98 protein-coding genes are annotated in these 115,343 nt (G+C 64.4%); 62 read left to right on the top strand and 36 right to left on the bottom strand.

From position 1 onward, the window contains the following. The first annotated feature begins 40 nt into the window (after positions 1–40). The 7 genes from FAZ69_RS21710 to FAZ69_RS21680 are packed head-to-tail and all read left to right on the top strand — an operon-like array spanning position 41 to position 7,216. Complete coding sequence (locus FAZ69_RS21710) at positions 41–1,036, top strand: nucleoside-specific channel-forming protein Tsx (protein ID WP_136897156.1); 996 nt, start codon at positions 41–43, stop codon at positions 1,034–1,036. 18 nt (positions 1,037–1,054) lie between these two features. Continuing rightward, positions 1,055–2,116 carry a purine-nucleoside phosphorylase gene (locus FAZ69_RS21705; protein WP_136897155.1) on the top strand — a complete coding sequence of 354 codons (1,062 nt, stop codon included), beginning with the start codon at positions 1,055–1,057 and terminating at the stop codon, positions 2,114–2,116. Between the two features lie 12 nt (positions 2,117–2,128). Beyond that, a complete protein-coding gene (locus tag FAZ69_RS21700) occupies positions 2,129–3,403 on the top strand; it encodes a NupC/NupG family nucleoside CNT transporter (protein WP_136897154.1) in 1,275 nt (424 codons plus the stop codon). Between the two features lie 15 nt (positions 3,404–3,418). After that, on the top strand, positions 3,419–4,201 hold the full coding sequence (gene deoC / locus FAZ69_RS21695) for a deoxyribose-phosphate aldolase (protein WP_136897153.1): 783 nt from the start codon (positions 3,419–3,421) through the stop codon (positions 4,199–4,201). A 17-nt stretch (positions 4,202–4,218) separates the two neighbouring features. Then, a complete protein-coding gene (gene deoA / locus FAZ69_RS21690) occupies positions 4,219–5,538 on the top strand; it encodes a thymidine phosphorylase (RefSeq protein ID WP_136897152.1) in 1,320 nt (439 codons plus the stop codon). 20 nt (positions 5,539–5,558) lie between these two features. Further along, on the top strand, positions 5,559–6,812 hold the full coding sequence (locus FAZ69_RS21685) for a phosphopentomutase (protein ID WP_136897151.1): 1,254 nt from the start codon (positions 5,559–5,561) through the stop codon (positions 6,810–6,812). A 14-nt stretch (positions 6,813–6,826) separates the two neighbouring features. Further along, positions 6,827–7,216, top strand: a complete 390-nt coding sequence (locus FAZ69_RS21680) for a cytidine deaminase (protein WP_136897150.1) — start codon at positions 6,827–6,829, stop codon at positions 7,214–7,216. An 11-nt stretch (positions 7,217–7,227) separates the two neighbouring features. Here the strand turns inward: FAZ69_RS21680 and FAZ69_RS21675 are convergent, their stop codons facing one another. After that, positions 7,228–8,112 (bottom strand): LysR family transcriptional regulator, encoded by an 885-nt coding sequence (locus FAZ69_RS21675; protein WP_136897149.1) that lies wholly within the window; start codon positions 8,110–8,112, stop codon positions 7,228–7,230. A gap of 154 nt (positions 8,113–8,266) precedes the next feature. Here FAZ69_RS21675 and argC point away from each other — a divergent pair, with 154 nt between their 5' ends. Then, on the top strand, positions 8,267–9,271 hold the full coding sequence (gene argC / locus FAZ69_RS21670) for an N-acetyl-gamma-glutamyl-phosphate reductase (protein ID WP_136897148.1): 1,005 nt from the start codon (positions 8,267–8,269) through the stop codon (positions 9,269–9,271). A gap of 74 nt (positions 9,272–9,345) precedes the next feature. On the opposite strand, the gene FAZ69_RS21665 is transcribed toward argC, so the two are convergent. Together FAZ69_RS21665 and FAZ69_RS21660 are read right to left on the bottom strand one after the other, a co-directional pair. Next, on the bottom strand, positions 9,346–10,182 hold the full coding sequence (locus FAZ69_RS21665; RefSeq protein ID WP_136897147.1) for a hypothetical protein: 837 nt from the start codon (positions 10,180–10,182) through the stop codon (positions 9,346–9,348). A gap of 279 nt (positions 10,183–10,461) precedes the next feature. After that, the gene (locus tag FAZ69_RS21660) at positions 10,462–11,100 is read right to left on the bottom strand and encodes a LysE family translocator (RefSeq protein ID WP_136897146.1); all 639 of its coding nucleotides are present in this window, start codon (positions 11,098–11,100) and stop codon (positions 10,462–10,464) included. Positions 11,101–11,282: 182 nt separating this feature from the next. Here FAZ69_RS21660 and FAZ69_RS21655 point away from each other — a divergent pair, with 182 nt between their 5' ends. From FAZ69_RS21655 to FAZ69_RS21635, 5 genes are all read left to right on the top strand, one after another. Further along, on the top strand, positions 11,283–13,493 hold the full coding sequence (locus tag FAZ69_RS21655) for a TonB-dependent siderophore receptor (protein ID WP_240702394.1): 2,211 nt from the start codon (positions 11,283–11,285) through the stop codon (positions 13,491–13,493). A 172-nt stretch (positions 13,494–13,665) separates the two neighbouring features. Next, a complete protein-coding gene (locus tag FAZ69_RS21650; RefSeq protein WP_136897145.1) occupies positions 13,666–14,529 on the top strand; it encodes an ABC transporter substrate-binding protein in 864 nt (287 codons plus the stop codon). Between the two features lie 27 nt (positions 14,530–14,556). Further along, positions 14,557–16,071, top strand: coding sequence for an amino acid ABC transporter permease/ATP-binding protein (locus FAZ69_RS21645; protein WP_136897144.1), 1,515 nt, complete (start codon positions 14,557–14,559; stop codon positions 16,069–16,071). After that, positions 16,068–16,745, top strand: a complete 678-nt coding sequence (locus FAZ69_RS21640) for a GntR family transcriptional regulator (RefSeq protein ID WP_136897143.1) — start codon at positions 16,068–16,070, stop codon at positions 16,743–16,745. Before FAZ69_RS21645 ends, FAZ69_RS21640 begins: the two co-directional genes overlap by 4 nt. Positions 16,746–16,806: 61 nt before the next feature. Then, positions 16,807–17,661, top strand: a complete 855-nt coding sequence (locus FAZ69_RS21635; protein WP_136897142.1) for an urea carboxylase-associated family protein — start codon at positions 16,807–16,809, stop codon at positions 17,659–17,661. A gap of 60 nt (positions 17,662–17,721) precedes the next feature. Here FAZ69_RS21635 and FAZ69_RS21630 read toward each other — a convergent pair whose 3' ends face one another. Genes FAZ69_RS21630 through FAZ69_RS21615 form a run of 4 tightly spaced genes read right to left on the bottom strand, consistent with a single transcriptional unit; the run spans position 17,722 to position 21,215 of the window. Continuing rightward, positions 17,722–19,017 carry an NAD(P)/FAD-dependent oxidoreductase gene (locus tag FAZ69_RS21630; protein ID WP_136897141.1) on the bottom strand — a complete coding sequence of 432 codons (1,296 nt, stop codon included), beginning with the start codon at positions 19,015–19,017 and terminating at the stop codon, positions 17,722–17,724. After that, the gene (locus FAZ69_RS21625) at positions 19,014–19,781 is read right to left on the bottom strand and encodes an amino acid ABC transporter ATP-binding protein (RefSeq protein WP_136897140.1); all 768 of its coding nucleotides are present in this window, start codon (positions 19,779–19,781) and stop codon (positions 19,014–19,016) included. The genes FAZ69_RS21630 and FAZ69_RS21625 overlap by 4 nt, the downstream gene beginning before the upstream one ends. Further along, positions 19,778–20,434: an amino acid ABC transporter permease gene (locus tag FAZ69_RS21620; protein ID WP_136897139.1), complete on the bottom strand. Its 657-nt coding sequence runs from the start codon at positions 20,432–20,434 to the stop codon at positions 19,778–19,780. Before FAZ69_RS21620 ends, FAZ69_RS21625 begins: the two co-directional genes overlap by 4 nt. 4 nt (positions 20,435–20,438) lie before the next feature. Then, a complete protein-coding gene (locus tag FAZ69_RS21615; RefSeq protein WP_136897138.1) occupies positions 20,439–21,215 on the bottom strand; it encodes an ABC transporter substrate-binding protein in 777 nt (258 codons plus the stop codon). Between the two features lie 160 nt (positions 21,216–21,375). Between FAZ69_RS21615 and FAZ69_RS21610 the strand changes: the two genes are divergently transcribed. After that, a complete protein-coding gene (locus FAZ69_RS21610) occupies positions 21,376–22,170 on the top strand; it encodes an IclR family transcriptional regulator (RefSeq protein WP_136897137.1) in 795 nt (264 codons plus the stop codon). Positions 22,171–22,186: 16 nt separating this feature from the next. Here FAZ69_RS21610 and FAZ69_RS21605 read toward each other — a convergent pair whose 3' ends face one another. From FAZ69_RS21605 to FAZ69_RS21595, 3 genes are all read right to left on the bottom strand, one after another. Next, positions 22,187–23,239 carry an NAD(P)-dependent alcohol dehydrogenase gene (locus tag FAZ69_RS21605; RefSeq protein WP_136897136.1) on the bottom strand — a complete coding sequence of 351 codons (1,053 nt, stop codon included), beginning with the start codon at positions 23,237–23,239 and terminating at the stop codon, positions 22,187–22,189. 81 nt (positions 23,240–23,320) lie between these two features. Then, positions 23,321–24,331, bottom strand: coding sequence for an aldo/keto reductase (locus tag FAZ69_RS21600; RefSeq protein WP_136897135.1), 1,011 nt, complete (start codon positions 24,329–24,331; stop codon positions 23,321–23,323). 136 nt (positions 24,332–24,467) lie between these two features. After that, complete coding sequence (locus FAZ69_RS21595) at positions 24,468–25,361, bottom strand: LysR family transcriptional regulator (protein WP_136897134.1); 894 nt, start codon at positions 25,359–25,361, stop codon at positions 24,468–24,470. Between the two features lie 108 nt (positions 25,362–25,469). On the opposite strand from FAZ69_RS21595, the gene FAZ69_RS21590 reads away from it, so the two are divergent. The 5 genes from FAZ69_RS21590 to catC all read left to right on the top strand — a co-directional run bounded on the left by FAZ69_RS21590 (position 25,470) and on the right by catC (position 30,555). Beyond that, positions 25,470–27,098, top strand: a complete 1,629-nt coding sequence (locus FAZ69_RS21590) for an NADP-dependent glyceraldehyde-3-phosphate dehydrogenase (RefSeq protein WP_136897133.1) — start codon at positions 25,470–25,472, stop codon at positions 27,096–27,098. A 75-nt stretch (positions 27,099–27,173) separates the two neighbouring features. Beyond that, on the top strand, positions 27,174–27,785 hold the full coding sequence (locus FAZ69_RS21585) for a hypothetical protein (protein WP_136897132.1): 612 nt from the start codon (positions 27,174–27,176) through the stop codon (positions 27,783–27,785). Between the two features lie 98 nt (positions 27,786–27,883). Further along, positions 27,884–29,044 carry a muconate/chloromuconate family cycloisomerase gene (locus FAZ69_RS21580; RefSeq protein ID WP_136897131.1) on the top strand — a complete coding sequence of 387 codons (1,161 nt, stop codon included), beginning with the start codon at positions 27,884–27,886 and terminating at the stop codon, positions 29,042–29,044. Between the two features lie 66 nt (positions 29,045–29,110). Next, positions 29,111–30,022 carry a catechol 1,2-dioxygenase gene (gene catA / locus FAZ69_RS21575; protein ID WP_136897130.1) on the top strand — a complete coding sequence of 304 codons (912 nt, stop codon included), beginning with the start codon at positions 29,111–29,113 and terminating at the stop codon, positions 30,020–30,022. 242 nt (positions 30,023–30,264) lie between these two features. After that, on the top strand, positions 30,265–30,555 hold the full coding sequence (gene catC / locus FAZ69_RS21570) for a muconolactone Delta-isomerase (RefSeq protein ID WP_136897129.1): 291 nt from the start codon (positions 30,265–30,267) through the stop codon (positions 30,553–30,555). A 2-nt stretch (positions 30,556–30,557) separates the two neighbouring features. On the opposite strand, the gene FAZ69_RS21565 is transcribed toward catC, so the two are convergent. After that, a complete protein-coding gene (locus tag FAZ69_RS21565) occupies positions 30,558–31,493 on the bottom strand; it encodes a LysR family transcriptional regulator (protein WP_136897128.1) in 936 nt (311 codons plus the stop codon). 176 nt (positions 31,494–31,669) lie between these two features. On the opposite strand from FAZ69_RS21565, the gene FAZ69_RS21560 reads away from it, so the two are divergent. From FAZ69_RS21560 to FAZ69_RS21540, 5 genes are all read left to right on the top strand, one after another. Continuing rightward, on the top strand, positions 31,670–32,620 hold the full coding sequence (locus tag FAZ69_RS21560; protein ID WP_136897269.1) for a hydroxymethylglutaryl-CoA lyase: 951 nt from the start codon (positions 31,670–31,672) through the stop codon (positions 32,618–32,620). Positions 32,621–32,628: 8 nt separating this feature from the next. Continuing rightward, a complete protein-coding gene (locus FAZ69_RS21555) occupies positions 32,629–33,780 on the top strand; it encodes a CaiB/BaiF CoA transferase family protein (RefSeq protein ID WP_136897127.1) in 1,152 nt (383 codons plus the stop codon). 52 nt (positions 33,781–33,832) lie between these two features. Next, positions 33,833–35,272: an MFS transporter gene (locus tag FAZ69_RS21550; protein ID WP_136897126.1), complete on the top strand. Its 1,440-nt coding sequence runs from the start codon at positions 33,833–33,835 to the stop codon at positions 35,270–35,272. A gap of 151 nt (positions 35,273–35,423) precedes the next feature. Continuing rightward, positions 35,424–37,346, top strand: coding sequence for an aconitase family protein (locus FAZ69_RS21545; protein ID WP_136897268.1), 1,923 nt, complete (start codon positions 35,424–35,426; stop codon positions 37,344–37,346). After that, positions 37,315–37,791, top strand: a complete 477-nt coding sequence (locus FAZ69_RS21540) for an Lrp/AsnC family transcriptional regulator (RefSeq protein ID WP_206171226.1) — start codon at positions 37,315–37,317, stop codon at positions 37,789–37,791. Before FAZ69_RS21545 ends, FAZ69_RS21540 begins: the two co-directional genes overlap by 32 nt. 93 nt (positions 37,792–37,884) lie before the next feature. On the opposite strand, the gene FAZ69_RS21535 is transcribed toward FAZ69_RS21540, so the two are convergent. Continuing rightward, entirely contained in the window at positions 37,885–38,664 is a 780-nt protein-coding gene (locus FAZ69_RS21535; RefSeq protein ID WP_136897124.1) for an acetoacetate decarboxylase family protein, read from the bottom strand. A 434-nt stretch (positions 38,665–39,098) separates the two neighbouring features. On the opposite strand from FAZ69_RS21535, the gene FAZ69_RS21530 reads away from it, so the two are divergent. Together FAZ69_RS21530 and FAZ69_RS21525 are read left to right on the top strand one after the other, a co-directional pair. Then, a complete protein-coding gene (locus FAZ69_RS21530) occupies positions 39,099–40,130 on the top strand; it encodes a C45 family autoproteolytic acyltransferase/hydrolase (protein WP_136897123.1) in 1,032 nt (343 codons plus the stop codon). Positions 40,131–40,294: 164 nt separating this feature from the next. Beyond that, entirely contained in the window at positions 40,295–41,077 is a 783-nt protein-coding gene (locus FAZ69_RS21525; RefSeq protein ID WP_439654786.1) for a mechanosensitive ion channel family protein, read from the top strand. 469 nt (positions 41,078–41,546) lie between these two features. Here FAZ69_RS21525 and FAZ69_RS21515 read toward each other — a convergent pair whose 3' ends face one another. Continuing rightward, the gene (locus FAZ69_RS21515; protein WP_136897121.1) at positions 41,547–41,834 is read right to left on the bottom strand and encodes a hypothetical protein; all 288 of its coding nucleotides are present in this window, start codon (positions 41,832–41,834) and stop codon (positions 41,547–41,549) included. Between the two features lie 193 nt (positions 41,835–42,027). On the opposite strand from FAZ69_RS21515, the gene FAZ69_RS21510 reads away from it, so the two are divergent. The 3 genes from FAZ69_RS21510 to FAZ69_RS21500 all read left to right on the top strand — a co-directional run bounded on the left by FAZ69_RS21510 (position 42,028) and on the right by FAZ69_RS21500 (position 48,137). Continuing rightward, positions 42,028–43,302 carry a porin gene (locus FAZ69_RS21510; RefSeq protein WP_136897120.1) on the top strand — a complete coding sequence of 425 codons (1,275 nt, stop codon included), beginning with the start codon at positions 42,028–42,030 and terminating at the stop codon, positions 43,300–43,302. A gap of 569 nt (positions 43,303–43,871) precedes the next feature. Continuing rightward, entirely contained in the window at positions 43,872–47,231 is a 3,360-nt protein-coding gene (locus FAZ69_RS21505) for a bifunctional diguanylate cyclase/phosphodiesterase (protein ID WP_240702393.1), read from the top strand. A 12-nt stretch (positions 47,232–47,243) separates the two neighbouring features. After that, positions 47,244–48,137, top strand: coding sequence for a glycine-rich domain-containing protein (locus FAZ69_RS21500; RefSeq protein ID WP_240702392.1), 894 nt, complete (start codon positions 47,244–47,246; stop codon positions 48,135–48,137). 99 nt (positions 48,138–48,236) lie between these two features. Here FAZ69_RS21500 and shiA read toward each other — a convergent pair whose 3' ends face one another. Further along, the gene (gene shiA / locus FAZ69_RS21495) at positions 48,237–49,544 is read right to left on the bottom strand and encodes a shikimate transporter (protein ID WP_136897118.1); all 1,308 of its coding nucleotides are present in this window, start codon (positions 49,542–49,544) and stop codon (positions 48,237–48,239) included. A gap of 277 nt (positions 49,545–49,821) precedes the next feature. Between shiA and FAZ69_RS21490 the strand changes: the two genes are divergently transcribed. The 4 genes from FAZ69_RS21490 to FAZ69_RS21475 all read left to right on the top strand — a co-directional run bounded on the left by FAZ69_RS21490 (position 49,822) and on the right by FAZ69_RS21475 (position 53,482). Continuing rightward, on the top strand, positions 49,822–50,592 hold the full coding sequence (locus FAZ69_RS21490) for an IclR family transcriptional regulator domain-containing protein (RefSeq protein WP_136897117.1): 771 nt from the start codon (positions 49,822–49,824) through the stop codon (positions 50,590–50,592). Between the two features lie 14 nt (positions 50,593–50,606). After that, positions 50,607–51,476, top strand: a complete 870-nt coding sequence (locus tag FAZ69_RS21485) for a class I SAM-dependent methyltransferase (protein WP_136897116.1) — start codon at positions 50,607–50,609, stop codon at positions 51,474–51,476. A gap of 11 nt (positions 51,477–51,487) precedes the next feature. Next, a complete protein-coding gene (locus tag FAZ69_RS21480; protein WP_136897115.1) occupies positions 51,488–52,219 on the top strand; it encodes an SAM hydrolase/SAM-dependent halogenase family protein in 732 nt (243 codons plus the stop codon). Positions 52,220–52,339: 120 nt separating this feature from the next. Further along, positions 52,340–53,482 carry an NYN domain-containing protein gene (locus FAZ69_RS21475; protein ID WP_136897114.1) on the top strand — a complete coding sequence of 381 codons (1,143 nt, stop codon included), beginning with the start codon at positions 52,340–52,342 and terminating at the stop codon, positions 53,480–53,482. 31 nt (positions 53,483–53,513) lie between these two features. Here the strand turns inward: FAZ69_RS21475 and FAZ69_RS21470 are convergent, their stop codons facing one another. From FAZ69_RS21470 to FAZ69_RS34020, 4 genes are all read right to left on the bottom strand, one after another. Then, positions 53,514–58,349, bottom strand: a complete 4,836-nt coding sequence (locus tag FAZ69_RS21470) for an AIDA repeat-containing protein (RefSeq protein ID WP_169708722.1) — start codon at positions 58,347–58,349, stop codon at positions 53,514–53,516. Between the two features lie 100 nt (positions 58,350–58,449). Further along, positions 58,450–59,694, bottom strand: a complete 1,245-nt coding sequence (locus FAZ69_RS21465; RefSeq protein WP_136897112.1) for an autotransporter strand-loop-strand O-heptosyltransferase — start codon at positions 59,692–59,694, stop codon at positions 58,450–58,452. Positions 59,695–59,983: 289 nt separating this feature from the next. Beyond that, on the bottom strand, positions 59,984–60,967 hold the full coding sequence (locus FAZ69_RS21460) for a helix-turn-helix domain-containing protein (protein ID WP_136897267.1): 984 nt from the start codon (positions 60,965–60,967) through the stop codon (positions 59,984–59,986). An 88-nt stretch (positions 60,968–61,055) separates the two neighbouring features. After that, positions 61,056–61,220, bottom strand: coding sequence for a hypothetical protein (locus tag FAZ69_RS34020; protein WP_240702417.1), 165 nt, complete (start codon positions 61,218–61,220; stop codon positions 61,056–61,058). Between FAZ69_RS34020 and FAZ69_RS21455 the strand changes: the two genes are divergently transcribed. Beyond that, positions 61,146–62,339, top strand: coding sequence for a DUF1479 domain-containing protein (locus FAZ69_RS21455; protein ID WP_240702413.1), 1,194 nt, complete (start codon positions 61,146–61,148; stop codon positions 62,337–62,339). The genes FAZ69_RS34020 and FAZ69_RS21455 overlap by 75 nt on opposite strands. A 51-nt stretch (positions 62,340–62,390) precedes the next feature. Here FAZ69_RS21455 and FAZ69_RS21450 read toward each other — a convergent pair whose 3' ends face one another. Together FAZ69_RS21450 and FAZ69_RS21445 are read right to left on the bottom strand one after the other, a co-directional pair. After that, entirely contained in the window at positions 62,391–62,696 is a 306-nt protein-coding gene (locus FAZ69_RS21450) for a panthothenate synthetase (protein WP_136897110.1), read from the bottom strand. A 243-nt stretch (positions 62,697–62,939) separates the two neighbouring features. Then, the gene (locus FAZ69_RS21445) at positions 62,940–63,332 is read right to left on the bottom strand and encodes a helix-turn-helix transcriptional regulator (RefSeq protein WP_136897109.1); all 393 of its coding nucleotides are present in this window, start codon (positions 63,330–63,332) and stop codon (positions 62,940–62,942) included. Positions 63,333–63,485: 153 nt separating this feature from the next. On the opposite strand from FAZ69_RS21445, the gene FAZ69_RS21440 reads away from it, so the two are divergent. After that, entirely contained in the window at positions 63,486–63,884 is a 399-nt protein-coding gene (locus FAZ69_RS21440; protein ID WP_136897108.1) for a VOC family protein, read from the top strand. A 400-nt stretch (positions 63,885–64,284) separates the two neighbouring features. On the opposite strand, the gene FAZ69_RS21435 is transcribed toward FAZ69_RS21440, so the two are convergent. The 8 genes from FAZ69_RS21435 to FAZ69_RS21400 all read right to left on the bottom strand — a co-directional run bounded on the left by FAZ69_RS21435 (position 64,285) and on the right by FAZ69_RS21400 (position 73,845). Beyond that, positions 64,285–64,770, bottom strand: coding sequence for a hypothetical protein (locus FAZ69_RS21435; protein ID WP_136897107.1), 486 nt, complete (start codon positions 64,768–64,770; stop codon positions 64,285–64,287). Positions 64,771–64,910: 140 nt separating this feature from the next. Next, complete coding sequence (locus tag FAZ69_RS21430) at positions 64,911–66,044, bottom strand: GGDEF domain-containing response regulator (RefSeq protein ID WP_136897106.1); 1,134 nt, start codon at positions 66,042–66,044, stop codon at positions 64,911–64,913. 61 nt (positions 66,045–66,105) lie between these two features. After that, positions 66,106–67,107 carry a chemotaxis response regulator protein-glutamate methylesterase gene (locus FAZ69_RS21425; RefSeq protein WP_136897105.1) on the bottom strand — a complete coding sequence of 334 codons (1,002 nt, stop codon included), beginning with the start codon at positions 67,105–67,107 and terminating at the stop codon, positions 66,106–66,108. After that, positions 67,104–69,464, bottom strand: coding sequence for a hybrid sensor histidine kinase/response regulator (locus tag FAZ69_RS21420; protein WP_136897104.1), 2,361 nt, complete (start codon positions 69,462–69,464; stop codon positions 67,104–67,106). The genes FAZ69_RS21425 and FAZ69_RS21420 overlap by 4 nt, the downstream gene beginning before the upstream one ends. 22 nt (positions 69,465–69,486) lie before the next feature. Then, positions 69,487–70,212, bottom strand: a complete 726-nt coding sequence (locus FAZ69_RS21415) for a chemotaxis protein CheW (RefSeq protein WP_136897103.1) — start codon at positions 70,210–70,212, stop codon at positions 69,487–69,489. Then, positions 70,209–71,633: a CheR family methyltransferase gene (locus FAZ69_RS21410; protein WP_136897102.1), complete on the bottom strand. Its 1,425-nt coding sequence runs from the start codon at positions 71,631–71,633 to the stop codon at positions 70,209–70,211. Before FAZ69_RS21410 ends, FAZ69_RS21415 begins: the two co-directional genes overlap by 4 nt. Continuing rightward, a complete protein-coding gene (locus FAZ69_RS21405) occupies positions 71,630–72,139 on the bottom strand; it encodes a chemotaxis protein CheW (RefSeq protein WP_136897101.1) in 510 nt (169 codons plus the stop codon). Before FAZ69_RS21405 ends, FAZ69_RS21410 begins: the two co-directional genes overlap by 4 nt. 29 nt (positions 72,140–72,168) lie before the next feature. Next, positions 72,169–73,845, bottom strand: coding sequence for a methyl-accepting chemotaxis protein (locus tag FAZ69_RS21400; protein ID WP_136897100.1), 1,677 nt, complete (start codon positions 73,843–73,845; stop codon positions 72,169–72,171). A 592-nt stretch (positions 73,846–74,437) separates the two neighbouring features. Here FAZ69_RS21400 and FAZ69_RS21395 point away from each other — a divergent pair. The 10 genes from FAZ69_RS21395 (at position 74,438) to FAZ69_RS21350 (ending at position 84,620) form a co-directional block, all read left to right on the top strand. Beyond that, positions 74,438–75,724 (top strand): SpoIIE family protein phosphatase, encoded by a 1,287-nt coding sequence (locus FAZ69_RS21395; RefSeq protein ID WP_136897099.1) that lies wholly within the window; start codon positions 74,438–74,440, stop codon positions 75,722–75,724. Then, the gene (locus FAZ69_RS21390; RefSeq protein ID WP_240702390.1) at positions 75,721–76,290 is read left to right on the top strand and encodes a SiaB family protein kinase; all 570 of its coding nucleotides are present in this window, start codon (positions 75,721–75,723) and stop codon (positions 76,288–76,290) included. The genes FAZ69_RS21395 and FAZ69_RS21390 overlap by 4 nt, the downstream gene beginning before the upstream one ends. 16 nt (positions 76,291–76,306) lie before the next feature. Then, the gene (locus FAZ69_RS21385) at positions 76,307–76,699 is read left to right on the top strand and encodes a DUF1987 domain-containing protein (RefSeq protein WP_136897098.1); all 393 of its coding nucleotides are present in this window, start codon (positions 76,307–76,309) and stop codon (positions 76,697–76,699) included. A gap of 753 nt (positions 76,700–77,452) precedes the next feature. Further along, a complete protein-coding gene (locus tag FAZ69_RS21380) occupies positions 77,453–78,559 on the top strand; it encodes a YjgN family protein (RefSeq protein ID WP_136897097.1) in 1,107 nt (368 codons plus the stop codon). A 2-nt stretch (positions 78,560–78,561) separates the two neighbouring features. Next, positions 78,562–79,584 (top strand): M48 family metallopeptidase, encoded by a 1,023-nt coding sequence (locus tag FAZ69_RS21375; protein WP_136897096.1) that lies wholly within the window; start codon positions 78,562–78,564, stop codon positions 79,582–79,584. A gap of 61 nt (positions 79,585–79,645) precedes the next feature. Then, a complete protein-coding gene (locus FAZ69_RS21370) occupies positions 79,646–80,206 on the top strand; it encodes a TetR/AcrR family transcriptional regulator (RefSeq protein WP_136897095.1) in 561 nt (186 codons plus the stop codon). 229 nt (positions 80,207–80,435) lie between these two features. Continuing rightward, positions 80,436–80,858, top strand: coding sequence for a rubrerythrin family protein (locus FAZ69_RS21365; protein WP_136897094.1), 423 nt, complete (start codon positions 80,436–80,438; stop codon positions 80,856–80,858). 164 nt (positions 80,859–81,022) lie between these two features. Next, on the top strand, positions 81,023–82,360 hold the full coding sequence (locus FAZ69_RS21360) for a (Fe-S)-binding protein (protein WP_136897093.1): 1,338 nt from the start codon (positions 81,023–81,025) through the stop codon (positions 82,358–82,360). A 26-nt stretch (positions 82,361–82,386) separates the two neighbouring features. After that, on the top strand, positions 82,387–82,968 hold the full coding sequence (locus tag FAZ69_RS21355; RefSeq protein WP_136897092.1) for a DUF3501 family protein: 582 nt from the start codon (positions 82,387–82,389) through the stop codon (positions 82,966–82,968). Positions 82,969–83,540: 572 nt separating this feature from the next. Beyond that, the gene (locus FAZ69_RS21350) at positions 83,541–84,620 is read left to right on the top strand and encodes a DUF6566 family protein (protein ID WP_169708721.1); all 1,080 of its coding nucleotides are present in this window, start codon (positions 83,541–83,543) and stop codon (positions 84,618–84,620) included. A 26-nt stretch (positions 84,621–84,646) separates the two neighbouring features. Here FAZ69_RS21350 and FAZ69_RS21345 read toward each other — a convergent pair whose 3' ends face one another. Both FAZ69_RS21345 and FAZ69_RS33350 read right to left on the bottom strand, forming a co-directional pair. Then, complete coding sequence (locus tag FAZ69_RS21345; RefSeq protein ID WP_136897090.1) at positions 84,647–86,173, bottom strand: mannose-1-phosphate guanylyltransferase/mannose-6-phosphate isomerase; 1,527 nt, start codon at positions 86,171–86,173, stop codon at positions 84,647–84,649. A gap of 192 nt (positions 86,174–86,365) precedes the next feature. Further along, positions 86,366–86,668 carry a hypothetical protein gene (locus FAZ69_RS33350; RefSeq protein ID WP_169708718.1) on the bottom strand — a complete coding sequence of 101 codons (303 nt, stop codon included), beginning with the start codon at positions 86,666–86,668 and terminating at the stop codon, positions 86,366–86,368. Here FAZ69_RS33350 and FAZ69_RS21340 point away from each other — a divergent pair. The 11 genes from FAZ69_RS21340 (at position 86,637) to FAZ69_RS21290 (ending at position 101,988) form a co-directional block, all read left to right on the top strand. Further along, positions 86,637–88,034: an undecaprenyl-phosphate glucose phosphotransferase gene (locus FAZ69_RS21340; RefSeq protein WP_136897089.1), complete on the top strand. Its 1,398-nt coding sequence runs from the start codon at positions 86,637–86,639 to the stop codon at positions 88,032–88,034. The genes FAZ69_RS33350 and FAZ69_RS21340 overlap by 32 nt on opposite strands. A 58-nt stretch (positions 88,035–88,092) precedes the next feature. Continuing rightward, a complete protein-coding gene (locus FAZ69_RS21335) occupies positions 88,093–89,499 on the top strand; it encodes a UDP-glucose dehydrogenase family protein (RefSeq protein WP_136897088.1) in 1,407 nt (468 codons plus the stop codon). A gap of 798 nt (positions 89,500–90,297) precedes the next feature. After that, positions 90,298–90,732 (top strand): low molecular weight protein-tyrosine-phosphatase, encoded by a 435-nt coding sequence (locus FAZ69_RS21330; protein ID WP_136897087.1) that lies wholly within the window; start codon positions 90,298–90,300, stop codon positions 90,730–90,732. Continuing rightward, positions 90,726–91,895, top strand: a complete 1,170-nt coding sequence (locus FAZ69_RS21325; RefSeq protein WP_136897086.1) for a polysaccharide biosynthesis/export family protein — start codon at positions 90,726–90,728, stop codon at positions 91,893–91,895. Before FAZ69_RS21330 ends, FAZ69_RS21325 begins: the two co-directional genes overlap by 7 nt. A gap of 56 nt (positions 91,896–91,951) precedes the next feature. Further along, positions 91,952–94,180: a polysaccharide biosynthesis tyrosine autokinase gene (locus FAZ69_RS21320; RefSeq protein ID WP_439654785.1), complete on the top strand. Its 2,229-nt coding sequence runs from the start codon at positions 91,952–91,954 to the stop codon at positions 94,178–94,180. A gap of 12 nt (positions 94,181–94,192) precedes the next feature. Further along, positions 94,193–95,116, top strand: coding sequence for a glycosyltransferase family 2 protein (locus tag FAZ69_RS21315; protein WP_136897085.1), 924 nt, complete (start codon positions 94,193–94,195; stop codon positions 95,114–95,116). A gap of 99 nt (positions 95,117–95,215) precedes the next feature. Further along, positions 95,216–96,373, top strand: coding sequence for a glycosyltransferase family 4 protein (locus FAZ69_RS21310; protein ID WP_136897084.1), 1,158 nt, complete (start codon positions 95,216–95,218; stop codon positions 96,371–96,373). 9 nt (positions 96,374–96,382) lie between these two features. Beyond that, positions 96,383–97,861 carry a glucose-6-phosphate isomerase gene (locus FAZ69_RS21305; RefSeq protein ID WP_136897083.1) on the top strand — a complete coding sequence of 493 codons (1,479 nt, stop codon included), beginning with the start codon at positions 96,383–96,385 and terminating at the stop codon, positions 97,859–97,861. After that, positions 97,858–99,048 carry a glycosyltransferase family 4 protein gene (locus FAZ69_RS21300; protein ID WP_136897082.1) on the top strand — a complete coding sequence of 397 codons (1,191 nt, stop codon included), beginning with the start codon at positions 97,858–97,860 and terminating at the stop codon, positions 99,046–99,048. The genes FAZ69_RS21305 and FAZ69_RS21300 overlap by 4 nt, the downstream gene beginning before the upstream one ends. 102 nt (positions 99,049–99,150) lie before the next feature. Then, complete coding sequence (locus FAZ69_RS21295) at positions 99,151–100,302, top strand: glycosyltransferase family 4 protein (RefSeq protein WP_136897264.1); 1,152 nt, start codon at positions 99,151–99,153, stop codon at positions 100,300–100,302. Positions 100,303–100,386: 84 nt separating this feature from the next. Beyond that, entirely contained in the window at positions 100,387–101,988 is a 1,602-nt protein-coding gene (locus tag FAZ69_RS21290) for a peptide chain release factor 3 (RefSeq protein ID WP_136897081.1), read from the top strand. A gap of 10 nt (positions 101,989–101,998) precedes the next feature. On the opposite strand, the gene FAZ69_RS21285 is transcribed toward FAZ69_RS21290, so the two are convergent. Continuing rightward, a complete protein-coding gene (locus FAZ69_RS21285) occupies positions 101,999–103,618 on the bottom strand; it encodes a methyl-accepting chemotaxis protein (protein ID WP_169708720.1) in 1,620 nt (539 codons plus the stop codon). Between the two features lie 737 nt (positions 103,619–104,355). Between FAZ69_RS21285 and FAZ69_RS33345 the strand changes: the two genes are divergently transcribed. From FAZ69_RS33345 to cyoD, 5 genes are all read left to right on the top strand, one after another. Next, on the top strand, positions 104,356–104,520 hold the full coding sequence (locus FAZ69_RS33345; RefSeq protein WP_169708719.1) for a hypothetical protein: 165 nt from the start codon (positions 104,356–104,358) through the stop codon (positions 104,518–104,520). A gap of 218 nt (positions 104,521–104,738) precedes the next feature. Then, the gene (gene cyoA, locus FAZ69_RS21280; protein ID WP_136897080.1) at positions 104,739–105,629 is read left to right on the top strand and encodes a ubiquinol oxidase subunit II; all 891 of its coding nucleotides are present in this window, start codon (positions 104,739–104,741) and stop codon (positions 105,627–105,629) included. 4 nt (positions 105,630–105,633) lie between these two features. Next, positions 105,634–107,670, top strand: a complete 2,037-nt coding sequence (gene cyoB / locus FAZ69_RS21275; RefSeq protein ID WP_136897079.1) for a cytochrome o ubiquinol oxidase subunit I — start codon at positions 105,634–105,636, stop codon at positions 107,668–107,670. Then, positions 107,670–108,281, top strand: coding sequence for a cytochrome o ubiquinol oxidase subunit III (gene cyoC / locus FAZ69_RS33600; protein WP_136897078.1), 612 nt, complete (start codon positions 107,670–107,672; stop codon positions 108,279–108,281). Before cyoB ends, cyoC begins: the two co-directional genes overlap by 1 nt. Further along, positions 108,282–108,617, top strand: coding sequence for a cytochrome o ubiquinol oxidase subunit IV (gene cyoD / locus FAZ69_RS33595; protein WP_136897077.1), 336 nt, complete (start codon positions 108,282–108,284; stop codon positions 108,615–108,617). It begins immediately after the preceding gene. An 83-nt stretch (positions 108,618–108,700) separates the two neighbouring features. Here the strand turns inward: cyoD and FAZ69_RS21260 are convergent, their stop codons facing one another. Then, positions 108,701–109,597 (bottom strand): LysR family transcriptional regulator, encoded by an 897-nt coding sequence (locus tag FAZ69_RS21260; protein ID WP_136897076.1) that lies wholly within the window; start codon positions 109,595–109,597, stop codon positions 108,701–108,703. Between the two features lie 267 nt (positions 109,598–109,864). On the opposite strand from FAZ69_RS21260, the gene FAZ69_RS21255 reads away from it, so the two are divergent. Further along, on the top strand, positions 109,865–112,387 hold the full coding sequence (locus FAZ69_RS21255; protein ID WP_136897075.1) for a bifunctional acetate--CoA ligase family protein/GNAT family N-acetyltransferase: 2,523 nt from the start codon (positions 109,865–109,867) through the stop codon (positions 112,385–112,387). Positions 112,388–112,456: 69 nt separating this feature from the next. Here FAZ69_RS21255 and FAZ69_RS21250 read toward each other — a convergent pair whose 3' ends face one another. The 4 genes from FAZ69_RS21250 to FAZ69_RS21240 form a co-directional block, all read right to left on the bottom strand. After that, positions 112,457–113,002 carry a hypothetical protein gene (locus FAZ69_RS21250; protein WP_136897074.1) on the bottom strand — a complete coding sequence of 182 codons (546 nt, stop codon included), beginning with the start codon at positions 113,000–113,002 and terminating at the stop codon, positions 112,457–112,459. A 71-nt stretch (positions 113,003–113,073) separates the two neighbouring features. Further along, positions 113,074–113,217 carry a hypothetical protein gene (locus FAZ69_RS33335; protein ID WP_169708717.1) on the bottom strand — a complete coding sequence of 48 codons (144 nt, stop codon included), beginning with the start codon at positions 113,215–113,217 and terminating at the stop codon, positions 113,074–113,076. Positions 113,218–113,599: 382 nt separating this feature from the next. Continuing rightward, positions 113,600–114,517 carry a hypothetical protein gene (locus tag FAZ69_RS21245; RefSeq protein ID WP_136897073.1) on the bottom strand — a complete coding sequence of 306 codons (918 nt, stop codon included), beginning with the start codon at positions 114,515–114,517 and terminating at the stop codon, positions 113,600–113,602. Beyond that, positions 114,514–115,343, bottom strand: an 830-nt coding sequence (locus tag FAZ69_RS21240; RefSeq protein ID WP_304571730.1) for a glycoside hydrolase family 19 protein, incomplete at its 5' end; no start/stop codon positions are given. The genes FAZ69_RS21245 and FAZ69_RS21240, both read right to left, overlap by 4 nt.

Raw genomic sequence — 115,343 nt, 5'->3', positions numbered from 1 at the left:
GGTCGCTTGCCGTGCAAAACAGAAAGAAAGGATCAGGGCTATGGGTTTGGAAAAGCAACGAAAAGGCAAGTGGACGGGGAATCGGCAGGCCGGGGCAGGCTTCGGTCGTTGGGCGGCGGCACTCGGCGCCGTGTTGGCGGTGTTGACCGGCGTTCAGGCGACGACTTGCGCCTATGCGCAGGAATCGCAAAATCAGCAGGTCGCGGAGAGCGGGGCCGTGATTCCCCCGCCGCAGACGGCGCCCGCGTCGCCGTACATGTCGGACTGGTTCCATCAGAGCCTGGGCCTGATCGGCTCCAAGGACATCCGCTTCGGTCCGTACAAGACCAGCGACATCTACCTCGAATACGAATACTTCGGGCGCAAGGGGCCGTTCGATCTCTACGGCTATGTCGACGTGCCGCGCGTTCTCGGAGAGGGCAGCGCGCACGATACCGGGATCACGAACAGGGGCTCGCCGCTGTTCACCGAACAGGAGCCGCGCGTCTCCATCGACGACCTGGTCGGCCATCATCTCGGCTTCGGCCCGTTCAAGGAATGGTATGCGGCCTTCGACTGGATCTACGACCAGGGGCACAAGACGTCAGACCGGCAGAACACGCTCTACGCCGGCATCGGCACCGACATCGACGTGCATTTGCCGGTGTTCGTGTCGGCGAACCTCTATGTGCGCCGGCAGTGGGAGAACTATGGCGCGGCCAACCAGAACACCTGGGACGGCTACCGCGCGCAGATGAAGTACATCTATCCGATCGGCACGTACTACGGCGGCCATCTGACTTACGTCGGCTTCTTCAACTACGACTTCGGCTCGAAGCTGCAAGAGGAAACCGGCGACAACACGCGCTCCGACAACGCGTTCGTTTCCACCAACGTCCTGGTCTATTCGTTCACGCATTGGCGCTTCTGGGGCGCCGCGCGGTATTTCCACAACGGCGGCCAGTGGAACGGCAGCGACCTGAACTTCGGCGACGGGACGTTCCATAACCATGGGACCGGCTGGGGCTACTACGCCAGCGTCGGCTACCAGTTCTAACCATCAGAGAGACTTCCGATGTCCACGAAATCCATATTGCAATTCGTCTTGCGATGCGGCCTGCTGGCCCTCTTCGCGTGGCGCGCACAGGCTGCCGAAACGCCTGCGCATCCGCCGCATGCCGCGCATCCGCGCGCCGTCAAGGTGCTCGTCATCACGATGTTCGGGCCGGAAGGCAAGGCCTGGCTCGACCACCTCGGGCCGTTGCAGAGCATCAAGGTGCCGGGCCTGTCGCCCGACTATCCAGCGGTCCAATGCACGCGTGACGACGTGTGCGTGCTGACCACCGGCATGGGCCACACGAATGCGGCGGCTTCGGTGTCCGCGCTCGTCTATTCGGGCAAGTTCGATTTGCGCAAGACGTACTTCCTCGTGTCCGGCATCGCCGGCATCGACCCGGCGCAAGGCACGCTGGGCTCGGCCGCGTGGGCGCGCTATCTCGTCGACTTCGGCATCCAGTGGGAGCTCGACGCGCGCGAGATTCCCGCCGGCTGGAAGTCGGGCTATCTCGGCATCAACACGCGCAGCGGCGATCAGAAGCCGCCGCTCGACTACCGCACCGAAGTGTTCCCGCTCAACGAAGCGCTCGTGCAGAAGGCGTACGCGCTGTCGCGCGACGTCAAGCTCACGGATAGTCCGGAGGCCGCCGCCTATCGCGCGAAGTATCCGCAGGCGCCCGCGAACCAGTACCCGACCGTGATCCAGTGCGACACGCTGGCGGGCGACACGTGGTTCTCCGGCACGGCGCTCGGTCAGCGCGCGCGCGACTGGACGCGTCTCCTCACCGACGGCAAGGGCGTCTACTGCACGACGCAGCAGGAAGACAACGCCACCTTCGAAGTGCTCAAGCGCGCCGAGGCGGCCGGGCTCACCGATACGAGCCGTGTCGCGGTATTGCGCTCGGGCTCGGACTTCGATCGTCCGCCGCCCGGCGTGACGGACGTCGACAACCTGCTCGACTACCAGAGCCAGGGCGGGTTCCTGCCCGCGCTCGCGAACCTCTATCTGACGGGCTCGCCGCTCGTGACAGAAATCGTCTCCCACTGGCCGCAGTGGAAGAACGGCGTTCCAGCCCAGTAATGGAGGCACAACATGGACATTCTGCGTAGTCTGTGTGGGATGGGATTGCTGCTGCTGATTGCCTGGCTGCTGTCGAACAACCGTGGCGCGGTGAACCTGCGCACGCTCGGCGGCGCGCTCGTGGTCCAGCTCGCGATCGGCGCCCTCGTGCTGTTCGTGCCGCCCGGCCGCGCGCTGCTCGCGATGGTCGCCAACGGCGTGAACCGCGTGCTCGACATGGGCAATCATGGCGTGTCGTTCATTTTCGGGGGGCTCGTCGGCGACAAGATGTTCGAGGTATTCGGCAACGGCGGCTTCGTGTTCGGCCTGCGCGTGCTGCCGATGATCGTGTTCGTCACCGCGCTGATCGCCGTGCTGTACTACGTGGGCGTGATGAAGTGGATCGTCACCATCGTCGGCATCGGGCTCGAGAAGCTGCTGGGCGTGAGCCGCATCGAAGCCTGCTCGGCGGTGGCGACGATCTTTCTCGGGCAGAGCGAGATGCCGGCGCTCGTGAAGCCGTTCGTCGCGCAGATGACGACGGCGGAGATCTTCGCGGTGATGTCGAGCGGGATGGCGTCGGTCGCGGGCTCCGTGCTCGCGGCCTACGCGGGCCTCGGGGTGCCGATGGAGTATCTGCTGGCCGCGTCGTTCATGGCGGTGCCGGGCGGGCTGCTGTTCGGCAAGCTGCTGTTCCCGACGGTCGAGGCGAGCAACACGGTGGTCGGCAGCTTCGATTTCGACGAGAAGCGCGCCGCCAACGTCATCGAAGCGGCGGCCTCGGGCGCGGCGATCGGCCTGAAGATCGCGATCAACGTCGGCGCGATGCTGATCGCCTTCGTCGGGCTGATCGCGATGCTCAATGCGGCGGTCGGCGGCATCTGCGCGTGGTTCGGCTTCGGGCACGTCTCGCTGCAGACCATGCTCGGCTCGCTGCTCGCGCCGCTTGCGTGGCTCATCGGCGTGCCGTGGCACGACGCTCAGCTCGCCGGCAACTTCATCGGCGAGAAGCTGATTCTCAACGAGTTCGTCGCGTACGGCGATCTCTCGCCGTATCTGAAGCCGGCCCAGCAAGTGGCGGCCGCGGGGCTGCAGGTGCTCGATCCGAAGACGATCGCCATCGTGTCGTTCGCGCTGTGCGGGTTCGCCAACTTCTCGTCGATCGCGATCCTGACGGGCGGCTTCAGCGCGGTGGCGCCCGAGCGCCGCTCCGAGGTGGCGCGGCACGGTTTGCGCGCGTTGGCGGCCAGCACGCTGTCGAACCTCATGAGCGCCGCGATTGCGGGCCTGTTCTTTTCCACGCATTGAAGGTGACGCAGCGCGATGACTTCATCCAGAACCCCTGACGCGGCGGCGCTTGCGAGGCGCGTGCTCCAGTTGATCGATCTCACGTCGCTGAACGACGGCGACGACGAGGCCGCGATCGGCACGCTGGTCGGCTCGGCGAACACGCCGCTCGGCAGGCCGGCGGCGCTGTGCATCTACGCACGGCTCATCGGCGCCGCGCGCGGTGCCCTCGCGGCGCAGGGCTTCTCGCTGCCGATCGCGACCGTCACGAACTTCCCGTCAGGCGCGCCGCTGCCGGATGCGGCGGCACGAGAGACGGCCGAGGCCGTTGCGCTCGGCGCCGACGAGGTGGACGTCGTGCTGCCCTACCGCGCGCTCATCGAGGGCGACGCGCTCATCGCCCGCGAGCTGGTCGCGCAGTGCCGCGCAGCGGCCGGCAGGCGCTGCCTCAAGGTGATCCTCGAAACCGGCGAGCTGCGCGAGACCCATCTGATACGGCAAGCAAGCGAAATCGCGATCGAAGGCGGCGCCGACTTCATCAAGACCTCGACGGGCAAGGTCGCGGTCAACGCCACGCTGGAAGCGGCCGAGGTCATGCTGGACACGATCCGGCAGGCGGGGCGTCCGGTCGGCTTCAAGGCCGCCGGCGGCATTCGCACTGTCGACGATGCGGCGGCCTACCTCGCGCTGGCGCAACGGATCTGCGGCGAGGGCTGGGCCACGCCGGCCACGTTCCGCTTCGGCGCTTCCGGCCTGCTCGGCAATCTGCTGGCGTCAGCCGGGCATGTCGATGGCGATCGGCCATCCCCTTCTTACTGATTACTGAGGACCTCGCCATGCTGCTACCTCAAGAATTCATCCGCAAGAAGCGCGACCGGCAGCCGCTCGCCGCCGACGAGATTGCCGCGTTCATGCGCGGCGTGGCCGACGGCAGCGTCACCGACAGCCAGATATCGGCGTTCGCGATGGCGGTCTACTTCAACGACCTGAGCGTCGCGGAGCGCGTGGCGCTGACTCACGCGCAACGCGACTCGGGACGGGTGCTCGACTGGCGTGCGCTGGATCTCGACGGGCCCGTCATCGACAAGCACTCGACGGGCGGCGTCGGCGACCTGACCTCGCTGCTGCTCGGCCCGATGGTGGCGGCGTGCGGCGGCTATGTGCCGATGATCTCGGGGCGCGGGCTCGGCCATACGGGCGGCACGCTCGACAAGCTGAACGCGATCCCCGGCTACGACACCGCGCCCGACACCGCCCGATTCCAACGCGTGGTGCGCGAGGTGGGCGTCGCGATCATCGGACAGACCGACGAGCTCGCGCCGGCCGACAGGCGCATCTATGCGGTGCGCGACATCACGGCGACGGTCGAGTCGATCGCGATGATCACGGCGTCGATCCTGTCGAAAAAGCTCGCTGCGGGCCTGCAGGGCCTCGTGATGGACGTGAAGACCGGATCGGGGGCGTTCATGCCGACGTTCGAGGCGTCGGCCGAGCTGGCGCAGAGCATCGTCGACGTTGGCAACGGGGCGAGCATGAAGACCGTCGCGCTCATCACCGACATGGATCAGCCGCTTGCGCCGTGTGCGGGCAATGCGCTCGAAATCGCGTGCGCGATCGACTACCTGGCCGGCCGGGCCCGGCCCGCGCGTCTCCATGAAGTGACGATGGCGCTCTCGGCGCAGATGCTGATCGTCGGGGGGCTGAGCCCGGATGAAAGCACGGCGCGCGCGAGCTTGCAGGCGGCGCTCGATTCCGGCGCAGCCGCGCAGTGCTTCGCGAGGATGGTGGCGGCGCTGGGGGGGCCCGCCGATCTGCTCGATGCGCCTGGCCGGCACCTCGCCGAAGCCCCGGTGCGGATCGCCGTGCCGGCGCCCGTATCGGGCACGGTGGAGCGCATCGATTGCCGTGCGCTCGGGATTGCCGTCGTCGGGCTCGGCGGCGGCAGGACACGGCCGCAGGACCCGATCGACTACGCCGTCGGCCTGTCCGATATCGCGCCGCTCGGCCAGCACGTCGAAGCGGGTGAGCCGTTATGCGTCGTTCATGCCCGCAGTGCCGAGGCGGCGGCGCGGGCGGCGGCGGAAGCCGTCGACGCGTACGTGGTCGGGGAGGGCGCCGCCGCGTTGCCGCCAACCCTCCATCGTTTCGTGCAATAAGCCGACAAGGAGTGAACCCCATGCGCGCGGTCGTACTCGTTCTCGATTCGCTCGGCATCGGCGCGACGCCCGATGCCGGCCGCTTCGGCGATGCCGGCGCCAACACGCTCGGCCACATCGCGCGATGCTGCGCGCTAGGTCACTGCGACACCGGCGGCCGCCGCGGACCGTTGCGTCTGCCCGAGCTCGAACGTCTGGGCCTCGGACTCGCGAGCGAGCTCGCTGCGGGCGGGCTGCCGGCGGGCATGTCCGCGGCTGCGCCGCTCATCGGCGCGTTCGGCGCGGCGCGCGAGGTCTCTTCGGGCAAGGACACGCCTTCGGGCCACTGGGAGATGGCCGGCGTGCCGGTGCGGTTCGATTGGGGCTACTTCAGCGACCGCACACAGAGCTTTCCAGCCGAACTGCTCGACACGCTCGTCGAGCGAGGGCGCCTGCCGGGCTATCTCGGCAACTGCCACGCGTCCGGCACGGAGATCATCGCGGCGCTTGGCGAAGAGCACATGAAGAGCGGCAAGCCGATCTTCTATACGTCGGCGGACTCGGTGTTCCAGATCGCGGCTCACGAGCAGGCGTTCGGCCTCGAACGGCTCCATGCGCTGTGCGAAATGGCGCGCGAGGAAGTCGACCGGTACGGCATCTGCCGCGTGATCGCGCGGCCGTTTATCGGCGACGCGCCCGCGAGCTTCGAGCGCACCAGCAACCGGCGCGACTACGCGGTGCCGCCGCCGGCGCCCACGGTGCTCGAGAAGCTGGCGAGCGCAGGCGGCGAGGTGATCGCGATCGGCAAGATCTCCGATATCTATGCGGGCGCGGGCGTGACGCGGAAGATTCTTGCGAGCGGCCTGCGGCCGCTCTGGGACGCCACGCTGGCCGCCACGCGCGATGCGCCCGATTTCGGCATCGTGATGACCAATTTCGTCGACTTCGACCAGAACTACGGCCATCGCCGTAACGTGGCAGGCTATGCGGCGGCGCTGGAGGCCTTCGACGCCTGGCTGCCGGAGATCTACCCGCTGCTGCGCGCGGACGACCTGCTGATCCTGTCGGCCGACCACGGCTGCGATCCGACTTGGCCCGGCTCCGATCACACGCGCGAGCATGTGCCGGTGCTCGTGTACGGCGAGCGCGTCGAGCCGGGCAGCCTGGGCGTGCGGGAGTCGTTTGCGGACATCGGCCAGAGCCTGGCGGCGTGGTTCGGACTGGAGCCGTTTCCCGACGGCACGGCGTTTGTGGGTTCCGGGGCGGCGGCGCGAAGTGCGCGGCCGATTGACTAACGAAGAGGACAGGTATGGACCAAAGCGAATTGATCGGCGAGGCGAGGGCGGCGCGCGAACAGGCGTATGCGCCGTATTCGCGCTTCAAGGTGGGCGCGGCGCTGCTGGCGCGCGACGGAACCGTGTTTCGCGGCTGCAATGTTGAAAACGCGTCCTACGGGCTCTGCAACTGCGCGGAGCGCACGGCGCTGTTCTCGGCGATCGCGGCGGGCTACCGGCCGGGCGATTTCGCCACGCTCGCCGTGATCGGCGATACGCCCGAGCCCATTTCGCCCTGCGGAGCATGCCGGCAGGTGATGAGCGAAATCGGCACCCCGGCGCTCGAGGTCGTGCTTGCCAACCTGCACGGCGCGGTGCAGGTGACGAGCGTGGATGCGTTGCTGCCGGGGGCGTTCCGCTTGTAGACGCAGCGCGTCTATCTCGCCCGCAGATCCCACAGCGCATCGAGCACGTGCTGCGTGGACCGCTCGATGTCCCCCGTCCGATGCGCCACGCCCAGCTCGCGCCACAGCGCCGGCCGCAGCGGACGCATGACGATGCGCGTATCCGGCTCCGGCGTGCTCGCCTCATGCGGCAGTAGCGCCGCGCCATAACCCGCCGCGACGAGACTCTTGATCGCGTCGTTGTAGTTGAGCTCGATGCGCGGCGCCGGATGATGCCCGGCGCTGGCAAACCACTCGTTCGTCAGGCGCGACAGCCGCGTGCTCGCGTCGTTGAGAATCAGCGGCCGCGCGGCGAGCCAAGCCGCCGTGACGCGCGCCGGGCACGGCCAGTCCGCGGGGATGAAGGCCATCACGGGATCGCGCCGCCAAGGCCGGATCACGAGTCCCGCCACCGCCGGCTGAGGCAGTGCGACCAATCCCACGTCGAGTGTTCCTTGCGCGAGCCGGTTCAACGTGTCGTGCGATGTCAGCACGGCAATCTGCACGTCGATGTCGGGATGATGCTGCCGCAAACGCGAGAGAGCTTGCGGCAGCAGATGCGCGATCGCGCCGGTCGACGCCCCCAGCCGCACGCGTCCGGCGAGCCCCTGCACCTGGCGCTCGACATCGTCCAGCGCCGACTCGACATCCGACAGCAGCCGGCGCGCGCGCTCCAGCAGCACCTCGCCGATGGGCGACGGCCGCACGTGTCCGCGCTTGCGCGACAGAAGCGGCGCGCCGATGCGGCTTTCGAGTTCGGCAATGTGCAGGCTGACGGTCGGCGGCGCGAGGTGCAGCGCCTGCGCGGCCTCGGCAAACGAGCCGCGGTCCGCAATGGCGACCAGGGTGCGCAGGCGGTCCAGGCTGATCTCTCGCATCGAGTGGCTCCGATTCCGATTCAGAAAAGCTGAATTTCATGGTCACGAAATTCAACTGTTTCAATTCTATCCGCCGGCGCAAGATACGGCCTCCAATCTCGTTGTCAGATCGCGTCAGCGCAAGCCGCGCTAGCGCTTGCGGAGGATGACCGGCATGAGCACCCCACTTGTTTTCATCGACGGCGACCAGGGCACCACCGGGTTGCAGATCCACGAACGCCTGCGCGGGCGCACCGACCTGCGCCTCGTCACGCTGCCGGCCGCGGAGCGCAAGGACCCGCGGCGGCGCGCCGAAGCGATCAACGATTGCGAGATCGCCATCCTGTGCCTGCCCGATGCAGCCGCGCGCGAGGCGGTCGGCTCGATCGTGAATTCCGGCGTCCGGGTGATCGACGCCAGTTCCGCGCATCGCACGCAGGCGGAGTGGACCTATGGCTTTCCGGAGATGTCGGAGGGGCAGGCGCAGCGGATCGCGAACGCGCAGCGCGTCACGAATCCCGGTTGCTATCCCACGGGGGCGATCGGCTTGCTGCGGCCGCTGTTGCAGGCCGGGTTGCTGCCGCGCGACTACCCCGTGAGCATTCACGCGGTGTCGGGCTACTCGGGGCGCGGGCGTGCCGGTGTGGAGGCGCATGAGGGGACCAACGCCAACGCTTCCCAGGCGATGCCGTTCCAGGTCTACGGCCTCGGGCTCGCGCACAAGCACACGCCGGAAATTCAATTGCACGCCGGGCTCGCGCGGCGTCCGTTGTTCGTGCCCGCGTACGGCGCGTTCCGCCAGGGCATCGTGCTCACCGTGCCGCTGGAGCTGAGGCTGTTGCCGCCGGGAATCGACGGTGCGCGGCTGCATGCGTGTCTTGCGAGTCACTATGCCGATGCGCGTTACGTCCGGGTCACGCCGCTCGCTGAAGCGCAGGCGTTGGCGCATCTCGATCCGCAGGCGTTGAACGGCACCAACGACCTGCAGTTAAGCGTATTCGCCAACGCAGAGCACGGGCAGGTACTGCTGTCCGCGGTGTTCGACAATCTTGGCAAGGGGGCTTCGGGGGCTGCGGTGCAGAACCTGGATCTGATGCTTGCATCCCGTCATGCAAGGGGCGATGGGGTCACGGCGCACAGGCTTTTTGCGCTTGCTCATCAGCTTCAGAGCCGGGATTGAATCGTCATTGACGGTTGAATGCCAGTCGTGTCCAAGTGACCCCCATGCTGCGGTTTGCGGACCGCGTCCTACCCTCAATCCCAGCCGGGATACCCGCCCTGCGCGGGATAGCCGTAGCCATAGCGAACGGTGTACACGCGCCGATAGTGCGGAGCCCAGTAAGCGGGCCGGTAGACCGGATACGCAACCGGACGCGCAATTGTCACCACGGGCTGCATGACGGCTTGAACCGGCGGTTGCGGCACGTATGCGGCCTGCGCGTAAACCGGCACGTATTGAATGGTCTGCTGTGGAGGAGGGGGCGGCGGTGGTTCATACGCCTCTTCCTGGTACGCAGGTTCCTGATACTCCTGCGTGACTTCTGTGTAAGCGGGAGCGGCGGCGTACTGAGGAGCCGGTTGATAGCGCACTGGTTGGGGTGGTGGGGCAGGCGGCGCGTATTGCGGTTGCTGGTACGCCTGCTGATACTGCGGCTCGGCCTGGGGCTGCTGCAGCGGGCGTTGCGCAACCTGCGTTCTTGGCACCGGCTTGACTTGCGCACCTTCGCCGGGCGGTACACCCGCGGGCAGCGGCGGCATCAATTGCGACGAGGCTTGCTGCGGCGCGGCCTGTTGTGACGCAACCTGTTGCGGCGGATGCTTCAACTGGTCGCGCAGCGACGCGTACGTCTCGGCATCTTCCTTCGCGCGGGCGTTGTAGCCGTTGTGATAGGCGTCGCTGAGGTCTTTCATGCGCGCGTGGTTCTCTTCGTCGGCCGTCATGCGCTCTTCGCCTGGATCGAGCGAAGCGTCGGTCACCCCGCCGTTGTCGTAGGCGGCAGACGGACCGTCGGCGCGCGCCGGCGCCGTATGCAGCATGCCGATCGACGAGACAAGCGCTATCGATAGCCCGAGCGCCAATTTCATTCCCATGGTTTCACCTCGCTTCGCTGTGCGACGACGGGAATGGGTGACCGGCGACCGCCGGATGCCGTCCAGGCTGCGCCTCAACCTTCTATTCCGCCGCGTCCCTGCGATATCGGCGATTTTCTTTAGGTCTTGAGGACGAAATGAGCGACTAGGGGAATCTCCCGCGTGCAGCCGAGGCTCGACCGAAGGCGGCTTGATGCAAGGGCTGCATTAAGTGTTTTACACATGGAGAGTCAATGGCATGCGGCATGCGGCATGCCAGACACCGCACGCCATCGCCCATCAAACGCCGCGCTTGAACGCCGTGAAGATCAAGCGCAAGCCGAGCGCGGTGATCGCCCCGGCCGCGACGCGGTCGATCCACGTCTTCGAGTTCAAATAGACCTCACGCGGACGCCGGCTCGAGAAGCACAGGGCGACCACGGTATACCAGCCGGCTTCGATCGTGAACACGGCGGGCGGAAGGATGAAGTAGCACCAGAGCGGCGGGTGTTGCGGCAGCATCGCGGCGAAGATGCTGCCGTAGAAAATCGCCGTCTTCGGGTTGCTCAACTGGGTGCTGAGCCCGATCCAGAACGACTTGCGGGCGTCGCCGCGGCCCGCCGCGCGCTCGCCCGGAAACGCGAGCGGCGCCGATGCCCCGAGCCAGATGCGCGACGCGATATAGATCAGATACGCGCCGCCCGCCACCTTGAGGCCGGCATACAGCCACTCGACCGATTGCAGCAGCGAGTAGAGGCCCACCAGCGCGAGGCTGCTGAAGCAGACCCCGCCGATTCCCATCCCCATTGCCGTGGCGAGCCCATCGCGCCGCGACAGGCCGATGGCGTTCCTCGCCACCATGATGAAGCTCGGTCCTGGGCTCATGGCTCCGACCAGCAAGGTTGCGAGGATGGTTGCGATCGCGGTTGCAGCGTTCATTCGGCGTCTCCAGGCAAACGGCGGAAAGGGGAAATTGAGCTCGCCATTCTGCGCCTGGCGACCATCAGCCTGCCAGCAACACTGCGAGGAGTAAGCATTTGGAAATATCTAGTTGAGAATAATTCTCATTAATCGTATCATCCGGCCCCTCGAAACTTACAATTTCTGAACGGGGGGGGGATATGAAAGGTCGCCGACAGCGCGGCGGACGCCGGCGCATGGCGCGTCTCGCATCGCTGATCCTGTCGCGAGGCTTCTTGCTCGCCGCCGCGAGCAGCGCGTCGGCGCAGGATGCCGCGACGCCGCCGGCCGCCGCCTCGGCAACGGCGGAGGCGGCGGACACGGGCCACACGCTCGCGGAAGTCACCGTGCAGGGGGCGCGGCCGGTGGAGGAAGTCGGCTACCAGCCGCGGCGAGCCTCGGTGGCGACGCGCACCGACACGCCGCTCATCGACGTGCCGCAAGCCGTCAACGTGGTCACCGAGCGATCGATCGAGGACCGAGCCCCCGGCAGCCTCGCCGACGCGCTTGCCGCCGTGCCGGGCGTGCGCATGGGCAACACGCTCGGCGGCACGCAGGACGCCATCGTCAAGCGCGGCTTCGGCGACAACCGCGACAACTCGATCCTGCGCGACGGCATGCAGTCGGTCCAGCCGCGCAATTTCACGCCGACCACGGAGCGCATCGAGGTGCTGAAAGGGCCGGCGTCGATGCTGTACGGCATCCAGGACCCGGGCGGCCTCGTCAACGTGGTGACGAAGAAGCCGCAGCTCGAAGCCGCGCACAGCGTCTCCGGCTTCACGAGCAGCGATGGCGGGGGCGGCGCGCAGGTCGACCTGACCGGCCCCATCGGCGCCTCGGGGCTCGCCTATCGCTTCATCGCCGACCACCAGCGCGTCGACTACTGGCGCAACTTCGGCGAGACGCGCCAGGACGTGATCGCGCCGTCCCTGGCCTGGTACGGCCGCGACACGACGGTGCTCGTCGCCTACGAGCACATGAGCTACTCGGTGCCGTTCGACCGCGGCACGATCATCGATACGCGCACCGGCAACCCGGTCGCGATCCCGTCGGCGGAGCGCCTCGACGAGCCCTACAACGTCTCGACGGGCCGCTCGGACGCCGTCAACCTGCGCATCGACCACAAGCTCGCGCAGGACTGGACCGTGCACTTCGGCTACGGATTCAACCGCGCTTACTACAACGACTGGCAGGCGCGCGTGCTTTCCGCGAACTTCGCGACGGGCGTGCTGACGCGACGCGTGGACTCGACGCGGGACGCCACGCAGACCGTGCACAACCTGACGTTGAACGTCGAAGGCAAGGTGCGGATCGCGGGCTTTGCCAACGACATCCTGGCGGGCGTCGACTACATGCACAACTACCGGCTGCTCGGCGACCTTTATCGGAGCAAGAGCAGCACGGCATTCAATATGTACGCGCCGGTATACGGTCTGCTGCCGCAGACGAGCACGCTGTCGAACGCGGACAGCGACCAGACCGACAAGCTGATCGAGCGCGGCGCCTTCATCCAGGACGCGCTGCATCTCGGCGAGCGCTGGATCGTGCTCGGCGGCCTGCGCTACGAGTCGTTCGACGAGCTCACGGGCAAGGGCCGGCCGTTCGTGGTCGGTTCGCACACGAACGCAGGCAAGGTCGTGCCGCGCGCGGGCCTCGTCTACAAGATCGATCCGAACTGGTCGCTGTACGGCAGCTATAGCGAATCGTTCAGGCCTAACACGTCGATTGCGCAGCCGATCGGCGACCTGCCGCCCGAACAAGCGAAAGCCTGGGAGATCGGCTCGAAATACCAGTCGCGCAGCCTCACCGCGAGCGTCGCGCTCTTCGACATCCACAAGCGCAACATCCAGACGACGGAGACCATCAACGGCGTCAACTTCACGCGCAACGCGGGGCGTGCGTATTCGCGCGGCGTCGAGCTCGAGGCGAACGGGCGGCTGACCGACGCATGGAGCGTGATCGGCAGCTATGCGTACACGGAGGCGCGCTACCAGGACGATCCGAAGATCGCCGGCAACCCGCTGCCGAACGCGCCGAAGCACGAGGCCGCGCTCTATCTGACGCGCGATTTCGGCGTGATCGGCTCGGGGCCGGTGAGCGGGCGGCTGCGGGCCGGCGGGGGCGGCCGCGTGTTCAGCAGCCTCGCGGTCGGCGACGGCACGGGCAAGGTCTATCACCTGCCGTGGGGACGCGTGGCCGACGCGTTCGTCGCCTGGGAGTCGCGCATTTTCGGGCGGATGATCGACTGGCAGCTCAACGTGAACAACCTCTTCAACTCGACCTACTACACGTCGAGCTGTTGCACGGGCCTGCCGTTCGTGACGAGCGGCGCGCCGCGCGAGGTCAGGTTCAGCGGAAAGCTCGAGTTCTGATCGGGCCGCCCGGCGCGGTCGACCGGATTGGGTATACAAAATCCGGTCGACCGCATACCACGTATGCCACGCGCGTTAATTTCCGCTTGACGGGCTTAAATTGTTCAACAATATTGATTGTGTTGTTGAACAATTTTGTCGTTTCCGATCACCCTAACAGCCCGTCACGACCATGCGTTCATCCTCCCTTTTGCACCTTTCGCGCCTTGCGCGCAGCGCCGCCGCGGTTTTCGCCGTCGCTCTTGTCGTCCCTTGCCTGCCCGCCGAGGCCGCCGCGCCGCCGACGATCGCCGCCGGCGCGCTCACGATCGGCTCCGACCTGACCTACCCGCCGTACGCGTTCATGAATGGCGACAAGCCGGCAGGCCTCGACCCCGACTTCATGGCCAAGCTCGCCGCCCATCTGCAGCTCAAGCCCGTATTCGTCGATACGCGCTTCGCCAACCTGATCCTGAGCATCAATTCGAAGCGTATCGACGTGATCGCGTCGGCGCTCTACGTGACGCCCGAGCGCGCGAAGCAGATCGACTTCGTGCCGTACTTCAAGACCGGCGGCTCGTTGATGGCGCTCGCGGGCGGCGCGTTCAAGCCCGCCACGCCCGACGATCTCTGCGGCAAGCGCGTCGGGTCGATCAAGGGCGCGTCCTGGATTCCGAAGCTTGCAGCCGTCAGCAAGGATGTGTGCGCGCCGAAGGGCTTGGCCGCAATCGACGTGCGCGAGTTCGAGACCTCGCCGCAGGCCGCGCAGGCGCTGCTCGCGCACGCGGTGGATGCGCAATTCGAGGATTCCGCCGTCGCCAAGATGACCGTCGACAAGATGAACGGGCGGCTGGCGATCACCTCGGCGACGCAGCTGTTCCCGGTGGTGGTCGGCCTTGGCGTGCCCAAGAGCGATCCGGCGCTGTTCGCCGCGCTCAAAGAGGCGCTCGGCGAGATGCGCCAAAGCGGTGAATACGCGGCGCTGCTCAAGCAGTACAACGTGGCGGAGCCGACGGGCGCGGAAGCCGCGCAGGCGCTCGGCGCGGCCGTGCAATAACGCAGGCCGGCGAAGCAAGGAAGCGCGATGATCTTCGATTGGCACTATGCGTTCTCGCTGCTCGCCGACCGGGCGTTCTGGTCGGCGTCGTGGCTCGTCGTCGAGCTGAGTCTCGCAGCCTGGCTGATCGGCATCGTCGCGGGCTTCCTGCTGGCGCTCGGCAAGCAATCGGCCATCGCGCCGCTGCGTCTTGCCTGCACCGCCTACGTCTGGTTCTTCCGCAGCCTGCCGCTGCTCGTGCTGCTGATCTTCGTGTTCAACCTGCCGCAGGTGGCGCCGGCGGCGAGCGGCGTGCTGTCGAATCCGTTCTTCGCCGGCTTGATCGCGCTTTCGATCAGCGAAGCGGCCTATATCGCCGAGATTCATCGCGGCGGGCTGCTCGCGGTCGCGAAAGGGCAGGTCGAAGCCGGCAAGGCGCTGGGCTTGCGCTATGCGGGCCTGCAGCGGCTGATCGTGATGCCGCAGGCGTTTCGTGTCGCGCTGCCCGCGCTCGTCAACGAGTACGTCACGATCGTCAAGCTGACCTCGCTCGTGTCGGTGATCTCGCTGGCCGAGATCCTGCTCGTCGGCGAACGGTTCTATACGCAGAACTTCAAGGTGCTGGAGACGATGCTGGCCGTCTCCTTCTACTACGTGCTGATCGTCACCGTGTTCGGGCATCTGCTGAAGGCGCTGGAGAAGCGTCTCGACGTGACGCGCCGCAAGCCGGCGGCGCTCGGGACGGAAGCCGTCGAACTCGCCGCCGGCGCGGACGCGCCGCTCGCCGCCTCGAGCCGCAATGGCGTCGCGCTGGAGGCCGCCTGCATCCGCAAGCGCTACGGCGATCACGAAGTGCTCAAGGGGATCGATCTCACGGTGCGCGCGGGCGAAGTGGTCTCGCTGATCGGGCCGTCAGGCTCGGGCAAGACCTCGCTGATCCGCACCTTGAACGGCCTCGAAACGCTCGACGACGGCGAAATCCGCCTGCACGGCGCGCCGTTCCTCTGGGGCGAGCGCGGCGGCCGCAAACGCGTGTCTTCGCGCGATCACATGCGCGGCATCGTCGATATCGGCATGGTGTTCCAGAGCTTCAACCTGTTCGCGCATCGCACCGTGCTCGACAACGTGACCCTCGCGCCGCGCTATCACGGACGCGGCAGTGCGAGCGAGCTGCGCGCGCTCGGCATGCAGCTGCTCGCCAAGGTGGGCCTGGCCGCGCACGCGCACAAGTATCCGCATCAACTCTCGGGCGGGCAGCAGCAGCGCGTCGCGATTGCGCGTGCGCTCGCGATGCGGCCGTCCATCGTTTTGTTCGACGAGCCGACCTCGGCGCTCGACCCCGAGCTTGTCGCCGAAGTCCTCAAGGTCATCGAGCAGCTCGCGAAGGAAGGCATGACGATGGTGATCGTCACGCACGAGATCAAGTTCGCACTGCGGATTTCGGATCGCGTCGTGTTCCTGGAAAGCGGTACGATCGTGTCGGATACGCCACCGGAAAGCCTGGTGGCGCTCGACAAGGATTCCCGTATCTCCCGCTTTCTCAAGGACGTTCACTTCGCATGACGCCAGCCGATTCGACGCCTTCCGTGGCCGACGCCGCGGTCCAATCCGAACTCTCCGTCACTGATCGCATCGTTGCGCAGATCCGGGACGAGATCATCCAGGGCAACCTCGCGCCGGGCACGGCGCTCGTCGAGAACGATCTGACGAATCGCTACGACGTGTCGCGCAACACGTTGCGCGAGGCGCTGCGCCAGCTCTGCCGCGAAGGGCTCGCGGTGCATTACCGGCATCGCGGCGTGGTCGTGCGCACGCTCACGCGCGCCGACGTGCGCGACATCTTTCGCGTGCGGCGCGCGCTCGAGCTGCAGGCGGTGGCACAGCCCGACACGCCCGACGCCAGCGTCCTGCAGGCGATGTTCGAAGCGTGCGAGTCGTCGGAGGCTGCGGTGTTGCGCGAGGACTGGCGCAGTGTCGGCACGCACAGCCTGATCTTTCATCAGCACATCGTCGAGCTGCTGGGCAGCCCGCTCATCGACCAGTTCTTCCGCACGATCCTCGCGCAGCTGCGGCTGATGTTCGCCGTCGCGCCCGACGAGGCGCGCTTCCAGACGCCATGGGTCGAGCGCGACCGGCAGATCCTGGAGCTGCTCGCGGCCGGCGAAAGGAAGCGCGCGACGGCGCGCCTGACCGATTACCTCAAGCGCTCCGAGGATGCGCTGCTCGATTTGCTCTGATTTCTGCAACGTTGCGGTAGGTGTTGCGCGTTGCGCTTTTCCCCCGACAAGGACATCGAACATGCTCAACTATCCTGCCGCCTATCAAGTCACCAAGGGCTCCGCGCTCGACGTGGACCGCGACTTCTACCGCCGCATCGCGTCGCGGCACGAGACGCGCACGCTCGTCGAATCGATCGTCGTGCCGATCCGCTCGGGCCAGGCGTGGACAGTGCCGGCCGGTCACGTGTTCCGGATCGTCACGATCGAAGGTCCCCAGGTCGCCGACCTCAACATGTGGAATCTCCACAATCCGCGCGAGCGCTTCTGGGCGTCGCGCACGCGGCAATTGCAGCAGGCGCACGTGAGCACGTTCGACCGCCTGTGGTCGACGCTGCCGTTCCTGCGCCCGATGGTGACCATCACCGACGATTCCCTCGCCGGCTACGGCATCGACGAGCACGGCGGCCGCGTGCACGACCTGCTCGGCACGCGATGCGATCCGTACGTGAACCGGATGCTGACGGGCGAGGATTTTCATTTCCACTGCCATTCGAACTTGACGCGCGCGATCCTGCCATACGGTCTCACAGAGTTCGACGTGCACGACGTGCTGAACGTCTTCCAGTGCACGGGCCTCAATCAGGACGACCAGTACTTCATGAAGGCTTGCCCGGCGAAGAAGGGCGACTACCTGGAGTTTTTTGCGGAAATCGATTTGCTGTGCGCGCTTTCGACGTGCCCGGGCGGCGACTTGTCGCTGCCGATGTGGGGGCCGGATGCGCGCGATCCGCTCGAAGTGTGCCGGCCGCTCGGCATCGAGGTCTACCGGCTCGCGCCGGAATTGCTCGATGGGTGGAAGTCGCCGGAGGTGGCCGCGTATCGGGGGCTGCACGGGCTGAAGGTCGATGTGCCCGATTGGAAGACGTGCTGCTGAGACCTGCCGGGAAGACGAAAGGTGCGCGCGCAACGATCGGTCGCGCGCTCCTTGCCACCCTCACGAGAGCATATCGAGCAGCCGGTACCACGCGACCCCGGCCCCGATATAGAACCGCTGCAACCCATGCAGCGGAATCGGCCGGATCGGCGTGACGTCAAACGGAAACGGCGTGCCGGCGTCGCCGCACAGGCGCGCGGCGAGATGCTTGCCGAGCGTCGTTGCCATCGCGATCCCCCGGCCGTTGTAGCCGAGTGCGATCGCGAGTCCCGGAGCCGGCTCATGAACGTGCGGCAGGAAATCCGCCGTGATCGCGACGCGCCCCGCCCATCGATATTCGTATTCGACGCCTTTGAGTTGCGGATACATCAACGCGGCGGCGCGCTCCAGATGCGCCCAGTCGCTCGCCGCGCGCGGCTCGCGGAACGGGCCGCGGCCGCCCATGAGCAAGCGGCCTTGCGCATCGCGGCGGAAGTAGAGCAGCAGGCGGCGCGAGTCGGACGCCACTTCGCCGCCGGGCAGGATGCCGTCGCCGATTTCCGGCGCGAGCGGTTTCGTGGCGACGATGAAGCTGTTCGCCGCGATCACCGATTGCCGCAGGCCAGGCCATAGCGAGCCGCTGTAGCCATTGGTTGCGATCACAACCTTCTCGGCGTAGATCGTCGCGCCGCCCGCCGTCGCGATGCGCCACGCGCCCTCGGCGCGCGATAGCGCCGCGACCGGCGTGCCGCCGTGCACGGCGGCGCCGAGGTTTTGCGCCGCGCGCACGAGGCCGCGCACATAGCTGAGCGGCTGGATGCTGCCGGCGCGCGGATCGACCCAGCCGCCCGCATAGCTGCGCGTGCCGAGCCGCTGCGAGACTTGCGCGGCGTCGAGCAATTCCACCGGCACGCCGCGCGCTTCCCACTGACGTGCGCGCTTCGTGACCGCTTCGAGTGTCTTGCCCGACGGCGCCGGCTGTATCCAGCCGCGCTGCCGCGCATCGCAGTCGATCTGGTATCGATCGATCAAATCGAACACGGTATCGGCCGCGCGCCCGATCGTGTCGACGAGCAGGTTGCCCGCCGCCTCACCGTAGCGCGCGACGAGTTCCTCAGGGTCGTATTTGAGGCCGGGGATCACTTGCCCGCCGTTGCGGCCCGATGCGCCCCAGCCCGGCTGCGCCGCATCGAGCACGCAGACGCTCACGCCGCGTTCGGCCAGATGCAAGGCTGTCGAGAGGCCCGTGAAGCCGGCGCCGACGATCGCCACGTCGACGTGTTTCGAATCGCGCAAGGGCGGCGCAGGGGGCGCGGCAGAAGCCGTCGCGGCCCACAGCGAAGCGGGCAGCGCGGCGTCTGCTGTGACTTCGCTCATGTTGGATCAGCGCTTGCGGCGGCAGTATGTGCACCGCCGGAGGTGAGAAGCCGGCGCAGGAACTCCTGCGTGCGCGGATGCTGCGGCTTGCCTAGCACGTCGCGCGCCGCGCCGCTTTCGCAGATCGCGCCGCCGTGCAGGAAAGAGACGCGGTCCGCGACCTCGCGCGCGAAGCCCATCTCGTGCGTGACGACGATCATCGTCATGCCGTCGCGCGCGAGCGCGCGCATCACGTTGAGCACTTCGCCGACGAGCTCGGGATCGAGCGCGGAAGTCGGCTCGTCGAACAGGATCGCCTGCGGCTCCATCGCGAGCGCCCGCGCGATCGCGACGCGCTGCTGCTGGCCGCCGGACAGCTCGGCCGGATACGCGTTCATGCGATGCGAGAGGCCGACCTTGTCGAGCAGCTGCCGCGCCTGCTCGCGCGCTTGCGCCGGCGGAACGCGCTTCACGAACACCGGACCTTCCATCACGTTTTCGAGCGCCGTGCGATGCGGGAACAGGTTGAAGCGCTGAAACACCATGCCGACCCGCATGCGCAGCTCGTGAATGTTCTTCGCGCGCGTGTCGACGCGCATGCCCGCGATCGTGATCGCGCCTCCGTCGTAGGTTTCGAGGCCGTTGATGCAGCGAAGCAGCGTCGATTTGCCCGAGCCCGACGGCCCGATCAGGCACACCACCTCGCCCGCGTTCACCGTGAGGCTCACGCCCTTGAGCACCTCGTGGTCGTGAAAGCGCTTGTGTACCGCGTGGATCTCGATCATCGCGTCTTCCTCACGCCGAACATGCTTTCGAGCCGGTTCACGCCGAACATCAGCGGCAGGCTCAGCACCAGATAGAGCAGGGCGACGAGCGTGAACACCGTCATGTTCTGGAACGTCGACGACGCGATCAGCTGGCCCGCGCGCGTCATCTCGGCCACGGTGATCGTCGAGGCGACCGACGAATCCTTGAGCATCATCACGAGCGTGTTGCCGTACGGCGGCAGCGCGATCCTGAACGCCTGCGGCAGCACCACGCGGCGCATGATGAGCGGGCCTTTCATCCCGATCGATTGCGCCGCCTCGATCTGCCCGTGGTCGATCGCTTCGATGCCCGCGCGGAAGTTCTCGGCCTGATAGGCGGAGTAGGCGATGCCGAGCCCGATCACGCCCGCCTGGAGCGCCGAGAGCTGGATGCCCATGTCGGGCAGCACGAAGTAGATGTAGAAGAGCTGCACGATGATCGGCAGACCGCGGATCAGGTTGACCACCGTGCTGCCCGCAACGGACACCGCGCGATGCTTCGACACCTTCAAGAGCGCGAGAATCAGCCCGAGCACCGAGCTGAGCACGAACGAGCAGATCGTGATCTCGACCGTGACAATGGCGCCCTTCAGCAGCAGCGGCAGAAACTCGATGGCGTTCTGCAGGAACATCGCGTCACTCCATGTGCCATTTCTGCAGGATCGCTTGCAGCGAGCCGTCGGTCTTCATCTTGCGGATCGCGGTGTTGAGCTGGTCGAGCGTGGCGGCGTCGCCCTTGCGCACGACGAAGCAGACCTGGCCCTTGACCGTCGGCTGGTATTCCTTCACGAGGCGCACCTGCGCATTCGCGCCGTGCTCGAGCTGGTACGCGATGATCGGCTGGTCGCCGAAGCCGGCCTTGATCCGGCCGAGCGCGACATCGCGCATGATGTCGGCCACCGAATCGTAAGTGCGCACTTCCTTGAAGATGCCTTTCTTGTTCAGCGCGTCGACGAAGGCGGTGCCTACCTGCGCGCCGACCACCTGGCCCTTGAGGTCGTCCATCGACGCGTAGTGGCCGGTGTCGTCGGCCTTCACCATGAGCCCTTCGCCGTACGAGTAGACGGTGTCGGAGAAATCGACGATCTGCTGGCGCGCGGGCGTCTTGAGCATCGCAGCCGAGATGATGTCGATCTTCTGCGTGGTCAGCGAAGGGATCAGCGCGGAGAACACGCTCTGCTGCACGTCGACCTGGAAGCCCGCTTCCTTGCCCGCCGTCGTGATCGCGTCGACCATCATTCCCTGGATCGCGCCCGACTTCACGTCGAGGAACGTGAACGGCACGCCCGTGGCCGTCGCGCCAACCTTGTAGGTCGGCTCGGCGCCCGCGGCCATCCCTGGCGCGGCGGCGATCAGAAGGCTGGTTGCAAGGCCGGCGGCGAGGCCGGCGACGCGCTTGACGAACGGAACCATACGAATCTCCACAGTGAGGGACAGGGGCACAGGGCTAGCCGCCAGCTGGCCAATTTCGACCGTGATTCGATGGTATACGAGTCAAAAAAATCGCAAGAAGATTTTTGTGTATCGATATTCGATACGATATGATGGGGAATCGAACTCAATCGGACTGACCATGGGCGCGCCTGCCGACGACACCTCCACCGATCTCCTCTTCAACCAGTCGCTCGAAAAAGGGCTCGCTGTGCTGCGCGCGTTCAGCGCGAAGCGGCGCACGATGACGCTCGCGGAGGTCGCCGAGGCGACGTCGATCACGAAGAGCTCGGCGCAGCGCATGATCTATACGCTCGAAAAGCTCGGCTACGTGAGAAAGCATCCGCTCACGCGGCGCTACCAGCTCACGCCGCGCGTGATGCAGATCGGCTTCAACTATCTGGCGGCGGATACGCTGATCGACGTCGCCAATCCGTTTCTCTCGGAGCTCACCAACCTGACCGGCGAGACCACGAACCTGACCGAGCCCGACGACGACGAGATGGTGTATGTCGCGCGTTTCGTGTCGACGAAGTTCGTGCCGATCCACATGCCGATCGGCAGCCGGATTCCGATGTTCTGCACGGGGTCGGGGCGTGCGTACTTGAGCGCGCTGCCGCCCGATGAAGCGAGCGCGCGCTTGCAACTGATGGAGTTGAGAACGTTCACGCCGCGCACGCTGACGAGCCTGGAGGCGATCGAGGCGCAACTGGCCGACGCGCGCCGCAACGGCTACGCGACCAATCGCGAAGAGCTGTTCATCGGCGACATGACGATCGCGGCGCCGGTGCTGGGAAGCCAGGGGCGGCCGGTGGCGGCCGTGCACGTGGTGGCGCCGACGAGCCGCTGGAGCTTCGAGGAAGCGCAGCAGCGGCTTGCGCCGGCGGTGATCGATTGCGCGCGCGGAATCAGCAATTCGATCCGCACGCTGGAGTGATGGACTGCGTTGCCGATTACTTGCGCAGCGAATCCAGATCGATGACGAAGCGGTACTTCACGTCGCTCTTGAGCATGCGCTCGTAGGCGTCGTTGATCTTCTGCATCGGGATCATCTCGATGTCGGCGGTGATGCCGTGCTCGCCGCAGAAATCGAGCATCTCCTGCGTCTCGGCGATGCCGCCGATCAGCGAGCCCGCGAGACGGCGGCGCTTGAAGATCAGGTTGAACACCTGCGGCGACGGATGATCGTGCTCCGGCGCGCCGACGAGCGTGAGCGTGCCGTCGCGCTTGAGCAGGCCGATGAACGGGTTCAGGTCGTGCTGCGCCGCCACCGTGTTGACGATCAGGTCGAAGCTGTTGGCATGCGCGGCCATCTCGCCGGCGTTCTTCGAGATCACCACTTCGTCTGCGCCGAGGCGCTTCGCGTCTTCGACTTTCGAGGCGGACGTCGTGAACAACACGACGTGCGCGCCCATCGCATGCGCGAGCTTCACGCCCATGTGTCCGAGGCCGCCGAGGCCGACGATGCCCACTTTCTTGCCCGGACCCGCACCCCAGGTGCGCAGCGGCGAGTAGGTCGTGATGCCCGCGCACAGAAGCGGTGCGACGCCGGCAGGATCGAGATTAGGCGGCACGCGCAGCACAAACTCTTCGTCGACGACGAGATTGGTCGAGTAGCCGCCGTAAGTGTTCTCGCCCGTGATGCGATCCGGGCCGTTATACGTGCCGACGAAACCATTTTCGCAATACTGCTCGAGGCCTTCGGCGCAGCTCGCGCACGTGCGGCACGAATCGACGAGGCAGCCCACGCCGACCAGGTCGCCCACCTTGTACTTCGTCACTTCCGGACCGATCGCCGTCACGCGGCCGACGATCTCATGGCCGGGAACCACCGGATACACGGCGTTTTTCCACTCGTTGCGAGCGGTGTGCAGATCCGAGTGGCAGACGCCGCAGAACAGCACGTCCATCTGCACATCGTGGTCGCGCAGATCGCGACGCTTGAATTCAAAAGGAGCCAGCGGCGACTTTGCGTCGGCGGCGGCATAGGCATGGGTCGTGTTCATGAAGTCTCCAGCTGAGAGAAAAATGCCGAGAGGCGCTGCTTTCGAAGAAGCGCGCGCCGTGGAGCATAGTTGAAGTTCCGATTACTTGCTTGGTCTGCCTTCGATCGGATATCCGGGGTCGGTATAGCCGGGCGTCGAGGCATGTCCTGGCGATACGAGGCTGTCTGCGAACTGCTCGTCTTCCGCATCGAGCCGGAGTTTCAGCGCATCGACGTAGCTGTCCCAGTGCGCTTCCGTGCGCGGTCCGGCGATGGTGGAACTGACGAGGCGGTTCTTGAGCACCCATGCGAGCGCAAAGGCAATCGACGTCGTGCCGCGCGCCGCCGCGTGCGCCGCAACCTTCTGTGCGACGGCAAGCGACTCCGGACGCCATTCCGTCTGCTGGATGCGCTTGTCGCCGCGGCCGGCGCGCGAGCCGGCGGGCGGCGGCGCATCGACGGCGTACTTGCCGGTGAGCACGCCGCGCGCGAGCGGGCTATACGGCACGACGCCTACGCCGTAGTGAGCGGCGGCCGGCAGGTGCTCGACTTCCGCAGTGCGGTCGACCATGTTGTAGAGCGGCTCGCTCGCAACCGGACGGTCGATGCCGAGCTGATCCGCCAGCCGCACGATCTCGGCGATGCGCCAGCCGCGAAAGTTCGACACGCCGAAATAGCGCACCTTGCCCTGGCGGATCAGGTCGCCGACGGCGCGCACGCCTTCTTCCATCGGCGCATCGGTGAGCGCGCGGTGGAAGTAGAGGATGTCGACGTAGTCGGTGCCGAGGCGCTTCAGGCTCGCGTCGACGGACTGGTGGATCCACTTGCGCGACTGGCCTTGCTCGTTCGGTTCCGCGCCTGGCCCGGCCGGGAAGCCGAATTTCGTCGCGACGACCCAGCGGTCGCGGCGGCTCGCGATCGCGCGGCCCACGATTTCCTCGGAACGGCCGGCGTGATAGACGTCGGCGGTGTCGATGAAGTTGATGCCTTGATCGAAGGCTTTGTCGATGATGCGCTTGGCGGTGGGCTCATCGGTCTCGCCGCCGAACATCATGGCGCCCAGGCACAGCGGCGACACCTTGAGGGCGCTGCGGCCCAGGTAGCGGTAATCCATCGTCTGTATCTCCATGCAGGCTTGCGCCTGCCGTTCGTTCACGCCGGAGATGTTAAGGACGATGGCCTTCGGCGATAAAGCCCGACAAACCGCATGTGGTTATGAGCAGCATTCATGAGTGATGCGCTCATGGCGCTCAAGGCCGGTAGCGCAGTGCGTCGATCACGAGGGCCAGCGCACGCGAAGACTGGCGGCGGCTCGGGTAATAGACGTGGTAGCCGGGGAAGGTCGCGACCCAATCTTCCATCACCCGTCTGAGGCGTCCGGCGGCGACATGCGGCTCGACCAGGTCCGCCGGCAAGTAAGCGAGGCCGAATCCGGCCAGCGCCGCATCGAGCATGTGGTAAGTGCCGTTGAAGATCAACTGGCCGTCGACGCGCACTTGCAGCGCGCGCTTGCCCTTCTTGAGCTCCCACGCGTAGAGCGAGCCGCGCGTCGGCAAGCGCAGATTGATGCAGTCATGCGCGACAAGCTCTTCGGGCTTGACCGGCGCCGGGTGTTTCTTCAAGTAGGAAGGCGCGCCGACGATCGCCATGCGCACGTCGGGCGAGATGCGCACGGCGATCATGTCCTTGGCGACCTGGTCGCCGTGACGCACGCCGATGTCATATCGTTCTGCGACGATGTCGGTCAGCCCGTATTCGTTGACGAACTCGACCTTGATGTCGGGGTAGTTGCGCAGCAGCTTCGACAGTCTCGGCCAGAGGATGGTCTTGATCACGTAGTCGATCGCGGTGATGCGGACCGTGCCCGCCGGCTTGTCGCGCATCTCGCTCACGGCGGCCAGCTCGGTTTCGATCTCCTCGAAGCGGGGCGCCAGCGCAAGGAGCAGACGCTCGCCCGCCTCGGTGGGGGAGACGCTGCGCGTGGTGCGCGTCAAGAGGCGCACGCCGAGACGGGTCTCGAGCGCGCGAACCGTGTGGCTCAGCGCCGATTGCGACACGCCGAGCTGCGCGGCGGCGCGCGTAAAGCTGCGTTCGCGTGCGACGGCGATGAACGCCAGCAGGTCGTTGAAGTTCTCGCGCGGCATCGGCGAATCCATGTCATATGAGTGCGCCGATCCTATCACCCTGGCGTGCGCCTTTGCTTTGGCAGTAGCATTGCTCGAAGTCCGGCAACCTTCACGAGGAGCGTCCCCATGATCACGTTTGACGACTTGAAGCAGTTGTTTCCCGAAGCGGACAAAGTGCCGGAGCAGGCAAGCCTGCCGTCGCCGATCCATCAACGTGTGTCGCTCGTCGATGGCGAATTGCGTCCGTGGGAGGGCCAGTGCAAGACGGTGCTTTCGCCGGTCTGCGTGCGTACGGCGGCTGGCGAGGTCGAGCAGGTGGAGATCGGCAGCTACCCCGTGATGGGCGAGCCCGAGAGCGATGCCGCGCTCGATGCGGCCGTGCGCGCCTACGACCACGGCCGCGGCGAGTGGCCGACGATGACGGTGGCGCAGCGCATCGCGTGCATGCAGGATTTCATCCGGCAAATGGTTGGGCGGCGCAGGGAGATCGTCAACCTCATCATGTGGGAGATCGGCAAGAGCGCGGCCGATTCGGCCAAGGAGTTCGATCGCACGGTCACCTACATGCTGCAGACGATCGACGCGCTCAAGGATCTCGACAACAGCAACTCGCGCTTCGTCATCAACGAGCACACGATCGGCCAGATCCGGCGTGCGCCGCTGGGCGTCGTGCTCTGCATGGGGCCGTACAACTATCCGCTCAACGAGACGTTCGCCACGCTGATCCCCGCCCTGCTGATGGGCAACACGGTGGTGTTCAAGCCGCCGCAATACGGCACGCTGCTGTTCGAGCCGCTGCTCGAAGCGTTCCGCACCGCGTTCCCCAAGGGCGTGATCAATACGATCTACGCGCCGGGCGCGGTCGTGGTGCCGCATATGCTCGCCTCGGGCAAGATCGACGTGCTCGCCCTGATCGGTTCGAGCAAGGTCGCCGATCACTTGAAGAAGCAGCATCCGAAGTCGCACCGGCTGCGCGCGATTCTCGGGCTCGACGCGAAGAACGCCGCGATCGTGCTGCCCGATGCCGATCTCGAGCTGACCGTGAAGGAGTGCCTGCTCGGCGCGCTGTCGTTCAACGGGCAGCGTTGCACGGCGCTCAAGATGCTGCTCGTGCATCGCTCGATCGTCGAGCCGTTCATCAAGCGCTTCGTCGAGGAATTGGCCAAGCTCAAGTTCGGCATGCCGTGGGAGGCGGGCGTGAATATCACGCCGCTGCCCGGCATGCATCGCACGGCATACATGACCGCGGCCATCGACGACGCCAAAGCCAAGGGCGCGAGCGTGGTCAACGAAGGCGGCGGCGTGTTCTGCAAGACGCTGTTCTATCCGGCCGTCGTCTACCCGGTGAGCGAAGGCATGATGCTCTATCGCGAAGAGCAGTTCGGGCCGTTGATTCCGGTCGCGCCGTTCGACGATCTCGAGACCGCGCTCGACTACGTGATCACGTCGGACCACGGCCAGCAGGTGAGCATCTTCGGACAGAACCCGGCGCAGATCGGCGCGCTCGTCGATCCGCTCGTCAACCAGGTGTGCCGCGTGAACCTGAACTGCCAATGCCAGCGCGGTCCCGATACGTTCCCGTTCGCGGGGCGCAAGGATTCTGCCGAAGGCACGTTGTCGGTGACCGATGCGCTGCGCTGCTTCTCGATCCGTTCGATGGTCGCGGCAAAGGAAACCGATGCGAGCAAGGCCTTGCTCGATGCGATCGTCAACGAGCATCAGTCGAAGTTCATCAACACTGGGTTCATTCTTTGACTTCGGCGCTTTGATGCCGTGTCGATGCAAAGGGCCGTTGCTTGGCGACGGCCCTTTGCGATTTTGAGGGCGCTGATGAAACGTATTGTGTTCACGATCGGATTGCTTGCGTCGAGCGTGGTGCTGGCGGCCGGATTGCCGCCTGAGGTCGTCAAGCTCATCCCGAAGGGCTTCGAGGTGCTGAGCTATGCGGCAGGCCCGCTCGACGACGGCAAGCGGCCCGGCTATCTGGTGGTCGTGCATCGACACGTCGACACGCGCGGCGAGCCGTCGCCTCGCCCGCTTTTGATCGTCACGCAAAATCCCGGCGGCACGTTCAAACTTGCGGCGCGAAACGATGCGGTCGTGATGCACGCCGACGATGCCCTGCAGTGCGACCCCTTCACCGATAACGGCGACAGCGGGCTCGCGATCAAGGACCGTTACTTTACGGTTCAAAACGAAGTGGCGTGCGGCCAGCATTGGAGCGACTACATCACGTTCCATTACGACGCCGGACGGCGCGACTGGCTGTTCCACAAGGAAATCGTGCAAAGCTCGCATTTGGGCGACGATCCGAATGGCGATGCGCTGCAAGCAGACCCTGCCAAGGTCACCAAGGCCGACAGCAAGCATCCGGTGACGTTCGGACAATGGCGTCCCGAAGACTGGTGCCGCGAACACAAGAACGACCCGGCGTGCCGGTAACCTTGCATACCTATAAGGTATGAATGCAGACCGAATCGGTGTTGGACCGATTCGCTTGCGGCTCTTAGTATGGTCTGCATGAGACAGGAGCAAGCCGCATGTCTGCAACCCCTTTGAAAATCGATGCCGTCGAGACGATTCTCGTCGACGTCCCCACGATCCGCCCGCACAAGCTGTCGGTCGCGACGATGCATTGCCAGACCCTGGTGCTCGTCGGTGTTCAATGCTCTGACGGTATAACAGGCTGGGGTGAGGCGACGACGATCGGCGGGCTCGCCTATGGCGAGGAAAGCCCCGAAAGCATCAAGACCAACATCGACACCTACTTCGCGCCGACGCTCAAAGGCATGGACGCCACGCGTCCGGGCGCGGCGATGAAGCGCCTGCGCACGCTGTTCCAAGGCAATCGCTTCGCGAAGTGCGCGCTGGAAACCGCGCTCTACGACGCACAGGCGCAACGCGCCGGCGTGCCGCTCTCGGAGCTGTTCGGCGGGCGCGTGCGCGATGCGGTGGAAGTCGCGTGGACGCTCGCGAGCGGCGACACGCAGCGCGATATCGACGAAGCGCAAACGATGCTCGACAAGAAACGCCATCGCATCTTCAAGCTCAAGATCGGCGCGCGCGCCGTCGCGGACGACGTCGCGCATGTCGCCGCGATCAAGTCGGCGCTCGGCGGCCGCGCCGAGGTGCGCGTCGATGTCAACCAGGCGTGGAGCGAGGCGGAGGCGGTATGGGCGATCGGGCGTCTCGCGGACGCCGGCGTGGATCTCGTCGAGCAGCCCATCGGCACCGGCAATCCGCGCGGGCTCAAGCGGCTCACGGCGCTTGCGCGCGTGCCGGTGATGGCGGACGAATCGCTGCATGGCCCGGTCGACGCCTTTGCATTGGCCAGCACGAAGTCCGCCGATGTCTTCGCGGTGAAGATCGCGCAATCGGGCGGCCTGAAGGGCGCGGCCGACGTGGCCGCGATCGCGCTCGCATCCGGCATCGACCTTTATGGCGGGACGATGCTCGAAGGCGCGGTCGGCACGATCGCATCGGCGCAGCTCTTCAGCACGTTCTGCGAGCTCAAGTGGGGAACGGAGCTGTTCGGCCCGCTTCTCTTGACCGAAGAGATTCTCGCCGAGCCCTTGCGCTATGAGAATTTTTCGCTGGCCCTGCCCGATGGACCTGGACTCGGCATTCGACTCGATTGGGAGCGGATCGGCCGGCTGCGCCGCGACGCGACTCGTGGCGCAAGCGTGGCGGCAAGCCGCTGACGCGACGGCACACATCCATATTGCAGCCCCAAGCGCATTGACATTGATTCAATCAAGGAGACACAGATGGACAGGAAGACCATTGACGCTTTGCTCAACAAGATCGACGCAAGCGCCACTCACGAAGGCGACGCACGCACCAGGGCGATCGTCAATCGCGTCGTGCGCGACCTTTTCTACACGATCGAGGATCTGGACGTCCAGCCCGACGAATTCTGGGCCGCGCTCAACTTCCTCGCCGAAGCCGGCAAGAGCGGCGAGCTCGGTCTCATTGCGCCGGGCCTCGGCTTCGAGCACTTCCTGGACCTGCGTCTCGACGAAGCCGAGCAAAAGGCCGGGCTGGCGGGCGGCACGCCGCGCACGATCGAAGGTCCGCTATACGTGGCCGGTGCGCCGGAGTCGGTCGGGCATGCGCGGCTCGACAACGGCGACGAGCCGGGCGAAACGCTCGTGATGCGCGGCCGCGTACTGGGCGAAGACGGCGCGCCGGTTGGGGGCGCGCTCGTCGAGGTGTGGCACGCGAACCATCTGGGCAACTACTCGTACTTCGACGCTTCGCAGCCCGCCTTCAACCTGCGGCGCTCGATTCGCACCAACGCCGACGGCACCTATAGCTTCCGCAGCGTGGTGCCGATCGGCTACAGCGTGCCGCCGGAAGGCAAGACGAAGCAGTTGCTCGACTCGCTGGGCCGTCATGGCCATCGGCCTGCGCATATCCACTTCTTCGTGTCGGCGCCCGGATTCCGCAAGCTGACCACGCAGATCAACATCGAGGGCGACCCCTACCTGTGGGACGACTTCGCGTTCGCCACGCGCGAGGGCCTCGTGCCGGCGGTGAAGAAGGAAGAGGGCGCGGCCGGCAAGCCGTATGACGTCAGCGGCCAGTTCGCGCTGATCGATTTCGACTTCACGCTGGTGCACGATCGCCAAGGCTTGCCGTCGACCGAAGTGGAGCGGGTTCGCGCCGAAGCCGCCTGACAACGGGAAAGGGCGCGGCTGACCTGTGGGGCAGCCTCGCAAACGAACCGCTGAGGGCTTGGAGTAAGCGCTGAAGCGCTAACTCCAAGCAACCACAGCATGGGATCTGAGTAAGCGCTAAAGCGCTAACTCCGGTCGACCGCTGAGGGCTTGGAGTAAGTGCTGAAGCACTAACTCCAAGCAACCACAGCATGGGATCTGAGTAAGCGCTAAAGCGCTAACTCAGATCGACAGGGGGCACGATGTTATTTCACGTAAAGATGGTCGTTAAGCTGCCGCCGGACTTGCCGGCCGAGACGGCGCAGCGCCTCATCGCCGACGAGAAAGCGATGGCGCAAAGGCTGCAGCAAGAAGGCGTATGGCGGCATCTCTGGAGAATCGCCGGGCAATACGCGAACTTCAGCGTGTTCGATGTGGAGAGCCCGGCTCAGCTCAACGAATTGCTGTTTCAGCTGCCGCTCTTTCGCTTCATGGAGATCGAAGTGGATGCGCTGTGCCGGCATCCGTCGTCGATTCACGAAGACGAGCGCTGAGATCAGGGGGGCGTTGCGGCACTTGAGCGATTTGGGGGGAGTTGGGCCCGTCTGCAAAGATATTCCACCAATCGCTGTGCACCCAGCTGTAGCGACTCGAAGTTCTTGAAGCAAACAACGAAGCGCCGGTTTGCCCAAGCGTCGGTTAACGGGATGACGCGGACATTGAGCACCCGTCGATAGGTTTCGGCCACCTCGATGGGAAGTACGCTGATACCCAGACCCGCCGCGACGACCCTGAACGCAGCGTCGAAGCTCGACACGATCACGCGGTACGAGATCGTCTTGCCTGCGCTCGCTGCCGCGCGCTGGAGCATCGTGTGGACGGCGGTGCTGGGTGGCAAGCCGACGTAATCGAATGGGAGCGTTTCGTCGAAGGCGATCGACTTCTTTCTCGCTAGCGGATGGGCGGAGTGCACGGCGAGAGCAAGGTGATCGTTCCGGTAGGGCCGCATTTGCAAACCCTCTAAATCGACGTTGTCCCAGCAGACGCCGACAGATGCCGCGCCCTCGCGAAGCTGCCGGACAAGATCGACTGAAAGCCTTTCTTCCACGTCCACCGTGATGTTGAGATTGGTGGGTTCGCGCATGAACGACGCGATGTCGTCGAGCAGTGCTTCGGCGATCGCGGACGGTGAAGCGCAAATGCTTACGCGTCCCTTTACGCCCCCACCGAACGCGGCAAGATCGGTGGTGATGCGCTCCATCGCGAAGAGTACGCCTCGCGACTGTTCGAGCAGCGCCGCGCCGGCTGGCGTCGTCTCGACGCCTCGACGCCCGCGCGTCAGCAGCGAAACCCCAAAATCGCTCTCCAGTTGACCGATACGCTTGCTGATCGCGGACGGCTCGATATGCGCCTCTTCCGCTGCTCTTGCGATGTTCCCGTACTCGCAAACGGCGACGAACAGGCGCAGCGTTTTCAGGTCGATGTCTCGCATGTTGCCCTTCGAGTGTGGTTTGCCCTGAACCGTCGCACCTCGCTCACCTGAGACGTGGCATTCCGGCTCGGAACGGTTGCCTTCCAAAATACCTCTTCTGGCGCGTTTCCGGAAGCTCTAAAGTGGCTGCCTCAACCCCGGCATTCGTAACCGGGGAACCAGACGGAGACAGCCCCATGTCCACCCTTCCCGCTCACGCGACGATTCGCGAAGTCGGGCTTCGCGACGGCTTGCAGAGCATCCGGACCATTCTTCCCACCGAACGCAAGATCGAATGGATTGCGGATGCCTACAGGGCCGGACAACGCGAAATCGAGGTCGGCTCGTTCGTGCCCGCGCGGCTCCTGCCTCAGTTGGCCGATACGGCCGAACTCGTGACTTACGCCAAGACGCTGCCCGGTCTCTTCGTTTCCGTGCTCGTGCCGAACCTGAAGGGCGCCGAACGTGCGATCGAGACGAACGCCGATCTGATGCTCATCCCTGTTTCGGCAAGCCGTGAACACAGCCTCGCGAACCTGCGCAAGCTTCCCGACGAGGTGATCGCCGAGGTTGCCCGCATGCGCGCTGCGCGCGACGCCGCCGGATCCGCAACCCTGATTGAAGGCGGTATCGGCACGGCATTCGGCTGCACGATCCAGGGCGATGTCGATCAGGTGGAAGTTCTGCGCTGCATGCAGGCATTGCTCGATGCCGGCGTCGATCGCGTCAGCCTGGCGGATACCGTTGGTTATGCGAGTCCGTCGGCAGTGCGCGAACTCTTCGACAAGGCGCGCGATATCGCCGGTGAGCGCCTCTGGTGCGGGCACTTTCACGATACACGCGGCCTTGCACTAGCCAACGTTTATGCCGCGCTGCAGACGGGTGTGACGCGTTTCGACGCGACGCTGGCCGGGATTGGCGGCTGCCCGCACGCCCCGGGCGCGAGCGGTAACGCGTCCAGCGAGGATCTCGCGTTCATGCTCGCAGACATGGGCATTGAAACGGGTATCGACATTCCGGCACTACTGGCGCTTCGCAAAAAAATCGCAGAGTGGCTCCCAAACGAAACGCTGCACGGTTCCTTGTGGCGTGCCGGGTTGCCGAAGACAGCCGGGACGCGATGCGCGGTCAGCGAGATCGATGTCTGAGGCAGACGATGAGCAATCAGGCGAATAACGACAGGAAGCTTCCCCTCGACGGCATACGCGTCGTCGAGTTCACACACATGGTCATGGGACCGACGTGCGGAATGATTCTCGCGGACCTTGGTGCGGAAGTGATCAAGGTCGAACCGCCGGGCGGCGACAAGACACGAATGCTCCCGGGACTGGGCATCGGATTCTTTCGTTCATTCAATCGAAACAAGAAAAGCGTCGTGATCGACGTGAACACGCCCGACGGACGCGATGCGGCGATCCGGCTAATCGGCTCCTGCGACGTGATGCTCGAGAATTTCCGGCCTGGCCTGATGGCCCAGCTGGGCCTTGACTACGACACGCTTTCTCGCGTTTATCCCCGCCTCATCTATGCGTCGCACAAGGGCTTTTTGCCTGGTCCCTACGAGAAGCGGCTTGCATTGGACGAGGTCGTGCAGATGATGGGCGGGCTTTCATACATGACGGGCCCCGTAGGGCGGCCATTGCGCGCCGGCACATCCGTCAACGACATCATGGGCGGCATGTTCGGCGCGATCGGTGTTCTGGCCGCGCTGCGCGAGCGCGACTCCACCGGTAAAGGTCAGGAAGTGCAAAGCGCGCTCTTCGAAAACTGCGTCTTCCTGTCCGCGCAGCACATGCAGCAGTACGCGATGACGGGCGAGCCTCCGATGCCGATGCCGGCGCGCGCATCGGCATGGAGTGTCTACGACGTCTTTACGCTCGCGGGCGGCGAACAGCTCTTCATAGGCGCGGTGAGCGACAAGCAGTTTATTGCACTGTGCGACGTTCTCGGATGTCCTGAACTTGCGAGCGACCCGAGATTGGCGACCAACGCCTTGCGGGTAGCGATAAGGCCCGAACTGCTGGAGCGCCTTGGTGCGATTCTTCGCGACCATAAGGCGGCGGACCTGGCGCCCAGGCTCGAAGCAGCCGGCGTCCCCTATGCGCCCATCGCGCGCCCGGAGCAACTCTTGAATGATCCGCATCTGAGGGCCAGCGGAGGGCTTGCCGTGATGGAGACCGACGACGGATGGTCGACAGACGTGGTGTTGCTGCCCATCACCATCGGCGGCAGACGGCCAGGCGTGCGTCAACCGTTGGCGCGTGTGGGAGAGCACACCGAAGAAGTTCTCTCACGGCTAACCAAATAGCCCACGCTATGAATGCACACCGGAAAACCGGTGGCATACAGGAGACACTCAGATGCAAACGAACGCCACCGCGGGCTCGACCTCGCTTGCTACCCCCAGCCCCGGGGCCGATGCGACACTCGGGGCACGGATTTCCGCGCGCATTGATCGACTGCCGGTCACGCGGCACATGTGGATGCTGGTGCTACTGATCTCGCTGGGCGGTTTCTTCGAGATTTATGACCTGATATTCACGGGGTATATCGCGCCGGGGATGGTGAAAAGCGGTCTGCTGCAGACCACGACAGAGGCGTTCTTCGGCATGACGGGTATTGCAGCTTTCATCGCCGCGACTTTTGCAGGGCTGTTTGCCGGCACCTTCGGTCTGGGCTGGATGCCCGACCGATATGGACGTCGCGCTGTCTTTACTTTCTCTCTGCTCTGGTATTCGGTCAGTTCGGCGATCATGGCATTGCAAACCACGCCGGAAGGATTGCTGCTCTGGCGATTCATCACAGGCATCGGCGTGGGCGTCGAAATTATTACCATCGACACTTATGTGACGGAGATCGTGCCGCAGCAGATGCGCGGCCGTGCGATCGCGTTCAACCAGACAGTGATGTTCGCGGCCGCTCCGGTTGCCGCGCTTCTTTCGTGGTGGCTTGTGCCTCAGAAGGTCTTCGGACTCGACGGATGGCGCGCAGTCGTATTGGCGGGCTCAGCCGGCGCCGTCGTTGTCTGGTTCATCCGGCGCCGCGTGCCCGAGAGCCCGCGCTGGCTCGCCGATCATGGCCGTCAGGCCGAAAGTGAGCGGATCGTCGACAAGATGGAATCGATTATCGTCGGGCAGTCGGGGTCGCCGTTGGCGCCGCCCGAGATCGCCGGCGCTCAGCCTGTGCAGCATCGCGTCTCTCTGGCCGACTTGTGGCAGGCTCCATACCGCTCGCGTCTGATCATGCTGGCCGTATTCAACTTCTTTCAGGCGATCGGCTATCACGGGTTTGTGAATTGGGTTCCAACGCTGCTCATTGCCCAAGGCATTACCGTGACGAAAAGCCTTCTCTATTCGTTCATCATCGCGTTCGCGATGCCTGCGGGGCCGTTGCTCGGCATGCTCTACGCGGACAGGATCCAGCGGAAATACCTCATTGTTGGAAGCGCGCTTGCAATCAGTATTTGCGGGATTGCGTTCGGGCAAATGAGATCGACGATTCCGCTCATTGTCTGCGGCATCCTGATCAGCCTCGCTACGCAGACGCTGTCGGTCTCCTGTCACGCGTACCAGTCCGAGCTGTTTCCGACGGCACTGCGCGGGCGGGCAAGCGGGATGGTCTATTCGGCGAGCCGCATCGGTGCGATGTTCTCAGGCTTCCTCATCGCGGCGCTGCTGAAGGGCTTCGGTGTGGGTGGCGTATTTGCCGGAGTGACGGCTGCAATGATTGCTGTCGCGATTTCGATCGGCGCCTTCGGCCCGCGAACCAATGGCGTACCGCTCGAGCAATTGAACCGGTGAACAGTCAATCGGAGCGGGGCTGCATGTTCGATCAATCCGGTCAAAGACAAATCAGGAGATAACCGTGGATCAGCTGTATAACGAACTTTCCCAACCGGCACGGACGGTTCGCTTCGACGGACGCATTCTGTTCCTGTCGCAGGACGCTTCCATGATGGAGCGGCAACTACTGGGAGAGGACGTGAGCCTGGAGCAAGCTCGCCCGCTGCGTACCGACGTTTCGACGGACGAGATCACGCCCGCCTACGTCTGCTATCACTACGACGAGCAACTGGGCGAGTACCCTTACCTCGGCCTCGACTGCTCCGGGACGCGGCCGGTGAAGCCGGGTTCCGTGAAAGCGGGCAATTTCGCGGTTGCCGTGGCGGGTCGGCGCTACGGCAAGGGCTCGTCGCGAGAGGCGAGCCCGTTTGCGGAATGGTGCGCGGGTATCCGTCTCGTCATCGCGGAAAGCTTTGAGCGAATCTATCGGCAGAATTGTCACAACCTCGGCATGCTTACGTCGACCGACTTCGGCCTGATCGCGCGCATCCGCCGGGGCGAGGAAATCCCGCTCGACGAATTTACGCGCGGCGAAGATGAGCTGACTGCGGAGCTGATCCGGCGAGGCGGGCTGTTCCGGCTAACCGAAGCGCGGCGCTCCGGATGGCGGCTTCCCATGCCAACGGTTCCGGTACACCCGATGACCTACGCTGAAAAAATCATCGCCAGGGCCAGCGGGTCTCGCAATGTGGCGACTGGGCAGAGTGTATTCGCGACGGCGAACTGGCGTTATGCGCACGAGTACGTCTCGCCCATGTCCATCAGTTTCCTGCGCCGCGAGTATGGCGACGGCATCGAGCTGCATGATCCGCACTCGATCGTCTGCTTTTCCGATCACCTGACTTTCATTCACCGAAGCATGCCGTCAGAGCGGCGCGCGCTCGGACTGCTCGATCTGGCACAGAGGCTTGGGCAGGTGCAGACGGCTTTCTGCGAGCAGTTCGGGCTGCGTCATCACGGCCTGTTGGCCGATCGCGAGGGTTCCGAAGGCATCAGCCATTCCATCATGGCTGAGCGCTACGTTGAACCCGGTCACCTTGTGGTGGGAACCGATTCTCATACGCCGCACTGTGGCGCGTTGGGCGCACTCGCGTTCGGGATCGGCGCCACGGAGATGGCGAACGCCTGGCTTACGGGTGATGTGCGTGTGAAGGTGCCCGAGACTTGCCGAGTCAACCTGACCGGCGAACTGCCGCCGGGCGTCGAAGCAAAAGATATCGTCCTTCATCTTCTTCGCCTGCCATACGTAAGAGAGGGACGGGCCATTGGCCAGGTGATCGAATACACCGGCGAGGCGATCGCGGAGCTGACGACGGATGAACGCGCGACGCTGACCAACATGGTCGCCGAGATAGGCGGGTTTACCGGCATCATCGTGCCCGACAGCGAGACGCAACGCTTCTTGCGCGAGCGCAGGGGCGTCGAGTTCGAGATCGAGCCCTGGATGCATAGCGATCCCGATGCCCCAGTTGCGCACACGATCGAAGTGGACTGCTCACGACTGGAACCGATGCTTGCCAGCCCGGGTGATCCGGGGCATGGCCTGATGGTTTCGGAACTCGGCAACGACGTAAAAGTGGATATCGCCTACGGCGGCTCGTGTACGGGTGGAAAGCGGGAGGACCTCAAGCGCTGCCATGACGTGATCAGGTGGGCGCTGGAGCATGGTCTGAAAGTCGCCGAATCGACGCGTTTCATCCTGCAGTTCGGTAGTCAGGACGTTCGCGACTATTGTGCGCGCGAGGGGATGCTCGAGGCGTTCGAGCGCGCAGGTGTCGAACTGATCGAGCCGGGTTGCGGTGCATGCGTCAACGCTGGGCCGGGTGTTTCGGAGCGTCCGGATCAGGTGACGGTCAGTGCGATCAATCGCAACTTCCCTGGGCGCTCGGGTCCGGGCCAGGTCTGGCTGGCGAGTCCGTCGACCGTTGCCGCGAGCGCGATCGCAGGCCGCATTGTCAGCTTCGAACAACTGCTTGCAGGGAGAAGTAATGCGAAGGGTGATGCTCGATACCAAGGATGTCCAGATACTTGACGCCTTGCAGAAGGACGGGCGTTTGACAAACGCTGAGCTTGCCCAGAGCCTCGGCATGTCTGCATCCCCGTGCTGGCGCCGCGTGCAACGGCTCGAACAGATTGGCGTGATTCGCGGCTATCGTGCCGAAGTCGATCGCCAGAGAGTCGGTCTCGGCGTGCTTGCATTCGTTCGGGTTTCGATCGATTCCTATTCGGAAGTGGAAGCCAGCCGCTTTGCCGAGCGGATGCAGGGCTTCGAGCACGTGGTGGCCTGCTATCAGGTTGCCGGTGAAGTCGATTTTCTTCTACAGGTTGTTGCTGCCGATCTGGACTCGTACGAGTCGACGGTAGTGGACCTGCGGCGCATTCCCGGTATCCGGTCGATGCACACGATGTTCGTGCTCAACGAGATCAAAGCGCCCGCCGGGTTGCCGGTTCGCGCCACGCTGGAGGATGAGGCCTGAGGTTGCCGCGATTGCTGTATCGCGCACCGCGTCCGAGACCAAACGGGGTCACGTAAACGCGGTGCGCGAATGCGTCATGGACGATGACGCGGCTTACTCCTTCACCTCAACCGCTCCGTTGATCGTGATCGCAACCATACCGAGGCTGGCTTCGACCGCGCCCCGCGGCGCAAGCGGCGCGATCTCGTCATGCGGGCTGTCGAAATAGCGCAACTCGGCTGTGCCGGAGGTCATCGGCCCCAGCACCACGTCACCCACGGCGGCACGCAGCAGACGCAGCGAACCGCGATCCGGTTCGCCGACCACGCTCGGCGAACCCGCCAGGTTGACGACGGGATGAGCGAGCAGGCCTAGCGGGCGGCCCTCTTTTTCGTCGAGCGTGGCCTTCACTTCCACGAGGCGGCGATCCTTCGATGCCACACTGGCGCCGATCACGGTTCCCGCACGCGGCGAGGCAGCCGCGCGATGCTCGAGTGCGTACGAACGCGTCATCCAGATCTGGCCCATCTTTTTCGGCCAGCCCTGTAGCAGACCACGCGCCATTGCGATGTCCTGGTCAATCCAGATCAGCGGGCAGAAATTCAGCAGCTCCCCCGACTTGGTTTCCACCTCGACCAGTACGAAGAACTCCTTGTACTGCGCGTAGACCGGATCGGCGAGTTCCCAGCCGTTGGTCGTCGATTGCCATTCGCAGACGTGTCCGCATGCGCGACCGGTTGCCGTGCCGAGGTTTTCGGGCACGTAAGATTGCGCGACCTGAATGTCGACGTCATACGCGAGCGACAGGACCTGGCCGGCGTAGTGCCACGGAGGAGGCGAAAGAAGAGACGATTGACCGTTCGGCGTATACGGAGGAAAGAACCCTTTCAACATGGTGTTTGTCCCTTGCGACGAATTGAATTGGCCCGATTGCCACGAAAAATTCTATGTCTCTACTAAGGGAATGTGCTTTCTATTGCGAATTCTGCGTCGAAGAAAAAGAAATGTCCTGTCAAGAACGAGGGAATCGAGGGCAGGAGATTGCATCGATGCAGTCCGGCTCCAGGTTTGATCGATACCGAGTCGAACGGGGCAGGGCAGGTCAAGCCCGCCAGTTCGCCTCGGTGCGCCAGTTCTCGACGTCCATCGGGCTGACACTTTCTCGTTGCACCGCTGGTGCTGTATGATTCTCTTTTGCAACATATGTTGTGATTTTTGTTGATTTGACACTTTTTGTTGATATTTGGTCTGCAGCACGGATTGACCACCCGTCCGTACCGCGGACCGAAGATGTTCCTGAGTGTTTTGCAATCGAGGTCATACAGCCCATGCCGATTCTCAACCCCACGGTAGTTTCCGGCGCTCCCTTCGAGATTGGCCAGCATCTGGGCCAACTCGCGCGTCCCGTCATGGACGCCTACATATCGCAGAGCAATGCGTGGCGTTCGGTTCGCCGCTGGCGCGGGCATGCCTTCGTGCGCGCGCTGCGCGAAGCGGCCGAGGCTTCGTTCCCGGCCATCGTCGCCGAATTGGACGGCATGGCGGCTGGCCTCGGATGGCCCGCCGAAGACGTGTTCCTCTGGAACTGCCGCGGCGAGCTGATCCACAACGCGCCGGACGGCTGCACCACGCTGGCCGCGCGTCACGGCAGCGAACGCTTCATCGCTCATAACGAAGACGGCGATCCGTTCCTGCGCGACAAATGCGTGCTCGTCGACGTGAGGCCTGCCGGCAAGCCGGGGTTCGTGAGCTTCTACTACCCGGGGTCGTTGCCCGGGCACACGTTCGCCGTCAATCGCGCGGGCCTCGTCCAGGCGATCAACAACATCCGCATCAAGCATCCGTCTGCGGGCGTGCCGCGCATGATCCTCGCGCGCGCCGCGCTCGACGCAGCATCGCTCGACGAGGCCGTGCGCGTGCTCGTCGACGCGCCGCGCGCGAGCGGCTTTCACCATACGCTCGGCTGCGCCGGCGACGCGCGCCTCTTGAGCGTCGAGGCGACCGTGGCGCGCTGCTCGGTGCGGGAGATCGCCGAAACAGCCGGCCACGCGAATCATTTGATTCACGCCGGTTGCGATGCCGAGCCGCAAATCGTCACGGATTCGTCACGCGACCGGCAAGCGCGTCTCGGGCACATCCTGCCGAAGGGCGACGGCGTGAGCGCTCGAGGCCTGCTCCGAGTGCTGCTCGACAAGGCGCCTTCAGGCCTGCCGATCTACCGCGATGACCCAGCGGACCCGGACGACGAAAACACGCTGGCGACCGCGCTTTTTGCCATCAAGGACAGCGGCGTGGAGTTCGAAGTTCATCAGCAAGGCGAGCTTCGATTCAAGCAATCCGTCGCGAGAGAATCGTTCTAGCACCGGCTAGCCGCGCGCCAAACGCAAAGAATCGTCAAATGCCTCGCCAATTCATGGCGCGAGCCGGGAACGCCCCTTGCTTCCGCCCGGTTCGTCGCCTATAACGTGCGAAGACCAACTGGCGGAGAGGCATCTTGGATCTGGACAGCGTACGCGTATTCGTCATGACCCGAGGCATCGACATCGGGACCAAAGTCATCGGCGCGATCGTGCTGTGGGTCGTCGGGCGATGGGCGATCGGCCTGATCACGGGCCTGCTGCGCAGGATGCTTGCGAAGAACGGCAAGGTCGATGAGACGCTCGCGCACTACCTCGCTTCGATACTCAGCACCGTGCTGACCCTGCTGCTGATCCTCGCGATCCTGCAGGTGTTCGGCGTGCAGACCACGTCGTTCGCCGCGCTGCTCGCCGGTCTCGGCCTCGCGATCGGCACGGCGTGGGGCGGCTTGCTGGCGCATTTCGCGGCGGGGGTCTTCATGCAGGTGCTGCGTCCGTTCAAGGTCGGCGACTTCGTGAGCGCGGGCGGCGTGACCGGCACGGTGAAGGAGCTGGGCCTGTTCGGCACCACGATCATCACGCCGGACAACGTGACCACGATCGTCGGCAACAACAAGATCTTCTCCGACACGATCGCGAACTACAGCGTGTTGCCGGTGCGGCGCGTCGAGCTGACCGCGAAGATCGCCAACGGCGTCGACCCGATCGATGCGGCCAATCGCTTGCGCGCCGCCATCACGCGCATTCCCAACGTCACCACGGATCCGGCGCCCGATATCGAGGTGCTGTCGTTCACGCCGGAGGGGCCGCTGCTGTGCGTGCGTCCCTATACGCACAATAGCCACTACTGGCAGGTCTATTTCGACACGAACCGCGCGATCATCGAGACCTTCCGCGAAGCCGGCTATCCGACGCCGGAGACGCCGTTGGCGCGGCGGGCGGTGGGGTGAGGCTTGTCGGCGCGACGAGCCACATGTTCGCGTAGCCGCCGTTGTTGCCGGCTTCGAGCAGCTCGACCCACTCGTCCATATTCGAAGCGCGCTGGCACGCGCGGCGGGCGCGAATGTATTCTCGGGCACCTTCTCGATGTCGTAGCCGCTGTAGCCGACGATCGTGGTCCCGGCGGCGACGAGACCCCCTGCCGTGACCCAGAAGTCGGTCATGCTCGCGATCCAGCCGGGGCAGCCTTGCATCACCATCCGGTGGCCGTCGTCGGGCTCGATATCGAGGATGGTGTTCATGTATTGACCGTTCCAGAATTCGGTGAAGCTCTCGTGCCCGAGCACGATACGGCCGTCGGCCGTGGATGACCCCGTAGCGATGAAGGCGCTGCAATGGCTCTTCGCCTGCGAGCCCGCAGTCACGGGCGCGGACGCGTAGTGTTGTGCGACGGTCGGCCACCAGTAGCCGGTCAGCTCTTCATAAGCGTTCCAGCCGATGACGTCGGCAAGCGTCGACGAAGAACGCATACTCCCTGCCGATCGTTTGCAGCGTCATTGCCTCGTAGACGCGCAACGCCTCGGCGTATTCGCGCGCGACGAGAAAGCCGTGCTGGAAGCCGCGCTCGAATGGGGCGCCGCGTGTCTTCAGGTGGACCCAGCCGTTGACGTCCGTGCGGCTCGCTTTCGCAAGCCAGGCGCGCTCCTGCGCGTTCAAGTTCTCGAGGCTTGCGTTTCCCGCTACGTGGTTGAACGTCGCATTGGACATGTGCGCCTCCTGCCCTGTCGTGGTCGCCGCTCTCGCAGGTGCAACGCTGCCGAGCCGACGGCGAGAGCCTCCAAAAAATGTAGCAGGCGCGCCTTCGAGTAAAAGCTGTTAGACCTGACAGTCAGGGGGACTACTGCGGCAGATCTGGCCTGTCATCTCTAGCAGGTATTGCTGTGGCGCAATAAGTGCTGGAATGTTTTCTGAAATCTTTCCTACACTATCTTTCAGGCCACAGCGAAAAGGGCCATTGGCGATCCAGGACGCCAAGCCAACACTCTCGATCTCACGCATAAGCGATATCTCTGAAGCCGTAGCATTGCCGCAGTCATTCGCAACTAAAACTGACGGCCTGCCGTCGACCGGGGGAAACATGAATCGCATCTTTTTTGGCGCGGTGTTTTGCGCGCTGGCGACCATAGCGACAACGGCGCATGCGCAAAGCAGCGTGCAGCTCTATGGCATCGTCGACGACGCATTGACCTACGTAAGCAATCAGGGAGGCAGCCATGCCTGGGCGCAATTCAGCGGCGTTGGCCAATCCGACCGCTGGGGCCTGCGCGGCACGGAAGATCTCGGCAGCGGCAATCGCGCGATATTCCGGCTCGAAAACGGCTTCACGATCAACAACGGCCAATTGGCTCAAGGGGGATTGGAGTTCGGCCGCCAAGCCTTCGTGGGGCTGGAGAGCGACCGCCTCGGCAGCCTGACGCTCGGCCGCCAATACGACTTCATGACGGTCTATTTGACGGAGTTCTCTGCGGGAACACTCACGCCTTCCGTCTTTGCCTTCCATGTGGGCGATCTCGACCGTCTTGGCGGCGAGCGCATCAACAACGCGGTCAAGTACCAGACGCCGGAGTTCCATGGTCTGCGGCTCGGTGCGCTGTATTCGTTCGGCGGACAAGCCGGTAATTTCTCGGCCAATAGCGCCGAGGCCTTCGGCCTGCAATACGCGCTCGGCGATCTGCATCTGGCGGCGGCCTATGTCGCGATGCATAACTACGTGCAGACGTTCGGCATCGGCACTTCGGTGCTCGGCAATTCATTGCACAGCAGCGCCCCGCTCGGCGTCTTGCTGAAGCCGCAGACGTTCGACAAGGTCACTGTGGCGGGATTCGGCGCGGGATATCGGCTCGGCCCGGCATATTTCCACGGGTTGTTTACGCTGGTCGATTTTCAGCGGAAGGGGGAATCCGACGTGCTTCGCACGGCGGAAGGCGGCGCGAAATATTACGTGACGTACGCGTGGTCGCTCGCGGCAAGCTATGCCTATTCCAAGCTCGGGGAAAACCATTGGAATCAGGTCGCGATCGGCGCCGACTACGCCTTTTCGAAGCGTACTGACATCTATTTGAATGCCGTGTATTTGCATGCCGGCGCGGGCACGATGGCCGAGCTGTATCTGTTGCCGCAGTCGAGCACCAATACGCAGACGGTGGTTTCGCTCGGCATGCGCCATCTCTTCTAGCGCCTCCTCGCGAGGCGCGCGGCACGCATTCCCAATGGGCCGCGCACCCGCGAATGCGCAAGGAAATATTACCTGTCCCCGCTTACTGAAAAGAACGATCGTGTTATTGGCGGTGCACGAGATTGCGTCTCGATTTCAATTCGGTGACTTGCGCAGTTTTTGTTAGGGAATTCGAGCAATTGAATTACACCCATGCTCGATACCATACTGAAGAAAACAAACTGACAAATGTCTTCCTCCTCGAATCCGGAAGGGCGAGAGGTCGCGCTGCGCATTTCCGGTTCGTCTTGATGCAATAGCTTTACTTTTAAAGGTGTTCGTGCCGCTGGTTAAGGCGTGCAATTGTCTTTGCGTAAACGATACAAGCCGCGCATTGGTGATTCGGTGCTTCATTGGTGATTTGGTGCTTTTTATTCCGCGCTAAATCGGGGCACGAAATTAAATTACGCACCAGTGTAAACGCTTGATTTGGCAGTTGGCAGTGAGCTTCATCCGAAACGCTCGGGGGAGGTATGCGCAAAATACTCGGACTCACGCGCCGGCTGATACGGAACCGGTGCTCCACCGGTTTGGCATTCGTCGTGCTCCTGCTGGGCATGGGCGCGACGGTGACGATGTATCTCGTCAGCTCCGAGCTGGTGTATCACGAGGCCAGGCTGCGCTTCGACAACGATACGAGCGACGTCGAGCAGAGAGTCGCCATGCGCGTGCGCCTCTATTCCGACGTGCTCGTGACGATGCAGGCGCTGTTCGGCGCCAAGGACGAAGTGGCGCGCGGCGAGTTCCGCGATTTCGTCGACGGGCTCGATCTGCCCGGCCGCTATCCCGGCTTTCAGACCTTGAACTATGCGCCTTATGTGCGCGGCGCGGACATCGGCGCGTTTGTCTCGCGCCTGCGCGGCGATCCGTTATTGAAAAAGGCCGGCGTCGATTTCGCGATTCGCCCGCCGGGTGAGCGGCCCGCGTATTACGTGTTGAGCTATGTCGAGCCGCTGACGCAGAACCTGCCGTCGCTCGGCATCGACATGGGCGCGGATACGCGCCGGCTCGCGGCGCTCGAGCGTTCGCGCGATACCGGCGAAGCGATCAGCAGCGGGCGTCTGATTTTCATCGATGGCGGTGCGCAACATGTGGGGCTGGCCTTGCGCATGCCTGTGTATCGCCGGGGCCTGCCGCTCGCGACGGTGGAGGAGCGTCGCCGCGCGTATCTCGGCTCGGTCGGCGCGGGGATACGGGTGAGCGACCTGATGGCGGACCTGCTCGGCCAAGAGACGCTGCGCCTGATCCAATTTCGCATCTACGACGCCGGATCGTTCCGCGTGAAGGTGGTGCCGCCTTCGCCCGCCACGCTGCTTTACGACAGCGTGGGTGGCGTATCGACAGCGACGGGCGGCCAACATGGCGCGGCAGGCGCGAGCGGTCTCGCGCGCTTCATGGCCGCGCACGTGAAATCGGCGGATGCCGTGTCGGCCATCGCCAGCGATAACCCGCACCTCGAGCGCAGCATCGTGCAGTCGTTCGGCGGACGGCGCTGGCTGATCGTGTTCAAGGCGGATCCGATGGCCTTGAGCGGTCCGCAGCGGTTCCTGCCGGGGCTCACGTTCGTGGTGGGCTCGATCATCACGATGCTGCTGAGCTGCCTCGCGTACGCGCTCTCGACCTCGCGCGTGCGCGCCGTGAAGCTCGCGAACCAGATCACGTTCACCTTGCGCGAGAGCGAACGCGCGCGCGCCGAAGCGCAGCGCATCGCGCACCTGGGCGACTGGCGCGTCGATCTCGATCACGGGGTCATTCATCTCTCGAACGAGATGGCGCGGCTGATCGGCTGGCGCGGCGGCAAGGCGACCGGGAAAGCGCTGCTGCGCGCCATCGAACCCGCAGACCGTGCGGCGCTCTTTGCACAGGCGAAGCGCACCTTGGGCAGCGGCTCGGCGTTCGAGTTCGAATGCCGCTACCGGTCGCGGCGCGGCCGGCGCGGCTGGCTGCGTGTGATCGGGCATGCGTACGGCCCGACGGAGCAGCGCACGCTGCGCGGCACCGCGCTCGAGATCACGAGGCAGAAAGCGGCGGAGCGCGTGCGCGAGCTCGAGCACGCGATCACGCTGCAGCTCGCGACTGCAACCAACGAGATCGAAGTCTTCCAGCAGCTGGTCGCATCGCTCGCGCAGGGAATGGGCTGGGAGGCGGGCGCGTTCTGGCCGACGCGCGCAGGCCTCAAGCAGTCGCTGCGCTCGACGTACGCCGCGCCGTGCGCCGAACTCGAGCCGTGGCTCGCGGTGCGTTCGCCGTTTGCGCCCGATAGCGACGAGCTGCCCGATGTGCCTTCGTGGTACGGGGGAAACGAGGTGTCGGGGCTCGCGCAAGCGCGCTGGCTTGCCGAGGCGGGCATCCTTACGGTGTTCTCCTTTGCGCTGCGCACGGGCTCCGTCGTGCTGGGCGTGGCGGAGTTCTACGCCCGCGAACGGCGCCATGCGGATCCGCATGCGCTCGCGATGGCGCGCTCGATCGCAAGCCAGTTGAGCCACTTCCTGCAGCGCCGGCAGGCCGAAGACAACTTGCACTTCATCGCGACCCACGACGCGCTGACCGGCCTGCCCAACCGCCTGATGTTCAAGGAGCGGCTCGACGACGCCTTGCTGCACGCCCGCGAGGACGGCACGACGCTGCACGTGCTGTTCATCGACCTCGACCGCTTCAAGGACATCAACGATTCGCTCGGGCATAACGTCGGCGATCAACTGCTGCGTGCGGTGGCCGACCGTCTGCTCGGCGAAGTCAAGGATGCTGAAATGATCGCGCGATTGGGCGGCGACGAATTCACGGTGCTCGTCAAGCAGCGTGACCAGCACGAGAACGTCCTGCGCACGATCGAAGAGATTCAGGCCGCGCTCGCGAGACCGGTGGTCGTGAGCGACATGCAATTGCAGGTGAGCGCGAGTATCGGCATCAGCTCGTTTCCCGACGACGGCGACGACGCCCAAACGCTCCTCAAGCACGCCGACATCGCGATGTACGGCGCCAAGCAGCGCGGCAAGAACACCTATCAGCTGTATATGCGCCAGATGAGCATGTCGCTGCAGCGGCGCGTCGAGATGGAGGCGCATCTGCGGCAGGCGATCGAGAACCGCGAGTTCACGCTGCGCTATCAGCCGCGCGTGTGCCTGGCGACGAACCAGTGCACGGGTGTCGAAGCGCTGCTGCGCTGGCAGAGCCCGGCGCTCGGTCTCGTGATGCCGTCGGACTTCATCCCGCTTGCCGAGGAAACGGGCGTGATCGTGCCGCTCGGCGCATGGGTGCTGCGCGAAGCCTGCCGGCAAAGCGCCGAGTGGCTTGCGGCCGGCGGCGGTCAGATCCGCGTGGCCGTCAATCTGTCGGCGGGGCAGTTCGCGTCGCCGGATCTGCTCGACCACATTCTCGAAGCGCTCGACGAAGCGCATCTGCCGGGCGATTTCCTCGAGCTCGAGCTGACCGAGAGCATGGTCATGCGCCAGCCCGAGCAGGCGGCCCGTTGGCTGTCGAGCCTGAAGCAGACCGGTGTGCGCCTGTCGATCGACGATTTCGGCACCGGCTATTCGTCGCTCGCGTATCTGACGCGTTTCCCGATCGACCTCGTGAAGATCGATCGATCCTTCATTCGCGACATCCCCGACAGCCGCGGCGACGCGCAGATCACGAGCGCCGTGATCGCGCTCGGGCACAGCCTCGGGCTGAAGGTGATCGCGGAAGGGGCGGAAACCCAAGCGCAGGTGGATTTCCTGTGCAACGAAGGCTGCGACGAAGTACAGGGGTACTTCTTCAGCCGTCCCATTCCCGCCAGCGAAGTCGGAAGTTTCGTCAGTCGCCGGCAGGATGCCGTCACTGCCGAAAAACGCAGGCCGGCGACATTGCGCGTGGTGGACATGAGCCGCGAACGCGCTTACCACACCTAGTCAGGAGAGGACATGATGAAAGCACAAGGCCAAATCGTGGAGACGCAGTGGCAAGTCATCGACACACTGAATTTCGAACGCATGAAGCAGAAGATGCTGCACGGCAAGCGCAGCATGTGGACCGCGGAGACGCTCGCGCGCGCGGAGGCGGGCTATCGGCGCTTCCTGAAGCTCGCGGTCAAGTATCCGCACATGCCGGTCGTGCCGAGCGAGGCTGTCGACGAGTTCTGGCATGCGCATATTCTCGACACGCAGCGCTATGCGGCCGATTGCGAGCGCATCTTCGGCGCGCCGCTGCATCACAACCCGTATGTCGGCATCGACGGGCCGGAAGATGAGGCGCGTCTCATGCGGATGGCGGAGGAGACCAATGCGCTGATGGCGTCGGAGTTCAGTGCGGAGCAGGCGGATGCGGCGTATTGCGCGGTGTCGGCTGAGGGCAAGGCGGCGTACTGCGCCGTGTCGGCGTCGGGCAAGGCCGCGTACTGCGCGGTCGCTGCGTCGAGCAAGGCGGCGTACTGCGCGGTGTCGGCGTCGGACAAGGCCGCGTACTGCGCGGTCGCTGCGTCGAGCAATGCGGCTTATTGCGCGGTGTCGGCGCCGGAGAAGCCCGCGTACTGCGCGGTGTCGGCATCGTCGAGCGACGCCGCTTATTGCGCGGTGGCCGCGGCAGGCAAGCCCGCATACTGCGCCGTATCCGCATCGGGCAAAGCGGCCTACTGTGCTGTCGCCGCTGGCGTCGAGGCCGGCGCCGCGCCGGACACCATCGCCGCGGCCTATTGCGCTGTCGCGTCGCTGAAGGCTGCCGCCTACTGCGCCGTCGCAGCCGCACCGGCCTATTGCGCGGTCGACTCGGTTTCGAGCCCGGCGCGCGAATCGGCGGTTCAGGCCACGCGCGCGGCTTGACCGCGCCATCGAGGGGACAGGGCGCCCATCAAAGCAAACGAGCGGCACATGTGCCGCTCGTTTCGACAAAGAGGCCCGTGCCCCTCTTTCACGCAAGCATCAGTTCTTCTTCATCTTCGCCGCCACCACCACGGACAACAGGCAGCCGATCGCGAGATATGCGGCAACCGGATGCCACGAGCCGCCCGCCATGCTCACGAGACCGACGGCGATGAACGGCGTGAACCCGCCGCCGACCACGCTCGCCACCTGGTAGCCCACGCCTGCGCCGCTATAGCGGTATTCGGTGCCGAAGAGTTCGGTGAACATCGGCTGCTGGACGCTGACGATCATGTCGTGCGCGATGTTGGCGAGCAGCACCGCGAACACGACGATCCACAGCGTCGCGCGCGCCTCGAGCGCGACGAAGAACGGCACCGCGCTCAGGAGGCCGATCACCGCGCCCGTGAGATACACGCGGCGGCGGCCGAAACGATCGGCAAGCAGCGCAAAGCAGGGGATCGTCACGATGCTGACCGCGCCGACGAGCAGCCCGATGTTCAGGAAGAACTGCGGCGACATGTGCAGGTTCGACGTCGAATAGCTCAACGCGAACGCCGTGACGATGTACATCGTGAACAGCTCGGCGAGGCGCAGCGCGATGATCAGCAGGAACGCCTTCGGATGCTGGCGCAGCGCTTCGAGAATCGGCAGGCGGCTGCGATGCTTCTTTTCGACGACTTCATGCACGAACTCCTGCGACTCTTCCATGCTCGCGCGCACCCACAGGCCGATCAGCACCAGCACCACGCTGAACACGAACGGGATGCGCCAGCCCCAAGCCTTGACTGCGTCGGAGCCGAGCGTCGCGCCGAGGATCGACATGATGCCCGTCGCGAGGACCAAGCCGACGCCATAGCCGACCTGCACCCCGCTGCTGTAGAACGCACGCTTCTTCTCGGGCGCGCTCTCGACCGCCATCAACGCCGCGCCGCCCCATTCGCCGCCGACGGCGAAACCCTGGATCGCGCGCAGCGCGACGAGCAGCGCGGGCGCCCACCAGCCGATCGACGCGAACGTCGGCAGCAGGCCGATCAGCGCCGTGGAGAGGCCCATCAGCATCACGGTGAGCACGAGCATGCGCTTGCGGCCGAGCCGGTCGCCGAAGTGGCCGAACACGAAGCCGCCGAGCGGCCGGAACAGGAAGCCGACGCCGAACGTGCCGAACGCCGCGAGCGTGCCCATCGCCGGGCTGATCTTCGGGAAGAACTGGGTGTTGAAGACGAGCGCGGCGACGATGCCGTAGAGCAGGAAGTCGTACCAGTCGACTACCGCACCGACGAAGCTGCCGATCGCCGCCTTGCGTGCCCGGCTTTTCTCGCGATCGGCCACGGCGGGAATGTGAGGGGTGCGGATAGCGGATGTCATGACGATGTCTCAAATGTTGAAAAAGTTCGCGAGCCGACGGCTTGGGCGGCTGGATGGTCAGCCGCTCTGTCATGGGAGCCAGGGCCGGCGCGCCGCTCGGTGACTAGAGAATAGGGATGCGGATTGGGAGGGGCAATGCTTTCCTGTCGCAAGCTGTGCGATTATCGAAACGAAGTGTGCGATTATCGCGCGATTTTCGGGTTTGTCCTGAGACGGAGAAACCTGTCGCGGCACCGCTTTCTTCACAATTCACCATCCGACGGAAGGATCTTTAGCCATGACCAAGCCACCTTTGGACAAGCGCGACTGGATCGCGGGACTGGAAAAGGGGCTCTCGATCCTCGAAGCGTTCGACGCCGAGCACGCGCGCATGACGCCGAGCGAGGCCGCCGCCCGCACTGGCATGACGCGCACGGCGGCGCGCCGCTACCTGCTGACGCTCGAGCATCTCGGCTACGTGCAAAGCGACGGCAAGCTGTTCGGCCTCACGCCGCGCGTGCTGCGAGTCGGCTGGTCGTACTTCGACTCGGCGCGGCTGCCGCGGATGCTGCAGCCGTACTTGCAGCAGTTGAGCGCGACGATCAACGAATCGGTGTACGTTAGCGTGCTCGATGAATGGGAGCTGGTGTTCATCGCGCGCAACGGCACGTCGCGCGTGATGACAACGGGCTTCGTGCTGGGCGCGCGCGTGCCGGTGCCGTTGACGTCGCCGGGCGTCGTGCTGCTGGCGGGCCTGCCGGACCATGAGGCGGTGCGCGAATGGCTGAACGGCACGGAGCTGCCGCCGTTCACGCCGCATACGCTGACCAACAAGGCGCGCCTGCTGGAAAAGATCGAGCAGGCGAGGGCGGATGGGTTCACGGTCATCGAGCAGCAATTGCAGATCGGCGTGCGCGGCATCGCGGTGCCGTTGAAGGACCGGCGCGGCGAGGTCGTGGCCGCGCTCAGCACCAACATGCCGATCGGCAGGGAAACGGCCGAGGCGGCGCTCAAGCGGGTGCTGGGGCCGTTGCAGGAGACCGCGCTGGCGGTGATGAACGTGCTTTAGAAAAGGAGAGCGTCATGCAGGGTCAGGGTGAGCAACAGATCGCAGCGGCAGACAGCACGGCGGTACGCGTCGCGCTTTGGCGGGCCTTGCACGTGCAAATCGACGCTGCCCCGCATGTGCTCGACGACGAGATCGGCTTGCGTCTGGCGGCGCCCGGCGAAGGCTGGCGCAATCGCCCGGACATGGATCCGCGGGGCACGCGCGGCTATCGAGCGGCAATCGTGGGCCGCGCGCGCCTGATCGAGGACTTGGTCGTCGATCAAGCCGGCAACGGCGTCGGCCAGTACGTGATTCTCGGAGCCGGCCTGGACACCTTCGCCCAGCGCCGGCCCGAAATCGCCTCGCGCCTGCGCGTCTTCGAGGTGGACCAGCCCGGCCCGCAGGCCTGGAAGCGGCAGCGCTTGATCGAGCTTGGCTTCGGCATCCCCGAGTGGCTGCGGCTCGTGCCGGTCGACTTCGAGGCGGGGGAGTCGTGGCAAGAGCGGCTGGCGGCCGATGGGTTCGACACGCACAAGCCCGCAGTGGTGGTTTCCACAGGCGTCTCCATGTACCTGACCCGGGATGCGAACCTTGGCACGCTGCGCCAGATCGCGAAACTCGCGCGCGGCTCGACGCTCGCCATGACGTTCCTGCTGCCGCTGGATCTCATCGATGATCCAGGGGAGCGTGCACTGCATCAGTCGGTGTACGAGCGCGCACGAGCGGCGGGGACGCCGTTCATCAGCTTCTTCACGCCGGACGAGATGCTGGCGCTGGCGCGCGAGGCGGGATTCGGCGAGGCGCGGCATGTGTCGACGGCCGATCTGGTTCAGCGCTACTTTGATGGCAGAGCCGATGGCCTGAGGCCGTCGAGCGGAGAGTCGTTCTTGATCGCGACGGTTTGAGAGGTCACGCGATGATTGCGCTATTCACGGACTTCGGCGCCGACGACATCTACGTCGGGCAGATGAAGGTTGCGTTGCTGCAGCAGGCGTCGGCGAGCACCCCGATCGTCGACATGCTGCACAGCGTTCCGAACTACGGCGTGCGCGCTGCCGCCCATCTGCTGGCGGCGCTTCGAGCGTGGTATCCGTCGGATACGGTCTTTCTGGCGGTAGTCGATCCCGGCGTGGGCAGCGAGCGCGATGCGGTCGTGCTGCAAGCCGACGGGCAGTGGTTCGTGGGGCCGGACAATGGCTTGCTGTCGGTCGTGGCGGCGCGGGCGGCGAGCGTTCGGACTTGGCGCATCACTTGGCGTCCCGCCACGCTCTCGAACTCTTTTCATGGACGCGACCTGTTTGCCCCGATGGCGGCATGGCTCAGCTGGGGCGAGCCGCCGCTCGACAAGCTGAGCGAAACGGCAGGCTTGCAAGTGCCGCTCGGCGCCGCTGATTTGGCCGAGATCATTTACGTCGATCACTACGGCAATGCGTTGACCGGGCTCAGGGCGCAGAGCATGCCCAAGAGCGCCGCGCTGAGCATCGCGGGCAGGGAGGTTGCCTATGCCAGGACGTTTTCGGACGTGCCGGCAGGGCAGGCCTTCTGGTATGAAAACTCGATCGGACTCGTGGAGTGTGCGGTGAATGGCGGTGACGCGGCGACGCGGCTCGGGGTATGTGTGGGCGATGCGGTTCGTGTCGTTGCTTAGCCGAAAGGGATCAAGCGCATCCGCCATCCGTGCCGACGCCGGAGCGGATACGGCAACCGGCTATCATGTGCGCACTTGTCAATCCATCGCATCATTGCGCCAATCCGGCTGGAGAAATCAATGGCCTTACCTCAGGAAAGCGTCAGCATGGCGCTGTTTTGCGACTTCGAAAACGTCGCGCTCGGCGTTCGCGATGCGAAGTACGAAAAGTTCGACATCAAGCCGGTTCTCGAACGGCTGCTGCTGAAGGGCAGCATCGTCGTCAAGAAAGCCTATTGCGATTGGGACCGCTACAAGACGTTCAAGGCGGCGATGCACGAGGCCAGCTTCGAGCTGATCGAGATCCCGCACGTGCGCCAGTCGGGCAAGAACTCGGCGGATATTCGGCTGGTCGTCGATGCGCTCGATCTTTGCTACACGAAATCGCACGTCGATACGTTCGTCATCATCAGTGGAGACTCGGATTTTTCTCCGTTGGTTTCGAAGCTGCGTGAGAACGCGAAGAAGGTCATCGGCGTGGGCGTGAAGAATTCGACCTCCGATCTTCTGGTCGCCAACTGCGACGAATTCATCTTCTATGACGACCTCGTGCGCGAGCAGCAACGCGCCATCGCGAAACGCGAGGCGCGTGAAGCGAGCGCGAAGCGCTCGACCAATGGCGACAAGCAGCAGAAGCAGGAATTGGAAGGGCGCAAGGCGGAAGCCATTGCGATCGCCGTCGAAACCTTCGAGGCGCTGGTATTCGAGCGCGGGGAGAGCGGCAAGATCTGGGCGTCGGTGCTGAAAAGCGCGATCAAGCGCCGCAAACCCGATTTCAGCGAGTCCTATTACGGCTTCCGTACGTTCGGCAACCTGCTTGACGAAGCGCAATCGCGCGGCTTGCTGGAAGTGGGCCGTGACGATAAATCCGGTGCGTTTGTCTACCGGATCAGTCAGGGTGCGGCTGCGGAGCCCGGCAAGCCAATCAAATCGTCCAAGGTTGCGAAAAACGTTGAACCGGCGGCAGTCGTCGAAGAGCAACCGCTCGAGCAAGACGCACCGCGCGAAGCAGAGACGAAGAAGACCCCTGCGCCTCGCCGTCGACGCAAAACCGCAGCGAAGGAAACGGAAGCGGTTGTCGAGCAGACACGGCAAGAAGAACTCTTCACAGCGAAGCCATCGGCGGATTCCGAGGCCGACGCCAAGCCGGCGAAGAAGGCGCCACGCAAATCGGCCTCGCGGGCTGGCCGTTCGCGCAAGGCAGCGGCCGAAGGGAACGGCTGACCAACGCGCTCGGGGGCGGGCATCGGAACCATCAGAACCGATAGCGGATCGCCACATCGGCCCCGAGCTGCGAACCCCGCCCCGTGTTGAGCCAACTGGTAAATCCGACGCTGAAATCCATCTGCTGGGTCAACGCGCCGGCGGCGCGCACACTCGTCACGAGCCTGCCTTGCGGCAACGAAACACCCGGCGCGCCGAACGCCGTGCCATCGGCGCTGAATACCGATACCGCACGCGAGCGCCGAGCGAGCTCCCATCCGTAGTCGACGGTGAGCTGCAGCGTCAGCGGGTTGGCGCCGTCGCCGAACGATTTGTCGACGCTGATTCCCGCATACGGTTGCACGCTTCGCGCGTTGTCCGCGCCGACGTCGAGGTTTTGTCCTCCCGCGCCGCTTTCGGTGAACCCGTTGCCGCGGTAGTAGGCAACGAGCCAGCCGACGTGCGGCGTGAAATGCACGCCGCCCAATGCGAGCGGCAGGCCGGCTTGGGTCCCCAGCATCAGCTCGTTGCCCGCGGTGCCGCCCTCGGCCGTGTTTGCGCCGCCGAACGGGCGGCGCAGATGCACGTCGTGGTAGGCGTAGGAGAAGACCGCGGCCAGCGTCGCCGGTCCGGCCTCGCGCGCCCCGTAGAACGAGGCGCGCAATGTGTCGTCCCGGCCGTTGTCGCCGGTGGCCTGCTCCGAGAGATCGCTGTGCGCGTAGGTCAGCGCGCCCCCCGCGATCCAGCGCCCCAGCCGCCAATCGGCGCCGGCCGTGAACTGATACTGGGTCACGCCGAACCCCGGCGCGCCGGCCGTATCGCCATCGAGCGACAGGCGATCAACGGAGCTCGCAATCCAGATCGCGTCGTTCCCCGGCGCCCCCGGCGCTGAACGAGCCGCCGCGCCGCCTGGATTCGCCAGCTGCGATGCGCGTTGCAGCAGCCGGGCGGCCGCCGCCTCGCCGGTCAGGAGCGCCGTCGTAGCCGGCGCGGTAAAGAGGCTCGTGTCGACCGGTGCGACGACGGAAGTCGAAGAGGATTGATTGGCGCTCGCCGTCGCGGCGTTGACCACGAGATCGACCGACGTCGCCCCGTACGCGACGCTTTGCGTCACTTGCGCGGCCGCGGTCCCGCCGGAGCTGACGCTGGCGAAGCGCCCGGCGACGGCGCCGGCGGACACGATCTCGTACGTCTGGCTTGCGCTATACGTGCCCGGATCGTAGATCACATGCAACGCGCCGTTCAGCGTCGCCGTTCCGCCGACCACGAGCTTCGACGCCGCCGCGGGACTGACTTCGATCGACAGCGCGCCGGCCGCATGTTGCACGTAGTCCCCCGCCACGCTGAGCGTGCCGATCGAGCCGCCGGGCTGCACGACGCCGACGTTGTCGATCGAGCCCAGCACCGAGCCGTGGCCGAGCAGCGTGCCGGCTGCTTCCACCTGAACGTTGCCGCCGAGCTTCGCATCGGAATGCGCGGCGTCGCCTACCGCAAGCCGCCCGGCGCTCACGACCGTCGTGCCGGCGAATGCGTTGCTGTCGCCGTTGAGGGTCAGCTTGCCGGCGCCTGCCTGGATCATCTGACCGGAACCCGACAGCGAGTTGGCATAGACGGTGTCGTCCGAACGATTGAAGATCAGCGCGCCGTTGTCCACGACGTTGCCGGCCACGCTGCCGCCGCCGACCTGCATCGTGCCCCCGGCGCCGATCACGGCGCCGCTGATCGCGCCGAACATTTGCATGGCGCCGCCGGAGCTGACCGAAACGCCGTTGACGATGCCGCCGCCGGCCACGATCAGCTGGCCGCCGCTGCTGACCGTCGTTGCGTTCGCGATGCCGCCCGAAGAGATCGTCTGCGTTCCGCCTGTCACGATGGCGAGATTGGCGATGCCGCCCGCGAGCACGATTTGCGAGCCGCCATTGATGGCGGTCCGGCTGGCGACGCCCCCGGCATGGATGGTCTGCGCGCCTTGAACCGTGTCGCGATCGACCGTGCCGAACACGTCCTGCAGCGCGCCGTTGAGGACCTGGGTTGCGCTGCCTGCGCCGCCGGCGAGCACCGTCTGTCTGCCGCCAGCCAGCGTCACGCCGCTTGCGACCGCTCCGGACGAGACCACCTGCGTGCCGCCCGAGCTAACGCTGGTGGTGCTGACGATGCTCCCGGCTTCCACTGTTTGCGTTCCGCCGCTCGTCACGAGCGTTCCGCTCACCACGCCGCCGCTGCCGATATCTTGCGTGCCGCCCGCACCGACGACCGAGCCGTCGGCTTCGCCGCCCGAGGCGATCGATTGCAGACCGCCGCTGCCCACGACCGCAGCGCTGGCGAGCCCGCCCGCCACGACATTCTGCGTGCCGCCTGCGCTGATCGCGGTGCCGGAGGCGAGCGCACCCGACGAAACGTTTTGAATGCCTCCCGCGAGCACGGCGCCGCTCGCGACGGAGCCCGACGAGACCATCTGCATGCCGCCGCTGCCGACAGTCGTATTCGTGACGATGGCGCCTTGGTAAAGCGTTTGCGTGCCGCCTCCGTCGACGCGCGTGCCGCTTGCGATGCCGCCCGACGATACGGTCTGCTGCGCGCCGCTCATGACGACCGAGGCGTCGGCCTCGCCTCCCAGCGCGATCGTCTGGTTGCCGCCCGCGCTGATCACCGCGCCGCTCGCGACGCCGCCCGAGAGCACCTGTTGCATGCCGCCGCTCAGCACCGTGGCGCCGGCGGCAAAGCCCCCGGAGGAGACGATCTGCGCGCCCCCGCCGGAGATGGTCGTCTGGCTTGCCGTGGCCCCGCCCAACACGGTCTGCGTGCCGCCGCCCGAGATCGTGGTCTGGCTCGCCACCCCGCCGCTCGACACGGTTTGCGTGCCGCCGCTCGCGACCGCCGTGGCGGTTGCGAGGCCGCCGGCGAAGATCGTCTGATTGCCGTCGGCCGACACCGTGGTTCCGCTCGCTGCGCCGCCCGACGAAACGTTCTGCGCGCCGCCGCTCGTGATCGTCGTCGCTTGCGCGGCCCCGCCGGTCAGGACGGACTGCAAGCCGCCGCCCATGACGGTCGTGCCGCTGGCCACGCCGCCGGCCGAGACGAGCTGCGTGCCGCCGCTGCCGATCGTCGCCTGATTCGCGGTGCCGCCCGAAAGCATCATCGTTCCCGCGGCGCCGACCGAAGTGGCATTGACGACGCCGCCCGACGATACGACCTGCTGCGCGAAATCCGATACCACGGAGCCATCCGCCTGGCCGCCTGCTCCGACGATTTCTTGCGCGAAGCTGGAGACGACCGTGCCGCTCGTGACGCCTCCCGACGATACGGCCAGCGTGTACAAATCGATCGTGCCGATGGCCGTGCCGCCCGACATGACAACCGCGTTGCCGAACTGGTCGATGGTGGTGTTGCTCGCGACGCCGCCCGCCGCGACCGTCAGCGAGCCGCCGTTCTGAAGCAGGACGTTCAGGGCCACGCCGCTCGAGATGCTGAACGCGCCAAGCGCGTTGGTGCCGCTGACGAGCACGTCGTCCGTCGTAGCGGAGAACAACGCGCCGGCGTTCAGCACGAGGCCTGTTGCCGTGCCGCCCGACGTGACGCCGAAGGCGCCGTGGTCTGACACCACGGTCCCCGTTGCGGCTCCGCCCGAGGAAGCGAGCTGCGTCCCGCCGCTCGATACGACCGTGTCCACGGCCTGGCCGCCTGCATAAACGTACTGGACACCGCCGTTGCTCAACGTCGTGCCGCTCGCCATGCCCCCCGACGAGATGCTTTCGCGCGCGTTCGTATCGACGATGCTGCCGATGGCGAGGCCGCCCGCGACAATGCTTTGCTGAGCGAAATCGAGAACGTGCGAGCGGCTCGCGACGCCCCCGCTCGACACGATTTGGGTGAACAGGTCCTGCGTATCGATCGCGAGGCCGCCCGAGGAAACGACCTGCGTGCCGAAGGTGAGGATAATGCTGCCGCTCGCGGTGCCGCCCGCGAGTACGGTAAACAAGCCGCCGTTCTCGAGCAGCAGGCCCGATGCGACGCCGCTTGAGATCCTGAACGTGCCGCTTGTGTTCGTGCCCGAGACGTTGCCCGCTGTCGTATCGGCGACGAATATGCCGCCGCTTTGCTGGTTCACCGCGAGGGCGCTGCCGCCGCTGCTGATCACCAGCTGCCCTCCGCTCGTCACTGTCGACGAGCTGGCGATTCCGCCCAAGAAGACCGTTTGCAGGCCGCCATTCGCGATGGTCGTGGCGCTTGCGAGACCGCCCGCAAGAATTCTTTGCGCGCCGCCGCTGCCGACCGTCGTGCCGTTTGTCGTGCCGCCCGACAGCACCGTTTCGAGTCCGCTGGCGCTTACCCACGTGCCGACCGCGAGCCCGCCCCACACGACGTTCTCGCCCAGGCTCAGTTGCGTGCCGCTCGCGACGCCGCCCGACCACACATATTGCTGGCCGGCGTTGGCGACGAACGTTGCGCTCGCGATGCCGCCGCTGCTCACGATTTGCGTGCCGCTGACGAGCGAGGCGAACGCCGTGCCGCCGGAGAAGACCGTCTCCGTGCCGAGCGGATTGATGAATGACGCGCTCGTTACGCCGCCGGACGAGACGTTCAGCGCGCCCAGGCCGCTGATGGTGAACGTATTGGCCGTGCCGAAGACGTTGGCGACGACGTTCGCTCCAACGGCGGTGCCGTCCTGGATGTTGCCCGCGCTTACTGTGATCGTCTGGCCGTGCACCGTGGACGGCGAGAACGTCACGACATAGATCGCCGGGCTCACGAGAAGCCTGGTGAGCCATGCTGCGCGCGCTTGTCCTAGCTTCGGTCCATCGATGCGCACGTCATGTGCGTCGCCATAGCCATAGTCGTGCGCGCGGCCAAGGCCGCTTGCCCGCCAGTCGAAATCTCGAGTCGCCATACCCCCATCACCCGCCTCTAGTAATGTCATTCGTATTGCGCGTTCGAGGGCGGCTTCGCACGGGTGGTGCGATCCGGGCCTGCTGCGCTTTTTATCTACGTCAGCGTATCGCGCCGGGTATCGCGCGGATCGCGTCGATCACCTGTTTCGATTCGATGAGACGCGTGCACTCGAATTGCCGAGGTGTTCCTTTGTGTTTTGGACACCAGAAGAAATCTTGATGGTCGAAGCGCACGCGGACGTCGTTCCAGCAGCTGTTGCAGGCGTGATAGTTGATGACCCGGTAGGGCGTATGGAACTCGTTGTCGGGGTGCGAAAAGCCGCTGATCATCACGACCGGGATGCGCATGGCCCACGCGAGCCACGACAGGCCGCTCGACAAGCCGACAAAGAACGCCGCGTGCTTGAGCCAGCGGGCTCGCTCGACGATCGGCCTGTCGCCGGTCTCGTCATCGACGCCATGCGGGATGTGATTCCAGGTCATGCCGGTGCCGTGCACGCGCTTTTGATCGATGCAGACGACCCGGTACCCCGCTGCCTTGCAGAAGGCGATCACGTCATGCCATCCCGCGGGGTTGTTCCAGTATTTGCATTGCGTCGAGCTTTGCACGGCGATGCAGACGTACGGTTCGTCGATCGGGCGCGTATCGTCGGGCAGCGCGATGCGCGGCGGCTCCTCTTTCGGATCGAGGCCGAGAATGTAGCCCGCCGTGCGATGCAGGCCGACGTGGCGGAAGTCGCATGGCTGATTCACGCGCTCTTCGTCGTCGAAGAACAGGCCGAGGTTGTAGGTCGCGTAGTAGCGATTCGGCTTCACCTGCTCGTGCGTGACGAATTCGATTTCGCGGTACGCATCGGCGAACAGCGGAATCAGCTTGTCCGACATCGCGCAGGTCAGGCGGCACTTGTGCCGCCGCTGAAAGTGCGCGACGTAGGGCATCCATGCGATCGTGTCGCCCAGTGTGCCCACCGGCAGCTGCACGAGCACTTCCTTGCCGGCGGCATCGTAGACATGCCGGAACAGCGGGGCTGCGGCGCTATCCCTTGCCAGCGCGACTCTCGACCAGACGAGGATCTCGAACCGCACGAAATACCTTTTCGTGCTGGCGACATAGCCGTTTGCGATCGCGGTCTCGAAGAGCACGTTGCCCGTATCGTGATCCCTCAGGGAAACTTGCCAGTTGCCCGGCGGCAGCGTGACCCGGCAGCCCTCGTTGAAATCGAAGCGGATGCCGGCCGGCCCTTCCTGAGTCGGGGCCGCGGCAGGTGGCGGAAAGGCGCGTGCGGGGGGAGGCTCCGCAGGATTCGCACTTGTCGGCGAATTTTCTAGTTCTAGTATTTGCATTTCTTCGATCCAGTTAAATCGTCTCGAACCAATCGGAGAGCTGCAGCGATATCGCACCGAAACGACCGTTCGCGTCCAGCGAGCTTTCAAGACGCACTCGGCCGTGTGGAGGCTGTCTCGAGTCGTAAGCGAATAGCAAGCAATTCATGGCGGGCGCTTGTAGGCGCCCGCTGCCGCAGCGGCGAAATCCGGGGTGGTGCCCCATGTAATGCGGTGTAAGGATGTTCCGACGCTTGACTGCGTTATCGGCTTCAGGCGGTCAACTCTTTAGTCCCGCGTGCGGGGGGCTTCATGTCGTCGCGCCATGTGGCGAGCGTGGTCTCTTTCTTTTTGCGCCCGGCGCCTTGGTCTGAAGGGACGGCGAGCGTTCGGTGAGGGCGGGGGCCGTCTCGGCTTCGGCGCGTCGCGCCCCGGTGAATTGCTGCCGGTACGCGGCGGGCGTCAATTCCTTCGTTGCTTTGAACTGTCGATTGAAATTCGCCACATTCGAATAGCCGGATCGCGCGGCAACGACCGAGATCGGCAATTGCGTGTCGGTCAGCAGGCGGCAGGCATGCCCGATTCTGACCCGGGTGATGTAGCTTCCGACGCTCTCGCCCAAATGCTGCGTGAAGTGCCGGGTCAGCGATCGTTCGGACAGGCCGGAGGCCTTGGCGAGCGCCGCGAGACGCAAAGGACGCGCGAACTGGGTATCGATGATCGCCAGTACGCGATTGAGCTGATCGGGCTCGTGCCCGGAGGCGGCGCCCGTACGCCCATCGAAAGCGCTCGGCGACGCGAGCGGCGTACCCGGCAGCTCCGACAGCCACACCAGGATGTTCAGCACCGCCGTGAGACGTTCCCTCGGATTCGCGGAAAGCAGCGGATCGAGCTGTTCGCGCATGAGCGTTCCCGCGCCCTTTTCGAACACCAATCCGCAGGCTGCGCGCCGCATGAGATTGCGCAAGCCGTTGTACTCAGGACAGACGTCGGCCAGCCGGTTCGCCCACGCGCCGTCGAACCAGATGACGATGGCGACCTGCGGATTCGCCGGGTCTATCGAGCGATTCGACGCCCACGTGTGCGGCAGGTTGGGCGGGACGAGCACCAGGTCGTCATCGCCGTAAGCGGCGACCGAATCCCCGATGTAGCGCCTGCCCTGGCTGTTCATGGTCAGGGTCAGCTCGTACTCCGGATGGTGGTGCCATTCGAAGGGAATTCTCGGCAGTCGCCGGTGGTAAACCCTGACCGAACAGCTCGCGCCGAAATCGACGCGCTCGTAGGCTGCTTTCATGGCTGAAGGTGCAAAGCATTTGACCGGATAGTATCGCCGGAATGGGCATTGCCGGCGTACGCTCCAACGCACCGACATCACCTAAGTGCTAAAGCACTAACTCAGGCCGACAGGAGACGACGCGATGGCATTGCAGATCGATGACCTGCCAGCGGCAATCAGAAAGACGAAGCGCGAGTTGCGCGAGATGCTGCCGAATTACCGGACGGTATTCGCCGAGGTCGAAGCCGCGATGAACCAGGAAGCGCGGCATATTGCGAACCTTCGAGACCGCGGCGAGCCGGTCATCCCCGAAATCCAGTTCGAAGACATCGCTGCGAATCGCGTAAGCGCCGACCAGATCGCGCTTGTCAAAGCGCGAGGCGCGTGCGTGATCCGCAAGGTGTTCGATCGATCGCTCGTCGAGCAGTGGGATGACGACATCGCCGAATATGTCCGGCGCAACAACCTCGATGCGAAGCTGCTGGATCGCGCGGAGGACAACTATTTCGGCCAGTTGGCTTCAAGCAAGCCGCAGATTTACGGGGTGTACTGGTCGAAGCCGCAAGTGCTTGCGCGACAGTCGCCGGCGCTTACGCAGGCACGCGTGTTTTTGAATCGGCTATGGCAAGCGGAAAGCGAAGGACGCGTTCACTTCGATCCCGAGCATGTGCCGGTCTACGCCGATCGCTTGCGCCGGCGGCCTCCTGGTTCGGAATCGCTTGGCCTATCCGCACACTGTGATGGCGGCTCGGTCGAACGCTGGATCGAGTCGAACTTTCGCAAGGTGTATCGCCACGTCTTCTCAGGGAACTGGCGCGGCTACGATCCGTTCGACGCGGCTTATCGGACGGAAGTCGAGGAGATTCCTTCGCCGGCTGTCTGCTCCATGTTCCGCACGTTTCAGGGGTGGACGGCGCTTACCCCGCAAGGGCCCGGCGACGGCACGCTTCAACTCGTGCCGATAGCGAACGCCATGGTCTATATCCTTTTGCGAGCGCTTCAGGATGATGTCGCGGACGACGATCTGTGCGGAGCGATGCCGGGGCGGGCGCTCTCGATCAAGCCGGAATACCATGCGCCGCTATTTCGTGCGCTGTCTTCGATTCCGCTGATGCAGGCGGGCGATACGGTGTTCTGGCATAGCGATGTCATTCATGCAGTCGAGGACGCGCATCGCGGCAAGGGGTATAGCAATGTGATGTATATCGCTTCGGCGCCGTCGTGCGCCAAGAACGATGCGTACCTCAGGCGTCAGTTGCCGAGCTTTCTAGAGGGCAAGAGCCCGCCCGATTTTCCGGCGGATCATTTCGAGGTGGATTTTGTTGGGCGCGCGACTGTCGATGACCTTACGCCGCTTGGGCGGGCGCAAATGGGTTTTGGTTTGAAATAGAAGCTATTTCCAAATGCATGCCGCGGCCTGGCTCCGCGGCATGCAGCGCCGCTATTTCCACTTCGATCCGAGCATCTCCAGCCCGGCTTTTTGCAGGTCTTCCGATACCATCACAACCCGAAACTCGCAGTCGGCGTTGAACTTGAGAAACCACGGCTCAGCAAACGCGGGAATCTGCGACGGCTCATCGAGGTTGATGACGAGGATGGCCCCGCGTGCTCCGCTTTGCTCCGTAAAATAGGCGGCTTCCGGCTTCGTCTCTTCAAGTATCTTCGCCATCACTTCCCCGATGGTGCCGTCGCGCACAAAGGCATTGAACGGCTCGTGGGGAATTCGTATGTTGAGAAGCATGCGCATGGTGGTTCTCCTTGCCTAAGGCCTCGAAAGAAAACTCTTCAAGCATAGGAGATCTCCGATGTTGCTTTAGTGGCCTCGGCAACACTCCCTCATGTATTGGTGCGGAACGGTACTGAGCATCGTAGACTGGCTGAAGAGCAAGTGTGCAGGCTACGGTCTACCGGATGCGGTCGGATTGGAATGGAAACGGAAGGCGATTTTTTCGCCGCATCCTGTCCGTCGGCATGCGGCCCGCGCGACAATTCACTCCGGCAGTTCAAGTCCGCGTGATGTTTTCATGTACCGTTTCCAACGCGCCACGAGTTCGGTTCTCCGCTCTCCATGATGCTCGTCAAGAAATCCAACATGGATGATTCGATCCGTTCTGAAGTGACGAAATTGCTGACGTAGCTCGCACCATGCAACAAGCAACCGCACAGCGTCCGCGTAGCCAATGAGTAGGGGCCACACCGTGCGTTCGCTCACGCGTCCTGGTTCGCCGCGAATCGGAACACGTTGCCCCATCAAATCTGCGATGTCGCGATAAACGGTCCGCACCGAGACTTCTAACTCATCGGACAGACCACGAGCGGTAACTGGACGCTTCGAGCGTCGCAAGATCTGGATGATCTGAAAAAGTCGATCGGATCGGCGCATGACGGTTCTATTCGCTGCTGACAAAACGGTGGCAGCAGCCCTTTTGTAGGATACGTACGATGCCGCGCACCTCAACAGTGGCGACATTATCTCCGGGCTTTAGGCTTACCGAAGCCCGGTATGAATGCAGACATAACGACTCGAGGATGAAAAATGGACTTCGTTTCAACCCGCATTATTACCAACGACATCAAACGACTCGTCCAATTCTACGAGGACATCGGGCTGACAGCCACCTGGTACACGGCCGAATTCGCCGAGCTATCGTCGCCATCCTGTACTCTGGCGATCGGCAGCAAACGCACGATGGACATGTTCGGCGCAGGAGCAGCGACACCGGAAAGCAACCGCTCGCTAATCATGGAATTCCGCGTGCGCGATGTGGACGAGGAATACAAGAAGCTCGGGAAGCTGGCGAAAGATGTGGTGCAGCAGCCGACAACCCAGCCGTGGGGAAATCGCTCAATGCTGTTTCGTGATCCGGATGGAAACCTGATCAACTTCTTCACGCCCGTCACGGCCGAAGCAATTCGGAAGTACACGAAGGAATGATCCATTGGAGTGGGCCAATCTTCTTTGTCGCTACCCGACGACGACTGACCGCTGCTTCGTCACAAACAGTCGTCGAGGCCCGACGGGCTTGAGTGGCTGCTCAGGGTCGGCTTCGGCCGACCGTGTCGGGCAACAGTCGGCCAGTTCCTGTCATTCGTCAAAGCATGTGGGCAGACATTCAATTGGCGGCTTCGCCCAGACAGCGGACTTTCGCACATCAATAAATTGTGCGATTCACAAACATCGTTTCACTTCGAGAATAAGCAGCGTATTTCGAGTATTTCGCAATGAATAGACAGCCCGCACCCGGAAGCGCGAGCGGTCGTCGACCGCCGTGTACCGATCAAGACTTTCTAGCGATCCCGCCTCGATGGCTGCCGCAATGCGCTCGACCTTGCGTTCAGGACGCCCCTACGAGCTGGACGGCGAGCACATATCCTGCATTATCAGAGGCCTGTTCTGAGTGGAACAAAATGTTCTTGCCACCGCGCCCGTCGAATTCGCGAATATACTCCACAAAAAATTCCAGGCTTCCTGGCAAGTCGGGAAATGCTCCGCTCATTGAGATCTTGCCGCTATCCAGGTCGAATGAAAAATTGAATGGGACCTGATTGATGGTTGGTGATGAGCTGCTGAAATCGTCAAAATACGCGGTTGGTGCTCCAGTAAATCCGGCGGGCTGGCCGTTCAGCGTTCCACGCGGCCCGGTAGGAGTGAAGGGAGTGCAATCCCCGCTGCCAATGAATGCATCGCTAGGTGCGCCTTGGCGACATACGGAGAATGCGATGTTCTCTCCGCCATCAATGCTCGGGTTCTTTCCCCACGTAGCAAGCATGTTCAGTGCTTTTTGGGTCAAGGCATGTTCGTGTTGCTCGGTCTCAGTCATCTCGTTCTCTCCTTATAGAGGTGAACTACCTCATACCGAGGGGCGACCAAAGTGATTATAGGTAAACCCCCGCCCAATCAATCACAAATCTGATCTCTATTCGCCGTGGTGAACCGGTGACACCTATCGAACAGCGGTCCCTAATCCCGCCCCACCGAAACCCCCGGCCTTTCCCCCACCCCCACCGAATCCTCAACGATAACCACCCGATTCTTCCCCTCGCGCTTAGCCTGATAAAGCGCAAAATCCGCGAGCTCGACAAGCGACGTAATCGGCATCTCCGCCGCCGGCACAAGCGAAGCTCCGCCGATGCTGACGGTCAGATACTCGCCCGTTGACGAGCCCGCATGCGGCAGCCTCAGCGCCTCGACTTCGGCGCGAATCTTCTCCGCAAGCTGCTTCACGCCACCGGGAGGCGTCCCAGGCAGCACAACCGCAAACTCCTCCCCGCCAAACCGCGCAGCAAGATCCCCCGGCCGCCCCAGGCAATTCGCCACGGTCTCCGCGATCTGCTTGAGCGCATCATCCCCGGCCACATGCCCATACGTATCGTTATACGGCTTGAAGTTATCGACATCGATCATGAGCATCGCCAGCTCCGACTCGTGCCGCGCCCCGCGCCGCCACTCGGCGCCAAGGTACTCGTCGAGATAGCGCCGGTTCGACAACCCCGTCAAACCGTCCGAATGCGTGAGCCGCCGCAGCTCGAGATTCGCCTCCATCAACTGTTGCTGCGATTGCCGCAACGCGCGATATGCTTCGTCGCGCTGCAGCAGGTTGATGTACGAGCGCGAGTGATACCGCACGCGCGCCACCAGCTCGATCCGGTCCGGCAGCTTCACCAGGTAGTCGTTGGCCCCTGCCGAAAACGCCGCGCTCTTGATGACCGGCTCTTCCTTGGTGGAGAGCACGATGATCGGCACGTCGCGCATCGCCGGATCGGCGCGGTACTCCTTGACGAGCGTGAGCCCGTCGATGCCCGGCATCACGAGGTCCTGCAGGATCACCGTGGGCCGCGTCTTGTGCGCTGCGTCCATCGCTTCGTCGGCGCGCGAGCAGTAATGGAAATCGATGTTGGGGTCATCGGCAAGGGCGCGCCGCACCGCTTCGGCGACGATCGTCTGGTCGTCGATGAGCAGGACCATCACCGGCATGTCGGTGGCCGGTGGCGTCATGAGCGCGGTGCGTGCTGCTTCGAGCGCCGCGTCGGCGCCGTCCGCCACGGGCCGCTCGGTTGCCGCTTCGTCAAGGGAGCCGGGGTGATCGACGTTCATGCTGTTGCCTCTTCTCTGGAATCCAATTTCTCTCTGTGCTTGTGTGTAGCGCGCGCTGTCCTCACGCTGTGACGAGCGCGGTCAGCTCGCGCGCGATGTGCTCGAGCGGCAGAATCTGGCGCGCGGCATCGAGCGCGGCGGCCGCTTTCGGCATTCCGTACACCGCGCTCGTCGCCTGGTCCTGTGCAATCGTGTGGTACCCCTTCGCGCGCATCGCCTTCAGGCCGATCGCGCCGTCGCGGCCCATGCCGGTCAGCAGCACGCCGATCGCGTCGCCTTGCCAGTGCTCGACGACGCTCTGAAAAAACACGTCCACCGACGGCCGGTACGGCATCTCCGCGGGCTCGCGCGTATAGACGAGCGTGCCGTCGCGCGTCAGGCGCACATGGTCGTCGGTTGCGGCGAGCAGGGCGGTGCGCTTTTGAAGCGCGTCGCCTTCCTGCGCGATGCGCACGTTCAGCGGTGTTTGGCCGTTGAGCCACTGGGCCATGCCGTCGGCGAATGCACGGTCGACGTGCTGCACGAGCACGAGCGCCGCGGGAAAGTCTTCCGGCAGCGCGCCGAGCACGGCGGCGAGCGCTGTCGGGCCGCCGGCGGATGCGCCGATCGCGACGAGCGGCGTGCTGCCGGAGCGCGCCGTCGCGGGCGCGCTCTGGCGATAGGCGCCCGGGTTGTCGAGCAGGCGGCCGATCTGGTCGATTTTCGCGAGCAGCGGCTGCGCGGCGTCGGCCATGCTGTCGGCGAGCGTGGGCGTATCGATCGCGTCGAGCGCGCCCGCGCCCATCGCTTCGTACACGCGCCACGCATTCGCGCCCACGCTGTGCGTGACGACGAGGATCGCGCATGGCGCGCGCGCCATGATGCGCCGCGTCGCTTCCACGCCGTCGAATTTCGGCATGATGAGATCCATCAGCACGATGTCGGGCGGCTGCGCGATGCAGAAATCGACGGCCTGCTCGCCGTCGGTTGCGACCCATAGCACGCGGTGGTCCGGGCGTTTCGCGATCGCACGGCGCATCGCTTCGACGGCGAGGGGCAAATCGTTGACGACGCCTATGTTCATCCGTGTGCCTCTCCGATCAAATCCCGCACGGCATCGAGCAGCGCTTCGTCGTGGAAGCTGCCTTTGGCGAGGTAGTAGTCGGCGCCGGCTTCGAGTCCGCGTCGGCGGTCTTCATCGCGATCCTTGTACGAGACGATCAGCACCGGCATCGTCTTGAGCAGCGCGTCGCGCTTGATCAGCGTGACGAGCTCGATGCCGTCCATGCGCGGCATGTCGATGTCGGTCACGACGAGATCGAAGCTCGCGCCGTGCAGTGCGTTCCATCCATCCATGCCGTCGACGGCGACGGTCACCGCGTAGCCGCGCTTTTCGAGCAGCTTGCGTTCGAGCTCGCGCACGGTCAGCGAGTCCTCGACCACGAGCACGCGCTTGCGCTGCCGCGCCGCGACGCCTTCCGCGCGGCGCACACGATCGAGCTGGCCGCCGCGCACGAGCTTGTCGACGGAGCGCAGGAGGTCGTCGATGTCGACGATCAGCACGACGTCGCCGTTTTCCATCAGCGCGCCCGCAGCGATGTCCTTGACCTTGCCCAGGCGCGCGTCGAGCGGCTGCACGACGAGCATGCGCTCGCCGAGGAAACGGTCGACCGCGACGCCATACGTTTCATGCTCGTCGCCGATCACGACGACCGATACGCTCGCGCGCGTTTCCTCGGCCGCGTCTGCGCCGAGCAACTGGTGCGCGGTGACGAGCCCGACGGGCCGCCCTTCGAACGGAAAGTGCTGCTGGCCTTCGAGCATGTCGATGTCGTCGCGCGGCAACTCGAGCGTGCGGCGCACGTGCGCAAGCGGGAACGCGTAGGCCTCGCCGCCCACATCGACGAGCAGGCTGCGGATCACCGAAAGCGTGAGCGGCAGTTGCAGCACGAAGCGCACGCCGTGACCCGGTTCGTTATAGATGCGCACGGCGCCGCGCACGGCGGTGACCATCTCGCGCACGGCGTCGAGCCCGACGCCGCGGCCCGATACGTCGGTCACGTGCTCGCGCATCGAAAAGCCCGGCAGCAGCAGGAATTCGAGCAGCTCCTGCTCGGAAAGGCGCGCGGCGGTGTCTTCGTCAGTGAACTGCCTGCGCACGACGGCGGCGCGCAGCCGCTCGAGATCGACGCCCGCGCCGTCGTCGCCGACGCTGATCAGGAGCTTGCCCGCGCTGTGCCGCGCGTCGAGCGTGAGCGTCGCTTCGGCGGGCTTGCCTTTGGCCACGCGTTCTTCCGGCGTTTCGACGCCGTGGTCGAGCGCGTTGCGCAGCAGGTGGCCGAGCGGCGCGTCGAGCATGTCGAGGATGTCGCGATCGACCTGCGTCGCCGAGCCGACGATCGAGAAGCGCACGCGCTTGCCGAGCGAGCGCGCGAGGTCGCGCACGAGGCGCGGATACGCGTGCGTGGCGTCGCCGAACGGGCGCATCCGGCATTGCAGCGCTTCGTCGTAGAGCTGTTGCGCGAGGTTGGCGCTGCGGCGGTCGAACCGGTCGAGCTCGTCGATGCGCGCGGCGAGAAGCTGCTGCGCGTTGGAGAGCAGCGCGCGGACGTCGCCGAGCGAGGCGAGCACCTGTGGGTCGAGGTGTTCCGCGAGCGCTTCGTAGAACGCATCGAGCGCGCGCGCCGCTTCGCGCTGGGTGCGCTTCACGCGCAGCATCGATTCGGCGAACGGCTTGAGCGAGCGCGATTCCACGAGCGATTCGCCGGCGAGGCTCAAGAGCCGGTCGAGGTTGTCGGCGCGCACGCGGAGCATGCGGCCGGCGTCGCGCGTCATGCGCTCGCGTGCGGAGGCGGGCTGCGGTTCAGGCTCGACGGCAGGTTTGGCTGCGTCGGGGAATGCGTCGCTCGCCGTGCGAGGAGAGCCGCCGCCAAGCGCGGCGGCATCCGCGCCGAGCAGCGCGAGCGCGGCGCGCATCGTCGCCTCTTCGTCGTCTTTCGACGAGCCTGTGGTTGTGCCTGCGGCGGCGCTGCTGCTGACGCGAGGCGCCGCGTGCGACGAAGCGAGCCGCATCGCAAACGCGTCGACATCCGCGCGCGTGACGGCCTCGGCAGGATTCGTCTCGCCGACGCGTGCGATCAAGTCGATGCCATGCAGCAGCGCATCGATGTGCGACGCGCTCAACGTCAGCTCGCCGCGCTGCGCGCAGACGAAGCATTCCTCCATCAGATGCGCGATGTCGACGCCATTTTGCAAGCCGATGATGCGCGCGGCGCCCTTCAGCGAATGCGCGGCGCGCATGCAGGCTTCGAGCGCGGTGGCATCGGCTGGGGCGTGCTCGAGCGCGAGCAGGCCGTCGGAGAGCACGCGCGTCTGCGTCGCCGCATCCTCGCGGAACAGCTCGAGCAGCGGCACGTGGCTCAGGTCGTCTTCGGTGCTCATCGCGGTAGGCGCCGGGGTTGTTTCATTTCAGGCTCCCGGCAAGCGATTCGAACACGCGGTCCGGATCGAGCAGGCCGATCGTGGTGTCGCGCCACGCGAGCACGCCGCTTGCGTGCGAGCCGGTCGAGTGGGCGAGCGTCGTCGGCACCGGCAAGAGCTCGCTGGCCGCAAAACGCAGGACGCCTTCGACTTCGTCCACTGGAAACGCCACGGGCTCGCCGCGGTGGGCGGCCACCAGCATGCGCGGATAGCGCTTGCGCGACGAGGGCGCGCTCGCGGCGGCGCGGTCGAGACGCAGCAGCTCGCCGAGCGAGACGGCGACGGTCAGCGCGCCGCGCACGTTGACGAGCCCCAGCACGGCGCGGTTGCGCCGGTGCGGCAGCGAGTGGATCGGGCGGAGGTTGTCGATCTGCTTGAGCGTGGTGCTCGGCAGCGCGAGCCATTCGTCGGCGATGCGGAAGACGAGCGCGGATTGCGCTTGCGTTGCCTCGGTGGCCGTTTCGCTGCGAGCCGCATCGCGCGTTCGATCCGCGTTCGTTGCGCGCGCAACTTCCAGCGCGGCGGCAAGGTCCGTGTCGTCGAGCGGGCGGTCGAGCAGCGTGGAGGCGGCCTTCTCGAAGACGGGACAGTTCAGGCAGCGCGAATACGTCGCCAGTTGCGGACACGAGCCGTCGCCGCGCGTGCCGATGCGGTTCCAGCAAGCGTCGACAGGCGACGCGCCCGGTGTGGGGTTCGGGTCGCGTTTCATGAGGTCCTCGCGAGAGCGTTACGCGCACCGGCGCTTGCCGGCGCCGTCGGCGGCGTGGCGCGTTCGACGCGGCGCATCAGCCGTTCTGCGCCGGCCGTGTCGCCCATCATGTCGAGCAATGCCGCGAGATGGGTCAGCGCCTCGTAGTGCGTGGGCTCCAGGTACAGCGCCTTGCGGTAGTGGTCGTGTGCTTCGTCGCCGCGGTTCTGCGCGTCGGCGATCAGGCCGAGCAGGTAGAACGCGTCGGCGTGCGGGCCGTGCTGCTTCATGAATGCGTGCGCGAGCATCGCGGCTTCGTCGAGACGGCCGGCGTCGGCGCTGCGGCGTGCGTCTTCGAGCGTGGCGGGCGCAGGCGCGGCAGGCCGTGTGACGGGGCGAGGCTGCGCGGGCGGCGCAGGAACACGCTGCTCGATCGGGCGCGGCGGCGTAAAGACAGTTGCGGGCGCGGATGCCGTGCCCGAACGTCGCGCGATAACCGGCAGCGGTTGTCTATCGGCGGCGCCTTTGTCAGCCGTCGCGGTTGTTGCCATCGGCAACACCGGCAACGCAAACGCCCCACGCGCCGCCGTTTCCTCCGGCTGCGCGCGCCGAAACGCGAACGCAAGCGGAATGCGCGCCGGGCTCAGCGGATGCCGCATCATCAAGCCGGTCTCGGCCGGGCCGACGAAGATCGCGCCGCCATCCGCGAGCTGCGCGTCGAGCCGGCGGATCGCCTGATCCTGCGCATCACGGCCGAAATAGATCAGCATGTTGCGGCAGAAGATGAAGTCGTACTTCACGCCGCCATTCGACGGCGGCGCTTCGAACAGGTTGACGCGCGCAAAGCGCACCGCCTCGCGCACGCGCTCGTGCAAGCGCCACCCGTCCTCTGTCGCGCTGAAATGCCGTGCGCGGAATTCGAGCGCATGGCCGCGAAACGAGTTGCGTCCGTACATCGCGAGGCGCGCATGGTTGAGCGCCCGCTCGCTGATGTCGACGGCGTCGACCGAAAAGCGCTCGGCCGCGATCCCCGCATCGAGCAAGGCCATCGCGATCGAATAGGGCTCTTCGCCCGTAGAGCAGGGGGCGCTCAGCACGCGCAGCGCGCGGGCCGGTTCACGCACGAGCCGTTCGTGCGCGAGCCGCGCGAGGGCGGCGAACGCTTCGCGATCGCGGAAGAACCATGTCTCGGGCACGACCAGCGTTTCGATCAGCGCCTGCCGTTCTTCGGGCGAGGCGATCAGCTGCTGGTAGTACGCTTCGAGCGCGTTTTCGGAGATCTCTGCCGCCGGTTCGCCGAGGCCTTGCGTTGCCCGCGTGCGCTCCAGCACCGCGCGCGCGAGGCCGCTCGCGCCGAGCGTTTCCGCGTCGATGCCGGTCTCGCGGGCGAGCCACGCTTCATAGCGCGGCAAGGCGGCGTCCAGGGAGGCGGATGCGCTCATGATGCAGGCGCCGGCTGTGGCTCGGCGGACGTCTTCGCGAACAGCAGCGCCTTGACGTCGTCGTCGAGCATGTCGCGCGGGTCGACCCACTGGACGAGACCGTCGGCATCGCTCGCCACGGGGCCGAGCCAGCGCGCGTGCGGCGTCGCGACGCCGGTATCGGCGAAGCGGTCGCGCTCGATGCGCCGCGTCTGCGTCGCGCGCTCGACGATCAGGCCGAGCAGCCGCTCTCCGGCCGGGCCGCTTGCGCCGCCTTCAGACGCGGCGTCCGGACGGTAGCGCACGAGCACGAGGCGCGTGGAGCGCAGCTCCCGGGCGGGACGCCCGAGCGCGAGCTGCGCCACGTCGACGACGGGCACGGGCTCGCCGCGCCGGTCGATCACGCCGGCCACCCAGGCGGGCGCGCCGGGGATCGCTTTGGCCGGCGTCAGCGCCAGCACTTCGGCGATCCGGCTCGCGTCGAGCGCGTACCGGTCGCTGTCGAGTTCGAACAGGAGGAAGAGCATTGCGTGCGGCCGCCCGGGCTGGATGACGGTCAGGCTTCGATCTTGAAGCGCGACACGCCGGTGCGAAGCTGGTTGGCGACGAGCGTGAGATCGTCGATCGCCTGCGACGACTGGCGCAGCGATTCCGCGGTCTGCTGCGCCGCTTCGGACAGCTGCGAGAGCGCCTGCGTGATCTGCTCGGCGCCGCTCGCCTGCGTGTGCATCCCGTCGTTCACGCGAGCAAAGCGCGGCGCGAGCGCCTGCACTTCGTTGATGATCTGCGAGAGCTGGCCGCCCACCTCCTGCACGTCGCGCATGCCGCGGCGCACTTCCTCGGAGAACTTGTCCATGCCCATCACGCCGGCCGACACCGCCGACTGGATCTCCTTGACGGTCTGCTCGATGTCATAAGTGGCGACGGCCGTCTGGTCGGCGAGGCGGCGGATCTCGGTGGCGACCACGGCGAAGCCGCGGCCGTACTCGCCGGCTTTTTCGGCTTCGATCGCCGCGTTCAGCGAGAGCAGGTTGGTCTGGTCGGCGACCTTGGTGATGGTGGCGACGACCTGGTTGATGTTGACGGCTTTCTCGTTGAGGATCGCGAGCTTCGCGTTGACCGAGCCCGCGGCTTCCATCACGCCGCGCATCGTCTCTTCCATGCGCGCGACGCCGCTCTGGCTCGCGCCCGCGAGCGTCGCCGATTGCTCCGCGACCGCCGACACTTCGTTGATCGTGCGCAGCAGGTCGCGCGCGGTGGCTGAGATCTCGCGCGAGGTCGCGTTGATCTCGGTGGTGGTCGCGGCGGTTTCGCTCGCGGTGGCCTGCTGCTCCTTCGACGTGGCGGCGATCTCGCTGACCGAGGTCGTGACCTGCAGCGACGACTTCTGCGCCTGCGCAACGAGGCTCGTGAGCTCTTCGGCCATGCGGTTGAAGCCGTCCTCGAGCGTGCCGAACTCGTCGTTGCGGCGCAGGTTCAGGCGCTGCGTGAGATTGCCGGTGCGCATCACGTCGTGCACTTCGACGAGCCGCGCCATCGGCACGGTGATCGCGCGAAGGAGCGCATAGCCGGTGACGAGCGCGACGAGCAGCACGACGCCGAGCGCCGTGGCGAGCGTGTATTCGGTGCCGCTCACCGAGTCGCGGATCGCGTTGGCCGAGTCGTTGGCCTGACCGTGGTTTTCGGCGACGAGCTTGTCGGCTTGGGCAATCACCTTCTGCCATGCGGGGAATACGCGCGCGAACGAGGCGTGCGCGGCGGGCCGCGACGTCTGCGCCTCGTGAACGACGTCGCTGACCAAAGGCAGATATTGGTCGTAAGCGGACTTGAATTCGTTAAAGCGCGCTTTGTCGTCGTCGCGAAAGAGCGTGGTTTGATAGTCGCCGACGTTCTTGTCGAATTCGCGCAGCACGTTCGCCAAATGGTCGAAATCGCGCTTGGCGCCTTGGTCGTCGGTGTTGGCGAACACAGCGCGCTCGAGCGCTTCGTAGCTTTCGACCGAGGTGATGCGCAGCGCGGCGGCGTAGTAGAGGCCCGGCACCGAGTCTCGGTTCAGGCTGACCGCTTCGTCGTCGATCGCCCTGAGGCGCGTATAGGAAATCGCGGCCATCACTAGCATCAGCACGAACAGCGCGCCGAAGATGGCGACAATGCGGCGCCCGAGGGTGAACCTGGCGCCGGCCGATACGCCGGGCAAGGGGGCGCTGTTAGCGCGTGGCGACACGGTAGCCATCGTCAATGCCTCTTTCTGAAGTGAATAAGCGGGCGCCGGCGCCAGTCCGATAGGCGCATTCCCGGCCATGCACGCTGCTCGTCAAAGCTATACGACTTCGGGAAGAACCATTTCGCCGAAAAGTGCATGTAATGTCCGGCAGATCGGGGCTTCGGTCTTGGCGGCAGGCTCTCCGGTCAAGGGCTGCGCCGCGTGTCATGCCTGGAATGGTCTCGCTTCTCAGTGGTTTGCCGAATTTTCTATAGGTCTGGGCGCACGGGTCAATTGGTGGTTATTGCAATATTTGAAAGCAGCGTGAAAGCATTGGGCTCGTGCTTTTCAAGCCGCCGCTTCAAAAGCCGGGCCATTTATATCGGTCAATTTTAGACAAACTTTAGGCCTCGGAAAGTTTTTCTTTGGAATTCGTAAGCTATTGCCCAAAAAGACCCGCGGTAAGGAAAAACGTGGCCTTGCGTTAACGGAATTGTCATGCCGCAGCGCTAATTTCCCGGGCGGCTACGGTGGCTGCGACGCCGCTTGACGCGTCCGTGCCGACTTGCATTTGCCCCTTACGTCGCGTGACTTCCTGTCTTCGTTTGCAGTGGGATCTTCTATGGCCAGTATCGAACAGCTCTATAGCGCTCTGGCAACCGCCAGTTCCGATCAGCAAGACGCGGCGGCTCCCGGGCTCGTCGTGCACGCGGGGCAGATTGCCGCGGAAGCGGCCGCGATTCCGTCGACGATGACGAACGCGCAATTGCAGGAATACTTTCTCGAGACTCCCGACATCGAAGCGGTGGCCGTGGTGAAGGACGGTGCGCCGATCGCGCTCGTCAACCGCAACGTGTTCATGGAGCAGTACGGGCGGCCGTTTTCGCGCGAAGTGTTCGGCAAGCGCGCGTGCGTCTCGTTTGCGAACCAGGAGCCGCTCGTCGTCGACGTCAAGACGCCGATCGAGGTCGTCGTGCGCAATGCGGTCGAGCCGGAATCGCGCGTGATGAAGGACGGTTTCATCTGCACGCGCGACGGTCAATATACCGGCGTCGGCAGCGGCATGGCGCTCATCAAGGCGATGTCGGACATCGAAGCGGCGAAGACCCGGCAACTGCTTTCGAGCATCGAGTACGCCTCCGCGATCCAGCAATCGAACCTCGGCAACTCGGATCGCGAGCTCGCGGCCTGCCTGCCTTCCGCGCGCCTCGAATGGCTGCCGCGCGATGTCGTCGGCGGCGACTGCTATTTCTTTCGCGCCACGAAAAACGGCGTATTCGGCGCGATCATCGACTGCACGGGCCATGGCGTGCCGGGCGCGTTCATGACGCTCATCACGCTCTCGTACCTCGAGAACCATATCGCGACGGGCGGCGAAGAGCCGGACCCGGCCGTGGTGCTTTCGGGCCTGAGCCGCTACATCAAGAAGGTGCTCGGCCAAGAGGCGAGCGGCGCGAGCGTGCAGACGCCGCGCCGCGGCAAGTCCGACGACGGGCTCGATGCGTTCATGTTCGTGCTCACGGGCAAGGGCACGCAGATGCAATACGCGGCTGCGCGGCTCGAGCTTGCGCTCGTGGCGGATGCGCAAGCGGAAGTGGTCGTGCTCGAAGGGGACAAGATGGGCGTCGGCTACAGCGACACGCCCGACGATTTCGCGTTCACGAGCCGCTATCAGGCGCTGCAGCCCGGCTACCGCGCGCTGATCACCACCGACGGCATCATCGACCAGGTCGGCGGCCCGAAGAAGATCGCGCACGGCCGCAAGCGCCTCTACAAGCTGTTTGCCGAGCAGCGCGCGCAAAGCCCGCAGCAGTTCGGCGACACGCTGCTCGCGAGCTTTGCCGAGTGGCAGGGCAGCCAGCATCGCCGCGACGACGTCTGCTTCTTCACGTTCACGAACGAGGCATGACGATGGACTTCAGCGCATTCCAGGCATTTCACAGCGCAGCCGATAGCGCGGGCCTCGTCTACTACTACAGCGGCCACTTCGACGAAGAAGTGCGGCGTTCGCTGTCGACGAGCCTGAAGAGCCGGCTCGAGCAGGAGGACGTGGGCGGCCCGGCCAAGCGCAAGCTCTTTTCGACCTTCATGGAGATGGCGCAGAACGTGCTGCATTACGGCGGCTGCGTGGAGGCCGACGGAAACTCAGAGTCGCGCCCGGGCGCGATCGCCGTCGGCCGCGAGGGCGACAGTTACTGGATCATCTGCGGCAATCTCGTGCCGCACGAACAGGTGGCGCGCATCACGGCCAAGCTCGAGCAGCTCAAGCAGATGACGCTCGAGGAAATCAAGCAGGCCTATCGCGAGCAGCTCGCCAACGACGACCACGCCGTCAACGACACCATCAGCAAGGGCGCAGGCCTTGGGCTCTTGACCATCGCGCGCGACAGCGCGCATCCGATCGAATACGCATTCACGGGCGACGAAGAAGCGCCGGAGCGGTTCGCTCGCTTTCATATCAAGGCATTTGTCTAATTCCAGAGGCAGCACGATGACGCCGATCAAGTTACCCCGTACCGACTTCACTCCCGCGATCGAGTTTTCGCCCGCTGAAAAGCGGCTTTCGGTCGAAGGCGAGTGCCACCCTGAAAATCCGAACACGTTCTTTGGGCCGATTCTGCAGTTGATCGGCCAGTATCTGGAGACTGCGGCGCCTGATCACTTTGTGATGCGGGTGCGGCTTACCTATATCAACAGTGCGTCGACGAAGGCGATGCGGCAGCTCTTTACGCTTCTGCACGATGCGACCAAGCGCGGCTGCGCCGTCGATATCGACTGGGAATTCGATCCGGACGACGACGCGATTCAGGAGCTTGGGCAGGATCTGTTGTATGGGATTGGGGTGACGTCTGTTGTGTTTAATGAAGTGCTGATCGAGACGTAAGGCCTTCGGCGCGGTGGGGTGTTCGCGGGTTGGTTCGTTCGCTAAGGCTTTCTTGAAACTTCAATTCGCGACGGTCCACAAGCGTTGCCCCTCCCCGGGGCGTGGGTCACTTTTGTCTTGCCAAAAGTAACCAAAAGCGCGTCCTGGGCGGACGGCCTTGGCCCGTTAGCACGCAGTCCTGTTGGCGGTAGCGGTCTGAGGGCTACCGTTGTCGCCCGCCGTACGTCCCGTTAGCACGTGGCACGTGGTTGCTCTGCGACGATACAAATTGAAGGCGGTGGTTTGGCCGCGCCCCGTGTTGCCTACGATTGAGAGTGAGCTCGGGCGCATGACGCAGCATCGCAAAACAAGCCTCTTCAGGACTTTCCTGACCGCCCGCATTGATTTGATTCGAATCTGCGCAACCACGTGCCGCGTGCTAACGGGCGGTGCGGCGAGCGACAGCGGTAGCCCATCGACCACTACCGCAGACAGGACTGAGTGCTAACGGGCCAAGGCCGTCCGCCTAGGACACGCCTTTGGTTACTTTGGGCAAGACCAAAGTGACCCCCGCCCCGGGGAGGGGCAACGCATGCGGCCGGCCGCGAAATGAACTAGCCACTACCCTGAGCGAACTTACTCAACCCCCCCAAGCCCCGCTTAAGTTGAGCATCTGTTCCCGACGGACTAATATGCAGTGATCTGGATCGATAGAAAATCGAATCTCCAGAACGCGCATAGTAGAAACATAATCAATATCCGGGGGTACAAGAAATGAACTCGAATAGCGAGCAGCGCCCGCTGCTTCAATACGACGGCAAGATCGGCGAGATCTACGGCATTTTTCTAAAGAACCTGCTGCTTACGCTGATCACGTTCGGCATCTATCGCTTTTGGGCGATCAGCAGAATGCGCCGCTATGTCTGGTCGCGCATGCAATTTCAAGGCAATCGCTTTGAATACACCGGCAAAGGCGGGGAGCTATTCAAAGGGTATTTGCTGGCGATAGGCGCCTTCGTCGGCATTTTCGTAGTTGCAGTGGTGCTGAGCGCCATTCTCCAGCGAGTGACCGGAAGCCGCGCTCTCGGCGGGTTGCCGATTTTCGCGGCGTATCTGTTCCTGGTGGTCGTCGGGATGGGTGCGCATTTCAGCGCCCAGCGCTACCGCTTGAGCCGCACGCTCTGGTGCGGCATTCGCGGCGGCATGTCCGGCTCCGCGTTGCGCTATGGCGTGATGGCGCTGCTCTATGGTCTGCTGTGCGTCGTGACGCTGGGGCAAATGACGCCGTGGACGATGATGCGTCTCGCCGAGCGCCGAATCAACGCCAGCAGCTTCGGCAGCGAACGGTTTCATTTCGAGGGGCGTGCAGGCCAGCTCTATTTGGCTTTCGTCGGCACGTTCATCGCCGTCATCGTGCTGTTTGGCGTGCTCCTGGCGATCTTTATCAAGAGCCTGGGGGCGCTGTTCACGAGCGAGCTGGCGAATGGCGCAGGGCGGCACGCATTGTCCGGGCATGCAGTCGTCGCTCTCATCGCGTTCTACTTTCTCTTCCTGGTCGGCGCGCTCCTGATCCAGTGCTTCTATGCAGCGCTCGTCGCGCGGCACGTCACCGGCAATACGACGCTCGGCACGCAATTGCGTTTCGCGAGCCGCGTGACGGGCCCGCGCCTGCTGGGCCTCATGCTGGGCAATCTGGCGCTGGTCTTCTGCACGCTGGGCCTGGCGTACCCGATCGCCTTGCATCGCGCGCTGCGCTTCACCGCCGAGATGGTGCGCGTCGAAGGCAGCATCGATCCGCAGGCGCTCGCGCAAAGCAGCGAACGCATGCCGCGCACCGGCGAAGGCATGCTCAACCTGCTCGACCACGGCAGCATGCTCTGACCGTGGGCGCCGAGGCGCGTTACTACGACGGCGTCAGCGCTGCGGCTCGTCAGGCGGCGCTACGCTGGGTCGCCGAGTATCTGCTCGTTCTCGATGCGGCCGGCCGCGAATATACGCGCTGGCCACGCGATCGCCTGGCAGTGGGCGAAGCGGACCCTGACGGCGTCGTCGCGCTCTGGTGCAAGGGGCGGCTGGGCCGCGTAATGGTGCAGCAGGCGGCGCTGCCGCCGTCATGCGCGCCGCGCCGTGCGTCATACCGCTATGCGCGGTGGCCGCTTGCCGGCGTTCTGGCGCTCGCCGCGGCGTTTGCCGTTGTCGCCTGGGTGCCTCGCTATGGCGCGGCGCTCGTGCCGGCGGGCGTCGAAGCGCGGTTCGGCGAGACCGCCGAATCGGCGCTGCTGATGCACCGGCATGTGTGCATCGACGCCGCCGGACAGCAGGCGCTCGAGCAGCTGGAAGCGCGTCTCAGGCATGCCGCGGGTTTGACGCGGCCGGTTCATATCGTCGTCGTCGACGATCCGTCGATCAACGCGCTGGCGTTGCCCGGCTCGCGGATGATCGTCATGCGCGGCATGATCGAGCACGCGGGCGGCCCCGATGCCCTGGCCGGCGTGATGGCGCACGAGACCGCGCATATCGCCAGCCGCGATCCGCTCGAGGGCCTCATCCGCAGCGCCGGCATCAGCGCGATTGCAGCGGGGCTCGGCATCGATTTCGGCTTGGGCAACGTTTCGCCGCTGGCGGGGCAACTGGTGCGTCTTTCGTACAGCCGCGACATGGAGCGCGCCGCCGACGCCAACGGCGTCGCCTATCTGCGTGCAAGCGGCCTGCGCAGCGACGGCTTGGCGGCGTTCTTTGCCTCTGCCGCCAAGCGCGAGGGGGCGGGCGGCGATGGCGTGCCCGCCTTCCTGTCCGATCACCCGGACGCGTCCGAGCGGCAGGCGCAGAACCGGGGTTCGCCGCTTGGCGAGACCGCGCTCAACGAAACGCAATGGCAGGCGGTGCGTGGTTTCTGCAGGCATTGACGGTCCTGCGCCTTCCCTTTCGACCTTGATTAACTACCTAGCGGTAGATAAACTCAAGCGCATGGAAACCTCAACCGTCCGCGAACAGCTGCTCGAACAGGCCTTGACCCTGATGATGACCCACGGGTACAACGCCTTCAGCTACCGCGACCTGTCCGCGCTCGTCGGCGTGAAAACGTCGAGCATCCATTACTATTTCCCCAAGAAAGAAGACTTGGCGCTCGAAGCGGTAAACGTCTATAGCACCGAGGTCATGGCGTCGATCCGCGGCATCGACGAAGCGCTTCCGGCCGACAAGAAGCTCGATCGCTACGCAAAGCTCTTCGGCCGCGTGATGGGCGACGGCAATCAAGTCTGTCTGTGCGGCATGCTGGCCGCCGATATCGCATCGCTGCCGGAAGACGTGCGCCATGCCGTGCAGGCCTTCTACAAGACCAACGAGGCGTGGCTCACGAAGGTGCTCGAAGGCGGCCAGGCCGAGGGCACGCTGCGCTTCAACGGCAAGGCCGAAAGCGTCGCGCGTACGCTGTTCGCGTCGTTCCAGGGCAGCGTGATGGCGAGCCGCCTGTTCCACTCGAAAGCGCGCCTCGAAGAAGTCGTGGGCACCGTCAAGGCGGCGTAAAAGCCGCTGCCTCACAGCCATTCCGCTGACGTTTTCCTTTCGTTCGACAATCCTCGACGCCAGTTTCTGCTATCGCGGGCATAGAAAATGCCAATTGGGAACCGGCGTGCTACCTCCTAGATTTAACAGTACGGTGCCCCTGTTGCAGGCGCCGCGGCGTGCATCATCCCCACAGGCAAGCCAGGTCCGACAAGGCGCCCCCACTGCGCCGGATCAACAGGAGGTCCAGATGACACAACTCAAGGGTACGAAGACGGAGCAGAACCTGAAGGACGCATTCGCAGGCGAATCGATGGCGAACCGGCGGTACTTGTACTTCGCCGCCAAGGCGGACGTCGAGGGACAGAACGATATCTCGGCGCTATTCCGTTCGACGGCTGAAGGCGAGACGGGCCATGCGCATGGTCATCTGGAATATCTGGAGGCGGTGGGCGACCCGGCAACGGGCCTGCCGTTCGGTTCGTCCCGGCTGAACCTGCAATCGGCCGTGGCCGGCGAAACGCACGAATACACGGATATGTATCCGGGCATGGCGCGCACGGCCCGCGAAGAAGGTTTCGAGGAAATCGCCAACTGGTTCGAAACCTTGGCGAAAGCCGAACGCAGTCACGCCAATCGCTATACGAAGGCGCTCGAAGCGCTCGTCGATTGACGCAGGCGCAAGCGTGCCGGCGCGCGCCGGCATGCGCGGCATCGTTTCAATGAGCGCGCGGCGCCCACCGGCGCCCCGCGCGTTTCAAGCCCGCTTCCGCATTTCGCTCAGCAGCGCATCGCTCGTCGCCGCTCAAGGCCGATACCGTCAAGGAGCGTGATGTCATGCCACATAAAGAAGGCAGTCTCGAGGCGCCCACTCGTCACCCGCTGGATTGGCGCTCGGAAGAGTTCTACGATCAGGCATCGCTCGACAAAGAGCTCGCGCGCGTGTTCGACATCTGCGCGGGCTGCCGTCGTTGCGTCTCGCTGTGCGGCGCGTTTCCCACGCTGTTCGATCTCGTCGACGAAACCGATTCCGGCGAGGCGCACGACGTCGCCACGAGCGAGTACCCGAAGGTGGTCGACCAGTGCTACCTGTGCGACCTCTGCTACATGACGAAATGCCCCTATGTGCCGCCGCATCCGTGGAATGTCGACTTTCCGCATCTGATGCTGCGCGGGAAGGCGGCCCGCTATAAGCGCGGCGAGGCGAGCCTGCGCGACAAGTTCTTGTCGAACACCGATGTGCTCGGCCACCTCGCGGGCATTCCGGTCGTCACGCAAACGGTCAACGCGGTGAACCACACGAAGCTTGCGCGCGGTGCAATGGAGTCGGCGCTCGGCGTGGACAAGAACGCGTGGCTGCCGGATTTCGCGCCGCGCAAGTTCAGGAGCGCGGCGCAGAAGTCGCCCGGGCATGCCGTGCGCGACGGCGAGCGCACACCCGGCAAGGTCGCGATCTACGCGACCTGCTACGTGAATTTCAACGAGCCAGGCATCGGCCACGATCTGCTCGCGGTGCTCGCGCACAACGAGATTCCGTATGTGCTCGTGTCGAGCGAGGCGTGCTGCGGAATGCCGCTGCTCGAGCAAGGCAACCTGGACGGCGTGGCGGCAAAAAAAGAAAAGAATATGCCGGTGCTCGCCAAATACGCGCGCGAAGGCTATGCGCTGATGTCGGCGATTCCGAGCTGCGTGCTGATGTACAAGCACGAGTTGCCGCTGATGTTTCCCGATGACGCAGAAGCCAAGCTGGTGAGCGAGGCGTTCTGGGATCCGTTCGAATATTTCATATCACGTCATCGTGACGGTTTGTTGAAAACCGACTTCAAGAACGCGCTTGGCAAGATTTCCTATCACGTGCCGTGTCACGGGCGGGTGCAGAACATGGGGCGCAAGACGTCGGAGACACTTTCACTCGTGCCGGGCACCGAACTGAACGTGGTCGAGCGCTGCTCGGGGCATGCGGGCACTTTCGGCGTGAAGAAGGAGTTCCACGGCATGGCAATGAAGATCGGCACGCCGGTGTTCAAGGCGATGGCCAACGCGGCGCCGGACTATATCGCGTCCGATTGTCAATTGGCAGGACACCACATCGAGCAGGGCATCGAGGAAAACGGCTTGAAAGAAGCGCCGCTTGCGCATCCGCTGACGCTGCTGCGCAAGGCCTACGGCGTGTGACTCACTTCTCATGCGAGGATCGCGCAATGACTATTTCGAGGAATTCGCTGCTGACGCTCGAGGCTTATTCGAAGGCGCGCGTCGAGATGCGCGCACGAGTGATCGAACACAAGAAAACCCGCGCCGTTCATCTCGGCAATCACCTGACCTTCCTGTTCGAGGACGAGACGACGATTCGCTACCAGATTCAGGAGATGCTCCACATCGAGAAGATCTTCGATGAAGAGGGCATCCTCGGCGAGCTGAACACCTATCTGCCGCTCGTGCCGGACGGCAGCAATCTGAAGGCGACGATGCAGCTCGAATATGAAAACGTGGTCGAGCGCCGCGCCGCGCTCGGGCGCCTGATCGGCATCGAGGACCGCGTGTTCATCCAGGTCGACGGCGAGGAGCCTGTCTATGCGATCGCCGACGAAGATCTCGATCGCGAGACCGACGAGAAGACCTCGGCCGTGCATTTCGTGCGCTTCGAATTGACGCCGCAAATGAAGTCGAAGTTGAAGCAGGGGGGAGGGCTTTCGATGGGATGCGACCATCCAAACTACCCGGTGCCCGTCGCGCCGGTCGAGTCTGAGGTGCTGGCGTCGCTCGTCAAGGATTTGAGCTGACCCATTCGGGTTGACCTATTCGGAGCATCCCATTCAGGCATCCTGTGCAATCGGCAACATTTGCACTCGAATTTTCTCGATCCGGTAAATAACGGATTATCAAACGGCAATTCGCCATTCCTATTGGCATTGCGAAAACTTACCTAACCTTTTGCGATGAATTAGGCATTCTTTGCGCCGCATGCAACCTTCAATCGCCCGCTAAGCCGCGCCCGCATGAGGTCTCAAGCGATATGCGTTGCGGCTGCTTTCCTGCCAGCCCCATATCGTTCAAATAAAAAAATCAATTCATTACTCTGTAACGAATTGCGGCGAACTTGTTTCTGTACGTAACATAAAGCCATAGGGATATTCAGACAAACCCTAGCGATGGTATGCTTCGTGCACAATTTTCCCATGCACGAGTGAGACCGCGTTTCGTGCGTCAGTCGGGGGAAATTCTGCACTACCTACGTGCGAAATTGACCGGCGCGCCCTACGTTCAAGCAAATTGTGCAACCTCATGGCGATCGCGCATGACCTGCCGATCCTTGCCAATAGTCGCAGCCCGGCCAGGCTGCGTGGAGAAAAGCATGTTCTTCGATGAGTTGAACAACGATGAGTGGGGCCGACTATCGCCCCTCGTGGCCGACGAGCCGATACGCCTGAACCGTCGCGGCAGGCCGCGTGCCGAAACACGCGTGGTCGTGAACGCCGTGCTGTGGATTCTCACGACCGGCAACCCTTGGTCGAAGCTGCCCGGGCGCTATCCGTCCGGACCCACATGCCGGCGCCGTTTCGAAGAGTGGCTGGTCGACGGCACGCTGATCGAAATGGTTCGCGTGTTGTCGGAATCCGGCCGCACGTTCGTTTATATTCCCGAGCCGCCCGCGCCGGCCGCTGCGCCGCGCCCCGAGCCGACGGCCGACATGGACCGCCTGCGCGGCGCGTTCTGGAAGAACCCCGAGTCGTGGCATACAGCGTCCGTTCACGCAAACGTTTGCGTGCCGGGCGGCTCGATCGAGGCGATGACGCGACAGCTGTCGGGCAGCGAGACGAAAGAGGCGGCGCGCGAAGCCGACACCTTGCAAGGCCTGCATGCGCGTGCCGAGGCTTGGACTGTGGCCCAACATGCGGCGCCGGCGTCTCCAGCGGCCGCATCGCCGGCTGCCGGCGGCAGCACGGCGTCCGCTGCCGCGCGGCGCGACCTGCCGGGCGGCACGTCGTGGCAGAACTTCGCCTCGCCGGATGCGCAAGTCGACCACTACAAGGGCTACACGATCTACGCATCGGCACAGCCTGTCGCAAAGCTCATGTATCGCGCGTGGACCGAAATCGTGAAGGACGGCAAGCGCATCGAGCGCTCCGGCCTCATCGGACCTCGCTTCGTCGATTCCGCGGAGGCGCAGCACTACGCGCTCGATTGGGGCCGCGATTGGGTTGAAGGCCAAAGCCGCAGCGAGGCTGTCGATCGCGTCGAGCCCGCGGCGGCCGCCGACGAAAGCGCCGCGCATGCCGCTGCCGCTTTCCCCGCATTGCCCGCGCCTGGCTCGGCGACAACCCAGCCTGCGAGCAAGTCCGGCAACGTCAAGCGCATCACTCCCGAGCGGCGTCGCGCATTGGACAGCCGCTCGGAATCCAAGTCATCCGAACTGCTTTACCAGGCCGGATGACCGGGAGCGCGCTTTTCTTTGCGCTCTCACTCGCGCCCGTACTTGTCGTCGAAGCGCACGATATCGTCCTCACCGAGATACGCGCCGGACTGCACCTCGATGATTTCGAGCGGCATCTTCCCGGGGTTTTCGAGCCGGTGCGTGATGCCTAGCGGAATGTAGGTCGATTCGTTCTCGGACAGGATGAACGTTTCGTCGCCGCGCGTGACGAGCGCGGTGCCGCGCACGACAATCCAGTGTTCCGCGCGATGGTGATGCATCTGCAGCGACAGCCGTGCACCGGGCTTCACGACGATGCGCTTCACTTGAAAGCGCTCGCCGTTGTCGACGGAATCGTAGTGGCCCCACGGGCGATGCACCTTGCGGTGGTTCGCCGCTTCGGGGCCGCTTTCGGCCTTCAGCCGGCCGACGACTTTCTTGACGTCCTGAACGTGCGATTTATCCGCGACGAGAATCGCATCCGCTGTCTCGACGACGACGAGGTCCTGCGTGCCGACGCACGCGATCAGGCGGCCTTCGGAGTGCGCAAGCGTCGATTGCGCGCCCTCGAACATGATGCGTCCGCGTCCGACATTGCCGTTGCCGTCCTTGGGCAGGATCTTCCAGATCGCGTCCCACGAGCCGACGTCGGACCATCCGGCGTTGAGCGGCACGACCACGCCGTTGCAGGAGGACTGATCGTTGCTGAGCGGCTCCATCACCGCGTAGTCGATCGAGTTCGACGGCGAGCTTGCGAACGCGCCGCGATCGAGGCGGAAAAAGTCGCCATCGGTTTTGCCGCCTGCAAGAGCGCGCGTGCAGGCTTCGAGAATCGCGGGCTGGAAATGCCGGATCGCGTTGAGCCAGGTCGACGCGCGGACGATGAATATGCCGCTGTTCCACCAATATTCACCGGACGCGACGTATTGCTGCGCGAGCTCCACATGCGGCTTCTCGACGAAGCGCTCCAGCCTGCGCGCGGCAATGCCGCCGGTTTCGCCGATCGGCTGGCCGAGCCGGATGTAGCCGTAGCCGGTCTCCGCGCGATCGGGCACGATGCCCATCGTCGCGATCATGCCTTCCGATGCATAGTGCACGCCTGCTGCTACCGCGGTCTGAAAGCCGCTGAGATCGGCGACGGCGTGGTCGGCCGGCATGACGACCATCAGTGCGTCGCCGCTTTCGGCGGCGATGTCGAGCGCTGCGATCGTCAGCGCAGGCGCGGTGTCGCGCCCGAGCGGCTCGAGCAGGATGCGCGACGCGTGACCGCTCGCGCGCAACTGCTCGACGGTGGTGAAGCGGTGTTCCTCGCCGCAGACCACGGTCACCCGCTCGGCGAGCTCGAAGCCGCTCGTCAGGCCGTCGAGGCGATGCGTGGTCGATTGCAGCAGCGATTCTTCGCCGAGCAGGCCGATGAGCTGCTTCGGATAGTGCTCGCGCGACATGGGCCACAGGCGCGTGCCGGAGCCGCCGGCCAGAATCACGGGATGCACGGCGAGCCGCACGCCGGTCGTGCGCGGACGTTCGTGTTGGGTGGCGAGCTCGGTGTCGGCCACAGCAGCCGGAGCAATCATGGTCGTACTCCTCAGGGGCGTGAAAAGGAACGCCTCAAGTTTTAGCACGACGTAAATTCACAATATTCACAATAAAAAGTTCGTGTTTCGTCAATTGTGCCGATTCAAATAAAAAATTGAAAAACAATTGAGAAAACCGGATTGCGCATGACGAAGGGGCGATCGGCATGCTGCACGCGCGCAGTCGAGCAGCTATGCAAAACAGCATCTGTCACCCGTCGATTTGCCCGCCAACAGCGGCTCTTCCCGGTCATTTCGGAAAAACATCCCGAACGAAATCCAAAAAAATTCGGCAAATCTTGCTGAATAATTTTCGAAATATTGCTGCGCTTGCAGCATGTTTTTTAATACCGCTTCATTGACCCCAAGCAAGGGTTTCCGCGAATTGCGGCAAGCGCCGGGCGAAATCCTCGCGACCTTGAATCCACGCGCAGAACGTGACTGACGAACTGGGGTGTATCGGATGCTGAGCGTTCTATCGAGAATCATCGACATCGCAATGGCCGCTCTGGGCGCGCTCATTGCGGCGGGGCTGCACGAAGGCCGTTTCGTGTGGCTCAACGACATGCAGACCTTCGCCGTCGCGTTCAACGGCGTGCTGGCCATCGTGTTCTTTCCGGCGCTCGGCATCTATCAGTCGTGGCGCGGCAAGCCTGTGCGCGAACTCCTGTGGCGCGTGGCGATCGGTTGGCTGATCGTCGAGGGCACGGGCATCCTGATGAGCTTCAGCCTGCATCGCGCGGACGAGCTGTCGCGTTTGTGGCTCGCGTATTGGGCGGTGGCGACGATTGCGTTGCTGATTGCAACGAAGACGCTGGTCTACGCGATCCTCAGGCAATTGCGCCGCGAGGGCTTCAATTTCAAGACGGTTGCCATCGTGGGCGGCCGCCAGTACGGGCGGTTTCTCGTCGAGCAGATGCGCAGGCGTCCCGATGCGGGATTCCGCCCGGTGTGCGTCTTCAACGAAGAGACCGATGAGGACGCGGGCCATGACGGCGAGCCGGCCGGCACGGTGGCCGGCGTGCCGTTCGAGCAGGACTTCGCGAAGCTGACGGCGCTCGTGAAGCGCCGCGCGATTCGCGAGCTGTGGCTCGCGCTGCCGATTTCGCAGGAGCGCACGATCCACAAGCTCGTGACGGAATTCCAGCACGACTTCGTGAATATCCGCTTCATTCCGGACGTGCGCAGCCTGTCGCTGTTCAATCACGTGGTGGTCGATCTGCTCGGCGTGCCGGCGATCAACCTCGCCGCTTCGCCGATCACCGATATGCGCATCCTGCCGAAGTTCGTGTTCGACCGGCTATTTGCCTTGGGCGCGCTGCTTGCGCTTTCTCCGCTGATGGTGGTGATCGCGTTGATGGTCAAGCTCTCGTCGCCGGGGCCGGTGTTTTTCCGGCAGAAGCGCAAGGGCCTCGACGGCAACGAGTTCGAGATCTACAAGTTCCGCTCGATGAAGGTGCACGCCGAGAAGACCGGCACCGTGACGCAGGCGACGAAGAACGACTCGCGCGTCACGCCTGTAGGGCGCTTCTTGCGCCGCACGAGCCTCGACGAGCTGCCGCAGTTCATCAACGTGCTCAAAGGCGAGATGTCGGTGGTGGGGCCGCGCCCGCACGCGCTCCAGCACGACGATATCTACAAGGACCTCGTGCGCGGCTACATGCACCGCTACCGGATCAAGCCGGGCATCACGGGCTGGGCGCAGATCAACGGCTACCGCGGCGAAACCGACCGCATCGAAAAGATGATGGGGCGGGTGAAGCTCGATTTGTACTACATGCAGCACTGGACTTTCTGGCTCGACATCAAGATCGTCGCCCTGACGCTGTGGAAGGGCTTTGCCGGCAGCAACGCGTATTGACGACGGCACGTTTTTGCCGGTCTCACGACAAACAGTTCCCTGTTTCTAGGAGTAACGGATGAATCTGACCATCATTGGCAGCGGTTACGTGGGTCTCGTGACGGGCGCATGCCTTGCCGACATCGGCAACGACGTGTTCTGCCTCGACGTCGATCAAAAGAAGATCGACGTGTTGAACAGCGGCGGCATGCCGATCCACGAGCCGGGCTTGCGCGAAGTCATTGCGCGCAACCTGGCGGCGGGGCGCCTGAAGTTTTCGACCGACGTGCGCGCCGCGGTGGCGCACGGCGACGTGCAGTTCATCGCCGTCGGCACGCCGCCCGACGAAGACGGCTCGGCCGACCTGCAATACGTGCTGGCGGCCGCGCGCAACATCGGCCGCTACATGACCGGCTTCAAGGTGATCGTCGACAAGTCGACGGTGCCCGTGGGCACGGCGCTGCGCGTGCGCGAAACCGTGGCGGCCGAGCTTGCGGCGCGCGGCATCGAGCCGATGTTCTCGGTGGTGTCGAATCCGGAGTTTCTGAAGGAAGGCGCGGCTGTCGAGGACTTCACGCGGCCCGACCGCATCGTGCTCGGCTGCGATGACGACGTGCCGGGCGAGAAGGCGCGCGAGCTGATGCGGCGTCTGTATGCGCCGTTCAACCGCAACCACGAACGCACGCTCTGGATGGATGTGCGCTCGGCCGAGTTCACGAAATACGCGGCTAACGCAATGCTCGCGACGCGCATTTCGTTCATGAACGAGCTGGCGAATTTCGCGGACCGCATCGGTGCGGATATCGAAGCCGTGCGGCGCGGAATTGGTTCGGACCCGCGGATCGGCTATCACTTCCTGTATGCGGGCTGCGGGTATGGCGGCTCGTGCTTCCCGAAGGACGTCGAGGCGCTGATCCGCACGGCGGCGGAAAACGCGCAGGAGCTGAAGATCCTGAAAGCGGTGTCGGCGGTCAACGATGCGCAGAAGAAAGTGCTGGCGCACAAGATCGTCGAGCGGCTCGGCGAGGATTTGTCGGATCGCACGTTTGCGGTTTGGGGGCTTGCGTTCAAGCCGAATACCGATGACATGCGCGAAGCGCCCAGCCGGACCTTGATTGCCGCGCTGCTTGCGCGCGGGGCGCGGGTGGTGGCGTATGACCCCGTCGCCATTCGCGATGCCAAGCGGGCAATCGACCAGGATTTGGAGGACCAGCCCGAATGGCTCGAAAGGCTGAGTTTTGCCAACGAGCAGATGGAGGCCGTCAGGCACGCGGACGCGCTGGTGATTCTCACGGAGTGGAAGGCATTCAAGAGCCCGGACTTCGATAGCCTGAAAAAAGCGCTCAAAGCGCCGCTGATTTTCGACGGACGCAATTTGTACGAGCCCGAGACGATGCGGGAGATCGGCGTCGAGTATCACGCCATCGGGCGGGGCGGTGTTTTTGCCGGTGCTTTTGCGGTGAATGGCGCTTTGGCTGCGCGTTGAGGCTTTTGTTGTTGTTGTTGTTGTTGTTGTTGGGTTCTGGGGGCGGTTCGCTGAGGTTCGCGGCGCAAGGTTCATTTCGCGGCCGGCCGCATGCGTTGCCCCTCCCCGGGGCGTGGGTCACTTTTGTCTTGCCAAAAGTAACCAAAAGCGCGTCCTGGGCGGACGGCCTTGGCCCGTTAGCACGCAGTCCTGTTGGCGGTAGCGGTCTGAGGGCTACCGTTGTCGCCCGCCGTACGTCCCGTTAGCACGCGGCACGGGGTTGCGCTGCGACGAATCAAATTGAGGGTGTCAGTTCATTGGTGCCCCAGCGTCGCCTGGTTAGAAATGGTGTGCCGGCCAAAGCAAGCACAGCGACTGCAACAAGGAGTCTTGTAGTGAGGAGTGAAATGGCAATGATGAGCGCAAGTACCGAAGTAGAGGCTGGGCCGAAGAGGGCGGCCGGACCATTTGCGTTTGCATGTGCGCAATGCGCAGTGTCCACGAGCATGTCACTTCAGGCCTTTCCTGACTACCAACGCTGGGCAGTTTCCTCGGCCGCGTCTGAAAGTGTCCACGTGCTAACGGGCCGTGCGGCGAGCAATGACGCTTGCCCCCGACCGCTAACGCCAACAGGACTGCGTGCTAACGGGCCAAGGCTGTCCGCCCAGGACGCGCTTTTGGTTACTTTTGGCAAGACAAAAGTGACCCCCGCCCCGGGGAGGGGCAACGCTTGTGGACCGGCGCGAAATGAATTTGTGCCACAAGCCCAGGCGAAAGATAAAGCGCAAACCCGCGAGACACCGAGCGAGGCCTACCGCTATGTTTAAAAACATCCTGGTGGTCTGCCACGCAAACATATGCAGAAGTCCTGCAGCGGAGCTGCTATTCAGAGCCCGCCGCCCGCACGGGCAAATCCGATTCCACTCAGCGGGACTAAAGGCCTGCGACGGCGCGTCGATCGACTCCACGATGCAGCGTTTGCTGGCGCACCAAGGCATCGACAGCTCCGATCACCGCTCGCGGCGCCTAAGCCCGCAACTCATCCGCGATGCGGACTTGATTCTGGTCAGCGAGCGCAAGCAGATCACCGCGGTGGAATCGCTGGCGCCGACCTCTCGCGGCAAGGTCCATCTGCTCGGCAAGTGGGAGGACTCGGATGTCGCGGACCCATACGGCGACAGCGAGGACATCTACCGCAAAAGCTTCGCCCTCATCGAACATCTCGTCACCGGATGGCTGAACAAAATATGCTGAAACGTTGCGCTGCGATTTCAATCTTGCTGACGGCTTTTGTGTCAGGCTGCGCCACTGCGCCCGGCAACTACCTGGATACGTCGCGCCTCAAGGAGGACAACAGCCAGGCGCCCACCGACACCTACAACGTCCGCTTGATCACGCCCTCGCTCCTTAGAGAGGAAGCCAACGCGCAAGCCACCCCGGCCGTGCTGCCGGAATCGCGCTTCAGCGATGCGTCGAAGTACGTCTATCGCGTTGCGCCGCAAGACATCCTCGGCATCACGATCTGGGATCACCCCGAGCTCACCACGCCGCAAGGCACGTCGCTCTCGACCGGCGGCAACACCACGCAGACGATCGCCGGCGCGCTCGCGCAGCCGTACACGACGGCGCTGCCGGGTCAGGCCGACCCATACGGCCAGACCGTCGCCGGCGACGGCACGATCTTCTTTCCGTTCGTCGGCCGCTTCAAGGTAGGCGGCAAGACCACTCAGGAAGTGCGCGACCAGCTCGCCGCCGCGCTTGGCCCCTATATCAAGAACCCGCAGCTCGACGTGCGCGTGCTCGCCTATCGCGGCCAGAAGGTGCAGGTGACCGGCGACGTGAAGACACCCGGCCCGCTCGCCGTCACCGACGTGCCGCTTACGCTCGTCGATGCGATCACGCGTTCGGGCGGCACGAACTCGGATGCCGACCTGCAGCGCGTGCGCCTCACGCGCAACAACCACTTCTATCAGATCGATGTCAACGGCGTGCTCGACCGCGGCGACATCGCGAACAACGTGATGCTGCAGGACGGCGACATCATCAACATCCCCGATCGCTCGGATAGCCGCGTGTTCGTGATGGGCGAAGTGAAGACGCCGATGCCGGTGCAGATGATCCGCGGGCGCCTGACGATCGCCGATTCGCTGACGAACGCCGGCGGCGTGCTCGACACCGACGCGAACGTGCGCCAGATCTACGTGATTCGCGGCCTGCACGGCAAGCCGGGCGCGCCCGACATCTACCGGCTCGACATGACGCAGCCCGACTCGCTGCTCCTGTCCGCGCAATTCCAGCTGCAGCCGATGGATGTGGTCTACGTCGGCACCGCGAGCTCGGTGCAGTTCAACCGTGTCCTCCAGCAGGTGCTGCCCGCCATCGAGACGGCGTTCTACCTGAAGCAACTGACGAAATAAGGCCCAGGCCGCCTCTGGCTTCCAGGGGTGGCCGCGACCGGAACCGGGAACGAAGCATGAGCACAAGTTTCAACACGCATGGCGCGCCGATGGCGGCGATCAAGACCGAGGAAGAGGATCTCGTCCTAGGCCAGCTGCTGCAGGTGATTCTCGACGACATCTGGTGGCTGATCGGCATCGCGCTCACGATCGTCGCGATGGCCGCGCTCTATTGCTACCTCGCCAAGCCGATCTATTCGGCGGATGCGCACGTGCGCGTGGAGACGGGCGACAACAACTCGCAGGCGCTCACGCAGACGCAGACGGGCGCGGTCATCAACAGCGGCACGCAGACGATGCCCACCGACGCCGAAATCGAAATCATCAAGAGCCGCGGCGTCGTGGCTCCAGTGGTCGAGCAGTGCAAGCTGAATTTCTCGGTGGCGCCGAAGACGATTCCGCTGCTCGGCAGCATCGCGGCGCGTCTCGCGCAGCCCGGCAAGCCTGCGCAACCGTGGCTTGGCCTGAAGTCGTTCGCGTGGGGCGGTGAAATCGCCGACGTCGATTCGATCGAAGTGACGCCCGCGCTCGAAAACGAGAAGCTGACGATGACGGCGCTCGGCGATGGCCAGTACACACTGCAGGACGCCGACGGCGCGCTGCTGCTGCGCGGCCGTGCAGGGGAGCAGGAGAAGGGCGGCGGCGTGACGATCACGGTCAACCAGCTCGTCGCGCGCCCCGGCACGCAGTTCAAGGTGACGCGCCTGAACGACCTCGACGCGATCACCGGGTTTCAATCGGCGATCACGGTGACCGAGCAGGGCAAGCAGACCGGCGTGATCCAGATCTCGCTCGAAGACAAGGACCCGGCGCGCGCTGCCGAGATCGCCAACGCGCTCGCACAGTCGTACCTGCGCCAGCACATCGCGAGCAAGCAGGAAGAGGCGAGCAAGATGCTGACCTTCCTCGAGAGCGAAGCGCCGCGCCTGAAGTCCGATCTCGAGCGCGCCGAGGCCGCGCTCACGCAATATCAGCAGCAGTCCGGCTCGATCAACGCGAGCGACGAGGCGAAGGTCTATCTCGAAGGCAGCATCCAGTACGAGCAGCAGATCGCGGCGCTGCGCCTGCAGATCGCGTCGATGCAGGAGCGCTACGGCAACGAGAACCCGGTCATGCAGACCGCCAAGCAGCAGCTCACGCAGCTCCAGGCCGAGCAGCAGAAGTTCTCCGACCGCTTCCGCGACCTGCCCGCATCGGAAGTGAAGGCCGTCGCGCTGCAGCGCGATGCCAAGGTGGCCGAGGACATCTACGTGCTGCTCCTGAACCGCGTGCAGGAGCTCTCGGTGCAGAAGGCGGGCACGGGCGGCAACGTTCACCTCGTCGACGCCGCGCTGCGTCCCGGCGAGCCGGTGAAGCCCAAGAAGGTGCTGATCCTGTCGGCGGCGGTGATCCTCGGGCTGATCGTCGGTACGGGCATCGTGTTCCTGCGCCGCAATATGTTCGCGGGCATCGACGATCCCGAGCGCGTCGAGCGCAACTTCGGCCTGCCGATCTTTGGCCTCGTGCCGCTCAGCCACGAGCTCGTCAAGCTCGATGTCGCCAACGAGCGCGCCAGTCGCCGCGACCGGCCGATCCTCGCGCAGCTGCGGCCGAGGGACGTCTGCGTCGAGAGCCTGCGCAGCCTGCGCACGTCGATGCAGTTCACGCTGATGGATGCGAAGAACCGCGTCACGGTGCTGACCGGACCTTCGCCCGGCATCGGCAAGAGCTTCCTGGCGGTCAATCTCGCGGTGCTGCTCGCCAACTCGGGCAAGCGCGTGCTGCTGATCGACGGCGACATGCGGCGCGGCTCGCTCGAACGCTATGTGGGCGGCGAGCGCGACAACGGTCTCTCGGAACTGTTGAGCGGGCAGATTTCGCTCGAAGAGGCGATTCGCCCCACCATGGTGAAGGGGCTCGAGTTCGTGGCGAGCGGCGTGCGTCCGCCGAATCCTTCGGAGCTGCTGATGTCGCCGCGCCTGCAGACGTACCTCGACGGCCTGAGCAAGCGCTACGACGTGATCTTCATCGATACGCCGCCGGTGCTCGCCGTCACCGACGCCACGATCTTCGGCGAACTGGCCGGCGCGACCTTCCTCGTGCTGCGCTCGGGCATGCACAACGAAGTGGAGATCACCGATTCGCTCAAGCGCCTGCGGGCGGCCGGCATCCAGGTGCAGGGCGGGATCTTCAACGCGATGCCGCAGATTGCGCGCGGCTATGGGCGCGCGGGCTATGCCGCCGTGCAGGAATACCTGAGTGTGTGAGGTTCAATGCATATGAAGCTATCCGTACTGGTTCCGACCTACCGCCGTCCCGCCGATCTGGCGCGCTGCTTGATCGCGCTGCAGCGGCAGATGAAGAAGCCGGACGAAGTGATCGTCGTCGCGCGGCCCGAGGACGACGCGACGCATGAACGGCTCGCCGATCCCGCCGTGCGCGGCAATCTTCCGCTGCGCGTCGCGCTGATCGAAGTGCCGGGGCAGGTCGCGGCGCTCAATCGCGGGCTCGACGCCGCGTCGGGCGACGTGATCGCGATTACCGACGACGATGCCGCGCCGCGTCCCGACTGGCTGAAGCGCATCGCCGCCGCGTTCTCCGCCGATCGGCAGCTAGGCGCGCTCGGCGGGCGCGACTGGGTTCACGAAAGAGGCCGCGTCCTCGACGGCCGGAGCGAGCGCGTCGGCAAGATCCTGCCGTCGGGCAAGCTCATCGGCAATCACCATCTCGGCGTGGGCGAGCCGCGCGAGGTCGACATGCTCAAAGGCGCCAACATGAGCTACCGGCGCGCGGCGATCGCCGGCGTCCGCTTCGACGAGCGCCTGCGCGGCGCGGGCGCCCAGGTCCACAACGACATGGCGTTCAGCATGCGCGTGAAGCGCGGGGGCTGGAAGCTCGTCTACGACCCGCGCGTGGCCGTCGATCACTACCCGGCCGAACGCTTCGACGACAACAAGCGCGACGTGCAGACGATGGCCGCCGTGCGCAACGCTGCCTACAACCTGCATCTCGTGCTGCGCGAGCACCTGCCGCCGCTTCGGCGCGAGACCGCGTGGTGGTGGTACACGCTAGTGGGCACGCGGGCCTATCCGGGGCTCGTGCATGCGGTGCTGTCGGCGACGTCGAAGAACGGCGCGGTGGTGCGCTCGCGCTGGCGCGCGGTGCGCCTGGGCGCCAACGATGCGCGGCGCGCGACGCCGTGATGTGAGCACGGCGCGTCTCGGCGAGGTCCAGGCCCTGCTGTTCGCCGCAACGCGCCGCAAGACGATGAGAACCCCACACCGGTTCCCCGGAGTTCAAGCATGCAAGCAACCAAAGTGCACGTACACCTTTTTTACGGCGCCGACCCGAGCGTCTACCGCAAGGGCGACAACTTCGGCTGCCTGTACGGCTATCACCACGCGGAGTCCGGCGAGTTCGCGCTCAGCTATTCGCGCGATGCGAAGGAAAGCAGGCCGGTGAGCCTCGTGCGCCGTGCGCTCAAGCTGATGCTCGGCTTCGATCTGATCCATACGCTGCGCAATCGCGACGAGATCCTGCGCTCCGACGTGATCTGGACGCACACCGAAGCCGAGCACCTGGCCGTCGCGCTGGTGTTGCTGCTGTCCGGCGCGCGCGGCAAGAAGCCGTTGCTGCTCGCGCAAAGCGTCTGGCTCTTCGACAAATGGCGCGGCTACGGCGCACTGCGGCGCTGGTGCTATCGCAAGCTGCTCGCGCGCGCCGACGTGCTGACGACGCTCTCGAGCGAGAACGCCGAGCTGTGCCGCCGCTATCTGCGGCGCAACGCACTGCACGTCTACTACGGCCTGAACATGACCGACTTTCCGCTCGCCGAGCCGCACGAGTGGCAACCGGGCACGCCGCTGCGGATCGCGGCGATCGGCAACGACCGCGACCGCGACTGGACGACGCTCGTGAAGGCGTTCGGCAACGATTCGCGCTATACGGTGCGCTTGGCGACGCGCCGCAAGATCCCGAAGGCGCTCCATGCGCCGAACGTGCAGATCGCGCCCGCGTCCGGCCTCGCGAAGCAGCGCGAGCTGTACGACTGGGCGGACCTCGTGGTGGTGCCGCTGCGGCCGAACTACCACGCGTCGGGGATCACGGTCGTGCTGGAGGCGGCGGCGCTCGGCAAGCCGGTGATCGCGAGCGACGTGGGCGGCCTGCGCGACTACTTCACCGCGCAGCAGGTCACCTACGTGCCGCCGCACGACGTGGCGGCGCTGCGGCGCGCGGCCGACGACCTCGCCGCGCATCCCGAGGCAACGCTGTGCCGCGCCTGGGCTGCCGGCGCGCAATTGACGGTCCGCCAGCTGACGACCGAGCATTTCGCGCACCAGCACGTGCAGATCACGCGCGCGATGCTGGCCGAACGCAACGCGCAGGCCATGCGCGGGCGCGAGCGCCATACGCGCGATCTCGACATCGCCGAGCGCATCGTTCCGGCCGAGCGCCGCTGAGTCCGCCGCATGAGCACACCGCATCTCGCCCGTCAGTACGCCGCGCCGCGGAAGGAGCCGAAACGCGGCCTCTTCGCCACCGACCCCAAGCATTGGGCGGCGCAGGCGATCCTCTGGTTCATCACGCTCGTCCTGATCGCCGCGCACCAGGGCACGGTGCTCACGCTCGCGTTCCCGGTGCTCGCGACGGCCACGGGCATCTGGCTCTACTTCAAGAGCCCGGCGCGCTATGTCGGCTTCATGTGGTGGACGTGGTTCCTGAGCCCCGAGGTGCGGCGTCTCGCCGACTTCGCAAAGGGCGCGTTCACGCCGACGAGCCTGATCCAGATCGCGCCGCTCGCCGTGACGATGCTCTCCGGCCTCACGCTGCTGCGCCACTACCGCGTTCTCGCGCAGCGCCGCGGCCTGCCGGTGCTGCTGATCCTGATCGGGCTCATGTACGCGTTTCTCGTCGGTGTCGTCTCGAGCGGCGTGCTCGCGGCCGTCTACGATCTCGCGAACTGGGTCTATCCGATCCTGATCGGCTTTCACATCATGGCCGATTCTCGCAACTACCCGCAGTACCGCGACGCGATCCTCTCGGCGTTCGTCTGGGGGATGCTGATCATGGGCGTCTACGGGATGGTGCAGTTCTTCGTGATGCCGCCGTGGGACGCGCTCTGGATGCTCGGCTCGCAGATGAACTCGCAAGGCGACCCCGTGCCGTTCGGCGTGCGCGTGTTCAGCACGATGAACTCGTCGGGACCGTTCGCGTTCGCGATGATGGGCTCGCTCGTCTTCATGCTCGCGGCGGCGCAGCGCATCCGCTGGCTCGCGGGCGGGGCCGGTTTCATCGCGTTTGCCCTGAGCCTCGTGCGCTCGACCTGGGGCGGCTGGGTCATCGCCGTCTTGATCCAGCTCGCGAAGTCGAGCAACCGCGTGCGGGTGCGGATCATCATGAGCGCCATCGTGCTCGGCGGATTGTGCGTGCCGCTGCTCGCAGTCGGGCCGGTCGCGGATCGCCTCTCGCAGCGCTTGCAGACCGTGACCAACCTGCACGACGACCAGAGCTACGAAGCGCGCAATCAGTTCTACGCGACCTTCGCGCAGACCGCCTTCACCGACGTCTCCGGCGAAGGCATGGGCGCGACGGGCACGTCCACGAAGCTCTCGAACGATGGCGGCGAACTCGGCAAGTACGGCAACTTCGACAGCGGCGTGATGAACGTCCCGTTCGTGCTCGGCTGGCCGGGAACGCTGCTCTATCTCTCTGGAATCGTCTGGCTGCTCGCGCGCGCGGTGCGAGCGTCGTTCGCGCTGCGCGACGACAAATTCGCCGCGGCTTGTTTGAGTCTGGCGCTCGCTGTGTTCTCGATGCTCGTCTTTACCAATTCGCTTATCGGCACCGGGGGCCTGCTGCTGTTCATGAGCGTCTTTTTGCTGCTGTCCGCCGCGCACTGGCAGAAGATCCAGCGCGCGCGCCTACTACGGGGGAGTCCGTCAAATTGAGAGTCGCCATTGTTACGCACGTGGTACGTCATAACGACGGACAAGGCCGCGTCAACTACGAAATCGCACGCGCCGCATTGGAAGAAAACATCTCGGTGACGCTGGTCGCTTCGCACGTCGCGCCGGAATTGCTCGCGAATCCGCGTGTGCGCTGGGTGCCGATCCGCATCGGCCGGGGCTGGCCGTCGAACCTCTTGCGACAGCAGGTGTTCGCGGTGAAGAGCGCGCTGTGGCTGAAGAAGCATCGCGACGAATACGACGTGCTGCACGTGAACGGCTTCATCTCGTGGGCGCATGCCGACGTGAACACCGCCCACTTCGTGCACGGCGGCTGGTTCGCGAGCCCGTACTACCCGTTCGGATTTTCGAAGGGGCTGTGGTCCGCGTATCAGTTCGTCTACACGTTCATCAACTCGCGGCTGGAGCGCTGGGCCTACCAGCGCTCGCGGATGGTGACCGCCGTCTCGCAGAAGGTCGCCGCGGAGATCCGCAATACGGGTGTGCCCGCGCAGAAGGTTGGCGTGATCTACAACGGCGTCGATACCGAGACGTTCGCATCCGCCATGGGCGACCGGCGCGCGTTCGGCTTGCCGCAGGACGCGTTCCTGCTGCTGTTCGTCGGCGACCTGCGCACGCCGCGCAAGAACCTCGGCACCGTGCTGCAGGCGCTTACGCGCTTGCCGAACCACATTCATATCGCCGTGGCCGGGTATCTGCCGGGCAGTCCGTATCCCGAGCAAGCGCGCGCCCTGAAGATCGAATCGCGCGTGCATTTTCTGGGGCTCGTGAAGGAGATGCCTGCGCTCATGCATTCGGTCGATGCGTTCGTGTTTCCGTCGCGCTATGAAGCGATGAGCCTGTCGCTGCTCGAAGCGATGGCGGCGGGCTTGCCGGTCGTTACCGCGCGCACGGCGGGCGGCGCGGAAATCATCACGCCCGAGTGCGGCATCGTGCTCGACGATCCCGATGATGCCAACGCGCTCGCCAATGCTGTCGCGAGCCTCGCGAACGACGACCGCTCGCGCTGCGCGATGGGCGCTGCCGCGAGCCGCCTCGCGCGCGACTTCGGCTGGTCGCGCATGGCGATGCAGTACATCGCGCTGTACCGGCAGATGGCCGATGCGAAGGGCGAGCTGCGCGCCGCCCGCACCGAACTCGAATCGCGCAGCGGCGCAGTTCGCGCTTAACCAAGGAGCGAAACAATCATGAGCGAAGTTGCCGCGGCGCAAGCCCTTTTTTCCCCTTTCTATCGCGCGTCGTCGTCGAACGGTTCCGGTGGCGGCAGGCCGATGCGCTCGATCAAATCGCTGCAGATCGGCATGCACTGGTTCCCCGAGCGCGCGGGCGGCTTGGATCGCATGTACTACTCGCTCGTCGGCGCGCTGCCGGGGGCGGGCGTCGCCGTGCGCGGGATGGTGGCGGGCTCGCCGCGCGTCGCCGCCGACACCGGCGGCGCGATCCGGGGCTTCGGCCCGGCCGCGCGCTCGCTGCCGCTGCGCCTGATGGCGGCGCGCAAGATGCTTGCGAACGTGGTGCGCGAAGAGCGGCCCGACGTGATCTCGTCGCATTTCGCGCTCTATACGTTTCCGGGCCTCGATGTGCTGCGCGGCATTCCGCAGGTGTCGCACTTCCAGGGGCCGTGGGCCGACGAGAGCCATGTCGAAGGCGCCGATTCGCTCGGGCAGCGCGCGAAGCACATGCTGGAGCGCACGGTGTATGCGCGCTCGTCGCGGCTCATCGTGTTGTCGGAGGCGTTCGGGCAGATTCTCAGCTCGCGGTATGGCATCGCGCCGGAGCGCATTCGCGTGGTGCCCGGCTGCGTGAACGTCGCGCAATTCGACTTGGACATCACGAAACGTGAAGCGCGCCGACGCCTGCAATTGCCGCAGGACCGGCCGATCGTGCTGGCGGTGCGGCGGCTCGTGAAGCGCATGGGGCTCGAGGATCTGATCGACGCGATCAAGACAGTGAAAGCGCGGCATCCGGATGTGCTGCTCTTGATTGCCGGGAAGGGGCGCTTGCAGGACGAATTGCAGGCGCGCATCGACGCGAGCGGTCTCGAAGACAACGTGAAGCTGCTCGGCTTCGTCCCCGACGAGCATCTGGCGGCGTTGTATCGCGCGGCGACGATCAGCGTCGTGCCGACGGTCGCGCTCGAAGGGTTCGGCTTGATTACGGTGGAATCGCTGGCGGCGGGGACGCCGGTGCTGGTGACGCCCGTGGGTGGGCTGCCGGAGGCGGTGGCGGGGTTGTCGAAAGACCTCGTGCTGCGCTCGACCGGGGCGGAGGCGATTGCGGAAGGAGTCGGGGCGGTGCTCGACGGCGAGATCGCGTTGCCTGATGCAGAGGCCTGCCATGCCTATGCGCGCGATAACTTCGATAACGCGGTGATCGCGCGGCGGGTTGCCGAGGTGTACGCGGAGGCGATTGCGGCGGCGTGATGCGGCGGAAAGGGTAGAAAGAGGGCAGGATCAGCTCCGTGTATCATCACGGGTTGCCCGAAAATCCCCGAATCGCCGACCAACATGTCCGTATCTGAACTCAAACGCCGCCGCACGTTCGCGGTCATCTCCCACCCGGACGCCGGTAAAACGACGCTCACCGAAAAGCTGCTGCTGTTCTCGGGCGCGATCCAGATCGCGGGCACCGTGAAGGGTCGCAAGAGCGGCCGCTACGCGACCTCCGACTGGATGGAGATCGAAAAGCAGCGCGGCATTTCGGTCGCGAGTTCGGTGATGCAGTTCGAATACGGCGACGCCGTCATCAACCTGCTCGACACCCCGGGCCACGAGGACTTCTCCGAAGACACCTACCGCGTGCTGACGGCCGTCGATGCAGCCGTGATGGTGATCGATGGCGCGAACGGCGTCGAAGCGCAGACGCTCAAGCTGCTCGAAGTCTGCCGCAGCCGCCGCACGCCGATCGTCACGTTCATCAACAAGCTCGACCGCGAGGTGCGCGAGCCGCTCGACCTGCTCGACGAAATCGAGCAGCACCTGGGCGTTTCGGCCGTGCCGTTCACCTGGCCGATCGGCATGGGCAAGGAGTTTCGCGGCGTCTACGACGTCCAGCGCGACCAAGTGCGCGTATTTCGCGCCGGGCAAGACACCGCGGGCGGCGATGTCGAAACGCTGCAAGGCATCGGCCACGAAGAAGGCGAGCAGCGCTTCGGCTTTCCGTGGACGAAGGCGATGGAGGAGGTCGAGCTGATCTCGGGCGCGACGCCCACGTTCGACCGCGAAGCCTTCCTGGCCGGCGACCAGTCGCCCGTGCTGTTCGGCTCGGCGATCAACAACTTCGGCGTGAAGGAGATTCTCGACGCGCTCGTCGACCTCGCGCCGCCGCCGTCGATGCGCATGGCGGTTCAGCGCCCGGTGCAGCCAGACGAGCCGAAGTTTACGGGCGTCGTCTTCAAGGTGCAGGCGAACATGGATCTCGCGCACCGCGACCGCGTCGCGTTCATCCGCGTCTGTTCGGGCCGCTTCGAGCGCGGCATGGCGCTCAAGGTGTCGCGCTCGGGCAAGACCTTCCGCGCGAACAACGTGGTGACGTTCCTCTCGCAGCGGCGCGAGACGGTGAGCGAGGCCTATCCCGGCGACATCATCGGCATCCCCAACCACGGCACGCTGAGCCTCGGCGACACGCTGACCGAAGGCGAGGCGCTGCAGTTCGTCGGCCTGCCGTTCTTCGCGCCGGAAATCTTCCAGACCATCGAGGTGGTCGACCCGATGCGCGCAAAGCAGCTCGGCGAGGCGTTGAAGCAGTTGGGCGAGGAGGGCGCGATCCAGGTGTTCCGCCCGGCGCACGGCGGCTTGACGATTCTCGGCGCGGTCGGGCAGTTGCAGTTCGAGGTGGTGTCGCACCGGCTGTCCGCCGAGTACAAGGTCGACGTGCGGATCATGCCGGCGCGCTACCGGATGTCGCGCTGGGTGACCTGCGACGATGCGGGCGAACTGCGTCGCTTCATGGACGCCTACGCGGTGCGGATCGCGCTCGATGCGTCGAATGCGCCGACGTATCTCGCGTCGCACATCTCGGAGATCGAGGTCGCGCAGAAGGCTTGGCCGAAGATCGTGTTCAACGAGCTGCGCGAGCATTCGGGGGCGCCGTTCCGCAAGAGCATGTGACCGGCCCCGGTCATGCGTGAAGCGGCGCGGCAAGGCGCGGCCCGCTCTGAAGCATGACCGTTCGCGAGACCGATGACTCCCTATCGTCGAGCCTGAACACCGCTACGGTGACTTTCAGGTCGTTCGCCTGTTCTTCGAGCGACTGCGCCGCCGCGGCAGCCTGCTCCACGAGCGCGGCATTCTGCTGCGTGACCTCGTCCATCTGGCTGACTGCCCGGTGGACCTGCTCGATGCCGCGGCTTTGCTCCTCCGAGGCCGCGGCAATCTCGGCGACGATATCCGAGACCTGCTTGATGGCCTGCTTCACGTCCCCCATCGTCGCGCCGACGTCCGCTGCCTGTGTCGCGCCGTCGTGAATCAGGGCGACCGACGAGGCGATCAGGTCCTTGATTTCTTTCGCCGCGGCAGCGGAGCGCTGGGCCAGGCTGCGGACTTCGCTTGCCACGACGGCAAAGCCGCGCCCCTGCTCTCCCGCACGGGCGGCTTCCACCGCGGCGTTCAGCGCGAGGATGTTGGTCTGGAATGCGATGCCTTCGATGACGCCGGTGATCTCCGAGATCTTGCTGGAACTGCCGCTGATCTTGCCGATGGTCTGCACCATGGCCTGCACGGTGTCGTTGCCGGCGTCGGCCATGCCGGTGGCGTTCGTTGCCAGGGCGTTGGCCTGGCGCGCGTTGTCGGCGCTCTGCTTCACCGTCTCGGTCAGCTGCGTCATGCTGGCGGCGGTTTCCTCGAGGGCGGCCGCCTGCTCCTCGGTGCGGGAGGACAGATCTATGTTGCCCGCCGCGCTTTGGGCCGTTGCAATGGCGATCAACTCGCTGCCGGCGCGGACGCGGTCGACCACGCGTTTCAGTCCGTCGGTCATGTTCGTCAGCGCCCCGAGCAACTGCCCGATCTCGTCTTTGGACGTCGCGTCGGCGCGCCGGGTCAGATCGCCCTGCGCGACGGCATCGGCAAGTTTCACGGCTTCGCCGAGCGGACGCGTGATCGATCGGGAAATCAGCGCGCCAAGCACCAGCACAACGATCAGCACCGCCGCCGAGCTCGCCGACTCGAGCAGCTTCGCATTGTTGAAAATGTGCTTCGCGTCATTCGTGCCGCCCTGACCGAGTTCCAGGTTGTAGGCGCGATGGGCTGCCAGCGCCGCATCCATTTGCTTCACGAGTTCGAAGAGGCTGGTGCGCATCAGAGCGGCGGCTTGCTCTTTTTTGTCGTCGCGCGAGCGCGCGAGCACGTTGTCGCGGACCGAGTCGAACTGAGCCATCAGCGAGCGGTCCGTCGCGAGCATGCCCTTGTCCTTGTCGTCGGAGATGAGCGGCTCGTAATTCTTGAACTGGGCGTCGATCTCGCGTCGTTGCTGACCGATCTTCTCTTCCAGATCTTTGAGGCGTTCGGGATCGTTGGAGAGGATGTGCTCGGTCGTCAGGCGTTGCATCGTGTCGAAGGCCGACTGCGCGTTGTCGAGCACGACGAGGCTCGGCACCGTGTTCACCGCCGCATAGCTCGCGGATTCGTATACTCGGCTGGCTTGGTACAAACCGAAGCCCGTGATGCCGCATAACGCAACCAGGGCCACCAGCAACAGGGCCATGAGTCGTGTGGCGATCTTCAAATTCGCGAACCAGTTCATGGAGTTTCCTTTTCGCCTATTCGTAAGAGGATTGCGGTCATGTTTCATGTTGCCGAAGAAGGCTCGCCCCCGGGGATTTTCCAGTCGGGCTTGGCGGTGTTGAGCGAGGCAATCGAGTAGGCGGTGTGCCAAATCTGGACTACGGCTGCCCGGGGCGTTTTCTTTATCGCTAGGCCTGGTAGGGATTTCCCGACCTTCTTGTCGGCGCGGTGCGCGGCGGCCTTTTATCGGATGATTGAGCGTGAGCCGTTGTGCCGGCTGACGTCGATGTCGGGCTGAAAGAGGGGGGCGCGTATTTTATGGCCCCCTCGGCAAGCATCCCGAGTTATCCGGAGAAACAGGCTATTTATTGGCCGGAACGCGACGGGAATATGGCATATCCGCCACCGGAGCCAATCAAGCAGCAAGGCTTTGAAAGCAAGCCTTCGTGGGAGCGAGGATTTGATGGGGCCAATCGTAAGGACACCGTCGGTGATGGCATAAATTCAATACCCTGCCGACTCTTGAGTTCGATACGGCGCCGGTCATGTACCAGGGCGCCAGCGACGATTTCCTCGGCCCGGCCGGCGACGGCAACGTCGCTCAACGAACAAGTGAACCGGCCGGCGGATCAGGTTGCCATTTTCAAGGTGTGAGTTGGCGTAAGTCCGCGGCGCATTGCCGCGGCGCTGTTCTCGATTTGTTGGCGGTCCTACCCTTGCTTCGGCGCATCCAGGAGCCCCGCCGCGACTTCGTCCATGCGGCAAATCGTCACAACGCGCCGCGCCGGCGATGTGCTCGCCAAGTTGCGGGGCTTCGTCTCGATTTTTGCCTTGGACGACCGCCGGCCAAGCGATTCCGGGCAATCACCTGTCGATAATCAATTCGCGCCGGCGACGCGGCCCGGCCGCGAACGAGCCTGACACGCTCCTCACCGGGCGCAATCGCCTTCGACCATTCCTCCCTCCGGGAACTCAAAGAACTTAAGCGCCGTTATGCGCTTTGTTTGAGAAAGATCACGATGTGTTTCTGCAGCTCTCCGTAGAATCTGCGCCGGCACATTCCAGACTTGCCGTCTCGCGCGTGCCGGAATGGCAGAAAGAAAGAGAGAGGGTGGATCAATGAAAAACGGGCAAAGGTAATGGACAGAAAAACCATCAGAAGGTGGCTTACTCCCTTCGGAATCGGACTGATCTTGTGTCTGTCCGGCTGCAGCAATCTCGAAGTGCTGGACCCCAAAGGCAGCATCGGCCACGCCGAAAAATCGCTGATCGCAACGGCAACCTACGCCATGCTGATCGTCGTCGTACCGGTCATCGTACTGACGCTGGTATTCGCCTGGCGCTACCGTGCGTCGAATACGAAAGCGACCTATGCGCCGAAATGGTCGCATTCCACGGCGATCGAAGTCGTCGTCTGGACCATCCCGTCGCTGATCATCCTGTTCCTTGCGATTCTCACGTGGAAGACCACCCACGAGCTCGATCCGTACCGGCCAATCGAATCGGACGTCAAGCCGATCGACGTGCAAGTCGTGGCGCTCGACTGGAAGTGGCTCTTCATCTATCCGGAGTACGGCATCGCGTCTGTCAACCAGGTCGCGTTCCCGGCTGGCACGCCGGTCAACTTCCGCATCACGTCGGATGCGGTGATGAACTCGTTCTTCATCCCGCAGCTCGGCGGCCAGATCTACGCGATGGCGGGCATGCAGACGAAGCTGCACCTGATCGCCGATCACCCGGGCGACTACGCGGGCATCTCGGCGAACTACAGCGGCCCCGGCTTTTCCGACATGAAATTCCGCGCGCTCGCCACCTCGCCCGAGGAGTTCAAGTCGTGGGTGCAGAAGGTGAAGGCGTCGTCCGAGCGGCTCGACATGGACACCTACTACGCGGTGGCGAAGCCGAGCGAGAAGAACCCGGTGCGGTACTTCTCGTCGACCGATCCGGAGCTCTTCCACAAGATTATGGCGAAGTACAACAACGGCCATTACCTCGATATGACGGGGAATGTTTGCCGCATCCAGGGGTAAGCGCATGTTCGGAAAACTGACACTTGATGCGATCCCGTACCACGAGCCCATCATCGTGGGCGCGGCGGTCTTCATGGGGATCATCGTGCTGTGCGCAGGCGGCGCGATCACTTGGTTCGGCAAGTGGAAATACCTGTGGACCGAGTGGCTGACGAGCGTCGACCACAAGCGGATCGGCGTGATGTATCTCGTCGTCGCGGGGCTGATGCTGCTGCGCGGCTTTTCCGACGCCGTGATGATGCGCGCGCAGCAGGCCATCGCCTTCGACAGCCCCGGCTATCTGCCCCCGCACCACTACGACCAGATCTTCACCGCGCACGGCGTCATCATGATCTTCTTCATGGCGATGGCGCTGATGGTGGGCCTGTTCAACCTGATCGTGCCGCTGCAGATCGGCGCGCGCGACGTGGCCTTCCCGTTCCTGAACTCGCTCTCGTTCTGGATGACGGCGATCGCTGCGGTCCTGATCAACGTGTCGCTCGTGATCGGCGAGTTCGCGCAGACGGGCTGGCTCGCTTATCCGCCGTTGTCGGAGCTGCAGTTCAGTCCAGGGGTGGGGGTCGACTACTACATATGGAGCCTGCAGCTCTCCGGCGTCGGCACGCTGATCAGCGGAATCAACTTCTTCGTGACCATCATCAAGATGCGCGCGCCCGGCATGAAGCTGATGAGAATGCCGGTGTTCACGTGGACCGCGCTGTGCTCGAACATCCTGATCATGGCGACGTTCCCGATCCTGACGGTAGCGCTCGCGTTGCTCGGCCTCGACCGCTACCTGGGCATGCACTTCTTCACGAACGAGCTCGGCGGCAACATGATGCTGTACCTGAACCTGATCTGGGCCTGGGGACACCCCGAGGTCTACATCCTGGTTCTGCCGGCGTTCGGCATCTACTCGGAAGTGATCGCGACGTACGCGAAGAAGCCGCTGTTCGGCTACAAGACGATGGTGTACGCAAGCGCGACCATCGTGGTGCTGTCGTTCCTCGTGTGGCTCCATCACTTCTTCACGATGGGCTCGGGAGCGAACGTCAACGCGTTCTTCGGGATCGCGACGATGATCATCGCGATCCCGACCGGCGTGAAGATCTTCAACTGGCTGTTCACGATGTACCGCGGCCGCATCGATTTCAAGGCGCCGGTGCTGTGGACGATCGGCTTCATGATCACGTTCACGATCGGCGGCGCGACGGGCGTGATGCTCGCGATTCCGGGCGCCGACTTCGTGCTGCACAACAGCGTGTTCCTGATCGCGCACTTCCATAACACGATCATCGGCGGCGTGGTGTTCGGCTATCTCGCCGGCGTCCACTACTGGTTCCCGAAGGTGTTCGGCTTCAAGCTGAACGAGAAGCTCGGCAAGGCCGGATTCTGGTTCTGGCTGTGGGGCTTCGTCGTGGCGTTCACGCCGCTCTACGTGCTCGGCTTCATGGGCATGACGCGCCGCCTGAACCACTACGACAACCCGGCGTGGCATCCTTGGCTGATCGTCGCGGCGGGCGGCGTCGTGCTGATCGCGTGCGGCGTGGTGTGCCAGGTCGCGAGCATCGTGGTGGCCGTGCTCAACCGCAACAAGCCGGAATACCGCGACGTGACGGGCGACCCGTGGGGCGGCCGCACGCTCGAGTGGGCGACCTCGTCGCCACCGCCGGCCTACAACTTCGCGGTGATTCCCGTCGTGCACGACATCGACGCCTTCGCGCACATGAAGGAAACCGGCCGCGGTCTCGGCAAGGACGCCGTCTACAAGGACATCCACATGCCTTCGAACACGAGCGCCGGTTTCTTCATCGGCATGTCCGCGCTGGTGCTCGGCTTTGCGCTGGTGTGGCACATCTGGTGGCTGGCGGCCGTGGGGCTCTTCGCCATCGCGGCGATCGTGATCGGCCGCAGCTTCGGCGAGCACGACGGCTATTACATTCCAGCCGCGCAGGTCAAGGCGATCGAGGACAAGCGCTGGGCGGCCATCGAAGGCAAGCGTCCGGGCAAGACGAAGGAAAAAGAGCGCCGCGAAGCGCTTGAAGAAGAGGAGGTCATCTGATGTCGACGCAAACCCTTGTCGCCGCACACGGCGAATCGGGCCACGACCACGAGCACGAGTCGCATTCGGTTTTCGGGTTCTGGCTGTATCTGATGACCGACTGTTTTCTGTTCGCGTCGTTGTTCGCGACGTTCGCGGTGCTGGGCCACCAGTTCGCGGGCGGGCCGACGGCCAAGGACCTGTTCGATATTCCCGGCGTCGCGCTGGAAACCGCGCTGCTGCTTTTGAGCAGCATCACGTACGGCTTCGCGATGATCGGCGCCTACAAGAAGCAGACGGGCACGGTGCTCAAGTGGCTCGGCGTGACGTTCGTACTGGGCGTCGCGTTCCTCGTGCTCGAAATGCAGGAGTTCGCGCATTTGATCCACGAGGGCGCGGGGCCGCAGCGCAGTGCGTTCTTCTCGGCGTTCTTCACGCTGGTCGGCACGCACGGCCTGCACGTCCTGATCGGTTTGATCTGGATGGCGACGCTCGTGGTGCAGATCATGCGCAAGCCGAGCCTGTCCCAGCGCGATCTCACGCGGCTCACGTGCCTGAGCTTGTTCTGGCACTTCCTCGATATCGTGTGGATCTGCGTGTTTACCTTTGTCTATCTTGGGAGCGTGGTCTAAATGTCTCAAGCGCATACCATTCAAGCGGAAGCCGGACACGGCAGCAAGCGCGGCTACGTCATCGGGTTCGTGCTGTCGGTGATCCTGACCGTCGCCGCGTTCGGGCTCGTGATCGGCGGCGTATGGGCGCCGGGTCCGTCGATGATCGTGCTCGCCGTGCTGGCCTTTGTGCAGATCCTCGTGCATCTCGTGTGCTTCCTGCACATGGGCGTGAAGTCGTCGCAACAGCGCTGGGATTCGCTGGCGTTCGGCTATACGGTGCTGTGCGTGCTGTTCCTGATCGTCGGCACGGTGTGGGTGATGCACAACGTTGCCATGAACATGATGGCGCGATAGTTCGCAGGCCGCGGCGCGGCGTTTCGCGCCGCGTTCCTCCACGTCAGTACCGGTTCGCGCGGGCATGCCCGCGCGAATTTTTTTTAGGGCGTCGTCGCGCTTCCGCCTGCGTCGGACATTTTCAGGACCTCTTCGCGCATCCAGCTCGCAAACGCCTGTACGTGCTCGAGCGTTGCATGATGCGTGCCGATATCGAGCCAATAACCGAACGGCCCCGTGACCTCGACATCGGAGATGCGCACGAGCGATCCGTCTGCCAGCTCCTCGGCGATCATGTTGAGATCCACAACCGCGAGCCCGACGCCTTTGCGCGCCGCGTGAATTGCCTGCTCCAGATTCGAGAACTCGATGCCGTTCTCCGCGTAGCGCGCGGGCAGTTGCGCCTTCGCGAGCCAGTTCGGCCAGAGCTCGAGCCGCCGGTCGTTGTGCAGCACATGCAGCGCCGGCATGCGTTCGAGCAAGGTCTCGAGCGGCTCGCCGGCGAGCCTGGATGCGCCGATGAGCGTATGCCGCTCGATCATCAGCAGCTCCGATTGCGCGCCGGGCCGCGCCTCGCGGCCGAAGCGGACGCTGCAGTGGCAGTCATCGCTCGGTACAGTGCGCACCGACAGCTCGACATCCGGCAATTCGACCGCGAGCGACCCAAGGCGCGGTGAGAACCACTGCGTCGCGAAGGTCGGCGGAACGGACAGCACGAGACGCTTGCGTCCGGTCATCGACGCGAGCTGCCGCGTGCCGCGCTCGATCGTGTCGAAGGCGGCGGCGACGCACGGCAGCAGCTGTTCGCCTGCGGGCGTGAGCCGGATGCCCTTGTGGTCGCGCTCGAACAGCTTGGCGCCGAGCGAGTCTTCGAGAATCTTGATCTGGCGGCTCACGGCGCCTTGCGTGACGCACAGCGCGGCCGCCGCGCGATTGAAACTCAGGTGCCGGGCCGTCTCTTCGAAAAAGCGCAACGCGATCAGCGATGGCAAGCGCCGCATGTCTATGTCCTTCTGTCGTACTTGTGTTTGCGCATCGAGCGCATCGAGCGCATCGAGCGCATGGGGGGCGTCTGTCCCCGGTTTGTCGAGTTCTGCGATTATGCCGAAGTTTCGCCGCGAGGCCGGGCTGCGTCCGCCGCGAAGGGCAGCCGCGCGGCGGATAAACGCGCGTCGCGCGAGGCGGCTCGATCGCCTATGCTAGCGATGATTCGTGCCCCTGCCGCGATTCCGCCTCGCGCGGCGCCAAGTCATTCTCACGGAGCATCCATGACCGTTCGCAATCTCGACGCGTTGTTTCGGCCCAAATCGGTCGCCGTGGTCGGCGCTTCGCTGCGGCCGCGCAGTATCGGCGCGATGGTCTGGGCGCGTGTCCTCGGCGGCGGCTTCGCCGGTCCGGTGTGGCCCGTCAATCCGAAATACGCCGAGCTGAACGGACAGGCCGCCTTCGGCGACGTCCGCGATTTGCCCGAGGCGCCGAGCGTCGCGCTGATCTGCTCGCCGCCCGCCACGTGGCCGGCCATCGTCCACAAGCTCGGCAAGCTCGGCACGCGCGCGGCGATCATCATCGGCGAGGTCAGGCGCGGCGACGAACGCGACGCGCTCGCGCAGGCGCTGACGGCGGCGCGGCCGTATTTGCTGCGCATCGTCGGGCCGGGCAGCGTCGGCGTCATCACACCTGCGTTGAGCGCGCAGTTCGGCGCGGCGCCGTTTCCGGTGAAGCAGGGCGGCGTCGCCTGGGTCTCGCAGTCGAATGCGCTCACGAACGCCGTCCTCGGCTGGGCGCATGCGCGCGGGCTCGGGTTCTCGCATGCGATCGCGCTCGGCGACGAGGCCGACGTCGACGCTGGCGACGTGCTCGACTATCTCGCCAGCGACCCGAACACGCGCGCGATCCTGCTCGAGTTGGAGACGGTGCGCGCGGCGCGCAAGTTCATGTCGGCGGCGCGCGCGGCTGCGCGCAACAAGCCGGTGCTTGCGCTGCGCTCGGGGCGCTCGGATGCCGACGACGCGCTCTATAGTTCCGCGTTCCAGCGGGCCGGGGTGGTGCGCGTCCATTCGCTCGACGATCTGCTCGACGAGATCGAGACGCTCGGCGTGGGGCGCGTGGCCGCGAGCTCGTCGGCCACGTTGATCACGAGCGACCGTGGCGTGGCGACGCTCGCCGCCGACGCGTTTGCCGCGGCCGGCGACGCGCTCGCCCTGTGGCCTGACGGAGCGGCGCGCGCGGTGGCCGAAGCGTTGCCGCATTTGTCCGCAGCGCGCGGCGCGCGCCAAGACCGGGCGTTGCTGGGCAACCCGCTGGGCGGCAACCCGCTGCTGCTCGGCGGCGACGCGCTGCCCGAGCATTTCGGCCGCGCGCTGCAAGCGCTCGCGCCGCATCGCGACACCGGCACCGCATTCGTCGTGCACGCGCCGACGCACAGCGCTCCCGTCGCCGAAGTCGCACGCGTGTTGATCGAGAATCAGAAGTTCGCGTATCGCGGGCTGCTGGCGTGCTTTTTCGGCGGGGTGGACAACGCCACGCGCGACGCGCTGCACGCGCAGGGGATTCCCGTGCACACGACGCCGCAGCGGCTCGCGCGCGCGTTTGCGCGTCTCGTCGACTACCGGCTCGTGCGCGAGCTGCTGATGCAGACGCCGGAAGGCCTGCCCGCGCAGGTTCCCGAGGCGATCGACGCGGCGCAGGCGCAGGCGAGGAGCGCGGTGGCCGCGGGGCAGGCCGAGCTATCGGGCGAGGCCGCGGCGCGCTTCTTCGAATGCTTTGGCTTGACGGTCCTGCGCGGGAGCCCTCGCGACGCGGCGAGCGTGCATGCCTACGAAGGCGGTGTTGCCGAAGGCGGCATCGTCGATATCCGCAACGCAAGCGGCTGCCCGGACTCATCGGCTACCGCCGCCGACGACGACGCCAAGATCGTCGATCTCGCCATCGAGTTGCGCGACGATGCGAACTTCGGCCCGGTGTTCCGCTTTACCGCGCCGTCCGCCGACGGCGTCTCGGCACCGGTTTGCGTCTATAGCCTGCCGCCGCTGAACCCGATCCTCTCGCGCGACGTCGTTTCGCGTTCGCCATACGCGCGTGCGGTGTGTTCGATCGAGCCGGTGCTTGCCGCGCTGACGGCTTTGTCGCAAGCGGTGTGCGACGTGAAGGAGCTCGCCGGTTTGCAAGTCACGCTGCGCGTGACGCGTACGCGCGCCGTGCTCGTCGCGCCGCGCATCACGGTCGCGGCGGCGCGCAGCCGTCTTGCGATCGTCCCCTATCCGCGCCGCCTCGAAGAGACGCTCGATTGGCGCGGCGAGCGCCTGACGATCCGCCCGATCCGTCCTGAAGACGAAGCCGCGCACAACGCGTTCATCAAATCGATGACGGCGGACGATTTGCGTCTGCGCTTCTTCGGCGCGGTGCGCGGCTTCGATCACTCGCAGCTCGCGCGCATGACGCAGATCGACTACGACCGCGAGATGGCGCTGATCGCGACATCCGAAGACGGGAACGGCGCGGTGACGACGCTCGGCGTCGTGCGCGCGATCGCGGACCCCGACAACGAGACCGCGGAATTCGCGGTCGCCGTGCGCTCCGATCAGAAAGGCAAGGGACTGGGGCGGCTGTTGATGACGCGGATCATCGCGTATGCGCGCTCGCGCGGCACGCGATGGATCGTCGGGGAAGTGCTGGCCGAGAACGCGCCGATGATCGCGCTCGCCAAGGCGCTGGGATTTGCCGTCGCCCGGACGGAGGATCCCGGCGTGGTGGGTTTGCGCCTGGCGCTGGGGGCGGGGGCTTCGGCTTGACGACGGCTGCGCGCCTGTCGAGAGTAGGGCGCCAGCCGTCGTTCTGAAATGAGACGTGTGCGGTGCGCGTCAGGCCGCGAGCTTCGTCGCGGCATCATCGACCTGCGCGCGCGACACCGCCAACTCCTCCAGCCACGCATCCGCATAGATTGCGCCCGTTTCGCGCTCGAGACGCGCGATCGTCGCGGCGTTGCGCGTGGCGTCCTTCGGTGTCGCGATGAAGCTCTTCACGGACTGGCCTGCCGTGAAAGCGTCGAAGAGCGGTACGCGGATTTCGTCGGGCAGGGCGCGCGAGGTCCATTGATACGGCTTGCCGTTGAACGTCAGCGACGGCGGCAGCACGCGTTCTTTCTTCGCGGCCGGAATCAGGCCGAAGGTGCGCGCGGCCTCGCCAATCTGCTCGGCGGAGAACAGCTCTTCGGGCGAGATATCGAACTGGCTGATGTAGGTTTCGATGGCTTGCATCGCGGCGGCGCGATCGTCGCGCTTTTTCTGGGCGCGAGCGACGATGTCGCGCAGCTCGTCGGCCTCTTCGGCCGTGATCGTGAAGCTCGCCTGCTTCTGCTGGAGTTCGGAAAAGCGCTGGAATTCGGAGTCGGTCAGAAGTTTCGCCATTGCGTGTTATCAGAGCATTCGCCGCGAGAGGGTGCGGCGAATGCGGATTTTGAGAGGGGCGCTATTCTAACTCAGGTGATGGGCGGAACGCGGCAGCTTACTTGTAACGCAGCGGCCAGCGACGGAATGCTCCACGCGATGAGGCAAGCGAGCGCCACGCCTGTCGCCGCCCCGACAAAGCCGATCGTGACACCCTGCACGACGAAAATCTTCATGATCGACAATCTGCTTGCCCTTCGCGTCGCGAAATGGGAAGGCAAAATTGATCAATGGTGGTTCAGCATTCGATTGGGTTGTCATGTTTGGGAAGCGAACACTCATCCATTGCAATGATTCGACCTTTCATTTCGCGCAAAAATCTATATCACGAAAATCAATCAATATTTTAATTGGATTGCGAATTTTATTCGTAAACTTTATTTGCAAAAATCTTAAATCATTGGAAGCCTCAATCAATTTCGCGTGGTCAAATTTTGTTAAATATATCGCATGCTGACTTGGGGGAAGGGGTTCGTCGTACAAGTAAACCTTATCCGTAATCACTGATCTTTGTCCGGCGTGAAAATTTGTTTGGAGGATGGTTTTATCGATCATTACTTAATTATCCGCGAAACCCTGTACATACAATTCAAATGGCAAAGCCCTCCTGCCATCAGCGGAAACCCAATGTCCAGAGAGCGCTCCATCCCTAACGACACCAGAAAACGAAGCCGTAACAGCCTCTGTTGATCTATCGAGTTCACCAATACTTACCTCGCCATTCTTCGAAATTACTCCGCGTAGATCGATCCAGCCGCTATTTTGTCGTAGATATCGATATTTTCCACTCAGAGAGTCACCTCGGTTGCTGAGCGCCATTTCAACAGGTATATTGCCTATGGTGCCTGAAAACACGTTTTCCCCATCTGTCAGCAAGGTATTAACCTTTCGGCAAGAAATGAATTCTGTCGGAAAGTTGTTTCCATCTTTTCTGAACGGCGCAAAGCAATGCTCGGAATCGCCTAATTCGTCAGTTGCTATATAGATAGTTGTTTCAGGAAACCCTGAGGCGTGCGTGATTTTGATTGCGACGTTATCTAGCAGTTTTTCTGATGTGGTCCAGATTTCTCCGTTAATTTTTCTAAATTCAGAGATTACTTTTTTTCCGCTCCATTTGGCTTGCTGCTTGCCGGATGAGGCTATCATATCAATCGAAATATAGTAAGCGATTTTGAAGCCGATATCATTCCCATTCTGGGAAATTGGAACGGCAATGATGGCATGATCATTGGAGTTGCTCTCGCGGATCAACGTATATTGCGCGCCATAGCGATATACCGAAACGTCAGCCATCATTCCAGTATTGCCAACATCTAAAGCAATGGTCTTGCCACTAGTGGCATCAATCAATGCGCCCGAGTTATTGATGAAAAACTTACAGTTTTTCGACGTCGAGTCGCAAATCACTGCTGCTCTTGTTGGTGCGGAAAGTGAAACAAAAAAAACACAAATAATATGAGCGGCGAGCATTTTCATGTGCATTCCTCCATCAACTTATAAAAATGATTTGCGTAATCTGCAATGATCCAATTTTTATCCGCCCCGTTAATGATTTTTCTTGCTGAGATGTAGTCCGAATTTGCGCCATCAAGGAAATCCGCGAGTTTATAGCCGGTGAATGTTCCATTGGTCATACCGGCCACCATAATTCGTGCGGCACTCTTCCATGAAAGGGCTTCATCGGGATTGGAAACCAGATCCTCGCCGACCATACTGCTAAACGCTGTGTAGTTTTGCTTCCATGTTATTTGAACAAGTCCTCGCCCTCTGTATTTATAGCCATCGCCGATTTCGGTGTTGCCATGTTTCTTCGCTCTAGCCGGATTCTTTGCCCCGTCGCCGCATCCGTAATCGTACTCTGCATCTTCATAGCTAATTTTCTCCGAGATTGGTCCAAAGAATTCTTTAGTATGCCAATCGTACGATTCAACTCGTGCCGTGGCTAACATATAGGCTACATACTTGGCCGAAAAATCTTGATTAATCGCTATGTATAGGTCATTGATCCAATGAAGTAGCGTTCGAAGATTTTCTTCTGATCTTTGGGGAAGTGGTGGTAGAGAAATCTTCGTTTTCGTTTTTTCGTCATACCAGCCGAACTCGCCAGAATGTCTTTGCTTGTACAACTCGACGAACTTGTCGATATTCAAACGGTGTGGGCAAGAGAAATTCCCCACCATCGCGACGGGATGAATATGAAACACATCCGGACTCGCCGGAAACTCCCCCTTCACCGCGTTGCGCACCTCATCCCACCACACCAGCTTCTTGACCCGCTCGATCTCCGCATCGTGATACGGCT

The organism is Trinickia terrae, assembly GCF_005144415.1.
In the GTDB taxonomy this organism is placed as follows: domain Bacteria; phylum Pseudomonadota; class Gammaproteobacteria; order Burkholderiales; family Burkholderiaceae; genus Trinickia_A; species Trinickia_A terrae.
Note: the sequence above shows the minus strand (reverse complement) of the source record. Positions and strands in the feature narration are given on the sequence as shown.

Coding starts and splice junctions, on each gene's coding strand:
- FAZ69_RS21445 (WP_136897109.1), bottom strand. CDS start 63,332: ATGCGCCGATCCGATCGACTTTTTCAGATCATCCAGATCTTGCGACGC.
- deoA (WP_136897152.1), top strand. CDS start 4,219: ATGCTGCTACCTCAAGAATTCATCCGCAAGAAGCGCGACCGGCAGCCG.
- FAZ69_RS21640 (WP_136897143.1), top strand. CDS start 16,068: ATGACGCCAGCCGATTCGACGCCTTCCGTGGCCGACGCCGCGGTCCAA.
- FAZ69_RS21625 (WP_136897140.1), bottom strand. CDS start 19,781: ATGATCGAGATCCACGCGGTACACAAGCGCTTTCACGACCACGAGGTG.
- FAZ69_RS21515 (WP_136897121.1), bottom strand. CDS start 41,834: ATGTCCAATGCGACGTTCAACCACGTAGCGGGAAACGCAAGCCTCGAG.
- FAZ69_RS21450 (WP_136897110.1), bottom strand. CDS start 62,696: ATGCGCATGCTTCTCAACATACGAATTCCCCACGAGCCGTTCAATGCC.
- FAZ69_RS21530 (WP_136897123.1), top strand. CDS start 39,099: ATGCCGATTCTCAACCCCACGGTAGTTTCCGGCGCTCCCTTCGAGATT.
- FAZ69_RS21380 (WP_136897097.1), top strand. CDS start 77,453: ATGAACTCGAATAGCGAGCAGCGCCCGCTGCTTCAATACGACGGCAAG.
- FAZ69_RS21425 (WP_136897105.1), bottom strand. CDS start 67,107: ATGAACATAGGCGTCGTCAACGATTTGCCCCTCGCCGTCGAAGCGATG.
- argC (WP_136897148.1), top strand. CDS start 8,267: ATGAGCACCCCACTTGTTTTCATCGACGGCGACCAGGGCACCACCGGG.
- FAZ69_RS21405 (WP_136897101.1), bottom strand. CDS start 72,139: ATGCTCTTCCTCCTGTTCGAACTCGACAGCGACCGGTACGCGCTCGAC.
- FAZ69_RS21630 (WP_136897141.1), bottom strand. CDS start 19,017: ATGAGCGAAGTCACAGCAGACGCCGCGCTGCCCGCTTCGCTGTGGGCC.
- catA (WP_136897130.1), top strand. CDS start 29,111: ATGGACAGGAAGACCATTGACGCTTTGCTCAACAAGATCGACGCAAGC.
- FAZ69_RS21605 (WP_136897136.1), bottom strand. CDS start 23,239: ATGAACACGACCCATGCCTATGCCGCCGCCGACGCAAAGTCGCCGCTG.
- FAZ69_RS21420 (WP_136897104.1), bottom strand. CDS start 69,464: ATGAGCACCGAAGACGACCTGAGCCACGTGCCGCTGCTCGAGCTGTTC.
- FAZ69_RS21510 (WP_136897120.1), top strand. CDS start 42,028: ATGTTTTCTGAAATCTTTCCTACACTATCTTTCAGGCCACAGCGAAAA.
- FAZ69_RS21335 (WP_136897088.1), top strand. CDS start 88,093: ATGAATCTGACCATCATTGGCAGCGGTTACGTGGGTCTCGTGACGGGC.
- FAZ69_RS21400 (WP_136897100.1), bottom strand. CDS start 73,845: ATGGCTACCGTGTCGCCACGCGCTAACAGCGCCCCCTTGCCCGGCGTA.
- FAZ69_RS21600 (WP_136897135.1), bottom strand. CDS start 24,331: ATGGATTACCGCTACCTGGGCCGCAGCGCCCTCAAGGTGTCGCCGCTG.
- FAZ69_RS21350 (WP_169708721.1), top strand. CDS start 83,541: ATGTTCTTCGATGAGTTGAACAACGATGAGTGGGGCCGACTATCGCCC.
- FAZ69_RS21525 (WP_439654786.1), top strand. CDS start 40,295: ATGACCCGAGGCATCGACATCGGGACCAAAGTCATCGGCGCGATCGTG.
- FAZ69_RS21540 (WP_206171226.1), top strand. CDS start 37,315: ATGCTCGATACCAAGGATGTCCAGATACTTGACGCCTTGCAGAAGGAC.
- FAZ69_RS21260 (WP_136897076.1), bottom strand. CDS start 109,597: ATGCGGCGCTTGCCATCGCTGATCGCGTTGCGCTTTTTCGAAGAGACG.
- FAZ69_RS21435 (WP_136897107.1), bottom strand. CDS start 64,770: ATGACTGAGACCGAGCAACACGAACATGCCTTGACCCAAAAAGCACTG.
- FAZ69_RS33350 (WP_169708718.1), bottom strand. CDS start 86,668: ATGTCGATGATTCTCGATAGAACGCTCAGCATCCGATACACCCCAGTT.
- FAZ69_RS34020 (WP_240702417.1), bottom strand. CDS start 61,220: ATGCCGCGCTTCCTGGTTCATCGCGGCTTCGACCTCGGCGAATACCGT.
- FAZ69_RS21250 (WP_136897074.1), bottom strand. CDS start 113,002: ATGGCGAAACTTCTGACCGACTCCGAATTCCAGCGCTTTTCCGAACTC.
- FAZ69_RS21245 (WP_136897073.1), bottom strand. CDS start 114,517: ATGAAAATGCTCGCCGCTCATATTATTTGTGTTTTTTTTGTTTCACTT.
- catC (WP_136897129.1), top strand. CDS start 30,265: ATGTTATTTCACGTAAAGATGGTCGTTAAGCTGCCGCCGGACTTGCCG.
- FAZ69_RS21430 (WP_136897106.1), bottom strand. CDS start 66,044: ATGAACGTCGATCACCCCGGCTCCCTTGACGAAGCGGCAACCGAGCGG.
- cyoC (WP_136897078.1), top strand. CDS start 107,670: ATGTCGACGCAAACCCTTGTCGCCGCACACGGCGAATCGGGCCACGAC.
- FAZ69_RS21685 (WP_136897151.1), top strand. CDS start 5,559: ATGCGCGCGGTCGTACTCGTTCTCGATTCGCTCGGCATCGGCGCGACG.
- FAZ69_RS33345 (WP_169708719.1), top strand. CDS start 104,356: ATGCGGCAAATCGTCACAACGCGCCGCGCCGGCGATGTGCTCGCCAAG.
- FAZ69_RS21395 (WP_136897099.1), top strand. CDS start 74,438: ATGGCCAGTATCGAACAGCTCTATAGCGCTCTGGCAACCGCCAGTTCC.
- FAZ69_RS21285 (WP_169708720.1), bottom strand. CDS start 103,618: ATGAACTGGTTCGCGAATTTGAAGATCGCCACACGACTCATGGCCCTG.
- FAZ69_RS21440 (WP_136897108.1), top strand. CDS start 63,486: ATGGACTTCGTTTCAACCCGCATTATTACCAACGACATCAAACGACTC.
- FAZ69_RS21705 (WP_136897155.1), top strand. CDS start 1,055: ATGTCCACGAAATCCATATTGCAATTCGTCTTGCGATGCGGCCTGCTG.
- FAZ69_RS21585 (WP_136897132.1), top strand. CDS start 27,174: ATGAAACGTATTGTGTTCACGATCGGATTGCTTGCGTCGAGCGTGGTG.
- deoC (WP_136897153.1), top strand. CDS start 3,419: ATGACTTCATCCAGAACCCCTGACGCGGCGGCGCTTGCGAGGCGCGTG.
- FAZ69_RS33335 (WP_169708717.1), bottom strand. CDS start 113,217: ATGAAGATTTTCGTCGTGCAGGGTGTCACGATCGGCTTTGTCGGGGCG.
- FAZ69_RS21345 (WP_136897090.1), bottom strand. CDS start 86,173: ATGATTGCTCCGGCTGCTGTGGCCGACACCGAGCTCGCCACCCAACAC.
- FAZ69_RS21325 (WP_136897086.1), top strand. CDS start 90,726: ATGCTGAAACGTTGCGCTGCGATTTCAATCTTGCTGACGGCTTTTGTG.
- cyoD (WP_136897077.1), top strand. CDS start 108,282: ATGTCTCAAGCGCATACCATTCAAGCGGAAGCCGGACACGGCAGCAAG.
- FAZ69_RS21315 (WP_136897085.1), top strand. CDS start 94,193: ATGAAGCTATCCGTACTGGTTCCGACCTACCGCCGTCCCGCCGATCTG.
- FAZ69_RS21290 (WP_136897081.1), top strand. CDS start 100,387: ATGTCCGTATCTGAACTCAAACGCCGCCGCACGTTCGCGGTCATCTCC.
- FAZ69_RS21355 (WP_136897092.1), top strand. CDS start 82,387: ATGACTATTTCGAGGAATTCGCTGCTGACGCTCGAGGCTTATTCGAAG.
- FAZ69_RS21680 (WP_136897150.1), top strand. CDS start 6,827: ATGGACCAAAGCGAATTGATCGGCGAGGCGAGGGCGGCGCGCGAACAG.
- FAZ69_RS21460 (WP_136897267.1), bottom strand. CDS start 60,967: ATGAAAGCAGCCTACGAGCGCGTCGATTTCGGCGCGAGCTGTTCGGTC.
- FAZ69_RS21615 (WP_136897138.1), bottom strand. CDS start 21,215: ATGGTTCCGTTCGTCAAGCGCGTCGCCGGCCTCGCCGCCGGCCTTGCA.
- FAZ69_RS21485 (WP_136897116.1), top strand. CDS start 50,607: ATGCAGGGTCAGGGTGAGCAACAGATCGCAGCGGCAGACAGCACGGCG.
- FAZ69_RS21340 (WP_136897089.1), top strand. CDS start 86,637: ATGCTGAGCGTTCTATCGAGAATCATCGACATCGCAATGGCCGCTCTG.
- FAZ69_RS21385 (WP_136897098.1), top strand. CDS start 76,307: ATGACGCCGATCAAGTTACCCCGTACCGACTTCACTCCCGCGATCGAG.
- FAZ69_RS21645 (WP_136897144.1), top strand. CDS start 14,557: ATGATCTTCGATTGGCACTATGCGTTCTCGCTGCTCGCCGACCGGGCG.
- FAZ69_RS21410 (WP_136897102.1), bottom strand. CDS start 71,633: ATGAGCGCATCCGCCTCCCTGGACGCCGCCTTGCCGCGCTATGAAGCG.
- FAZ69_RS21255 (WP_136897075.1), top strand. CDS start 109,865: ATGACCGTTCGCAATCTCGACGCGTTGTTTCGGCCCAAATCGGTCGCC.
- FAZ69_RS21655 (WP_240702394.1), top strand. CDS start 11,283: ATGAAAGGTCGCCGACAGCGCGGCGGACGCCGGCGCATGGCGCGTCTC.
- FAZ69_RS21330 (WP_136897087.1), top strand. CDS start 90,298: ATGTTTAAAAACATCCTGGTGGTCTGCCACGCAAACATATGCAGAAGT.
- FAZ69_RS21470 (WP_169708722.1), bottom strand. CDS start 58,349: ATGGCGACTCGAGATTTCGACTGGCGGGCAAGCGGCCTTGGCCGCGCG.
- FAZ69_RS21545 (WP_136897268.1), top strand. CDS start 35,424: ATGATGGAGCGGCAACTACTGGGAGAGGACGTGAGCCTGGAGCAAGCT.
- FAZ69_RS21675 (WP_136897149.1), bottom strand. CDS start 8,112: ATGCGAGAGATCAGCCTGGACCGCCTGCGCACCCTGGTCGCCATTGCG.
- FAZ69_RS21620 (WP_136897139.1), bottom strand. CDS start 20,434: ATGTTCCTGCAGAACGCCATCGAGTTTCTGCCGCTGCTGCTGAAGGGC.
- FAZ69_RS21500 (WP_240702392.1), top strand. CDS start 47,244: ATGATGAAAGCACAAGGCCAAATCGTGGAGACGCAGTGGCAAGTCATC.
- FAZ69_RS21480 (WP_136897115.1), top strand. CDS start 51,488: ATGATTGCGCTATTCACGGACTTCGGCGCCGACGACATCTACGTCGGG.
- FAZ69_RS21320 (WP_439654785.1), top strand. CDS start 91,952: ATGAGCACAAGTTTCAACACGCATGGCGCGCCGATGGCGGCGATCAAG.
- FAZ69_RS21550 (WP_136897126.1), top strand. CDS start 33,833: ATGCAAACGAACGCCACCGCGGGCTCGACCTCGCTTGCTACCCCCAGC.
- FAZ69_RS21580 (WP_136897131.1), top strand. CDS start 27,884: ATGTCTGCAACCCCTTTGAAAATCGATGCCGTCGAGACGATTCTCGTC.
- FAZ69_RS21360 (WP_136897093.1), top strand. CDS start 81,023: ATGCCACATAAAGAAGGCAGTCTCGAGGCGCCCACTCGTCACCCGCTG.
- FAZ69_RS21560 (WP_136897269.1), top strand. CDS start 31,670: ATGTCCACCCTTCCCGCTCACGCGACGATTCGCGAAGTCGGGCTTCGC.
- FAZ69_RS21475 (WP_136897114.1), top strand. CDS start 52,340: ATGGCCTTACCTCAGGAAAGCGTCAGCATGGCGCTGTTTTGCGACTTC.
- FAZ69_RS21565 (WP_136897128.1), bottom strand. CDS start 31,493: ATGCGAGACATCGACCTGAAAACGCTGCGCCTGTTCGTCGCCGTTTGC.
- FAZ69_RS21610 (WP_136897137.1), top strand. CDS start 21,376: ATGGGCGCGCCTGCCGACGACACCTCCACCGATCTCCTCTTCAACCAG.
- cyoB (WP_136897079.1), top strand. CDS start 105,634: ATGTTCGGAAAACTGACACTTGATGCGATCCCGTACCACGAGCCCATC.
- cyoA (WP_136897080.1), top strand. CDS start 104,739: ATGGACAGAAAAACCATCAGAAGGTGGCTTACTCCCTTCGGAATCGGA.
- FAZ69_RS21370 (WP_136897095.1), top strand. CDS start 79,646: ATGGAAACCTCAACCGTCCGCGAACAGCTGCTCGAACAGGCCTTGACC.
- FAZ69_RS21590 (WP_136897133.1), top strand. CDS start 25,470: ATGATCACGTTTGACGACTTGAAGCAGTTGTTTCCCGAAGCGGACAAA.
- FAZ69_RS21365 (WP_136897094.1), top strand. CDS start 80,436: ATGACACAACTCAAGGGTACGAAGACGGAGCAGAACCTGAAGGACGCA.
- FAZ69_RS21465 (WP_136897112.1), bottom strand. CDS start 59,694: ATGCAAATACTAGAACTAGAAAATTCGCCGACAAGTGCGAATCCTGCG.
- FAZ69_RS21710 (WP_136897156.1), top strand. CDS start 41: ATGGGTTTGGAAAAGCAACGAAAAGGCAAGTGGACGGGGAATCGGCAG.
- FAZ69_RS21595 (WP_136897134.1), bottom strand. CDS start 25,361: ATGCCGCGCGAGAACTTCAACGACCTGCTGGCGTTCATCGCCGTCGCA.
- FAZ69_RS21295 (WP_136897264.1), top strand. CDS start 99,151: ATGCGCTCGATCAAATCGCTGCAGATCGGCATGCACTGGTTCCCCGAG.
- FAZ69_RS21390 (WP_240702390.1), top strand. CDS start 75,721: ATGACGATGGACTTCAGCGCATTCCAGGCATTTCACAGCGCAGCCGAT.
- FAZ69_RS21635 (WP_136897142.1), top strand. CDS start 16,807: ATGCTCAACTATCCTGCCGCCTATCAAGTCACCAAGGGCTCCGCGCTC.
- FAZ69_RS21415 (WP_136897103.1), bottom strand. CDS start 70,212: ATGAAACGCGACCCGAACCCCACACCGGGCGCGTCGCCTGTCGACGCT.
- FAZ69_RS21700 (WP_136897154.1), top strand. CDS start 2,129: ATGGACATTCTGCGTAGTCTGTGTGGGATGGGATTGCTGCTGCTGATT.
- FAZ69_RS21665 (WP_136897147.1), bottom strand. CDS start 10,182: ATGGGAATGAAATTGGCGCTCGGGCTATCGATAGCGCTTGTCTCGTCG.
- FAZ69_RS21490 (WP_136897117.1), top strand. CDS start 49,822: ATGACCAAGCCACCTTTGGACAAGCGCGACTGGATCGCGGGACTGGAA.
- FAZ69_RS21650 (WP_136897145.1), top strand. CDS start 13,666: ATGCGTTCATCCTCCCTTTTGCACCTTTCGCGCCTTGCGCGCAGCGCC.
- FAZ69_RS21535 (WP_136897124.1), bottom strand. CDS start 38,664: ATGTTGAAAGGGTTCTTTCCTCCGTATACGCCGAACGGTCAATCGTCT.
- FAZ69_RS21305 (WP_136897083.1), top strand. CDS start 96,383: ATGAGCACACCGCATCTCGCCCGTCAGTACGCCGCGCCGCGGAAGGAG.
- shiA (WP_136897118.1), bottom strand. CDS start 49,544: ATGACATCCGCTATCCGCACCCCTCACATTCCCGCCGTGGCCGATCGC.
- FAZ69_RS21310 (WP_136897084.1), top strand. CDS start 95,216: ATGCAAGCAACCAAAGTGCACGTACACCTTTTTTACGGCGCCGACCCG.
- FAZ69_RS21660 (WP_136897146.1), bottom strand. CDS start 11,100: ATGAACGCTGCAACCGCGATCGCAACCATCCTCGCAACCTTGCTGGTC.
- FAZ69_RS21555 (WP_136897127.1), top strand. CDS start 32,629: ATGAGCAATCAGGCGAATAACGACAGGAAGCTTCCCCTCGACGGCATA.